Raw genomic sequence first — 97,087 nt, forward strand, 5'->3', positions numbered from 1 at the left:
AGCGCCGCGATGGCGCCAGGTGAAATCAGCAGGGCAATCGCCAAAATGATGCCGGCCGCCTTCAGCGCCCCCACCACCGCCAGGGAAATCAGGCACAGCAGGCCATAGTGCAGCAGCCCCACGCGCAATCCGATGGCGCTGGCTTGAACCGGGTCGAAGGTGTGCAGCATGAAGTCCTTCCACTTCAGCGCCAGCACCCCACTGATCAACGCGGCAATAACGCCTGAAAGCAGGATGTCGTCGGCGTTGGCGCCGAGGATGTCGCCGAACAGGATGTGGTCCAAGTGCACATCGGACTGGATCTTCACATACAACACCAACCCCAGCCCAAACATGCCCGCGTACACCACGCCCATCACCGTGTCCTGCTTGATGCGGCTGTTGGCTTGCAGGTAGCCGGTGCCGACCGCGCAGAACAGGCCGGCCGCAAAGGCGCCGATGGCGAACGGGATGTTTAGGATGTAGGCAATCACCACGCCGGGAAACACTGCGTGGGAAATGGCGTCACCCAGCAGCGCCCAACCCTTGAGCACCAGGTAGCACGACAGCAGCGCCGTGGGTACGGCGATGATCATGGCGATCAGCATGGCGTTGACCATGAAGTCGAAGTGAAACGGTTCGAGCAGGTTCATGCGCTGGCCTCCAGCGCCTGGCGGGCGCGGCGGCGGGCGGCGAGCACGCCATGTTTGGGCGCCCATAGGAAGGCCAGCAGGAACAGTGCCGTTTGCAACACGACGATGACCCCGCCAGTGGCGCCATCGAGGTAGTAGCTGAGGTAGGTGCCGACGAAGCAGGTAAGGCTGCCAATGGCCACGGCAATCATCAGCAGCCGTGGGAAACGGTCGCTGAGCAGGTAGGCCGTGGCGCCCGGCGTGATGACCAGGCAGATCACCAGGAACGCCCCCACGGTCTGCAACGCGGCCACGGTGCAGGCCGACAGCAGGGTGAAGAAGGTGGCCTTGAGCAGCGTAGGGTTCAGGCCGGTGAAGCGGGCGTGGTCTTCATCGAAGAAGGTCACCATCAGGTCGCGCCACTTGAGCAGCAACACGGCCCACGACACCACAGCGATCACCACCAACTGCAAGGTGTCGGCGGGGGTGATGGCGAGAATGTTGCCCAGCACGATGGTCTGGATATTCACCGAAGTGGGCGACAGCGACACCATGAACAGGCCCAGGCCGAAGAACGAAGTGAAGATCAGGCCGATGATCACATCCTCCTTGAGCCTGGTGCGCTGGTTGAGCAGCAACATGGCCGCCGAGGCCAAGCCGCCTGCGAAGAACGCGCCGATCGAGAACGGCAGGCCGATCATGTAGGCACCGGCCACGCCCGGCACGATCGAATGAGATAGCGCATCGCCGATCAACGACCAGCCCTTGAGCATCAGGTAGCACGACAGGAAGGCGCACACCCCGCCGACCAGCGATGACACCCACAGCGCGTTGCGCATGTAGCCGTAGGCAAAGGGCTCGAGCAGCAGTTCGATCATGGCGTGCCCTCGTTGTCGGCCTCGCCCTCGCGCCGCGCCGGGATGCCGTTGCGCAGGATCAGTGGGCGCTCGTCGTCGCTGAACACTCCCACCGGCTGGCGCGTGGCTTCGCCAGGCTGTAGCAGCGCAAAGTGGCGCAGTACGCCGCCGAAGGCCAGTTCCAGGTTGGCCTGGGTGAACACTTCGTCGGTGGGGCCATGGGCCAGGATGGTGCGCTTGATGAGCACCACGCGGTCGCAAAACTCCGGCACCGAGCCCAGGTTGTGGGTGGACACCAGGATGATCCGGCCTTCTTCACGCAGCTCGCGCAGCAGGTGGATGATCTGGTCTTCGGTCTTCACGTCCACGCCAGTGAACGGCTCGTCGAGCAGGATCACGCGGCTGTCCTGGGCCAGTGAGCGGGCCAGGAACACGCGCTTTTTCTGTCCACCGGAGAGCTCGCCGATCTGCCGTTTGCGCAGCTCGAGCAGGTCCACTCGCGCCAGCGCGGCGTCCACCGCCGCATGGTCGGCCTTGCGCGGGATGCGCAGCGGGCCCATGTGACCATAGCGGCCCATCATCACCACGTCCTCGACCAGCACCGGGAAGTTCCAGTCCACCTCCTCGGTTTGCGGCACGTAGGCGGTGCTGCGGCGCTTGAGGGCGTCGCGGGCGGGCAGGCCGAGCACCTGGATGCTGCCGGTAGCAAGCTTCACCAGGCCCATGATGGCCTTGAACAGCGTCGACTTGCCCGAGCCGTTCACCCCCACCAGCGCGGTGATGGTGCCTATGGGAATGTGAAAGCTTGCCGCATGCAGCGCAGTGTGGCCATTGCGGTAGGTGACCGTGGCGTTGTCGACCACGATGCCGGCCTCGGGGTTGTCCAGTGCAGGCCACTGCCTCATTGCCCAGCCCCTTGGGCCAGGCCCTTGGCGATGGTCTGGCACGTGACGCGCAGCAGGTCGAGGTAGGTGGGCACCGGGCCGTCGACGCCGCTCAGCGAGTCGACGTAGAGCACCCCGCCATAGTGCGCGTTGGTTTCGGCGGCCACCTGGCGTGCCGGTTTATCGGAGATGGTGCTTTCGCTGAAGATCACCGCAATGTTGTTGGCCCGCACCGTGTCGATCACCTTGCGCACCTGTTGCGGGGTGCCTTGCTGGTCGGCATTGATCGGCCACAGGTACAGCTCCTTCAGGCCGAAGTCGCGGGCAAGGTAGGAAAACGCGCCTTCGCTACTGACCAGCCAGCGGCGCTCCTGTGGGATTTTTTCCAGTTGCGCGCGAATGGGCGCGATTTCCGCTTCCAGGCGCGCTTTGTAGGCCTCGGCATTACGCGAGTAGGTGGCGGCATTGGCCGGGTCGTGGCGCACCAGGGCGTCGCGGATGTTATCCACATAGCGCTGCGCGTCACGCGGCGACATCCAGGCATGGGGGTTGGGTTTGCCGCTGTAGGGGCCTTCGCCGATGCTCATCGGCTCGATGCCTTCGGACACCACCGCGCTGGGCACGTCCTTCAGGCGCTGGAAGAATTTCTCGAACCACAGCTCCAGGTTCATGCCATTCCACAGCACCAGCTGTGCGCCTTGGGCGCGGCGCAGGTCGCCGGGGGTGGGGGCGTAGTTGTGGATCTCTGCACCGGGTTTGGTGATCGACTCCACCAGCGCGGCATCGCCTGCGACATTGCGGGCCATGTCGGCGATGACCGTGAAGGTGGTGACCACCTTGAACTTTTCCTGGGCGCTGGCGGGCAGCGTGCACAGCAGGGCCACGGCCAGGGCGGTCAGCAGGGTGCGAGAAGCAGCGAGGTTGAACATAAGGCCTTCCAGATGCATGCAGTGGCTTGCGATCAATGGGTGCTGGCTATGTTCACGGTAGGCTAGCCGACTCTGGGTGAAAGGGTGGTCGGCTTGAGGGTGTTGCAGCGCCGCACTATGACAAATACGTCTGCCGGGCACAATCCTGCGGCTGCACGGCTGCGTCCGGTTCGAACCAGCGCGGCCAGGAGCTCTGGTGACGGCCGCCGACTTCCACGCAGGGAATCAAGCGCTCGGTCAGCACCGCCGACTGGCCCACCGAGACTGCCGTGCGGTACTTGCGGCTGTGGATGCACTCACGGTCGCCAAACTCGCAGCGGTTGAGCTGGGTGCCACCGCAGGGGCCGTTGGCCAGGCCCTTGGGACAGGTTTCCGGGCAGATGTACAGGGTATCTTGCAGGCGGCACTGGCCGCAGGTGTCGCAGCCCACCAGCGGGCGTTTGATGCTGCGCTCGAGGTGGTGCAGCAGTTTCGCCGCGCTGGGGTTGCGCCACAGCGGTCGGCGCACGGCCCAGCCGAAGGCCTTGCTGAGCAGGGTGGCGCGGTTGAACAGCTGGTGGTGCGCTGCGGCGAACAGGTGGTAGCGGGCTTTCTCCTTGAGCGTCGCCTGCACCTGGTGCTGGCCTTGCTGCCAGGTATGCGCGGGTGGGTGGAAGGTCACCGGATGTGTGTCGGGCAGTTGCCAGGCCGCGCTCCAGGCCGTCTGCCATTGTTCCTGGTTCTCGATGCGTGGCAGCCAGTGGTGCAAGGCCTGCTCCAGGGCTTCGAATTGCTCGACCTCGTGGACGCCGGACAGGTTGATGCCGGCGTAGCCAAGCAAGCGCAGGCCAATCACCTGCAAGGCCAGACGCTGGGTTGCGCGGTCCTTGGCGTAGGCCTTGGACACCTGCGCCTCGGCGGCCAGCACCGTGCGCATGCTGGGGCTCACGGTCACCCCGGCGACATGTTCGAGCAGCGCTGCGCGGCCGTCGGTAAGCGCCATGATGCAGGCGAGCATGGGCTTCACGCAGGGCTGGCGCTGCATCCAGGCCATGGCCTCGCGGTACTTCTGGAAGTCGAAGCCCAGTTGCAGGATGAAGAAATCGGCACCGGCGCCAAGTTTCTTCTCGGCCTTGAAGTATTGCGCGCCGCCTTCTTCCTCGCGGTACTTGAACGGGTTCAGCGCTGCGCCCAGCAGCCAGTCGGGGCGGGCCTGGCGTACCAACTGCAAGGCGGCGACCGATTCGAGATAACGCACCGGGCGCTGGCCGGGGACATGGCCAGGCAGGCGGTCGCCGGTCAGTAGCAGCAATTGCTCGAGGCCTGCGGCGTCCATGCGCGGCAGTTGCGCCAGCAGGTCCTGGCGTTCGCGGTCCTTGCCGGAGAAGTGCAGCAGGGTGGGTACGGGGGTGGAGAAGGTGTTGCAGGCGTCCAGCGGCGACAGGTCCAGCACGCTGCCCACGCGGTCGGCGATCGATACCGCCAGCGGCCAGCCGCACAGCTGGGTACGGGCCATGATCGTTTCGAGGTTGGCCAGGCGTTGCGTGCCGGGTTTGGGGACGAACTCCATGACGCAGACAAAGGTGCGGTCGTGCAGTGCGCGTTTGAGCAGGGTCATGGGCCTGGGTACCGGGGTGGACAGGTCGGCATTGTGTGGCGGGTTGGGGGTGTGGCGCATGTCCGAATGCGCAGGGAATTGATTTGGATGAGACATTTTCGGGGGTGTCAGTCAGGGCCTCTTCGCGGCGGTTCGGCGCCCCGATAAACCCGCTCCTACAGGGGGCACCGAACCTGTAGGAGCGGGTTTACCCGCGAACCAGGGCGCAGCCCTGGCCATACACCGTGGTTGTCAGCCGCCGCAGGGCAAGTAGTATCGCCGCACCGCCATTCCCAGGTCCAGCGTTCTCCGTCAGAACACCTGAAACGCGAGGGTGCGGCGATACGACTTGCCCCGCGACGGGCTCAAGCGCGCATCAACGCTCGATGGCCAGCGCCACGCCCTGGCCGCCGCCGATGCACAGGGTCGCCAGACCTTTCCTGGCATCGCGCTTGATCATCTCGTGCAGCAGGGTCACCAGTACACGGCAGCCGGATGCGCCGATGGGGTGACCCAGGGCGATGGCGCCGCCGTTGACGTTTACCCGCGATGCATCCCATTCCAGGTCCTTGCCCACGGCCAGGGACTGGGCGGCGAAGGCCTCGTTGGCTTCCACCAGGTCCAGCTCGGCGAACTGCCAGCCGGCCTTGGCCAGGCAGCGTTGAGTGGCCGACACCGGGCCGATGCCCATGATCGCCGGGTCCACGCCCGCGCTGGCATAGGCAGCGATCCTGGCCAGTACCGGCAAGCCGAGGGCCTTGGCTTTCTCCACGCTCATCAGCAGCACCGCTGCGGCGCCGTCGTTCAGGCTGGAGGCGTTGCCGGCGGTGACGCTGCCGTCTTTCTTGAAGGCAGGGCGCAGCTTGCCCAGGGATTCGGCGGTGGTGCCGGGGCGTGGTTGCTCGTCGGTGTCGAACACCAGCGGCTCGCCTTTCTTCTGCGGGATGTGGATCGGGGTGATCTCATCCTTGAAGCGGCCCGCTTCGATGGCCGCCACGGCCTTGCGCTGCGACTCGGCGGCAAAGGCGTCCTGCTGTTCGCGGGTGATGCCGTACTTGTCCACCAGGTTCTCGGCAGTGATGCCCATGTGGTAGTCGTTGAAGGCGTCCCACAGGCCGTCGGTGATCATGCTGTCGACCAACTGGCCGTGGCCCATGCGCTGGCCGGTGCGCGCCGAGGGCAGCACATAGGGGGCCAGGCTCATGTTCTCCTGGCCACCGGCGATCACCACTTCGGCATCGCCGCAACGGATGGCCTGGGCGGCCAGGTGCAGGGCCTTGAGGCCTGAGCCGCAGACTTTGTTCAGGGTCAGGGCGGGCACGGCGTGGGGCAGGCCGGCCTTCACGGCGGCCTGGCGCGCGGGGTTCTGGCCGGCGCCCGCCGTGAGCACCTGGCCGAGGATCACCTCGTCGACCTGCGCCGGGTCAAGGCCGGTCTGCTCCAGCAGGCGCTTGATCACTGCAGCGCCCAGGTCGACGGCCGAGATGTTGGCCAGCGAGCCCTGGAAGGTGCCGATGGCGGTGCGGGTGGCGGCGACGATAGCGACTTCGTTCATTGTTCTTCTCCGAGAGGCGAGCGTTATCGCCACAGCATCCCCGCACGACGCTCATTTGAGAAGTTTGTTTTTCTTTGTGATTGATCGGGTTTGCAAATGAATGGGGCAGTCCACTTCAGCAGTGCCATTCTCTGCGTTGCCGGCTACACCGCCGGGCAATGGCTGGTCACGCAGTGGATACCCCCGCCACCCGCTGCGATGGCGTCGATATCCAGCAGCACCACATCGCGCTCCGGGTACAGCTCGGCCAGCAGCGCCCGAGCCTTTTCATCGGCCGTACGATCACCGAACTGTGGCGCGATCACCGCACCATTGACGACGAAGTAGTTGATGTAGCCCGCCGCGAAATCCGGGTTGTCACGGTTGAACTTGCTTTTGCGTGGCTTGAGTGGTGGCGACACGGTGTGCACCTGCAAGGCGCGGCCATCGGCATCGGTGGCGTTCTTGAGAATCTCAAGGTGCGCCAGGGTGACCTTGTGGTCATAGGACTCGGGGTCGGTGTCGAGGTTGGCCAGTACCACTCCAGGCCGCACGAAGCGGGCGTAGAAGTCCACATGGGCATCGGTGATGTCCTTGCCCTTGATGCCCGGCAGCCAGATGATCTTGCGCAGCCCCAGGCGCGCCTTGAGCTCGGCCTCGACCTCGGCCTTGCTCCAGCCGGGGTTGCGGTTGGCATTGACCCAGCAGCTTTCGGTCATCACTGCCGTGCCATGGCCGTCCACCTCGATACCGCCGCCTTCGCCGACCAGTTCGCCGCGTTGGTAGGCGGCATTCGCCCGCGTGGCGACCAGCCTTGCCAGCTTGGCGTCGTAGCGGTGCTGTTGCTTGTTGCCCCAGCCGTTGAAGTTGAAGTCCACCGCTGCCAGCTCGCCGTCGTCGTCGACCACGAAGTTGGCGCCGATGTCGCGCATCCAGATGTCGTCCAGCTCGGTGACGATGAACGTGGTGTTATGGCTGCCACAGTGCTCCTCGGCCAGGTCTCGCTCATCCGCGCGGCAGAACACGGTCACCGGCTGGTAGGCGGCGATGGCCTGGGAAATGCGCCCCAGCGCGGCCTGTACGTCGGCGGTGAAGTCTTCCCAGATGGCGTCCTGGGCGCCAAAGGCGAGGTAGGCGCGGGCCTGTTTCTCGCCCTCGTCGGGCATGAACCAGCGGTCCTCATCGGCAGCGCGGGCATTGACCAGGGGCAAGCCGAGGCTGGCGACGGCGGCCAGGCCCCCAGCCAGGCTGAGCTGTTGCAGAAAGGTGCGGCGAGTGGGCATGGGGTCAGTCCTGTGCGGTCTTGAAGCGGGTCCAGACACGCATGCGTGCACGCATGTCGGCCTGGGGGATGTCCTTGCCCGGAATCAGCCGGGCATAGGTGGCGGCGTCGAGGTAGATATCGGGGTTGTCGCGCATGCGTGGGTCCACCGCCGAGCGCGCCTTGGCGCTGGCGGTGGGGTAGCCGGTGAAGTTGCTGATCGCGGCCATGTTTTCCGGGCGCATGACAAAGTTGATGAAACGATAGGCGTAGTCCGGGTGGCGTGCGTCGGCGGGGATGGCCATGGTGTCCATCCACACCGTGGTGCCTTCGCGCGGCACGCGGTACTGGATGTCGATGGCCTTGCCGGCGGCCTCGGCGGTGCGTTGGGCCTGGGTCACGTCGCCGCTGTAGCCCAGCGACAGGCAGGTGTTTTCGTTGACCAGCTCCGTCACTGGCTGCGACTGCAACTTGCGCACGTAGGGGCGGATGCCCTTGAGCAGCTCGCTGGCCGCGGCCAGGTCTTCGCGCCTGGCGCTGCGTGGCTCGCGGCCCAGGTAGTGGAGCACCACGGCGAGCACTTCGTCGGGCGAGTCGATCATCGAGATGCCGCAGTCAGCGAACTTGGCCGCCAGCTCCGGCTTGAACAGCAAGTCCAGGCTGTCGAGCGGAGCATCGGGCATGCGCTGGCGGATCTTCTCGGCGTTGAGGGTCAGGCCGATGGTGCCCCAGGTGTAGGGAACCGTGGCCTGGCTGGCCTTGGGGTAGCGCTCGTGCAGTTGGCGCAGGCCAGGCTCGATGTCCTCCAGCGCCTCGATGCGCGAGCGGTCGAGCGGTTGCAGGCTACCGGCACGCACCAGGCGTTCGGCCACGGTGTCGCCGGGAAACACCAGGTCGTAGCCGCTGCGTCCGGACATCAGCTTGGCTTCCAGCACTTCGCTGCTGTCCATCACGTCGTAGATCACCGGGATGCCGGTTTCGGCGGTGAAGCGCTTGAGGGTGTCTTCGGCGAAGTAGTCGGCCCAGTTGTACAGGCGCAGGGGCTCCTGCTCGGCCTGGGCGAGACTTGCGCTGGCGAGCAGGGCCAGGCAGACGAGCCTTTTGCTATGGCGGTTCGGCATGGTCAGGCCCTCGCAGGGTGTGGGGTGTGGCCGTCCAGGGTAAGCAGCGGCCCATACAGGTCGGGGCGGCGGTCGCGGTAGATGCCCCAGCTCAGGCGGTCCTCGCCCATGCGCGCCAGGTCCAGGTCGTGCAGCCACACGCCGCTGCTGTCGCGGTCGGCTTCGGCCAGCAGAGCGCCCTTGTGGTCGCAGATGAACGACGAGCCGTAGAAGCGCATCGACAGGCGTTCGTCGCTGGCGGCCAGCTCCGCGCCAACGCGGTTGGCAGCGACCACCGGCAGCAGGTTGGCGGCGGCATGGCCGCGCATGGCGACCTGCCAATGGTCGCGCGAGTCCACGTCGGCGGCGCCGGGTTCCGAGCCGATGGCGGTGGGGAACAGCAGCACCTCGGCACCCAGCAAGGCCAGGCAGCGCGCGGTTTCGGGGAACCACTGGTCCCAGCAGATGCCGATGCCCAGGCGGCCGAAGGCGGTGTCCCAGACTTTGAAGCCGGTGTCGCCGGGGCTGAAATATTCCTTCTCCTGATAGCCGATGGCGTTGGGGATGTGCGCCTTGCGGTACAGGCCCAGCAGGCGACCGTCGGCGTCGACCACGGTCAGTGAGTTGTAGAAGGCGTTGCCGGCGCGTTCATAGAAGCTCAGCGGCAACACCACGGCCAACTCCTTGGCCAGCGCGGCGAAGCGTTGCAGCAACGGGCCGTCGGGATACCGCTGGGCCAGCGCCTGGTGGCTGTGGCACTGCTCGATGCAGAAGTACGGGGTGGCGAACAACTCTTGCAGCAGGATCACCTGGGCGCCTTGGGCGGCGGCCTGGCGCACCAGTTGTTCGGCGTGGTCGAGGTTAGCGGGCAGGTTCCAGCCGCAGGGCATCTGCGTGGTGGCGATGCGCAAGGTGCTCATGGGCGTTGCTCCTGTAGCGGCCAGGCCGGCTGCTGCTGGGTGATGCAGTGGATGCCGCCGCCGCCATGGGCGATATGGTCGATGCGCACCGGCACCACCTCACGGTCGGGGAAGGCCTGGGCCAACTGACGCGCGGCGGCCTGGTCGGCGTCGATACCGTAGGCGGGCATGATCACCGCGCCATTGGCGAGGTAGAAATTGGTGTACGAGGCGCAGAACACTTTGGCTTCGGGGTCTACGGCCGCGCTGGCTTCATACAGGTCGAGCAGTTCGAAGCGGCGGCCCTGGGCGTCGCTGGCCAACTCCAGGGCGCGGCGGTTCTCGCGCGCTACTTCGGCGTATACCGAGCCGTGGTCGTGGGTGGCGTCTACCAGCAGCACGCCGGGGCGAGCGAAAGCGCACACGCCGTCGACGTGGCCGTCGGTCATGTCGCCGGTGACGTACAGAGGGTCACCGGGTAGCCAGATGGTCTTGCGTATGCCCAGCAGGCGGGCGAAGCAGTCCTCGAAGTCGGCCTTGGTGATGCCCGGGTTGCGGTTGGGGTTGAGCAGCACCGATTCGGTGGTGATCAGCGTGCCTTCGCCATCCACATGAATAGCCCCGCCTTCGTTGCACAGGGCCGTGCTGAAGCCTTCCATGCCCAACTGGTCGAGGATACGCCGACCCAGGCTGCGGTCGTTGGCGTGCCCGGATTTCCCGCCCCAGGCATTGAAGCGCCAGCTCAGCCCGGACACGCCCAACTGTGGGTGACAGAGGAAGGTGGGCCCGCTGTCGCGACACCAGCTGTCGTCCACCGCCAGCTCAACCAGCTCGATGCCTGCGCCGCACAAGGCACGGGCGCTGACCATGGCGGACGGGTCGACCACCATCTTCACTGGCTCGAAGCGAGCGATGGCGGTAGCCACCCGGGCATAGTCGCGCTGCACGTCGGCCAGGGGCACGCGCCAGCCCGACTCCCACAGCGCCTGGTTGTGCGGCCAGATCATCCAGGTGGCGACGTGGCGAGCCCATTCGGCAGGCATGCGCCAGCCGCTGTCGTTGGACAGGTGCATATTCGAACTCCGATATTAGGGATTTTTATCAACGAAGCCCGCCGTCGCGGGTGTTGGTGTCAATGCTATGGGTGTTAAAGCAGGCAGACAAACGATAGATTTAGCGTACTTTTGATTAGTTGAGCTTATCAGTAATGCTAAAGCACTGGCCCCCACTCAACGCCCTTCGCGGCTTTGAAGCTGCTGCACGCCTGGGCAGTTTCCACAAGGCCGCCGAGGCCCTGAACCTCACCCAGTCGGCGATCAGCCAGCAGGTGCGCAGCCTGGAGGGCTACCTGGAGCAGCCGCTGTTTCACCGCACGGGTCGCAGCGTGGCGCTGACCGACGCCGGCCACGACCTGCTGAGCACCACCCAGGCCCTGTTGCAGCAATTGGCCGTGGGCATTCGCCGGCTCGACCAGTACCGCAAGCCCAACCAACTGGTGGTCAACACCACGCCGGCCTTCGCTCGCCACTGGTTGCTGCCGCGCCTGGCCGATTTCCATCAGCGCTGCCCTGAAGTGGACCTGTGGCTGTTCAGCAGTTTCGAGGTGCCGGACATGGCCAGCGAAACCATCGACCTGGCCATCCGTGACGATATCGGCGCACAGGCCGAATGCAGTTTCAGCGTGCTGTACCAGGACCAACTCTACCCCGCCTGCCACCCGGCGCTGCCCGAAACCGGGCGCACCACCCTGCATGGCGAGCGAGAGATGGACTGGAGTCACTGGCAGGTGGAGGGCGGCGGGGATGTCGGGCAGCAGGACAAGGGCCTGAACTTTTCCGACCCAGGCTTGCTGCTGGATGCGGCAGGGGAGGGGCTGGGCATTGCGTTGGTGAGCCAACTGCTGGCGCAGCGCATGGTCGATCAGGGGCGCTTGCAGGCGCTTTCGACGAAGCGGGTGAGAGGGCCGAGCTGGTGCTGCCTGGTGCATTGGGAAAGCCAGGAGGACCCGCTGGCGCGGCGGTTCCTGGAGTGGTTGCGCGCAGAAATCCGACCATAGCCGCGACGCAGAACCTGTGGGAGCGGGTTTACCCGCGAACCAGGGCGAAGCCCTGGCCATACACCGCGGTGCCCCCTTCGCGGGTAAACCCGCTCCCACAGGTACCCGCTAAATGAATAAGTTATGTGGAGGCCTATTGGTGTGGGGGTTTTGTGGTTTTGCTTGGGCCGATCACCCCGTAATATGTGTCGGATAACTTCCAGGGGTAGTCTCACCCTCTGATCAACGGAATCGCCCCCCGCGGCGCTTCCCCGGCATAAACCTGACGAGGTACAGACATTGGCCATCATTCATCCCAAGGTTCGCGGTTTCATCTGCACCACGACTCACCCGAAGGGCTGCGAGCTCAACGTCCGTGACCAGATCGAAGCCACCCGCAAGCTGGGCGTGCGCGAGGATGGTCCGAAAAAGGTCTTGGTGATCGGTGCGTCCAGCGGCTACGGCCTGGCGGCGCGCATTACCGCAGCGTTCGGCTTCAAGGCCGACACCCTGGGTGTGTTCTTCGAAAAGCCCGGCACCGAGACCAAGGCCGGCACCGCCGGTTGGTACAACGCCGCCGCCTTCGACAAGTTCGCCAAGGCCGAGGGCCTGTACAGCAAGTCGATCAACGGCGATGCGTTTTCCGACGAAGCCCGCGCCAAGGTCATCGAGCTGATCAAGAACGAGATGGGCGGCAAGGTCGACCTGGTCATCTATTCCCTGGCCTCGCCGGTGCGCAAGCTGCCGCAGACCGGCGAAGTGATCCGCTCCGCGCTCAAGCCGATCGGTCAGCCGTACAAGTCGACTGCCATCGACACCAACAAGGACACCATCATCGAGGCCAGCATCGAGCCGGCCACCGAGCAGGAAATCCAGGACACCGTCACCGTCATGGGCGGCCAGGACTGGCAGCTGTGGATCGACGCCCTGAGCGGTGCCGACGTGTTGGCCAAAGGCGCACGTACCGTCGCCTTCAGCTATATCGGCACCGAGATCACCTGGCCGATCTACTGGCACGGCGCGCTGGGCCAGGCCAAGCAGGACCTGGACGAAACCGCCCTGCGCCTGGACAAGAAACTGGCCGGTGAAGTGCAAGGCGGCGCCAACGTGGCGGTGCTCAAGTCGGTGGTCACCCAGGCCAGTTCGGCCATTCCGGTGATGCCGCTGTACCTGTCGATGGTGTTCAAGATCATGCAGGAAAAGGGCGTCCACGAAGGGACCCAGGACCAGCTGGACCGCATGTTCCGCGACCGCCTGTACCGCGCCGACGGCGCCCCGGCCGAGGTCGACGAGAAAGCCCGCCTGCGCCTGGACGACTGGGAACTGCGCGACGACGTGCAAGACGCCTGCAAGGCCATGTGGCCACAGGTGACTACCGAGAACCTGTTCGAGCTGACCGACTACGCCGGTTACAAGAAGCAGTTCCTCAACCTGTTCGGTTTCGAGCGCGCTGACGTCAATTACGACGAAGATGTGGCAACCGACGTACGGTTCGACTGCGTCGAGCTGTAAGCAAGCCCTTGACCCCACGGCCGTTTCCGACGGGCGTGGGGTTCCCGCCGAGGCTTGTTCACATTTTGTAATAAATTCCTTGCTGGCCCTCTGCCATAGGCCCGATCTATACCCCAGCTATTGGCCTGGCAATTGTTGACTGGGCCGGGGAGGCAGCATGCGGGTACTGCAAAAACTACAAGAACGGCTCCGCCAGAAAGGCTTCAAGCGCACCTTCAAGACGCTGCTCGAACGCTACGTGTTCTTTCACTGGGAGTTGTTGTGGATGGAGCGCGACCTGGTCAGCCCAGTGCCGCCCTACAGCCTCAAGGAACACCCTCCCGTCACCCTGACGACCATTACCACGAGCAATGCCGATGCCTTCGCTCGCCATTTCGGCGACCGTGTCGAGACCATGCGTGAACTGGCTGCCGAGGGCCACACCGGGCACATGTACCTGGATGAAAACGGCGATGCCGTGGCGTTCATCTGGGCCAGCGTGGTCGACTACCACGACAAGCACTACTACGGCTGCACCTTCCCGGTGAAGCCGGGGGAGTTCTTCGAGTTCGGCGGGGAAATGACCCGGCGCTACTTTGGCTCGGAGCTGTCCGTCACTGCCCAGGTCGATCTGTGGAATGCCATGCGGGCCAAGGGTTGCAACAAGGTGGTGGACGTGGTCGAGACGCACAACGTGCCTGCCATGAAGCTGCACCTGCGCATGGGCTACCACGAGCAGGGGCGGGTGATGCATGTGTATGGTCTGTTCGGGCGCTGGAAGCTGTTCCGTGAAACCCGCTATGACGGCTCGCGCCTGGAAGTGCTGCGCAAGCCAGGCGTAGCGCGGGTCTTGCCTACCGCGTGAGCCTTGCGCGGGCTGCTTCGCGGGCAAGCCCGCTGCTGCACGCGCGGCGCCGTTCTCGGCTGCGCGCTGAACCTGTGAGCGGGCTTGGGCGCGAAGAGGCCCGTACAGCCAACGCATTTTTTGCTAGCGTGGACGGACGACACCACTCCGTCCGCCTCCCGGCGTGACGTCGCAGGGAGCATGCCATGAGCAGCCTGACCCAGCCCGCCATCGCCTTTCGCCACACCACCGCCGACGGCTACAGCCTTGGCGGTTTCCAGTGGCGCCACGCCGAGCACGACCCACAGCGCCCGCTGGTGATCATCAACGCTGCTACCTCTGTACGCTGCCGCTACTACGCCCGCTTCGCCGACTACCTGTTCGCCCACGGTTGCGATGTGCTGACCTACGACTACCGCGGCATCGGCGAGTCGCGCCCGGCGTCGATGCGCCGCTTGCGCGCCTCCTGGAGCGACTGGGGCCAGCTCGACTGCGAAGCCATGTTGCAACTGGCCGAGGCGCAGTTTCCTGGCCAGCCGATCGATGTGGTGGGCCACAGTTTCGGCGGCTGGGCGGTGGGCCTGGCGCCTTCGGCGGCGCGGGTACGGCGGCTGGTGACGGTGGGGGCGCAGTTCGCCTACTGGCGTGACTATGCGTTCGAGCAGCGCTGGCGCCTGGTCGCCAAGTGGCATGTGGTGATGCCGCTGCTGACCTGGTTGTTCGGCTATTTTCCCGGCAAGCGCCTGGGCTGGCTGGAGGATACCCCGGCCGGCGTGGTGCGTGACTGGAGCACGCCCACCGCACGTTACGAGCAGCGCCCCAGTGGCCGCCTGCTCCAGACCACCCCCTTTGCCCAGGTGCAGGCGGCAGCCTTGGCTATCACTCTGACCGATGACCCCTTCGCCACCGTGGCAGCCACCGACCGCTTGCTGGCCTACCTGGTGCACGCCAAACCTCGCCACCAGCGGCTGGCGCCCGGGGATATCGGAGTCGCTGAGGTGGGGCATTTCGCGTTCTTCCACGACCGTTTTCGCGAGCAATTGTGGCCAATAGCGCTTGAGTGGTTGCAGCGGGGGGAGCTGTCGGCGCAGGTGCCAGGGAAGAGGATCAAGTGATGGGGGCAGCGCGGGCCTCAAACCCGATAGCCGTACATCACCACCAGCAGCCCCGCCAGCGCACAGACGATCAACACCTCCAGCACCCCGCGGCGGAACACCATCAACCCCACTGCCGCCACCAGCGCGATCACCAGCGCCACCCAGTCGACCACCACGCCAAATCCGTGGGGCCAGAACACGTGGTAGGCGAAGAACAGCGCCAGGTTGAGGATAACCCCCACCACCGCCGCGCTGATGGCCGTGAGCGGTGCGCTGAAGCGCAACTGCTGGCGCGTGCTTTCCACCAGGGGCGCGCCGATCAGGATGAACAGGAACGACGGCAGGAAGGTGAACCAGGTAACCAGGCAAGCGCCCAGGGCGCCGGCCAGAAAGGCCTGGTCGGCGCCGAACTGCGCCTGCACGTAAGCACCTACGAAGCCGACGAATGCCACCAGCATGATCAAGGGGCCCGGGGTGCTTTCTCCCAGGGCCAGGCCGTCGATCATCTGCGTCGGGGTCAGCCAGCCGTAGTGCAACACCGCACCTTGGTACACATAGGGCAGCACCGCGTAGGCACCGCCGAAGGTCAGCAGGGCGGCCTTGGTGAAGAACCAGGCCATCTGGGTGAAGGTGGCGTCCCAGCCGAACAGTAGGGTCAATGCCGCCATCGGCAGGCACCACAGTGCCGCGCCGCAGGCCAGCAGCAGCAACAGGCGTGGCCAGCGAAAACGGGTGTGTGAAGGGGGCTCTTCATCGGCTTCGGCCGCGCGGGGGCTGGCCACTTCGAACAGCCGGGGGTGCCAGCGCCCGCCGAGGTAGCCCAGCAGCGCTGCACCCAGGACGATCAGCGGGAACGGCAGCCCCAGGCCGAACAGGGCGACGAACGCGGCCAGCGCGATGGCCCACAGCGCGCCGTTGCGCAGCACCCGCGAGCCGATGCGCCAGGCCGCCTGGGCGACGATGGCGGTGATGGCCGGCTTCAGGCCGTAGAACAAACCCGCCACCAGCGGTTGCTGGCCGTAGGCGATGTAGACCCACGACAGGCCAATGAGGATGAACAGAGACGGCAGGATGAACAATGAGCCGGCCAGGATGCCGCCCCAGCTGCGGTGCATCAGCCAGCCCAGGTAGGTGGCCAGTTGCTGGGCCTCGGGGCCGGGCAGCAGCATGCAGTAGTTCAGGGCATGCAGGAAACGCGGCTCGCTGAGCCAACGCCGGCGCTCGACGATTTCCCGGTGCATCAGGGCGATCTGTCCGGCGGGGCCGCCGAAGCCGATGAAGCCGAGCTTGAGCCAGAACAGCAGGGCTTGGCGCAGCGGAACGGAAACAGGTTGTGACATGCAGGCGACTCCACTGGCGCAGGGCAAGGGCGGTGACCTCCAATCGCGACACAAGGCCACCCCCCCAGGGTGGCGGCCTTGTGTTTCTCAGGCGTTACGCACCAGCGGCTGCGCGGCGAATTTCACGCCTGCCAGGCCATGGCGGATCAGCGCCCGGATATTGCCGTGGTCACTGCCCTCGGGCGTGGCCAGCACGCTGCGGTAATGCTCGCCGAAAGCCTGCAGGGCTTCCTGGTCGCTCAGGCCTTCCAGCAGGGCAAGGCCCAGGGTCTTGCAAGAGCCTTCGTTCTGCCCGGCGGCGTTTTCCACGCCGCCGTTGTTGAAGGCCTGGGGCTGGTACTGGTAGTTCGCGGCCACGAAAGCCAGGGTATCGGCGAAGGCATGCTCGCCGCTGGCAAGGCTTTGGCGCAGGGTGTTCAGGTCAGTCACGGGGTTTTCCTTGGTCGAACGCCGCCTGTTGCTCGGCGCTGGCTTCTTTCTGGTGCTGGGCTTTCCACTCGGCGTAGGGCATGCCGTACACCGCTTCGCGGGCGTCATCCAGGCTCAGGTCGAGCTGGCGGTCGTCAGCGGCGGCCTTGTACCACTTGGACAGGCAGTTGCGGCAGAAGCCTGCAAGGTTCATCAGGTCGATGTTCTGCACGTCGGTGCGCTTTTGCAGGTGGTCGACCAGGCGCCGGAACGCGGCGGCTTCGAGTTCGAGCTGTTGTTGCGGGGTCATGGGTTTCTCTCAGGTCATGCGGTTCTTCAGGTGGCGGCCACCATTGATGACCACTTGGCTGCCGGTGCTGTACTGGCTTTCGAGCAGGAACATCACCGCTTCGATCAGCGGCTGGGCACCAGGCTCGAACTCCAGCAGGGCCTTTTTCAGGGTCTGCTGGCGGTAGGCCTCGTCGCCGTCTTCCTTGAGGATCAGCAGGCCTGGCAGGATACCGTTCACACGCACCTTCGGCGCGTATTTTTCGGCGAACGACAGCACCATGTTCTGCAACGCCGCCTTGGTGGCGGCGTAGCCGATATGGCCCTTGCTGCCGCGCGAGGAGGTTTCGTCGCAGATGTGGATGATGTCGGCCTTGTCGAGCTTGGCCAACTGCTCGCCCAGGGCCAGGTTCAGGTGGTAGGGCGCCTCGACATGCAGTCGGAACATGGTGTCGAGGTTGCACAGGTTGTCGTCGAGCCACAACGAGGCGTTGTGGATGATCGCACGCAGGCCGTCATAGTGCTGCTTGAGGTGTGCCACCAGGGCCTGGCGGTCGGACTCCTGGCACAGGTCGGCACGGAACTGGACGATATTCGGGTGCGCGGCCTCGGGGCGGATGCTGCGGCTGGCGCTGACGACCGTGTGGCCAGCACTGGCCAGGGCCAAGGCCAGCGCCAGCCCGACACGCTGGCTGGCTCCGGTGATGAGGATGGGGCTGTTCATGTTCTCGGCGGTCAACTTGTTCGTGCAGTGATGCCCCAGCATACCCGAACTGCTTCCCTATTGCGTGGCTGGCCTCAGCGGCTGCGCAGGCCGCGCGGCGTGTCGTCGGCAGGGTTCAGCCAGGGCGCCAGCAAGCGGGTGGAAAGCGGGATGAACAGGTAGACCATCAGCGGTGTCAATACCAGGGTACTGAGCAGCACGCGCGGTACCAGGCCCAGCGGCGCCAACCAGTGGCCGAACAAGAGGTTGAACAATAGCGACACCGGGAAGAACGCCAGCCAGATGGCGGTGGCCTGTTTCCAGCGTGGAGGCTTTTGCACCGTTTCGGTGCCGAACCAGTCGTCAAGACCCGTTACGCGGCGCTCCCTGGGGCGCTCGAACAGGCCGTCGCCGCGTTGCAGCCAGGCGCGGCGCGAGGCGGAATGTTCCCAGGCCTGCACGGTGGCTTCGTCGGTAAAGCGGAAGATGATCTGGAACTCGTCGCCATCGGCGGGCGGTGCGAGGATGCCCGAGCCCAGGTAGCCAGGGAAGTCGGTGGCCAGTTGCTCGCCTTCGTGCAACCAGGCCAGCAGTTCCTGGAAACGGCCACGGGCGGCGCGGCGTGACACCATCAGTGTGACGGGTGGGGTAGACATCGTGTATCTCCTTACGACGGGGCTGGCGGGTAGCTGGCCCCTCTGACCTGTGCCCGGGGTGGTGGGCGACGCAGGTTTGCATGCAAGAATGGGTGCATGAATCGGGCGCGGATTATCGCGTATAAATCGTGACCCGTCAGTGCCGGTCGACTTGTGGCTACGCTGACCAATGGAACATCCCATGCGTAAAATGGCCGCTACATATCTACAAGACAGAGTTTTCACACCCATGAATGAGTCGCTTGCAGCCTGTGAGGCCGAGCAGAGCCTGGCCGACCAGGAGTTGTTCCCCATCCGCGAGGTGGCGCGCCTGACGGGCGTCAACCCGGTGACCCTGCGTGCTTGGGAGCGCCGCTACGGGCTGATCCAGCCGACCCGTACAGAAAGCGGCCATCGCCTCTATTCCCAGGCCGACATCGACACCATCGGCAGCATTCTCGGCTGGCTGCGCCGTGGCGTGGCGGTGAGCAAGGTCGGTAGCATCCTGGCCCGTAGCCAGGCCCAGGAAGTCTGGGTCAGCGACAACCTGGAAGGGCAGGCGCGCTGGCAGGCGCAGGCGCGCGAGGCAGCGCAGGCGTTCGACAGCCACGCGCTGGAGCAATTGTTCGAGACGCTGTTCGCCAACCATTCGCCAGAGCAGGTGCTGGGCGAGGTATTCCTGCCAGTGTGGGAGGGGTTGCGCATCGAGCCGGGCGGTTATGGCCAGGGCAGTGAGTGGCTGTTCCTCGATCAGTTCTTGCGCGGGCATGTAGTGCAGCGCCTGCTGCGGCTGCGCGAGCCGAAGGCGCGCCGGGTACTGTTGGCGCCGCTTGGCCCTGAAAACACTGAGCTGGAGTTGCTGGTCGCAGGCCTGGTGCTCAGTTGCGAAGAAGTGGCCGTGACGGTGCTCGCGCCGCAGCAGCCGTTCGCGGAGCTGGCGTTGGTGTGTGAGCGGCTGCGCCCCGATGCGCTGGTGCTGTTCGCCAATCATCGCCCGGCAGCGGACCTGGCTCGTCGCTTGGCGCGCCTGACCCTGGCGCTGAAGTGCCCGGTGCTGGTAGCCGGAGAGGCGGCACAAATGGCCCATGACAGCCTCGAAGGCGGGCCGGTGGCCTGCCTGGGTGCGCAAGGTGGGGATATGCGTCGGCGCCTGCGCAAGTACCTGGCCGGTCAGCTCGATACTTGAGTGTGCAGCTCCGGGTGCGCCCGGCGGTGGGCCTGGAGGATGTACTCGCGCAGGCGTTCGATCTCGTCGGCTTCGCTGCGGGCCAGGTCGTAGGCGGCCAGGTCCGGGCCGATGCGCCGGCGCAGCACGCCTTGCAGGGCGATCGGCTGGATGCCGGGCGGGGCGAAGTACAGGTCGAAATGGTTCGGTACCAGGGCGCCGTTGGCGATCTGCAGCAGCGCGCCTTTGAAGGAGATGTCGCGCACCCACAGCGAACTTGGGTTGTTGCGGGCATCGATCAGCGGGCTCGGCTGGTCCATCGACAGCCGCCAGGGGCGCAGCTTCGGGCCGTCTTCATAGATGGCCGGCGAGCCCAGTTGCAGGTGCAGGGCGTGGAACTCGTCCTCGACCAGTTGCAGTGGAAAGGTGATTTGCTGGTTGTTGAACTGGGCCTGGAGGGTGACCTGTTCGTTGGCGACCAGGCGGGTAAGCAACTGCTGCAAGCGTCGGTCGCCATTGACCAGCAGGCTCGACATGGAATCCGCCAGGTTCAGCTGCGGTGCATGCTGCATGTTGTGGATGAAGTCCAGCTCATCCTGGGTCAGGAGGGCGTCTGCTTGCATGCTTGGGCTCGGGGGTGGCGGTGGTCTGCGGGGTTCTTCATGGCGATTGACCGCACGCGAGACGGTTGGTTCAGTGTCATCGGTCGGCTCAGGCATCGTGCAGGCGTTTCCTGGCTTCGGCCAGTGCCTGTTCCAGCTCTACCTGGCGGCTCACATCCTTCTGGATGCCGATGAAATAGGTGCGTTGGTCGGCTTCGTTGTACACCGGGGTGATCGACAGCTCGTTCCAGAACGCGCTGCCATCCTTGCGGTAGTTGCGCAGTATCTCACGGCAGGGTCGGCCTTCGGCCATGGCCTTGCGGATGCGCATACGGGCCAGTTGGTTGCGGTCGTCGGCCTGCAGGAAGCGGCAATCCTGGTAGAGGATGTCGTTGCGTTGGTAACCGGTAAGCCGTTCGAATGCCGGGTTGGCGTAGATCAGAATGGTGTCGTCGCCTTCCTGTTCAGCGACTACGATGCCGTCGTTGGAGGCATCGATCATGGCTTGCAGCAGTTGTGCGTTGATCATGGTCAGGTCGTTGGGTGAAGAGGGTCAGCGGGGCGGCCTTTTGCCACTGGTGGATGCTAGTATCCTACGTTTTCACTTAGTTTCGGAATCTGTTCCCGATGAAAGTCGTCATTATTTCTGGCTCGGTGTATGGCACCGCCGACGAAGTCGCCCGCCACGCTGAAAACCTGCTCAAGGCTGCGGGCTTCGAAGCCTGGCACGCCGCCCGCGCTACCCTGGACGACCTGCGTGGCTTCGCCCCCCAGGCGCTGCTGGGCGTAACCTCGACCACCGGCATGGGTGAGCTGCCCGACAGCATCATGCCGCTGTACAGCAGTATCCGCGACCTCTTGCCGGCCGAGTGGCGCGGTCTGCCCGGGGCAGTGCTGGCCCTGGGCGACTCCAGCTATGGCGACACCTATTGCGGCGGTGGCGAGCAGTTGCGCGAGCTGTTCCTCGAGCTGGGCCTGCGCGAAGTGCTGCCGATGCTGCGCCTGGATGCCAGCGAGACCGTGACCCCCGAGACCGATGCCGAGCCATGGCTGGCAGAGCTCGTCGTGGCGCTGCGAGGCTGACGCTCGGGCTTGACGACCGTTCGTGCCGCTGACTCGCACGGTCATCAAGCTGGCTGCCAAGGCGAGTTCCGCCGTGAAAGTGCCTGACTAGACTGTGCCTCGACATAGGTGATTCCTAGAGAGCACATGCAAGTGCCGAGGCCCATGCAATGAACGCAGCCTTGCCCTATATCCGCACCCTCAATCCCTGACCCGCAGGACAAAACCGATGCCTTTGGCCGAAATTCCATTGTGCGTCTGGCGTACCCGGGGTCAGGCTTTTACCTTCCGGGGCCAGAGCATCCGCTACTGGACAGCAGGGCAGGGAGAGCCGTTGCTGTTGATCCATGGCTTCCCAACCGCCAGCTGGGACTGGCACTACCTGTGGGCCCCGCTGGCCCAGCGTTTTCGCCTGGTGGCCTGCGACATGCTCGGCTTCGGCGATTCGGCCAAGCCCGTAGACCACGATTACAGCCTGCTGGAGCAGGCCGACCTGCAACAGGCGCTGCTCGAGCACCTGCACATCGAGCAGCCGGTGCACCTGCTGGCCCACGACTATGGCGCAAGCGTCGCCCAAGAGCTGCTGGCGCGGCACCATGAGGGGCGCGCCGAGGTTGCCAGTTGCGCGTTCCTCAACGGTGCGCTGTTCCCGGAGGAGTGCCCGCTGCTGCTGGTGCAAAAGTTGCTGCTCAGCCCCCTGGGCTGGCTGGTGGCGCGCTCGTTCGGGCGCGACGACCTGGTGCGCAGTGTCAGCCAGGTCTATGGCCCCTGCACCCACCCCAGCGAGAGCGCATTGGATGACTGCTGGAGCCTGATGGTGTCCAACCGGGGCACCCGTATCCTGCACAAGCTGATGGCCTGTGTGCCGGAGCGTTTCCGCCAGCGCGAGCGCTGGGTGGCGGCGCTGCAGCGCGAAGGCGTGCCGCTGCGCTTCATCAATGGCGCGGTCGACCCGCTGTCGGGTGCGCATATGGTCGAGCGCTACCGGCAACTGGTGCCCGAGCCGGACACCGTGGTGCTGCAAGGCATCGGCCATTACCCGCATACCGAAGCACCGGTGCAGGTGCTGCGCCATTACCTGGCGTTTCGCGAACAACCCATGGGCTACCTGCCACAGAAGGTCGCCTGGTCCTGACCGGGCGATCAATCTGTCTTATCGCCTGCCATTCAGCGCCTGGGCGCTTGATTGTCCACAGCCCTGGGCTCGCGGACACTGGCTGCACCCTTATCCTTGACTGGAGCCTTGAGCATGAGCGAACCGGTACGTCTGCAAGATCGCGTGGTGATCGTCACAGGGGCCGGAGGCGGCTTGGGCCGCGCCCATGCGCTGCTGTTCGCGGCCCGTGGCGCCAAGGTGGTGGTCAATGACCTGGGCGGCTCGACCCATGGCGAGGGCGCCAGCGCCTCGGCGGCTGACCGCGTGGTGGAGGAAATCCGCGCCGCTGGCGGCACTGCGGTGGCCAACCACGATTCGGTCGGTGAGGGTGCGCGTATCGTCGAGCAGGCGCTGGACAGCTTCGGCCGCGTCGATGTGCTGGTGAACAATGCCGGCATACTGCGCGACAAAACCTTCCACAAGATGGAGGACGCCGATTGGGACCAGGTCTATCGCGTGCACGTGGAGGGCGCCTACAAGGTTACCCACGCCGCCTGGCCGCACTTGCGCGAACGTAACTGGGGGCGGGTGATTTTCACCGCCTCGACCTCGGGTATCTATGGCAACTTCGGCCAGGCCAACTATGGCATGGCCAAGCTCGGCCTCTACGGCCTGACCCGTACCCTGGCCATCGAAGGGCGCAAGCACGGCATCCTGGTCAACGCCATCGCCCCCACCGGCGGTACGCGCATGACCGAGGGGCTGATACCGCCGCAGGTGTTCGAGCGCCTCAAGCCCGAGCTCATCAGCCCGCTGGTGGTGTACCTGGGTAGCGAGCAGTGCCAGGACAGCGGCGAGCTGTTCGAAGTGGGCGGCGGCTGGGTAGGCAAGGTGCGCTGGGAGCGCAGCCTGGGCGTGGGGTTCGATCCGCGAGAGGGCTTTACCCCGGAGCAGGTCGCGGACAACTGGGAGCGCATCGGCGATTTCGAAGGTGCGGTGCACCCGCAGGACAGCTTGCAGGCGTTGCAGCAGATGATGGCCAACCTGCAAAAGTATCCGCTGGGCTGAAGCGCATAAAAAAGGCCGCTGCAATCGCAGCGGCCAGGCAGGACGTCAGATCAAGGAGCTTCAAAATCAACGTCGGGCATGGCTGCCGGAAAAGCAGGAGGGAGCGCTTTTCGTGCATGCCAGCGAGAAAATCTTAACCCCTTGATCCCTTGGGAAAAACAACCCTTCGCGACATTCACCATTACCTTTTGGGTAAAAGTCCGCTTTGCCTATGCTTCGTAGCCCATTCGCCAGCTGGTAGCCCGCGCCGCCGCAAGCAGACGCTCGGCCGCCGGCCCATGCTCGTCGGCATGGAAGATCGAGGCCGGCCCCACCACGGTCATAACCGCCGCGATCCCCCCCGTTGCGTTGAACACCGGTGCCGACAACGCATCCACACCCGGCATCAACAAACCATGCACATGGTGCAGGCCGCGTTCGCGTATCTGTGCCAGCAGCGCCGTGTAGTCCTCCACGCGGTGGCCGGACGCCGCCAGTTCGCGGTCGCGCAGCTCTACCGTTTCGCGCGGCGGCAGGTAGGCGGCGAATACCAGCCCGGTGGACGAACTGAGCAGCGGCAGCACCGAGCCGATCTGGGTCACCACCGTGACTGCACGCACTGCCGGCTCGATGTTCACCACCGTGGCACCCTGGTTGCCCCACACGGCAATGAAGCAGCTTTCGTTCAGTTCATCGCGCAATTGCGATAGCGGCAGGGTCGCGACCTTCAGCACATCGATACTGCCCAGCGCCGCCATGCCCACGCGCAGCGCCTCGCGCCCCAGGCCATAGTGGTTGGTGGCCGGGTCCTGCTCGGCGAAACCGCTGGCGATCAATGCCTGCAGGTAGCGGTGCACCTTGCTGGCCGGCATCTGCACGTGTTCGGCCAGGCGCGACAACGAGGTGGACGGGGAAAGTTCGGCGAGTGCCTTGAGGATATCGGTGCCGACTTCCGCCGAGCGGACCTTCTGCTTGCCGTTGTCGCTGGGGGAGCTGGCTTTGGCCATGGGAGGGCGTGTCCATCGTGACAGGTGGCGCCTTTATAGCTTGACGCCTTTCTCGGAGCAAATTACGTTATTCGTAATCTGATTACGATAAAAACAATGCAGACGCGCTGCGGAAGGTCGCCAGGCCCTCTCCGCAGCCCACTGCCCGTAAAGGCTCCAGGCGAGCCCGGAGGCATAGATGACCCGCGACACCTCCCCTGAACTCCAGTACCTGAGCGGCTTCGGCAACGAATTCGCCAGCGAAGCGCTGCCCGGCGCCCTGCCGGTCGGGCAGAACTCGCCGCAGCAAGCGCCCTACGGCTTGTATGCCGAGTTGTTGTCGGGCACGGCATTCACCATGCCGCGCAGCGAGCTGCGACGCACCTGGCTGTACCGCATTCGTCCCTCGGCGCTGCACCCACGCTTCGAGCGCCTGGCCCGTCAACCCCTTGCAGGCCCGCTCGGGGCGGCCAACCCAAACCGCATGCGCTGGAGTCCACAGCCGATTCCGAGCGAGCCCACCGACTTCATCGAGGGCTGGCTGCCGATGGTGGCCAACGCCCCAGCCGAAAAGTCGGCAGGCGTCAGCATCTATATCTACTGCGCCAACCGCTCCATGGAGCGGGTGTTCTTCAACGCCGATGGCGAACTGCTGCTGGTGCCCGAGCAGGGGCGTTTGCGCATCGCCACTGAGCTTGGTGTGCTCGAGGTCGCGCCCCTTGAGATCGCGGTGATCCCGCGGGGCATGAAGTTTCGCGTCGAGCTGCCGGATGGCCAGGCGCGTGGCTATATCGCCGAGAACCATGGCGCTCCGCTGCGCCTGCCCGACCTTGGCCCGATCGGCAGCAACGGCCTGGCCAACCCGCGAGACTTCCTCACCCCCGTCGCCCATTACGAAGAGACCCAGGGCCCGGTGCAGTTGGTGCAGAAGTTCCTCGGCGAACACTGGGCCTGCGAGCTGGGCCATTCGCCGCTGGACGTGGTCGCCTGGCATGGCAGCAATGTGCCGTACAAGTATGACCTGCGTCGCTTCAACGCCATCGGCACGGTGAGCTTCGATCATCCCGACCCGTCCATCTTCACCGTGCTTACCTCGCCGACCAGCGTGCACGGCCTGGCCAACATGGACTTCGTGATCTTCCCGCCGCGCTGGATGGTGGCCGAGAACACCTTCCGCCCGCCCTGGTTCCACCGCAACCTGATGAACGAGTTCATGGGCCTGATCCACGGCGCCTATGACGCCAAGGCCGAAGGCTTCCTACCGGGCGGCGCCTCTCTGCATGGGGTGATGAGCGCCCACGGACCGGACGCCGAGACCTGCACCAAGGCCATTGCCGCAGACCTTGTCCCACACAAGATCGACGCCACCATGGCGTTCATGTTCGAGACCAGCCAAGTGCTGCGCCCGAGCCAGCAGGCCCTCGAATGCCCGCAATTGCAGGCCGACTACGACAGCTGCTGGGCGACCCTGCCGAGCACCTTCAACCCTAACCGGAGATAACCCATGAACCACATCGCCAATGCCAGCAGCTGGGTAGAACACGCCAACGGGCATCGCGACTTCCCGCTGCAGAACCTGCCGTTGGGTATCTTCAGCCGTCAGGGCCAGGCACCGCGCTGTGGCGTGGCCATCGGCGAGGCCATTCTCGACCTTGAAGCCGTGTTGGCGGCGGGCCTGTTCGACGGCTTGGCCAAGGCGGCGGTCGAGGCTGCCCAGGGCGGCGCTCTGAATGCCTTCTTCGCCTTGGGTCGCCCGGCTCGGGTGGCCCTGCGCGAGCGTCTGCTGGAGCTGCTGGGCGAGGGCAGCGCGCACCAAGGCGCCTTGCAGGCAGCGCTGTACCCGTCCAGCGAATGCCAGTTGCACCTGCCCGCCAAGATCGGCGACTACACCGACTTCTACGTCGGCATCGAGCACGCCAAGAACGTTGGCAAGCTATTCCGCCCCGACAACCCACTGCTGCCCAACTACAAGCACGTGCCGATCGGCTACCACGGCCGCGCCTCGACCATCCGCGCCTCCGGCACCGACGTGCGCCGCCCCAAGGGCCAGACCTTGCCGGCCGGGCAAACCGAGCCGAGCTTCGGTCCCTGCGCGCGGCTGGACTACGAGATGGAACTGGGCATCTGGATCGGCCAGGGCAACGACATGGGCCAGGCCATTGCGATAGGCGATGCGGCCGAGCACGTGGCGGGTTTCTGTTTGCTCAACGATTGGTCTGCGCGGGATATCCAGGCCTGGGAATACCAGCCGCTGGGCCCATTCCTGTCCAAGAGCTTCATCACCAGCGTCTCGCCGTGGGTCGTCACCGCCGAGGCCTTGGAGCCATTCCGCTGCGCCCAGCCGGCGCGTCCGGAAGGCGACCCGCAACCGCTGTCGTACCTGCTCGACAAGCGCGACCAGGCGGGCGGTGCTTTCGACATCGAGCTGGAAGTGCTGCTGCTCACCGAGCGCATGCGCGAGCAGGGCCTGTCGGCCCACCGCCTGACCCTGAGCAACACCCGCAGCATGTACTGGACCGTGGCGCAGATGGTCGCTCACCACAGCGTCAACGGCTGCCAACTGCAACCGGGCGATTTGTTCGGCTCGGGCACCTTGTCTGGTGCAGAGCCAGGTTCGTTCGGCAGCCTGCTGGAGATCACCGAAGGCGGCAAGCTGCCGGTGCAGCTGGCCAGTGGCGAAGTCCGCAAGTTCCTCGAGGACGGCGACGAGATCATCCTGCGCGCCCGCTGCACCCGTGAAGGTTTCGCCAGCATCGGCTTCGGCGAATGCCGCGGCATCGTCCGCGCAGCGCACTGAGGAGGCGGGGCGATGGAACTGTTCACCTACTACCGCTCCACCTCTTCCTACCGAGTGCGTATCGCCCTGGCGCTCAAGGGCCTGGACTACCAGGCCCTGCCGGTCAATTTGCTCAAGGGCGAGCAGCGCGGTGCCGAGTATCTGGCCCTCAACCCCCAGGGGCGTGTGCCGGCCTTGCGTACTGACGCCGGCGAACTGCTGGTGCAGTCGCCGGCGATCATCGAATACCTGGAGGAGACCTTCCCCGCGCCTGCGCTGCTGCCGCGCGACGCCCAAGCGCGTGCCAAGGTTCGTGGGGTGGCGGCGATCATCGGCTGTGATGTGCACCCGCTGCACAACGTGAGCGTGCTCAACCAGCTGCGTGGGCTGGGGCATGAGGAACAGGAGGTCAACCAGTGGATCGCCCATTGGATCGGCCAGGGGCTTGCAGCGGTGGAACGGTTGATTGGCAATGAGGGTTTCTGTTTCGGTGATTGGCCAGGGTTGGCGGATGTGTACCTGATTCCCCAGGTGTATGCAGCGCAGCGGTTCAATGTCGACCTGGGCGGTTACCCCCGTATTCGACGGGTGGCGGCGCTGGCTGAACAGCACCCGGCGTTTGCCCAGGCGCACCCGGCGCGGCAACCCGATACACCTTGATAACAGTGGTGGCTTCTTCGCGGGCTTGCCCGCGGAGAGGTCAGTACAGACAGCGTCTCTCCATAAAAACAACAACCAGGTACCTTGCGATGCAAAACCAGATAGTCAGCTTTCGTGCGGCACTCGACGCGCGCCCGGTGTCGTCCTACCAATGGCGCCTGTTGGTGCTATTGATCCTGCTGCTGGTCACCGACGGCTACGATGCCCAGGTACTGGGCTACGTCATCCCTGCCCTGGCCCAGGACTGGGGCCTGGAGAAGGCCGCCTTCGGTCCTGTGTTCAGTGCCAACCTGCTGGGGCTCACCGTCGGTTCGCTGACCATCACGCCGCTGGCCGACCGCTTCGGCGTACGCCGGGTTCTGCTGTGCTGTGTCGTGCTGTACGCCAGCCTGACCTTGCTGATGGTCTTCGCCACCTCGCTCGACAGCCTGATGCTGGCGCGCTTTCTCTGCGGCATCGGCATGGGGGGCGCGATGCCCTGTGCCATGGCGCTGATGGCCGACTACGCGCCGCCGCGCCTGCGCACGCTGATGGTGACCCTGGCCGCCTGCGGCTTCTCGCTGGGCGGTGCGGCCGGGGGCTTCGTTGCCGCAGGCTTCATCGACCGCTTCGGCTGGGAGGCCGTGTTCCTTGCCGGGGGCGTTGCGCCGTTGCTGTTGTTCCCGTTGCTGCTGCGCTTCTTGCCCGAGTCGTTGCCCCGCCTGCTGCGCGATGCGCCGCCCTATGCGCGTTTGCAGGAGCTGGCGGCGCGCTTCTTGCCGGGCTGGGAGGTGCCTGCCGCGCAGGTCGCGGCCGATGAGCCGACAGCTGGCAAGCTGGCGGTGCTGGGGCTGTTCCGCGATGGCTTCGCCCGTGCGACCTTGCTGATCTGGGGCACCTTCTTCGTCAGCCTGATCCTGCTGTACTTCATGATCAGTTGGCTGCCATCGCTGTTGCAGGACAGCGGCCTGGCGCTGAAGCAGGCCAACCTGGTCACCTCGCTGTTCCTGTTCGCCGGCACCTTTGGCGCGGTGTGCCTGGCCTGGTGCGCCGATCGCATGGCCAACAAGGCCTACCTGCTGGCCATGGTGCTGCTGGGCGCAGCGTTGTTCAGCGTGTCGGTGGGGCTGAACCACGATGATCCGCGCTGGCTGGTGCCCAGTGTGTTCGCCGCTGGCTTCTGCATCATTGGCGGGCAGCTCACCCTCAACGCCTTCGTCAGCAACTTCTACCCCGCCCAGGTGCGCGCAACCGGCGCCGGCTGGGCGCTGGGTGTCGGGCGTTTCGGCTCGATCCTTGGGCCGCTGTTCGGCAGCCTGTTGCTGGCCATGCACATGCCGGTGGAGAAGATCTTCTTCTTCTGCGCCCTACCTGCGGTCATTGCCGCGCTGTTGATCAGCCAGGTGCGTACCCCACACCGTGTGGCGCGGCGGGTGCAGGACAGCGCTTTAGTGGATTGAGCGGCTGGCGTGGGGCAACTGGCCCAGACGCTCGCTGAGTTTCAGGCGTTGCACCGGGTCGTCGCTGAGCAGCAAGGCGTGCTCCAGGTCGAAGCGCTCGGCCTGGGGGCAGTCCAGGTGCTGGTAGAGGGTGGCGCGGGCCAGGTAGTCGCCGACCTGGGCCGGGCCCAGTTGCATCACCCGCTCGGCATCGACCAGCGCGGCCAGGTCGTTGTCGTTGCTGCTGTGCAACTGGCGCAGGTTGCGCGACAGGCGTTGCAGGATCTGCGCCGGGCTGGCGCTGCGCAGGTGTTCGGCGACCAGGGCCTGCTGCGGGCCGAACTGACGGGTGAGCAGCTCGCGGCAGTCGGCGGGGTACAGGCGGCGGCCGCCGCAGGGGTCGAGCAGGTGGTCGGCACCGGGCACGCGCAGCAGGAAGTGCCCGGGAAAATTCACGCCTTCCAGCGGAATCGACAGGCGACTGGCAAGTCCCAGGGCCAGGATGCCGAGCATCAATGGCTGGCCGCGTCGGCGCTCAAGCACCTTGTCCATCAGCGCCGCCTGTGGCCGCAGGGGGAGGTATTCGTCCTGCTGGAAGCCCAGGGCATTGAGTTGGCGCAGCAGGGGTTGCGCAAGCTCGGCCAGCGGCAGCATGGGCAGGCTGGCGTTGACTTCCCGGTGCAGGTCGTTGAGCTGCACCAGGTGAGCGGACGGGTCGACCTGGCGATCATGCTCGGCGGCGATCCACAGGGTGGCTTCCAGCAGAGCGACCGGGTCGCGGTCCAGGCAGGCGAGGCAGGCTTGACGTGAGTTCATGAGGCGTCTCCACACACGCTTATCTTTTAGCCCTGGGGCCGGGTTTCGTCCAGTGGTCTGGCCGTGACCTGCCCGGTAGCAGCCTGCCTATACTGGAACCAGCACCGCTTGGGGAGCCAGTCGATGTTCGCGCTCATGCAAAGTACACGCACCCAGTCCCTGCACCTTTTCATCGACCCGCCCACGGGGTTGAAGGCCGTGGTGGCGATTCACAGCGAGCGTCTGGGGCCGGCCATGGGGGGCTGCCGCTACCTGCCGTATGCCGACGATGAGAGCGCCATGAGCGATGCCATTCGCCTGGCCCAGGGCATGAGCTACAAGGCGGCGCTGGCGGGCCTGGCGTTCGGCGGCGGCAAGGCGGTGATCGTGCGCAACCCCCATGTGGAGAACCGCGCGGCGCTGTTCGAGGCGTTCGGGCGTTTCGTCGACACCCTGCAGGGACGCTTCATCACGGCGGTGGACAGCGGTACCTCGACCCTGGACATGGACTGCATCGCCCAAACCACGCCGCACGTCACCAGCACCACGTCCTCGGGCGACCCCTCGCCCCATGCGGCCATGGGCGTTTTCGCCGGCATCCGTGCCACCTCCATGGCGCGGCTGGGCAGCGACAACCTCGAAGGCTTGCGCGTGGCAGTACAGGGGTTGGGCAACGTGGGCTATGCGCTGGCCGAGCAGTTGCACGCGGCGGGGGCGGAGTTGTTGGTCAGCGACCTCGACCCTGGGCGGGTGCGCCTGGCCGTGGAGCAGTTCAACGCCCACCCGGTGACCAATGACGCCTTGTTCAGCACGCCGTGCGATATCTTCGCGCCTTGCGGGGTAGGCCCGGTACTCAATGGCCAGAGCGTGATGCAACTGCGCTGTGCGGCGGTGGCAGGTTCGGCCAACAACCAGCTGACCACCTTGCAGGTGGCCGACCAATTGGAAAGCCGCGGCATCCTGTATGCCCCCGACTACGTGATCAATGCCGGTGGCTTGATCTACGTGGCTCTGACCCACCGCGGCGAGGACATCGGCACCATTACGGCGCACCTGGCGCGCATTCCTTCGCGCCTGACCGAGGTGTTCGCCCATGCCCAGGCCGAGAAACGTTCGCCGGCGAGGGTGGCGCAGATGCTGGCGGAGCGGTTGCTTTACGGCTGAAGGTGCTGGCTCGATACCCTGTGGGAGCGGGTTTACCCGCGAACCAGGGCTAAGCCCTGGCCATTCACCGCAGTGTATGGTCGGCGCTTCGCCCCGTTCGCGGGTAAACCCGCTCCCACAGGTAATGCGCTGTTCTGAGGATCACTCCTGACCGTCACCCTCGAGCAACTCACCCAGCGCATCCGGCTGGCTCTTGAATGCCCGGGCGAACACATCGCGGTTCTTGGCCATGTAGATGCCCGCTTCCTCCACCTGCTGCTCGGTCAGCGATGGCACGGCCTTTTGCAGTACCTCGGCCAGCCGTTCGGCCAGCTCGAGCATCTTGTCGTGACGATCGGCTTCGGCCTTATCCATGAACAAACGCTCCGGGTCGCGGCTGCTGCGGTACACCACTTCGACGGCCATTCATCACCTCTGTGCCTTTTTGCTGATTGGGTTGGATAACTGTATTTATGTACAGTAATGGCATCGACCATCTTCGCGCAACCTCCGATGATGGCTTTTTTACATTCGGCAAAAGCGTAGCCCATAGGTGCCTTGCGGCAATCGGTCGCCTTCCAACCCAGGGGCCTGGCCCTTTAACTGCATGGCACAAGCGTCACAGAGGTGACGCATCATCCTTCATGTCGTATCGGGGAATCGAAGATCGTGAACACCAAATGGGCTGAAAAACTGCGCAAGTGCCTGCATGGCTATGCCGACTCGCTGGGCAACCTGTGCGTGGAGTCGTTTCACTACCTGGCCTTGTTCGGTATTGGTGCGATCACCGCCTACGCGGCGGTGATGACCTTTCTGGACATGCTCGACAAAGGAGGAATCAGCGTAGATGACATCCTGCTGCTGTTCATCTACCTGGAGCTGGGGGCGATGGTGGGGATCTACTTCAAGACCAACCACATGCCCATCCGCTTCCTGCTCTACGTGGCGATCACTGCGCTGACGCGCTTGCTGATCGGCGATGTGTCGCACCACAAGGCGCCAGATGTCGGGCTGCTGTACCTGTGTGGCGGGATCTTGCTGCTGGCGTTCGCGATCCTGGTGGTGCGCTACGCCTCGTACCGCTACCCCTCGACCAAGGCCATCGACGCCAGCGGCAAGGAGCTGGACGACGGCAAGGTCTGACGGGTAGTCGCCGCCTCAGTGCGCGAGGCGGTCGGCCTGCCAATGCACTTTGCGATTGCCTTCGGTCATTGCCGCAAGAATCTCCAGGGCGCTGTGGCCCTGTTCGATGGCCAGGCCGAAGCGGATGCTGTCGATGACTCGGCTCAGGCGAGCTGGGTCGTTGCGCTGGGCCTGGCTGATCAGGCGCTTGGCGACCACGCCGGTGTCGTCCGAGAGGGTCAGCATGATGCTGCCGTCGAGCCGCTCGATACTCAGGTTGACCCGGTATTGCGGGGCGAAGGCGTCGCTGATGAGGTCGAAAGGGTTGGTCATGGGCTTGGCCTGCCAGAGAATGTGAAGGGGTTGACCGTTGTTGATGGACGAGGGTTCAGGGCCGTTGATCGGGTTTGCCTGCAATAGGGCCCGCAATTTTCGGGCCTGAATGAAAACGCCCGGCGCATGCGCCGGGCGTTTTGAGTCATGCGTCACTCTTCACTGGGTTGTAGCACCACGCGCTTGCTGCGCAACTTGCCGTAGAAGTGTTCCAGCGCGTTGTTCAGCTTGCTGGCGGCGCCATCGACGGCCTGGTCCAGCGAAGCAGCAGTGTGGGTCACGGAAATCGGTTGATGGCCTTTGGGGCGAGCCTCCATCTGGCAGCGCTTGTCGTGCGGTCCGGGCTTGTCGCCGTTCTCGTCGCGCAGATGGACCTCGATGCGGGTGAGGTCATCTTCGTAGCGTTCGAGGGTGCTTTCCAGCGTGCTGCGAACCCACTCGTTGAGACGGGTATTGCCTTGGATGTGATTGCTGCTGTTGACCTGGATTTGCATGATTCAATCCTTATTCAGCTTGCTCGCCAGAGACGTGCCTAGGCCAGTGAGGCCCTTGGAAAAGCATCGCCTCTTGACTCTAAGGTCAGGGATCCTCGCGACGATTTCAACCCCCTTGTCCAGATAAATTTCTTGTAGCAATTGCGGCCTCGACGCGGGGCAAACCTGGCGCCAGCCGGTGCACCCACCCTCCACCCCGGATCACGCTTTGGTGCAGCTCTTCGCAGGCAAGCCCGCTCAAACCGGGTGGGTCGAGGCCGAAGGCGGCTGCACCCTGTCTTTCAGACTTTGCTTATGAGAATTGAAATCATTAAGATTGCACCCCCATTCCCGTCACCCCGGACCGCCGCCATGAAAAGCAAAGCCGGCCTGCCCCCCAGCTACCGCCTGGCCGTGGCCTCACGTTGCCTGGCGGCGGCGTTTGGTGGCTACCTGCTGGCCTCTACTGCCGCCGTGAGCATCAGCCTGTTGATGCCCGGTGCCCAGGTAGACGCGGCACTTACCGGGATGATGCTGTCGTTCGTCTTCTACCTGCTGGCCTTTCTCTGGTGCTTCGCCTGCCGCAGCGCCTGGCGTGCCTGGCTCGGCGTGCTGGCGCCAAGCCTGGTGCTGGGCGTGGTCGGCGGGTTTGCCTACTGGATGAAGCAACCATGAAAGAAGGCTTGCGCCAGTCCATGGCCTGGCTGCACACCTGGACCGGCCTGGTCTTTGGCTGGCTGCTGTTCGCCATCTTCCTCACCGGCACGCTGTCGTACTTCAAGGAAGAGATCAACCACTGGAGCAAGCCGGAAATCCGCAGCTACCCACTGGACCCGATAGCCAGCCTGGACATGGCCCAGCGCTACCTCGCAGCCAACGCCGGCAATGCCAGCAGCTGGTTCATCCGTCTGCCCAACGAGCGCGAAGCAGCGCTGAGCGTGAGCTGGCGCGACCCGAACGGTGGTGGTCGGCGCGGCTTCACCGGCAAGGAACTCGACGCCCGCAGTGGCGAGCCGGTCGAGGCCCGGGAAAGCCGCGGCGGCGACTTCTTCTATCGCTTCCACTTCCAGCTGGAAATGCCTTACCCGTGGGGGCGCTGGCTGAGCACCCTGTGCGCCTTCATCATGCTGTTGGGCCTGGTGACCGGCATCATCACCCACAAGAAGTTCTTCAAGGAGTTCTTCACCTTCCGCCCCGGCAAGGGCCAACGCTCCTGGCTCGATGGCCACAACGCGATCGGTGTGCTGGTGCTGCCGTTCCACCTGATGATCAGCTACAGCAGCCTGGTGCTGTTCATGTACCTGGTCATGCCGGCCGGCATCCTGGCCAGCTACGGCAACCCCAACAGCTATTTCAATGACTTGTTCGGGCGCGACGAGACGCCCAGGGCGGTCGGTGTGGCCGCGCCGCTGGTGCCGCTGTCGGGCCTGTACGCCAAGGTGCAGGAGCAGGTGCCGGGCGCACGCATGGGCTATCTCCAGGTACAGAACCCTGGGGACCAGAACGCCCGCGCTACTTTCACCCGCGCTTCAGCCGACTCGGTGGCCTACCAGCGCAGCGCCAACTGGACCTTCGACGGGGCTACCGGTGCGCTGCTGTCCCAGGGCGCGCCGGAAAGCGCGGCGATGATGACCTCTTTCACCTTTGCCGGGCTGCACATGGGCAATTTCGCCGGGCCTTGGCTGCGCTGGCTGTATTTCGTCTTTGGTATCGCCGGCACGGCGGTGATCGGCACCGGGCTGGTGATGTGGCTGGGCAAGCGCCAGCTCAAGCACGCCAAGAGCGAGCGCCTGCCGGGTGAGCTGCGGCTGGTCGAGGTGCTGAATATCGTCAGCATGAGCGGCCTGCTGTTGGGCGTGGCGGCGTTCTTCTGGGCCAACCGCCTGCTGCCGATGGCCCTGGAGGGACGTGCCGACTGGGAGGTGAATGCGTTCTTCATGGTCTGGCTGCTGGCCTTGCCGCACGCCATGTTGCGCCCAGGGCGGTGTGCCTGGGGCGAGCAGCTGGCGCTGGGGGCCCTGGCGTTCGCCTTGCTGCCGTTGCTGAACGCACTGACTACCGGGCAGGGCTTGAACCATTCGATTGCCGTGGGCGATTGGGCCATGGCCGGTTTCGACTTCACGGCCCTGGGCACCGGGCTGTTCCTGGCCTGGGCCAGCGCCAGAATGCTGCGCCAGCCCAGGCCTGGCAAGCAGCGCGCCCCGCGAGCGGCCAATGCCCAAGCGCTGGAGGCAGGCTGATGCTAAGCGTGGCCTTGTTCACCTTCGCTGGGCTGGCCGCCTTGTGCCTGGCCATGGAAAAACACTTCGTCGAGCTGCTCGGGCGCCAACCGCGCAGCGGCCAGTTGCGTGCCCTGCGCGCTGCAGGCTGGGGCCTGTTGCTGCTGGCGGTGGGGCTCGCGCTGCATTGGCGCGGCATGGCCAATGGTGTGGTGGAGTGGAGCGCGATACTGATGGCCGGGCTGACCCTGTGGGTGTTCGGCCTGCCCTACCAGCCACGCCTCTTGCTTGGGTTGGCCGCAGCCAGTGTAGTGCTGGCGCCGCTGCTGGCGGTATTCGGCGGGTGAGCGAGCACGACACCGACGAGGCGGGCGGCCGGGCACGCTTTCTCCAGGTATTCCTGGCCCAGCGTGGGCGCATGGAGGCCCTGGTCAGCCGCCGTGTAGGCTGCCGAGCGACGGCCAGCGACCTGGTCCAGGAACTGTTCCTGCGTTTCTGGCGCCGGCCCCAGGTCAAGGTGGAGGCGCTGGACACCTACCTGCTGCGTTGCGCCGGCAACCTGGCCATCGACCACCTGCGCAGCGAAGGCAGCCGTGGCCGTGTGGCCGAAGGGCTGTTGATTGACGACGAACAAACCTCGGCCCAGGCCCCCGAGCAGGCCCTGGAGGTCGACCACGACCTGCGCCGTATCGAGGCGGCCTTGCTCGCGTTGCCCGAACGTACCCGGCAGATCTTCCTGCTCAACCGCATCCATGGTTGCAAGTACGGCGACATCGCCAAGGCCATGCAGGTGTCCCAGAGCACCGTGGAAAAGCATATGATGCGCGCCCTCGAAGCGTGCAAGGCGAGTGTCGCCGAACCCGCGACTTCATTGCGCAGGCCAGGGAGCGACCGACGATGAGCCTCGACACCCCGATCACTGCTGAGCAGTCCCGCGCAGCCCTGGGCTGGCTGAGCCGCATCAACGAGCAGCCCTGCGAGGCCGAGGGCGTGGCGTTCAAGCGTTGGCTACTGGCCGACCCCGCGCACCGCCGGGCCTACGCCGATGCCCAGGCGCTTTGGCAACTGAGCGAGGCTCCCGCGGCGCGACTGGCCGAAGCGGAGCACACCCAGCTTGCCCTGTACCTGCAGGCCATCCAGCGCCCGCGCAGTCGTTGGCGGCAACGCGGTGGCGCCCTGGCTGCGGCGGCCTGCCTGGTACTGGCGCTGGGCAGCCTGGCGGGCTGGCAGCCGCAGTACTGGTTGCAGGACCTGGGCGCCGACTACCGCAGCGCCGAGCACATCACCCAGGTGACGCTGGCCGACCAGTCGCGCCTGACCCTTGATGCCGGCAGCGCGGTGGCCGTGGACTTCGAACACGGCGAGCGGCGCGTGCGCTTGCTGCGTGGGGCGGCGTTTTTCCAAGTGACCCACACCGGCGCGCCGTTCCTGGTCGAGGCGGCGGGCGGCGAGGTGCGCGTGTTGGGGACCCAGTTCGAGGTGCGCGGGCAGGGCGAGGGCGCACAGGTTACGGTGCGCAGCGGGCGCGTGGCAGTGAGCGCCGCGCCGGGTCAGGCTGCGCGCGAGCTGACCGCCAATCAGCAGGTGGCCTATGGCGAGGGCGTGACGGGGGACGTGCGGGCGGTGGACAGCGACAACCGCCTGGCGTGGCGCCAGGGCTGGTTGAACTACTACCAGGTGCCGTTGGCGCAGGTAGTGGAGGACCTGGGTCGGTATTACCCAGGGCGCATCCTGCTGCTCGATGGTGAACTGGGGCAGCGCAAGGTCAGCGGCAGCTTCCCGGTGGGGGAACCGCTGGTGGCGCTGGACTCGCTGGGCAAGGTGCTGGGTTTCTCGCGCCAGACGGTGCTGGGGCGGCTGACGGTCTTGCGCTGAGGGCACTGGCCTCATCGCGAGCCCTCGTAATACCTGCAGGAACAGGCTCGCCCGCGAACAGGCCATGGGCCGCTGCAAAAAAAACCAGAATTTTTTCAAAACCCGGATGAGGTAACAGGACGTGACATCCGTGTACTGGGTGGAAGTGCGATTCATTCGCAAACATTCAGCTCTCTCACAGGTCAGCGTCCATGAAGTTCACCCCGCGTTGCGTCTCCCTCTGGCTCGGTATTTCTGCCTTGTCCGCCGTGGCGGTGACGCCCCTTGCCGGTGCCGCCGAGCAGGTGCAACTGTACACCTTCGACCAGCCCAGCCAGCCCTTGGCCCAGGCGCTCAACGCCTTCAGCCGCACCACCGGGCAGAGCGTGGTGTACACCCTGGAGCTGCCGAGCCAGCAGGCCCCGGCGCTCAATGGCGCTTTCAGCGCCGAGCAGGCCCTGCAACAGCTGCTGGGCAACTCGGGCCTTGCCTGGCGCCGCCTCGACGCGCGCACCCTGACCCTCGAGGCGCTGGACACCTCCGGCGCGCTCAACCTGCAAGCTACCACCATCAGCTCGCAGATGGACGCCTACAGCTACCAGCCGCCGTCCAGCGCGTCGATCATGCGTGGCCAGGGCGCCAACCAGGACATCCCCCAGGCGATCAACGTGGTACCGGCCCAAGTGATTCGCGACCAGGCCCCGCGCAACCTCGACGACGCGCTGTACAACGTCAGCGGCATTACCCAGGGCAACAACTTCGGCGGCACTTCCGACACCGTGATGAAGCGTGGTTTTGGCGACAACCGCGATGGTTCGATCATGCGTGACGGCATGCCGGTGGTGCAGGGCCGCGCCCTGAACGCCACTACCGAGCGGGTCGAAGTGCTCAAGGGACCGGCCTCGCTGCTGTATGGCATTCAAGACCCGGGTGGGGTCATCAACGTAGTCAGCAAGCGCCCGCAGCTGACCGCCTACAACGCCCTGACCCTGCGCGGCTCCACCTACGGCAGCGGCAAGAACGGCAGCGGCGGCGGCTTCGACAGCACCGGTGCGCTGGGCGACAGCAACTTCGCCTACCGGCTGATTGTCGACCACGAAGATGAAGACTACTGGCGCAATTATGGCGTGCACCGCGAATCCCTCGTGGCGCCGTCGCTGGCCTGGTTTGGCGAAGACACCCAGGTGCTGCTGGCCTACGAGCACCGCGAGTTTCTTTACCCGTTCGACCGCGGCACGGCCATCAGCAACCGCACCAACCACCCGCTGAACATCCCCGCCGAGCGCCGGCTGGACGAACCTTTCAACGACATGGAAGGGCGCTCGGACCTGTACCGCCTGGAGGTCGACCACCAGCTCGCCGACGACTGGAAAGTGCACTTCGGCTACAGCTTCAACCGTGAGACCTACGACGCCAGCCAAGTGCGCGTGACGGGCGTGAACGATGCCCGCGGCACCCTGACCCGCAGCATCGACGGCACCCATGGGGCATTGAGCCGTGACCAGTACGCCACCCTGAGCCTGGCCGGCAACCTGCAACTGGGCGGCATGCAGCACGACCTGCTGCTCGGCTTCGACCACGAAGACCGCAAGGTCTACCGCGCCGACCTGATCCGCCAGACCAGTCGCTCGACCTTCAGCTACCTCAACCCGGTCTACGGCCTGGAGCCCGAGGGCAGCACCGTGCGCCCCAGCGACAGCGACCAGACCGACAAGCTGCGCACCGATTCGCTGTTCTTCCAGGACGCAGTGCACCTGGACGAGCACTGGATCGTCGTGGCCGGTGCGCGCTTGCAGCAGTACGACCAGTACGCCGGGCGCGGACGGCCGTTCAAGGCCAACACCGACACCCGCGACCAGGCCTGGGTGCCGCATGCTGGGTTGGTGTACAAGGTCGACGAGCAGCTGTCGTTCTATGGCAGCTACAGCGAGTCGTTCAAGCCGAACTCCAGCATCGCGCCGCTGACGGGCGGGGTGGTGCTGGACGCCTCCATCGCCCCGGAGGAGGGCGAGGCCTGGGAAATCGGCGCCAAGCTCGACCTGCCAGGGCGGCTGACCGGCACCCTCGCGCTGTTCGATATCACCAAGCAGAACGTGCTGGTGGCCAACTTCGATGCAGGCACTGGCGAGACCCTGTACAGCAATGCCGGTGAGGTGAAGTCGCGCGGAGTCGAGCTGGACCTGACCGGCCAGCTCAGCGAGCGCTGGAGCCTGATCGGCAGCTACGCCTTCATCGATGCCGAGGTCACCAAGGACCCCGAACTCAAGGGCAACCGCCTGCAGAACGTCGCACGCCATGGCGCCTCGCTGTCGGCAGTGTACGACTACGGCAGCCTGTTCGGCGGCGATCGCCTGCGCCTGGGCGCCGGGGCGCGCTATGTGGGGGAGCGTGCAGGCAACGCGGCCAACGACTTCGACCTGCCGGCCTACACCGTCGCCGACGCCTTCGCCAGCTACGAGACCACCCTGGATGAGCACAAGGTGCGTTTGCAGTTGAACGTGAAGAACCTGTTCGACAAGGTCTACTACAGCTCGGCGGTGAACCGGAATTTCGTGGCGATCGGCGATGCGCGGCAGGTGAGCCTGAGCAGTACGTTGGAGTTCTGAGGCTTTCGCGGGTAAACCCGCGCCTGCGCGGGCAGCGCAGTTCCTGTGGGAGCGGGTTTACCCGCGAACCAGGGCGAAGCCCTGGCCATACACCGCGATGTTCTTTTCGCGGGTAAACCCGCTCCCACAGGGAACTCTTTTCAGCCAAACGCAGCGCGGTACTCGCCGGGAGTGGCGCCCATCGCCTGGCGGAAACGGTTGCTGAAGTGACTGGCACTGGCGAACCCGCACAGCAACGCTACCTGCCCCAGCGGCAATGCCCCCTCGCGCAACAGCCGGCACGCCTGGTGCAACCGCCGCGCCAGCAGGTACTGGTGCGGCGGCAGGCCGAAGCTTGCGCGAAACATGCGTGCGAAGTGGTATTCGGAGAGGTTGCAGCGTAGCGCCAGTTCGCCCAGGGTCAGGGGCTGGTCGAGGTGGGCTTCGATGTAGTCGACCAGTTGTCGACGCTGGTGCGGCGCCAGCCCGCCCTTGAGCTTCAGGCCCTGGCGCAGGCCTGCCTGGTTGAGCACGGCGTGGTCGACGATGGCGTGGGCCATGCTGCTGGCCAGCAGGCGCTCGCCGGGCTCGTCCCAGTCCAGGGTGGCCAACTGGCGGAAGCGCCTCGCCTGCTGCGGGTCGTCGAGGAATGTCGCCTCTTGCAGGCGCATTTCCCGGGGTTCGCGGTCGAGCAGGCGGGTACAGCCGAGGGCGAACTGTTCTTCGCTGATGTACAGGTGCGCCAGGCGGATGCTGCCATTGACCACCCAGTTCGACTCGTGGCCGGCCGGCATGATGCACAGTTTGTCGGGCGAGCCCTTGTCGGCCGGGCGCTGGCGGCGGAAGGTGCCGGTGCCGTCGGCGATATAGCACGACAGGGTGTGGTGGCTGGGCGCCTGATAGTCGCGGGCGTCGTCGCGGTTGCTCCACAGCGCTGCCGCCAGCCCATCGCCCAGGTGCGCGCTCAGCTCCAGCCGGGCGTTGGGCGAGGCGTTCATGGCGTTGAACACTTGCAGCTGGGTCAGTTGGGTCATGGGCGGTTCCTCGTGGCGCTATCGTACTGCGGGCGCGGGAAGTTGGCAGCGTGGGGCGACGAAAAAGCGCAAGTTTGTGCAAGCGGGTGGGGGGTGGCGGGCTGAGACTGGTGCGGTGACCTTGTCGGCCTCTTCGCGGGCAAGCCCGCTCCTGTCAGGTTCCCCATTGCCTGGCAGGAACGGGCTTGCCCGCGAAGAGGCCAGTGAAGGCAGCACAAAGCCCAAGACCTCCGACCACCACCGAGGCCAGCATCATGAACCTCTCGCTATACCTGCTCACCGTGCTCATCTGGGGCACCACCTGGATCGCCCTGAAGCTGCAATTGGGCGTGGTCGCTATCCCGGTATCGATCGTCTATCGCTTCGCCCTGGCCGGCTTGATCCTGTTCGCCATCCTGCTGCTGACTCGCCGCCTGCAGGCGATGGGCCGGCGCGGGCACCTGATCTGCCTGGCGCAGGGTTTTTGCCTGTTCTGTGTCAACTTCATGTGCTTTCTGACCGCCAGCCAGTGGGTCGCCACCGGCCTGATCGCCGTGGTGTTCTCCACCGCCACCCTATGGAATGCGCTCAACGCCCGGCTGTTCTTCGGCCAGAAGATCGCCGCCAACGTGCTAGGTGGTGGCGCGCTGGGCCTGCTGGGCCTGGGGCTGCTGTTCTGGCCGGAGCTGTCGCACCACACGGCCAGCCGCGAAACCTTGTATGGCCTCGGCCTGGCGCTGCTTGGCACGCTGTGCTTCTCAGCTGGCAACATGCTCTCGAGCATGCAACAGAAGGCCGGCCTCAAGCCCATGACCACCAACGCCTGGGGCATGCTGTATGGCGCCTCGATGCTGGCGGTGTACTGCCTGGTCAGCGGCATTCCCTTCGACATGGAGTGGAACGCGCGCTACATCGGCTCGCTGCTGTACCTGGTGATTCCAGGCTCGGTGATCGGCTTTACCGCCTACCTGACCCTGGTGGGGCGCATGGGGCCGGAGCGGGCGGCGTACTGCACCGTGCTGTTCCCGTTGGTGGCGTTGAACGTGTCTGCGCTGGTCGAGGGGTATCAGTGGACGGCGCCGGCCCTGCTGGGGCTGGTGGCGGTGATGGCGGGGAATGTGCTGGTATTTCGCAAGCCCAAGGCCAAGGTAGTGCCTGGGGCGGCCGTCTTGCGCTGAAGCTGCCGGCCTCTTCGCGCTCCTGCAGGGTCACCGCTGAACCTGTAGGAGCGCGAAGAGGCCGGTACCGTCAGTCGAAATCCATCAGCCCTTCCACACCTGCGGGTTGACCAGGTCGCGTGGCCGCTCGCCGAGCAGTGCCGCGCGCAGGTTTTCCATGGCCCGCTCGGCCATGGCCTGGCGGGTTTCGTCGGTGGCCGAGCCGATATGCGGCAGGGTCAGGGCGTTAGGCAGCTTGAACAGGGGCGAGTCGGCCAGCGGCTCTTTCTCGTACACATCCAGGCCCGCGCCGCGAATGGTGCCGTTCTGTAGCGCTTCGACCAGCGCTGCTTCGTCGACGATCGGCCCGCGGGCGATATTGATCAGGAACGCGCTGGGCTTCATCAGCTTCAGCTCGCGGGCGCCGATCAGCTTGCGGGTGGCATCGGACAGCGGCACCACCAGCACCACGAAGTCCGACTCGGCCAGCAGTTGCTCCAGGCTGCGGAACTGCGCGCCCAGCTCGTGCTCCAGCGCGGTCTTGCGGCTGTTGCCGCTGTACAGCACCTTCATGCCGAAGCCCAGGCGACCGCGACGGGCCACGGCGGCGCCGATGTTGCCCATGCCGACGATGCCCAGGGTCTTGCCATGCACATCGGTGCCGAAGTGGGTAGGGGCGACGGTAGCCTGCCATTGGCCGGCCTTGGTCCAGGCATCCAGCTCGGCAGTGCGGCGTGCGCAGCCCATCACCAGGGCGAAGCCAAGGTCCGCCGTGCTTTCGGTAAGCACGTCGGGAGTGTTGGTCAGGGCAATGCCACGCTCGTTGAAGTAGTCCAGGTCGTAGTTGTCGTAGCCGACCGAGACACTCGACACCACCTCCAGCTTGCCTGCCCCCTCGAGCTGCGCACGGCCCAGCTTGCGGCCCACGCCGATCAGGCCGTGAGCCTCGGGCAGGGCTTCGTTGAACTGGGCATTGATGTCGCCGAGCTTAGGGTTGGGCAGGATCACGTTGAAATCGTGCTGCAGGCGCTCGGCCATGGCCGGGGTGATGCGACTAAAGGCCAGGACGGTCTTTTTCATCGGGCTACTTCTCTGCAAGGGCGGACGGGAAGGGCGTGAATGGTTAGGAACCTATCATCTTCAGTTTGCCACCAGCAACTCATGGGTCTTCAGGTCTGCCTCATGGGCGGCGAGGATTTCCGGCAGTGAGTTGCGCAGGTACTCGACCCAGGTCTTGATCTTGGCATCCAGGTACTGGCGCGAGGGGTAGATGGCGTACAGGTTCAGCTCCTGCAGACGGTAATCGGGCATTACCCGAACCAGGCTGCCGTCGCGCAGGCCATCGATGGCCGAGTAGATCGGCAATACGCCCACGCCCATGCCGCTGCGTATCGCGGTCTTCATGGCGTCGGCGGAATTCACCTGGAACGGCGAGCTGGTGATGTTGACCATCTCCTGGCCTTCCGGGCCGTCGAACAGCCACTTCTCCAAGGGAATCACCGGGCTGACCATGCGCAGGCAGGCGTGCTTGAGCAAATCCGCCGGTTTTTGCGCGAAGCCATGCTGGGCCACGTAGTCGGGCGAGGCGCAGACGATGCTGTAGGTGATGCCCAGGCGCTGGGAGACGAAACCCGAGTCAGGCAGCTCGGTGGCCAGCACGATGGACACGTCATAGCCCTCGTCGAGCAGGTCCGGCACCCGGTTGGCCATGGTCACGTCGAAGGTCACGTCCGGGTGGGTCTGGCGGTAGCGGGCGATGGCATCGACCACGAAGTGCTGGCCCACACCGGTCATCGAGTGCACCTTCAACTGCCCGGCCGGGCGGGCATGGGCATCGCTGGCCTCGGACTCGGCTTCCTCGACGTAGGTCAGGATCTGCTCGCAGCGCATCAGGTAGCGCTTGCCCGCTTCGGTCAGGGCGATGCGCCGGGTGGTGCGGTTGAGCAGGCGGGTTTGCAGATGCGCTTCCAGGTTGGAGACCGCCCGCGACACGTTCGCGGTGGTGGTATCCAGCTGCACGGCGGCGGCGGTGAAACTGCCCAGCTGCGCCACGCAACTGAACGCACGCATGTTTTGCAAGGTGTCCATGGGTCACTCTCGGTATAGAGGGCGAAATTGTGCCATGAAGCAGCGTCTCGGGTGCTTCGACCAAAGCCGGATTATCGCTGTTTCGGTAACAAAGATTCGCAGGAATGTGCGCTTATCGCCAATGAAACCCGCCCCTAGAATTGCCCGGCCTGTCCACCTCATCCTCGGAAATCGCAGCTGTGCCGCGTCGCATCCTTCCAGCGCTCAGTGCCTGTGCCCTCAGTTTCACGCTTAGCGGCTGTATCGGAACCTGGGGCATTGCCCCGCAAACCCATGCCCTGCAAGCCAACACCTTGAGCACCGACCAGGCCATTCGCGAGGCAACCGTCGATGCGCGCTGGCCCGCCCAGCAGTGGTGGCGAGCCTACCGCGACCCGCAGCTGGACCACTGGGTGAGCCTTGCCCTGCTCGGCAGCCCTGGCCTGGCCATGGCGGCAGCGCGGGTACGCGAGGCCAAGGCCATGGCGGGGGTAGTGGAGTCGGCAGAAAAGCTGCAAGCCAATGGCGAGGCCACGCTCAGACGCCATGACTGGCCTGCGGATCAATTCTATGGCCCCGGCGCGTTGTCCGGCGCCCACACCTGGGACAACAATGCCGGTATCGGCCTGAGCTACGCCCTCGATCTGTGGGGCCGCGAGCGCAATGCCAGCGAACAGGCCGTGGACCTGGCGCACATGCGCGTGGCCGAGGCCCGCCAGGCGCAGCTGGAATTGCAGAACAACCTGGTCAAGGTGTACATCCAGCTGGCGCTGCACTTCGCCCAACGCGACATCGCCCAGGCCGAACTCGCCCAGCAGGAGCAGATCCTGGCCTTGGCCACGCGCCGTTTACAGGGCGGCATCGGCACCCATTTCGAAGTCAGCCAGGCCGAATCTGCATTGCCTGAAACCCATCGCCGAATCGACGCCCTGAACGAAGAAATCGCCCTGGCCCGCAACCAACTGGCGGCTTTGGCCGGGCAGGGGCCGGGCGCGGGTGCGCGCATCGAACGCCCTCGCCTGAGCCTTGCCGCGCCGCTCACGCTGCCTTCGACACTGCCCGCCGAGTTGGTCGGCCAGCGCCCCGACGTGGTCGCCAGCCGCTGGCAGGTGGCGGCCCAGGCGCGGGGCATCGACGTGGCGCACGCGGGTTTCTTTCCCAATGTCGACCTGGTCGGCGGCCTGGGCTTCATGGCCACTGGCGGCGGCCCGCTGGAATTCATCACCGGGCGCAAGTTCAGCTACACCGCCGGCCCGGCCATCAGCCTGCCGATCTTCGACGGTGGCCGCTTGCGTGGACAGTTGGGCGTGGCCTCGGCGGGCTACGACATGGCTGTGGCGCGTTACAACCAGGCGGTGGTCGGGGCGCTGAAGCACATTGCCGACCAGCTCGTGCGTCGCGAGTCGATGGGCGAGCAGGCGCACTTCGCTGCCCAGAGCGTGGCCGCCGCACAGAAGACCTACGACATCGCCACCGTTGCCTTCCAGCGTGGGCTGACTGACTACCTGAACGTGCTCAACGCCCAGACCTTGTTGTTCCGCCAGCAGCAGTTGCAACAGCAGGTGCAGGCTGCGCGGCTGAGTGTGCATGCCGAGCTGGCCACGGCCCTGGGCGGTGGGTTGCGAGCCGGTGACGATGTGCCTGATACCGAAGACCAGGCCGCACCCAAGGCGCCCGCAAGCCTGGCCGTGTTCGATTCGTCAGGCTCCCGCCAATGAGCGCTGCGCGTTGGCCAAGAAGCCTGGAATGGCGCCGGGGCCTGTTCACCTGGGCGCGCACCGACGGGGTCACCTGGGTGTACATCTGCAAGGTGCTGTTGGCAGCCTTCGTCACCCTGTGGCTGGCCATGCGCCTGGAACTGCCGCAGCCGCGCACGGCGATGATCACGGTGTTCATCGTCATGCAGCCGCAGAGCGGGCATGTGTTCGCCAAGAGTTTCTACCGGGTGCTGGGAACCTTGGCGGGCTCGGCGATGATGGTCGCGTTGATCGCGATCTTCCCGCAGAACACCGAACTGTTCCTGCCGAGCCTGGCGCTTTGGGTCGGCCTGTGTTCGGCCGGCGCCATGCGCTACCGCACCTTCCGCGCCTATGGCTTCGTGCTGGCCGGCTACACCGCCGCGATGATCGGCCTGCCGGTGTTGCAGCACCCCGACCAGGCGTTCATGGCTGCGGTATGGCGGGTGCTGGAAATTGCCCTGGGCATCCTGGTGTCGACCTTTGTCAGCGCCGCGATCCTGCCGCAGTCGGCCAGCGCGGCCATGCGCAATGCGCTGTACCAGCGCTTCGGTGTGTTCGCCGCAGTGGTGGTCGAGGCCCTGCGCGGTGACAGCCAACGTGATCGCTTCGAGAGCAGCAACGTGCGTTTCATCGCAGAAGCGGTAGGCCTTGAAAGCCTGCGCAACGTCACCGCCTTCGAAGACCCGCACATGCGCAGGCGCTCTGGCCGGCTGGTGCGCATGAACAGCGAGTTCATGGCCATCTCCACCCGCTTCAACGCCTTGCACCGGCTGCTCGAACGCCTGCGCAGCCGCGGCCCGGCGCGCATCGTCGAGGCCATCGAGCCGGGCCTTGCGACCCTGGTGCAACTGCTCGATCCCTACGCCGACCGTCTGCTCACCGACGCCGATGCGCTGCGCCTGACCCTGGAGCTGGCCGCTTACAAAGACGGCCTGCAAACCCAGGTGCGCAGCCTGCGCGCGGCGTACCTGCAGACCCAGCCCAGCGAAGCCGACCTGCTGGATTTCCACACCGCCTTCGAGCTGCTCTACCGCTTCATCGACGAACTCTACAGCTACGCACAGACCCACGCCTCACTGGCCGCCCACAACCACGAGCGCGAGCAGTGGGACGAGCCCTACGTGGCCCAGACCAGCTGGCTGGTGTCGCTGGCGGCGGGGCTGCGGGCGTCGCTGGTGCTATTGCTGCTGGGCAGCTACTGGCTGCTCAGCGACTGGCCCAGCGGCGCCATGATGACCTTGATCGCCTCGGTCACCGTGGGCCTGTCAGCGGCCTCGCCGAACCCCAAGCGCATGGCTTTCCAGATGGCGTGCGGCACGCTGCTCGGCGCCTTCATCGGCTTCTACGAGACCTTCTTCGTGTTTCCCTGGATCGACGGTTTCCCCTTGCTGTGCATGGTGCTGGCGCCGGTCTTCGTGCTCGGTGCCTACCTGGCGGCGCGACCGGCCTACGCAGGCTACGGCATCGGCCTGCTGGTGTTCTTCGCCATCGGTTCGGTGCCGAACAACCTCACGGTCTATGACCCGTATGCCTACGTGAACGACTACTTGGGCATGCTGCTTGGCATGCTGGTGTGCGCTGCCGCCGGTGCGATCATCCTGCCGCCGAACAGCCGCTGGCTGTGGAGCCGTTTGCAACGCGAGCTGCGCGAGCAGGTGCTGTTCGCCATTGGTGGCCGCCTGCGCGGGCTGGGGTCGGCCTTCGAAAGTCGCACCCGCGACCTGCTGCACCAGGCCTATGGCCTGGCGGCGAGCAAGCCGCAAGTGCAGGGCGAATTGATGCGCTGGATGTTCGTGGTCTCGGAAGTCGGCCACGCCATCATCGAGTTGCGCAAGGAACAGGCCAATGCCCCGGTGCACCCGGCCTATGCCGAAAGCCAACCCTGGCGCCAGGCCATTCGGGTGATGGGCCGTGCGCTGGCGCGGCTGTTCCTGCAACCGAGCGCCAGCAACCACGAGCGCGCGCTGGTGGCGGTGGACCATGCCATCAGCCGCGTGCAGGCCACCGACGAACCTTTCGCCCGGCACTTCGACACCTCGGTGCTACGCCGGGTGCAGAGCTACCTGCACTTCATCCGCAGTTCACTGCTCGACCCCCAGTCGCCCCTGGCCCAAGGACCGCAGCATGCCCCGTGAAATCGCTTTCCATGGGCTGTACATGCCCACCCTGACCTTGCTGTTCCTGTTCGCCCTGGGCCTGGCCTGGGGCGTGGACCGGTTCATCGCAAGCCATGATGGTTATCGCTTCTTCTGGCACCCCGCGCTGATGCGCCTGTGCCTGTTCGTCTGCCTGTTCGGCGCCCTGGCGCTGGCGCTCTACTGGTGAGAAACCCTCGATGAAAAAGTGCTTCAGCCTGCTCGCTACCTTGCTGGTGCTGGCCGCCGCCGTGGCGATCGGCCGCCAGTTGTGGTTGCACTACATGACCACGCCCTGGACCCGCGATGGCCGGGTACGCGCCGATATCATCAACGTCGCCGCCGACGTGCCCGGCTATGTGGTGGACGTGCCGGTGCGCGACAACCAGCAGGTGAAAAAGGGCGACCTGCTGATCCAGGTCGACCCCGAGCACTACCAATTGGCGGTCGAGCAGGCCAAGGCAGTGGTGGCCTCGCGCAAGGCCACCTGGGAGATGCGCAAGGTCAACGCCAAGCGCCGCGCCGACCTGGACAACCTGGTGATTTCCACGGAAAACCGCGACGACGCCAGCAACATTGCCAACTCGGCGCTGGCCGATTACCAGCAGGCCCAGGCGCAGTTGGCCGCCGCCGAGCTGAACCTTTCGCGTACGCGCATCCTGGCCACGGTCGATGGCTACGTGACCAACCTGAACGTGCACAGGGGGGACTACGCCCGCACCGGCGAGGCGGTGATGGCAGTGGTGGATGAACACTCGTTCTGGGTGTACGGCTTCTTCGAAGAGACCAAGCTGCCCCATGTGAAGGTGGGCGATGCGGCCGAATTGCAGATGATGAGCGGTGAGCGGCTGAAAGGGCATGTCGAGAGCATCGCCCGCGGCATCTACGACCGCGACAACCCGCAGAGCCGCGAGCTGGTGGCCGACGTGAACCCGACCTTCAACTGGGTGCGCCTGGCGCAGCGGGTGCCGGTGCGCATTCATATCGACGAGGTGCCGCCAGGGTACCTGCTGGCGGCGGGGACAACGTGTACGGTAGTGGTGAGGCCTGGCGAGGGGTAAGCCGGATGGCGCGCCCGCCCCTGGCAGGTCTTAGCTGCGAATGGAACGATACGGTCTCAAAGCGGCCGCATTAACCCAAAACGCTTGCGCAGCACCGTATCCAGCAGCCGCTGAGGCAGCACCCGCGCCAGCAATGGCAGGGCGGTGCTGCCATTGCCCAAGCGCACCAGCGCTGGCACTGGCGACTTGCGCGTTGCGGCCAGCACGCCCTGGGCGAATACCGCCGCCGGGGTGGGTTTGTCCTGCGAGGCGCGGGCTCGGGCCTGCACGTGTTCGCGCAGCGGCCACCATGGCGAATCGGCGGCCAGCACCTGGTCGGCCTGTTGCTGGGCGTTGCTGGCGAATTGCGAGGCGATGGCGCCGGGCTGCACTTCCATCACCTGGATGCCGAACGGCGCCAGTTCCAGGCGCAGGGCGTCGTTCAAGGCATGCACCGCCGCCTTGGAAGCGCAGTAGGCGCCGGCGAACGGGGTGACCAGCACGCCGGACACGCTACCGATGTTCACCACCAGGCCCTTGGCGCGGCGCAGCAGCGGGAACAGCGCGCGGGTGACGCCGACCACCGAGAACACGTTGGTTTCGAACTGCTGGCGCATAGCTTCGACGCCGCCGTCCAGCAGCGGGCCCATGGCGCCGTAGCCGGCGTTGTTGATGAGCATGTCCAGGCCGGCATCGCGCTCGGTGAGCTCTTCGGCCAGCCGGGCCAGGGCCTGTGGGTCGTTGACGTCCAGCTGGCGAGCGGTGAAGCCGGCGGCGGACAGTTGCTCGACGTCGCTGGCCTTGCGGGCGGTGGCCCACACATCGAAGCCTGCGTCGCGGAAGGTGTCGGCGAGGGCGCGGCCGATGCCGCTGGAACAACCGGTGATCAGGATGGTGGGCATGGGGGGCCTGTGTTCAGTCCGAGGGTTGTGTGGGCAGTGCCGGCCCTTTCGCGGGTAAACCCGCTCCCACAGGTTCCCCACTGCCCTTGAAAACAGTGGTGAGCCTGTGGGAGCGGGTTTACCCGCGAAAGGGCCGGTGCAGGCGAAGCATCAATTGGCGAATGTACCCTGAAGGTGCTCGGCCCGGAACTCCAGGGTCTGCGGCCGGTACCCCGAGCGCAGCGGCGGCACGGGCAGGCAGTCGCTCCACTCGGTACCGGGCTGCAGTTCGCCCGGCCCGCGATAGCGCGGGGCGTTGTAGGTGTTCTCGGCCAGGTTGACGGTGTCACCCGGGGCGTAGGCGGCCACGCGCCAGCGCAGTTCGGTGAGCGGAGCCTTGTTGTTGTTTTTCATGGTCACCCGCAAGGCGCGGTCGGCGGGGCACTGTTCGGGGGCGTAGGCCAGGCGCAGATCGAGGCGGGCCAGCTGCGAGGCTTCGCGTTGGTCCTGCCAGACCACGCCCAGGGCAACCAGCCCCAGGCCGAGCACGGCGGCCAGGGAAATCGGCAGGGCCTTGGCCGGGTAGCGCAGCAGCAGAATCAGCCAGGTGAGAATCAGGAAGGCGCCGATGATCATGGGGGTGCAGGCCTTGTTGGCGAGGGTTCGATCATCGTAGCGGGAAATCGGGGCGGGCTCAAAAGCGGGAGGACGCTGTCGGCCATTCGCGGCGGTTCGGCGCCGCTCCGCCCGGTACAACGCGCTTCTTAGAAGCAGCTGGCACCTGTAGGAGCGGGCTTGCCCGCGAACCGGGGCAGAGCCCCGGCCGTAGCGCATTGGCCGCCATGCGTTTACTGCGCGATGGTCTTCACCGAGACGCCACGCTCGATCGGCGTGGACGTACGCCCATAGACGTCTTCGAAGCGCTCGATATCATCCTCGCCCAGGTAGCTGCCCGATTGCACCTCGATGATCTCCAGCGGGATCTTGCCAGGGTTGCGCAGGCGGTGGACCGAGGCGATCGGGATGTAGGTCGACTGGTTCTCGGTGAGCAGGAACACGTTCTCGTCACAGGTCACCTCGGCCGTGCCGGACACCACGATCCAGTGCTCGGCGCGGTGATGGTGCATCTGCAACGACAGGCTGGCACCCGGCTTGACGGTGATGTGCTTGACCTGGAAGCGCCCGCCCATGTCCACCGAGTCGTACGAGCCCCACGGGCGGTACACTTCCAGGTGGTTCTGGGTTTCGGTACGGCCCTGGGCATCGAGGGTGTTGACCAGTTGCTTGACGCCTTGGACCTTGTCCTTGTGGGCGATCATCATGGCATCCTTGGTCTCGACCACCACGATGTTCTCCAGGCCGATCACCGAAACCAGCTTGCCGTTGCCATGGATCATGCAGTTGCGGCTGTCCTGCACCACCACGTCGCCCTTGGTGACGTTGCCGTCGGCGTCCTTCTCGTGCACGTCCCACAGCGACGACCAGCAGCCCACGTCGCTCCAGCCGGCGGACAACGGCACCACGCAGGCGCGCTGGGTCTTCTCCATTACCGCGTAGTCGATGGAGTTGTCCGGGCAGCAGGCGAAGGTGGCTTCGTCGATGCTCAGCACATCGCCTTCCTCTTTGCTGCGCTCGAGCGCCAGCAGGCAGGTGTCGTAGATATCCGGGTCGTGCTTCTTCAGCTCTTCGAGGAAGCGGCTGGCGCGGAACAGGAACATGCCGCTGTTCCAGAAGTAGCCACCGGCGCGGACGAACTCGTTGGCGCGTTTTTCGTCGGGCTTCTCGACGAACTGTGCGACCCGTGCCACGCCTTCGGGCAGCAGCGCGTCCTGGCTCGAGCGGATGTAGCCGTAGCCGGTCTCAGGCTTGGTGGCCGGTACGCCGAACAGCACCATCTCGCCACGCTCGGCGGCCACGGTGGCCAGGGCCAGGGCGCGTTGCAGGGCTTTCTGGTCTTCAATCACATGGTCGGCGGGCAGCACCAGCATCAACTCGTCGCGGCCTTCGTTGACCAGCTTCATGGCGGTCATCGCCACTGCCGGTGCGGTGTTGCGGCCGAAGGGCTCCATGAGGATCGCCTGGGTTTCCAATTTCAGGCTGGCCAGTTGCTCCTGGACGATGAACTTGTGGTCCTTGTTGCAGACCACGATAGGGGTGTCCATGCCCTCGAACACCAGGCGCTCGATGGTTTGCTGGAACAGCGTGTGTTCTCCGGTCAGGGCCAGGAACTGCTTGGGGAATTGCTTGCGCGACAGAGGCCACAGACGCGAACCGCTACCACCAGAAAGAATTACCGGGATCATGATGTTTCTCCAATAGTCGAGAGAGGCAGGGGTCAGTTAGTGGCGACCGGACGGGTTACCCAAACCGGCGAAAGACTGCTGCCGGAGCCGGTCACGTACAGCACGGCGGCTTCGCCGCGTTCCAGGGCGACGGGTTTGACGTCGCTGACTTTCTTGTCACCTTCATACAGCGCCAGGTTGACTTTCACCGGGTTGATCTCGCGCTCGCCACGGCCCTTGGCGGCCACCGGGGTGACCACTTCGGTCTTGCCGTCGGCGGTCTTGAGGGTCAGCGGCTTGTCGCTGAGGTTCTGCACCCGTACCAGGGCTTTCTGCTTGTTCTTGAAGGGGGGCTCCTCGATCAACTGCGGGTTGCCCGAGGCGTTGTTGACCAGGGTGTAGTACTTGTCGGAGGCCAGTTTCACCGGCACCGACTTGCCACCGACCTGGGCCGTGTAGTCGCCGCCTGGCAGGAAGCTGAAGTCGCTGCTGCCCTGGGCACTCACCTGCTTGATCTGGGTGTTGCCGACAGTGGCGGCGGTGGGGGTGGAGCTGGCGTTGTACAGGCGCACGAAGGTCGAGCCTTTCGGTGCGCTCGGGCCGTAGAGCGCTGCGTCGGCACCGGCCAGGGCCTGCGCCGAGAGCAGGCCCAGGCCGGCGGCGAGGGTAAGGGCTTTGGCAAAGGAAGGTTTGTTGGTCATGTGCATGTCCTCTATCAGTGATCCGTCCGATTGGACGACAGGGCCAGGTTTTCTTCGGTCTTGCGGGTGTTCTTCAGCTGCGCGATCCACTGGGGGTCGAAGCTGCTGAGGTCGTTTTTCATTGGCAGATATCGTTCGGGGAATTCCCACACCACTACTTGCGGCGGGTGTTCCTTGAAGGCGTCGCTTTGCAGGTACTTGAGCATTGGCAGCAGCGGGCCATGGCCGTCTTCGGCGTAGCTGGCCACGTCGCTGCGCAGTGCTTGCTGCAAGGCGCCGAGGAAGTTCCAGTGCGGGTTGGCGCTATAGCTGGTGCCCACCAGTGCCACCGGGATTTGCGTGTCGGCGAACAGCGCATCGCCTGCCTCGTTTTCGGCCGAGACCGGGCGAGTGCTGCGCTGTTGCAGGGTGTCCGGCTTGGGCAGCAGGTTGCTGAACAGCGGGTCCAGCGGCAGGAAGTTGGTCAGGTCGCCCTTGTACGGCGCGCTGGCGCCGGCTTCGGTGATGTAGGCCTGGGGCTCGCCGCTTAGCAGTTTCTGGCGGCCGACCGCCTCGGCCAGGGCCTGGGCCACCACCTCGGCGCCCATGGGCGTCCAGTGGGTGTCGGTACGCAGGAACACCTGGCCACGGGCCTTGGCTTGCTCCAGCGGCGCCAGCAGGTCGGGGGCGAACACATTGGCTTGGCGCACCTGGGCGTGGAACTGGTTGAACAGCTCGCTGTGCAGGCTGGCCGGTTGTTCCTTGTCCAGGTACTCGGGGTACAGCCGCGTCTTGGCGGGCACGATCGCCAATACCAGCTGGGTGCCTTGGCGTTGCAGGGTGTCACGGATGCCGCGCACCAGGGCCAGGTTCTCTTGCATCAATTGCTCGGCACCGGCGGTGGGCTTGAACTCCTCGTCGGTGAACAGCCACTGCTCGCGGCCCAGCACCACGCCGGGGCGGCCTTCGTTGAACAGCTTGAAATCCAGCGCGGCCCAGAGGTTGGTGCTCAGGCGCTTGATCGGGAACTGCTCGTCGTAGTGGGTTTCGGCGGCCTTGGCCAGCTTGCCGTTGAGGAAGGTCATCTGCTCGGTACGGTTGAAGCTGTCCAGGCCACCCACCGACCAGGCGCCCAGGCCGACCAGCAGGCCCATGAAGGTCAGTGAGTAGGTAATGCGAAGTGTCCGGTTCATGGTCTTGGCCTCAGAACTGGAAGTAGAGGAATGGCGAGTAGCTCTGCGCCGAGAGCTTGAGCACCGAGGCGACGAACAGCATCAGTACCAGCGCACGGGTCATGACCCGGGTCCAGTCCAGGCCCATCGAGCCGTCGGCATTGACTTGCACCGGGGTGCGTGGCGCTTGCTGGGGTGTGGCGTTGCGGTAAAAGTCGCGCAGGCCGAAATAGGCCAGGGTGGCGTAGGCGATGAACATGGTCGCCACTTGCAGGCCGGTGAGGTTGGCGCGGTTCAGTTCCGACAGTTGCCACTCGCCGAAGCTGAACATGGCGCCGTACATGCGGGCGGCGACATCCAGGTTTTCAGCGCGGAAGATTACCCAGCCGACCACCACCAGCAGGAAGGTGAAGGCCCATTTCACTGGATTGAAACGCTGTGGGTTGGTGTCCAGGCCCAGCGCCCGTTCGATCGCCAGCCACATGCCGTGCCAGGCGCCCCAGATGATGTAGGTGAAGTTGGCGCCGTGCCACAGGCCTCCCAGCAACATGGTCAGGAACAGGTTGCGGTAGGTGTTGAAGGTGCCTTTGCGGTTGCCGCCCAGGGTGATGTACAGGTAGTCGCGCAGCCAGGTGGACAGGCTGATGTGCCAACGCCGCCAGAATTCGGTGATCGATTGGCTGATGTAGGGCTGCTTGAAGTTCTCCATGAAGCGGAAGCCCATCATCAGGCCTAAGCCGATGGCCATGTCGCTGTAGCCGGAGAAGTCGAAGTACAGCTGCGCGGTGTACGCCAGTGCGCCGAGCCAGGCATCGCCGGTGGTGGGGTTTTCCAGGGCGAAGCAATGGTCGGCGACCACCGCAAGGGTGTCGGCGATGAACACTTTCTTGATGAAGCCCTGCATGAAGCGGGTGCAGCCTTCGGAGAACTTGTCCAGGGTGTGGGTGCGGTTGTTGAACTGGTCGGCCAGGTCCTTGAAGCGCAGCACGGGGCCGGCGATCAGGTGCGGGAAGATCGCCACGAACGCGGCGAAGTCGATCAGGTTGCGGGTGGCCGGGGTGTCGCCGCGGTACACGTCGATGATGTAGCTGATCGACTCGAAGATGTAGAACGAGATACCGATCGGCAGCAGCACGTGGGTGAGGATGAACGGGTCCATGCCGAACGAGGTGATGATCGCGTTCATGCTGTCGACGCCGAAGTTGGCGTACTTGAAGTAGCCAAGGATCGCCAGGTCGACGCCCACGCCCAGCAGCAGCCAGCGTTGGGCGGGCTTGGTGCGCACACCGGCGGCGCCGACTTTAAGGCCGATCCAGTAGTTCCACAGGGTGACGCCGGCGAACAGGGCGAGGAAGTCCACCCGCCACCAGGCGTAGAAGATGTAGCTGGCGATCAGCAACAGCAGGTTGCGATAGCGGTTCCCGCTTATGTAGTACAAGCCGAGGAAAACCGGCAGGAACAGGAACAGGAACACATTGGACGAGAAGACCATCCCGGTTCTCCTTGTTAGATACAGCATCCAGGGCACAGCGCCCCCCAAACCCCCCACGCAAAGCTGGGGAGCAACCGAGTTCCTGTGGGAGCGGGTTTACCCGCGAATGCGTCAGCAGGTTCAACACCGTTGCCCGGTCGGGCGCATTCGCGGGTAAACCCGCTCCCACAGGGATCTACTATTTCTTGCGTTCTGCGCTCGGGTCGTAGACCCGGGTCACGTCGCCGCCCAGCCTGAAGCTGTTGAACGGCTGCATGTCTCGCTTGCGCTGCTGGGTGTCGCCCACGCACTGGTACAGCGCACACCACGGCTCAAGCCAGGCGTACTTGCTGTCGACCTTGAGGTCGTCCATGTCTTGTTTCTCGCCTGCGCGGCGGGCGAACTGGCTGGGGTCGCGAGCCCCGGCCAGCACGCCTTCGCCCAGGCGTTGCAGGGCGAAGTTGTTGTCCTTGCGCAGGTCCACGCCATTCACCTGGGCGAAGCTTGCGATCATCGCCAGCGGTGGCAGTGCGTAGTTGTGGTAGGCCAGGGCGCGCTGCTTGCGCTTGATCTCGTTGGGCAGGAAGCCCTGGTCGTCGACCTGGTTCACGCCCACCCGGTATTCCTTCACCGCCCAATCGAACAGGTCGCGTCGGTCGGTGGCCACGGCGGTGGCCATTACCGACCAGGCCGCCCAGTAGCTGTGGTTGTTGATCTTCTCCAGCGGCAGGTCGCTCCAGTCGCGTACGGTCTGCTCGGCCAGGCGGGCGAACCATTTCTCGATGGTTTCGGCCTCGGCCCGGTGCGCGGCCAGGGGCTGGGAGTTGGAGAACTTGAGGCGCAGCCACGCCCCGCTCATGCTGCCCAGTGCCCATTTGCGCATCGACTTGCCGGTGTGGTTGTAGTCGGTGGACAACAACGCGTCGGCCTTGGCCCAGGTTTCGAGCCAGGTCAGCACGCAGTCGAGCTGGGCCGGGCGACCGTCGCGAAGGTACTGGCCGACCATCTTGCTCACGCCGCGCTCAAGGGTGGTGATGTCGGCGGTGGAGTCGCGGAAGGCCTTTTCAGAAGCGACATTGAGGGTTGCCCGGGCCTTGTCCGAGCCTTCGTACTTGCTGCGAAATTGCAGGGGGCCGGTGTAGGGCTTGGGTGCGGTTTCACAGCTGAAGTCGCCCTCGCCGGTCTTGAGCTTCTCGATCCCGGCGTAGTAGCCCTGGGGCGGCACCAGCGCGGCCTGCGCCGCCCCGCCGAACAGGGCGAGGGCGAGCAGGGCGGGTGCGGTCTTGCGTGCTAGTACAGTCATGGTCGCCTCACTGGCCGGCTTGTGCGGTGTTACGCGCAGCGCCGGCGAAGTTGTTGCGTTTGCAGAGCTTTGCCTCGACTTTCTGGGTACCGCTTTCCGGGCCCTGGACTTCCAGCGCCAACAGGTTCTGCTCGGCCCAGTCTTCGTCTTCGCGCATCTGGAAGACGAAGCGCCCATCGGTGTCGGAGGTCTCCGGCTTCTCGATCTTGACGTTCTCGTGGCGCCCATTCAGGTACCAGAGCTTGGCTTGCAGGACCTTGACCGAGGTGTCTTCGAACTGGATGTCGATCTGGTGGTTGCGGTTGGTCAGGTCCTTGATCACCCCACCCTTGCCGTTGACCATCAACTCGTTGACGCCCGGCTTGAGCGTGGTGCTGGCGGTCATCTGCGCCGGGCGGCCTTCGCAGCCGTCGTCGAGCAGGGCGAGGATCTGCCGCCAGATGGTTTCCTGGTCCAGGCGGTACAGCGGCGAGAATTCCCAGATGAGGATCTTCGGCGGGTTGTTCTGGAACTCCTCGCTGCCCAGGTACTGGATCATCGAGCCTTCCAGGCCGCCGCCAGGGAAGGCGACGTTGAGCACGTCGGCGCCGATGTACTGCTGCAGGAAGCCGGAGAAGTTGTAGTTCTTGCCGCTGTGGCTGGTGCCCACCAGGGTGATCTGCGCGTTGCCGCCATCGCCGAACAGGTCGTCGCCGCCCGCCGCGCCCTTGGGCTCGGTGGCGAACTGGTCCATGTACTGCACCGCGTAGCTGGTGCCGCACAGCTGGCCTGCGACGTTGTGCAGGGTGCCGGTCTTGCCCATGCGCCCGGACTTGTGGGTTTCGAATTCCTTGCGCGGAATGCCCTCGAAGGCCGGCATGCCGTGCACCGTCTCGGCCACGATCTTGGCGGCGCGCTCGGCGCCATACGGGGTCCAGTGCTGGTCGCCGCGGAAGTAGAAGTCCTTGCCCTGGTCGGCGGCGGCCAACTGCTCGTTGGTCAGCGGCGAGAGGTCGGGCACGTTGTAGCCCATCTTTTCGAAACGCTTGAGCATGGCCTGGTAGTTGCCCAGGGCCTTTTGATAGTTGAACGCGGCCTTTTCCTGCGGGTTGAGCATGTTGCGGTTCACCAGGCCACGGGTCGGCTGGTAAACCACCACCAGCTCCACGCCGCGCTTCTTGAAGGCGTCGTGCACTTGCTGCAAGCGCTTGTAGCCCAACGCGCTGGTGTCGAACTCGGTGCGCAGGTCTTCGCGGGTACGGAACAGCCAGTCGCCCTGGGCTTGCACCAGGGTGGTGAAGTTCTGCTGGTAGCGGGTGGTGTAGCGGCTGGCGTCGTGGGCGGCCGGGCACAGCTGGCAGCAGGGCTCGGCGGTGAAGCTTGGCGGCTGCACGTCTTCGGCACGCACGCCCTGACTGATGGCCAGGAGGGCGGCGGACAGGCCGAGCAGTTTCATCAGGTGTGGGTTCATGTTCGGGGCTTCCTTAGTCGATCATTTCGGCCTGGCTTTCGACCGGGTCGATCAGCACGGGCTTTTGCTGGCGCACCAGCAGGTCGAGAATTTCCGCCTGGCGCTCGCCAAGCACGCCGTTGAGGCTGATGCCGCTGGATTTGGTCGGGGCGAGCATGGCGACCTTGTACAGCTCTACCGACAGTGGCGAGTCGATGGACAGCGGGCCGGTCCCGTTGGCCGACAGCTCGCCGCCGACGACGATCAGCGACACCTTGGCGTCGAAGGGGTCCAGGGCGATGTCGCGATCGGTGTCGGTGAGGTCCTTGATGTGCCCGTACACCCCGACCAGGCCGTTGGCCATGGCGACGTTCTCGTACAGGCGGATGTTCACGCTGTTGCGTATGCGGATGCCGTGGCGACGGTTGTTGATGACCTTGTTGCCCCAGATCAGGTTGTCGCCGCTCTCGTACAAGGTGATGCCGTCGGTGTGATTGCGGAAGATCTCGTTGTAGGCGATCAGGTTGTTCACGCTGTTACGGTCGATCACCACGCCGGAGAGCTTGTTGTCATAGCTCTTGTTGTTGAAGATCCAGCTGTCGTTGACCTCGCGGGAAATGATGATGCCGTGCTTCTTCTTGGTGCCGTACACGGTGTTGCCGGCGATGATCAGGCGGTGCGAACGATCGTGGGGGTCGATGCCGTAGACGATGTTGTCGCGGTAGGTCGAGTCCTTGATCACGAAGTCCTGGGTTTCGTAGCAGTAGAAGCCGTACCACATGTCGGCGAATTCCGAGCCGATGATCCAGCCAGTGGGCTCGCCACGGCCCATCTGCTTGACCATGTTCGGCGTGTACTGGGAAATACTCACGCCGTACGACTTGGACTTGTCGTAGCCGAAATTGGCCATGGTGCTGTTGACGATGTAGGTCTCGGTGCCACCCCAGCTGAGCAGGAACGGGCGGAACTCGTCGGGCTTGCGGAAGGTGGCTGGGCCATTGGCCTTCTCGCGCCAGCCGATCACCCGGGTGTCGGTGACGAACAGCTTGCCGTCGTTGACCATGAACGAGCCGCTTTCCTCGGACAGGCGCAGCTCCTTGACCTTGCCGTTGATCTCCAGCACGCCCTTTTCGCCCACCACGATCGGCAGGCGCGCCAGGTACACGCCGGGCTCGGTTTCGCGCAGGTACTGCTTGGGTACCTTCTTGCTCAGCTCCACCAGGTCCACATGCCCATCGTCGACGAAGATCGCCTGGGGAATGCCGTGCTGGCGTCGCACCCACTCGGCGCCCTTGTTGTCGCCGCCGATGAACTCCTTGAGGTTCTGTTCCTGGAGCATGCGGCGCACGCTGACCTTGCCCTTGCGGGAGCGGTCGATCTTCTTCTGCACGGCTTCGGCGGTGTAGCCGCCGAGCTCGGGCAGCTTGGGCGCGTCAAGGTGCAGTTGCTCGGCCGGAGGGCTCGAGATGGTGTAGGTCTTGGCGTGCTGCAGGTCCTTGACGGTGGCGGGCGGCTGGGCGGCATGGGCCAGGCCGCCGGCCAGCAGCAGGGCGCTGGCGAGCAAGCTGTGACGAAGGTTCGGGTGCAGGTTCATGGTGTGGGCCTCAGTAGCGCCAGATCACGTCGACGAAGGCACGGTGCATGTACGAGTCGGTCTCGCTGCCATAGGCATCGCCCGGCTTGAACACACCCGCGCGCAAGCGCACCAGCGCCGACGGCTCGTCGATCGATTGGCTCAGCGAGGCCGGGAGCAGGCCTTGCTTGAAGTACTTGGTGACGACCACGTCCATTTCCTGGCCCAGGTCCTTTTCGCCGTCGATCAGCGGACGGTTGATGCCGTTGTCGTTGACCACCGCGTTGATGCCGCTGGAACCGATGTTCTGGTTGCCGTCGACACGCCAGAACTTGTGGTAGACGAAGCTGGCGTCGTAGTCCTCGCGCAGCTGCCAGGAGGCAAACAGGGTGGCCGCCTGCAAGTTGCCCAGTTCGCCACGGAACGCCTCGCCGAAGCGGTGGACGCGCGAGCGGGTGCCGGTGAAGTTGGAGCGGTTGCTCTCAAGGCCGGTCTGCTCGAAGTTGCTCGAGCCGTCGTCGCCACCGCCGCCACTGCCACGGGCGTAGGCTGCGCCGACCTGCCACTGCGGGTTCAGGCGCAGGCGCACGCCCAGGTCGGTGGCCCAGGCATTGACGTCGCCGCTCTGCTTGCCGACGGCGACCTGTTCGTTGCCTACGGTCTGGCTGGTGAGGCGGTCGCGATCGCCGGTCAGCCAGGTCACGCTGCCCCAGTAGTTGACGCTGTGGTCGTTGCGCCAGTTGTAGGCGTCGCTGTTGGCCTCGAGGCCCAGCCAGGTGAGGTCGCCGGTGCGGGTCTTGTCGAGGGCATCGACGGTTTCGCCGGGGTTTTTCAGGCTGCCGCTGTCATGGGTGTGGTGGGCGCGCAGGCCGACCCAGTGCCCAGGTGTCCACTGGGTGGCGACGTTGCCGTAAACGTGGGTGCGGTCCTCGTCTTCCGGCGCCAGCTCGGTGAGGTCGGTGCGGTATTCGCTGAAGCGCTGGGCCACGCCCAGGTCGGCCTTGAGCAGGGTGGTGTCGAAGGTCCAGTTCAGCGCCTCGATATTGGTGTCGCGCCACATGCCGTCGTCGCTGCGCAGGCGCTGTCGACCGAAACGCAGGTACTCGCCTGGATAGGGGGTGAGGCCTTGGTAGCCGACCCAGAACTCGCGCATGGCCAGGTAGCTTTTATCCGGCTTGCGGCTGTCGTCGCCGTTGTCGATGGTGCTGCCATCGTCGGACTGGCGCAGGGTGTCGGTCTCGATGATGTCGGTGGCAGCCACTGCCTGGCCCATGGCGTAGGCGTTCCAGTTACCGCGCTCGCCGTATACCCAGGGGCGCAGGTCCAGGCCCAGGCCGCTGACATCGCCGCCGGAGCGGGTGCCCAGGTCGCGGTCGTCCTCGGACTGGCCGGTGATCTTGATGTCCAGGCCGAAATTCTTCGCTGCAGTTTCCTGCGCCAAGGTCGGGCAGGCCCACAGCAGGGCGAAGCCCAGGCCGATGCCGGCTTTCACGAAGGGGTTTAACGTCATAGCGAATCCTCGGCGTCTACGGCTTCTTCATCGTCTTGCAGGGCTTCCAGGGCGAGGGGGCTGCCGTTGCCCTGAATCATGCCCGCGCGTGCGCGGCGCTCCTGCGCCAGCAGTTGCTGGGCCTGGCTGCGCTGCTGGGGCGTGAGTTGCTGGTCGAGCTGTTGCAGCAGCTCGCTGGACTGCGGGGTCGGGTTGACCTGCGCCAGCTGGGCGAATACCCATGCATTGCCAGGGTTCTGGCGGATGCCATGGCCTTCGCTGTACAGCTGGGCCAGGGCGTAGTCGGCGCTGAGCTGCCCGCCACGGGCGGCGCTGAGCAGGTGGTCGACGGCCTTCTGTGGCTCGACGTTGCCCAGGTAACCACGGCGGTACAGCTGGCCGAGGTAGTAGTGGGCGCTGACTTCGCCTGCGTCGGCGGCAGCGCTCAGGTGCTGCTCGGCCTTCTCGGCGTCGGCTGGCAGGGTCTTGCCTTCGTAGTACAGGCGGCCCAGCAGCAACTCGGCGCGTGGCAGCTCGGCTTCGCGGCCCTTGTCGATGTAGGCCAGCAGCTGGTCGGTGTCGCCCAGTTCGGGGAAGTCGTACAGCAGTTGCGCCAGGCTCACCCAGGAAGCCGGGTTGGCCGGGGCGACGTGTTCAAGCAGGTCCTTGGCGGTTTTCTCGTCGGTCTGGCCGAGGCTGCGGTCGGCCAGCACGCGGGCGACGCTGTCGACCCGGCTGGCCGGCACCGTGCCACGGGCGTAGGCGGACTTGAGCTGCTCGAGCAGCGCGGCCTGCTGGTCGGGCTGGGCGCGCTTCTGGTAGACGGTGGCCAGCTCCACGTAGCAGATATCGGTGGTGGTCAGTGCGGCCTTGCAGATCTTCTCCACTTCGCCCAGGTTCTGGTCGTAGGTGCCCTGGGTGCGGTACAGCAGCACCTGGGCCAGGCCCGCCTCGGGGTTACCGGCGGCGCGCCATTGGTCGATCTGTTGCTGCGCGTTGACCTTGGGGAAGCTCTGCGGGTATTGCAGGTAGAGCATCGCCAGGGGGATCAGGGTGTTGCCTTCGCCCTGCTTGGCGGCGAGCTTGAGCAGGGTCTCGGCCTCTTCGCGTTCGGCCTGGGTGCTGTCGGGCTTGGCCACCAGCAGGCGGCCGAGGCGGGCCTGGGCGCGCGACGAGGTGGCGGCCGCTTCGCGGTAGGTGGCCTCGGCCTGCTTGAGCTGGGCCGGGTCACGGGTGGCCACCTGGATATCGGCCAGGCCCACTTGGGCCTCGCTGTAGCCCAGGTCGGCCAGGGCGCGGTAGTTGGCCTCGGCGGTGGCGGTGTCGCCACGCTTCAAAGCTTCGTTGGCCAGGCGCTGGTCGGGCAGGCCGGCGCAACCGGCCAGGGTGATGGCGGCGGCCAGGGCACAGAGCCCTAGGGCGGCGGTGTGCTTGTTGGCGATCATCGTCCGGTCTCCTTCAGAGCCCACGGGCCACGGCTTTGTCGATCAGCCAGTTCAGCGACGGGCCGCGGTCGCTGTTGACCGACGCCGGGCGCCCGGCAAGCTCCGCCGGCAGGCTTTCGTCAGGCTTGATCTGCACGCGCAGGTCGGCGGCGAGGTTGTCGTTGTCCAGGCTGGTGCTGCTGACGATCTGCCCGGTACGCACCGCGTCTTCGCCGGCGACCTGGAAGTTGACCCGGGTACCTGGCTTGACCTCGTCGAACTGGCGGTAGCTGAAGCGCGCCTCGACCATTGGGTTGGTGGTGCGAGGAATCAACTGGAACACCGGCTGGCCTTTGCTGGCGAACTGGCCGTTGTCTACCAGCTGGCGTCCGACTACGCAGTCGCAGGGGCTGGTGAGGGTGCCGGAGAGCTGCTTGCCGAACAGCTCCTCGACCTTGGCCGGTTCCAGCTGCGAGTCGTCCAGGTGCCCCTTGAGCAGGTCGAGCATGCTGGTGTCGAAGGTCGCCAGCGGCGCGCCCTTGGTCACCTGCGCACCCACTTGCACCAGGCTCTGCACGCTACCGTCGCGGGGCATGGTGACGTTGCTGGTGGGCACCGCGACCACGCCGGCTTCGGCATGGCTGACGAAGTACAGGCCGTACAGCGACTTGGCGACGAAGCCGAAGGCGGCGATACCGACCACGAACACGCCCAGGGTCACGGTCACTGCACGCAGGCGGCCGAAGGCCGACAGGCCAGAGCCTGAATCCTTCTGCTTGCGTGCCTTGGTGAAGTTGTCGCGCTGCAGGGTGCTGAGCACATCGCCGACGCTGATGAGCTCGCCCGACAGGTGCGCGGTGATGATATGGCGCAGGGTGGCGATGTCGCGGGGTTCGAGGTTCTGGAACTCGGCACCGGTACGCCCGGTTTCCGGGTTGCTTACCCGCACCAGGAACTCGACGTCCATCGACAGCCCCAGGTTGTCGACCACGAACTGCAGGCGACCGCGCACCACTTCGCCGACCGGCAGGGCCTTCTTGGCATGGAACGACAAGCCACCGGCGGAGAGGTCGTCGACTTTCACATCATGGGGCTGGCGATCCTCATCGAGGAAGCGCAGCTTGGCTGGGATACGCACCCGGGCGTGCTGGCGCTGGGCTTCGGACTCATGCACGACGTTGACGTTCACGGCGGTATTCATGGTGATGTTTTCCTGTTGGATCCGTTCCGGGTTGGGCTCAAACGACCATGAACAGCACAGCCACGAAGATGCTGGCGGCCGAGAAGGTCATGGTCCGCGAGGACCAGGTGTTGAACCATTGTTGAAAGCTTGCGAGGTCGCGTTTGAGGGCAGTGGGCTGGCGGGTCCAGGACTGTTTGTCGAGGCGGAAGAAGACGTAGATCTTCATCAGCGCGCCGACGATCTGGTTGTAATAGAGAATCAGCGGGTAGGCAGGGCCGACGCTGTGTCCGGAGCACAACAGCATGATGGTCAGGATCAGGCGGGTGATGCCGATCCACAGCAGGTAGGCGAGCAGGAAGCCCAGGCCGAACTTGAAGCTGGCGATCATTGCCACGGTGAGGCCCAGCAGGCTGGTCCACATCGACACGCGCTGGTCGAGCAGCACGATGCTGGTGAACAGGCCCAGGCGCTTGATGCCCAGCCCCAGGGCCCGAGAGTTCTGCCGCAGGTTGTTGCCGTACCAGCGGTACATCAGCTTGCGGCTGGCCTTGACGAAGCTCTTCTCCGGCGGGTGCTCGACCGTGTTGATCGCGGCATCGGGCACGTAGAAGGTGTCGTAGCCCAGGCGCATCAGGCTGAACCAGCTGGACTTGTCGTCACCGGTAAGGAACTTGAAGCGGCCCAGGCGCCAGTGCATCAGCGAGTCGCTTTCCACGTCGGCGATGAACTCGGGGTTGGTTACCACGCTGGCGCGGAACATCGACATGCGCCCGGTCATGGTCAGCACGCGCTTGGACAGGGCCATGGAGCACATGTTGATGTGGCGCTGCGCGAAGCGCAGCTTGTGCCACTCGCTCATCACGTAGCCGCCGCGCACTTCGCAGAATTCGTTGGTGGTCAGGCCACCGACATTGGGGTAGAGCTTGAACCACGGCACGGTCTTGCGGACCACGCCTTCGCCGAGCACGGTGTCGCCGTCGATCACCGCCACAACGGCATCCTCGTCCGGCAGCATCCGCGAAATGGCGCGGAAACCATAGGCCAGGCCGTCGCGCTTGCCGGTGCCGGCGATGCGCACGATGTCCAGGGTGACGTGGTCGGGCGGGTTGTACTTGGCCCACAGGCTTTTCACCAGTAGCTCGTCGGACATTTCCACCAGCGAGCAGACCACGGTGGTGGGGTAGCCGCAGGCAATCGCCTCGCGGATCACCGAGCTGTACACCTGGGCGGTGGTCAGCGCTTCGATGCGAAAGCTGGTGACCATCAGGTACACGTGCGACGGGTCTGCCGCCTTGCCCAGCTTGCGCACCTTGTTGCGCAGGTAGGGGTACACGCCGTACAGGAAGATCATGCCGCGGATGAAATGGGTGGCGCCCATGGAGTAGCGCCATATGCCGACAGCACCGACCAGGAAAATGAAGTGCTTCGACTGCGAGTCGAAGATGTCGCTGGGCAGGGCCAGGGCGATCAGCATGAGCAGGCTCATGTAGAGCAGCCAACCGGCGCACTGCAACAGCACTGTCTGGAGCCTTTGCATGTTCAGCATCCGTCGCAAGAATCAGAAAGTGCGGGGCCGTGCGGCCCCGCGTCAGGCTGGCTTACCAGCAGATGCCTTCGGTGCGGCTGGTGGTGCTGGTGGGCTTGCTCATGAAGCCGACCAGGTCGATCACCTGCTTGCCGTCCGGTGCCTGTTGGGCGAGGGCGCGGAACTGCTCGTCGCGGTTGCCCAGGACGATGATCTCGGCGTTGTCGACCACCTGGTGGAAGTCGGCGCTGAGCAAGGATGAGACGTGGGGGATCTTCGACTCGATGTAGTCCTTGTTGGCGCCGTGTACGCGGGCGTACTCCACGTTCTGGTCGTAGATCTCCAACTGGTAGCCCTTGCCGATCAGGCGTTCGGCCAGTTCCACCAGTGGGCTTTCACGCAGGTCGTCGGTACCGGCCTTGAACGACAGGCCGAGCAGCGCGACCTTGCGCTTCTCGTGGCCTTCGATGATGTCGAAGGCGTTCTGCACCTGCGATTCGTTGCTGCGCATCAGCGAGTCGAGCAGCGGTGCCTTCACGTCGAGGCTGGCAGCGCGGTAGGTGAGGGCGCGCACGTCCTTGGGCAGGCACGAGCCGCCGAAGGCGAAGCCTGGGCGCATGTAGTACTGCGACAGGTTCAGCACCTTGTCCTGGCAGACCACGTCCATCACTTCGCGGCCATCGACGCCGACGGCCTTGGCGATGTTGCCGATCTCGTTGGCGAAGGTCACCTTGGTGGCGTGCCACACGTTGCAGGTGTACTTGATCATCTCGGCCACTTCGACCGGCTTGCGGATCACTGGCGCGTCGAGTTCTTCGTAGATCGCTTGCAGCACGTCGCCGCTGGCGGTGTCCAGTTCACCGATGACGGTCATCGGCGGGTGGTCGTAGTCCTTGATCGCGGTGCTTTCGCGCAGGAACTCGGGGTTGACCGCTACGCCGAAGTCGACGCCGGCCTTCTTGCCCGAGCAGTCCTCGAGGATCGGGATCACCACGTTCTTCACGGTGCCCGGCAGTACGGTGCTGCGCACCACGATGGTGTGACGGCGGTCGGTGTCGCGCAGGACGTAGCCGATTTCGCGGCACACCGATTCGATGTACTCAAGACCCAGGTCGCCATTCTTCTTGCTTGGGGTGCCGACGCAGATCATCGACACGTCGCTGGCGCGGATGGCCTCGGCGAAGTCGGTGGTGCCACGCAGGCGGCCATTGGCGATGCCCTGTTGCAGCAGCGCTTCGAGGCCGGGTTCGACGATGGGCGACTTGCCCTGGTTGATCAGGTCGATCTTGGTGGTGGACACATCCACACCAATCACTTCATGGCCTCGTGCCGACAGGCAACCTGCACAGACTGCACCGACATAACCCAAACCAAAGATGCTGATACGCATCGCATTCACCTCGTGTGTTTATCACGCCGGTTCTTCCGAAGAACCGGACCGGGTTGATTTACCAGCTGTTTTTGGGCGCACGGTGCCATGGCGAATGCACACTTCACCGAGCGCAGGCATGAGCGAATCCGGAGCGCACAAAGTTGTGCTCTCAAAGATGGCAGTCAAAAACCAATAATTAAAAGGCGTGCCCTGAAATGCAGCCGTCTTTAATGCATCACGCTACTTGGCGTGTTGCTGTGCTTGTTCTTTCAATTGGATAAACCCTTTGAAATCAACCACTAGGACGATATTTAGGGGGCGCGTCTCTCCTTCATGGACAGGCCGTTCGGGGTTGCCGAAGTGGCTGTCGAAGTTTAACTGGCAGGCGGTGGATACCTGCCTGTTGTCATCTGTAAGTCATCTCGTACGTCGCACATTCAAGAATCGTTACGGGTGCTATGAGCGATGGCCGCTAGCAGAAGTTCCTGGCCGAGTTCGGCGGGGATGAAACTTTTCTAAATATTTTTTCAGTCCGAAATACTTTCAATTTGATGGCACTGGGTGGTTTCGACCCGATGGATAAAGGACGGAAAAGTCCGGCGATATTTTTGTGCCATCATGCAAAAAATTTTTTCAAGATTCGTCAAAAAACTACGAACGGTCTTATGGCGTTTTGCGATAACGGTAGCTTCGACGAATTGTTGGCGTCGTAATTTTGACTTTTTGCGGGGGTGGCAGGAGCGGACTTGCCCGCTCCTGCAAGGGGGGAATTTGGCGGGAAGGCTCAGTCGACAGGATGGTCGCGCAGAAATACCAAGTGATCCGGCTTGGACTGTTCCGGGCTGTAGTAATAGCCCTGCACATCGAACTGCTTTAGGCGCGCGGGGTCCGCGATGCGCTCCTGGATCACGAAGCGGCTCATCAGCCCGCGGGCTTTCTTGGCGTAGAAGCTGATGATCTTGTACTGGCCGTTCTTCTGGTCCTTGAAGTCGACATCGATCACCCGGGCCTTCAACGCACTTTTCTTCACGGCGCTGAAGTATTCGTTGCTGGCCAGGTTCAGCAGCACATCGTCACCCTGGTCGGCCAGGGCCTGGTTCAGCCATTCGCTGATGCGCGTACCCCAGAAGGCGTACAGGTCCTTGCCCCGGGCATTGGCCAGCTTGGTGCCCATTTCCAGGCGGTAGGGCTGCATCAGGTCCAGCGGGCGCAAGAGGCCGTACAGGCCCGAGAGCATGCGCAGGTGCGCTTGCGCGTAACTGAAGTCATCTTCACCCAGGCTCTGGGCGTCGAGGCCTGTGTACACGTCGCCCTTGAACGCCAGCAGCGCCTGCTTGGCGTTGGCTGGGGTGAAGTCCGGCGTCCAGCTGCCGAAGCGCGCAGCATTGAGGCCGGCGAGCTTGTCGGACAGGTGCATCAGCTCGGCGATCTGCGCGGGCGACATCTCGCGCAGTTGGGTAATCAGTACCTGCGAGTCGTCCAGGTATTGAGGCAAAGTGAAACGCGGGGTTACCGGCGGGGTGTCGTAGTCGAGGGTCTTGGCGGGGGAAATCACCGTCAGCATCGGGTCGGCTCCTGGATTCGTAGGGGGGATTCTACGGGGCGCGCGGGTCAAGGCCAAACTATGCCGACGATAGCCATAAACCATCGGCTATAGTGCGCGTCAGCCCATCCGGAGAACCCAACGTGCGCATCGCCCTTGCCCTGCTCGGCGGCCTGTTCAGCCTGGCCGCCCAGGCCGCTCCACCCGCCATTGCCAGTCTCGACCGCAGCCACTGGCCTGAGCAGCTCGACAGCCCGGCGTTGTTCGATGTGGCGTCGCGGGCAGAGATTCTGTCGTTCGCCCAGGTATTGCACGAAAGTGAAATGCTCGACCAGCAGGCCTTGACGGCGCGCCTCCAGTTACGCTCGATCAACCTGTCGATGATTCGCGCCGTTCGCGCCCGCATGTGGCAGCGGTTGTGGGAGGGTTACCAGCAGGCGCAGCGCAGTTGCGAGCAGGACGCCTCGTTCTGCTATCCGCTGGAGTCGATGGCGGATTTGCGGACAAAAGCCGCCACGTTTGCATCAGATGTCGGCACGTTCTACACCGGTTGGATCGAGCCTAGCCACCAGTTCCATGTGCGTTATCTCAATGAGCAGTTGCGCAAGGCGGCGCTGTTTCCACAGACCAGCAGCGAGGTGGAGCGCTTGTCGTCGCGCGAGCGCAATGGCGACGAGTTGAACGACCGGATGTTCCTGCTGACCTTTGTCGGCGGCCCTTCGGCTGCCAGTTCCGACGCGTTGGCCGAGTACCTGCGCAGGCAGAAGCTCGCCGGCACCTTTTTCGTGCTGGGCACGCGCCTGCAGCAGCGCCGCGATGCAGGGCCGGTGGATGCGCTGTATGGCGGGCAGTGCGTGGGTATCCAGGGCTGGGAGTACCGCTCCCATGCCCAGTGGCAGGGCTGGCAGGATTCGCTGCGGCGCAGCCAGGCGCAGGTGCAGGCGCTGTTGCCTGAGCAGTACGTGCCGCTGTTCCGTCCTCCCTATGGCCAGCGCCGTGCGGACGGCGAGGCCTTCATGGCCGCACAAGGGTTGCAGGTTTCGCTGTGGGATATAGATGCCGAGGACGACGGTACGCTCATTGCCGAGCAATCGGCTCAGCGCGTCCTGACCCTGATGCTGCTGTGGCGCAAGGGGGTGATCCAGTTCCACGATGGCCTGCCCAAGGCGCAGCCGGCGCTGGAGTGGCTGTTGCAGCACACCGGGCAGAGTGGTATTGGCTGGGAGGATTGCCAGGAATATGCGCGCGCCCGCTTGTAGGGCACGGCGGAGGTGGGGAAAAGCCGGGGTCCACCACTGACTGTAGACCCCTGTCACCCCCTCGCCAAGAGGGTTTCGTCATTCGGCAAAATAAACTTCACCTGAGCGTAAAAAGTCTTTTTTCCGTCATGCTTTTTGCGGTATGAAGAAGCCAGACAGCCGATTCCTGCAGCACAGGTGGCGTCATCCAGGCCCTCCTTGCCAGGTGCGCTCCCCGCCCGTAACGACGCGGATACGGGGAGAACGGCGGTCACTCTGCGGTGCAGCGGTACGCGCCGTGTAGCTTTCACACAAGGTGCCCGAGTATGGATGACCAAGGACGCAACCCTTCCTCCAACCAGCCAATCCTGTATGTGCTCGATACCAACGTCCTGATTCACGACCCCAACGCTTTGCTCAACTTCGAGGAGCACCACGTCGCCATACCGATGACGGTGCTGGAGGAACTCGACAAGCTCAAGACCGGTAAACACACCATCGCTGCCGAATGTCGCCAGGCCATCCGCCTGATCGACCAGACCCTGGGCGATGCCTCGCCCCAGGATGTCGAACAGGGTGTGCCGATCCAGCGTGGCAAGAGCGGGCCCAAGGGCTTCCTGTCCATCCTGATGAGCCCGCGCAACGAACCCAACCGGCTGCTGCCGGAAGACCTCAACGACAACATCATCATCAACCAGTTGCTTGAACTGCGCGCCAGGCGGGCCGACCTGGATGTCGTGCTGGTCACCAAGGACATCAACATGCGCCTGAAGGCGCGGGCCTGCGGGATTGCCGCCGAGGACTACAGCACCGACCAGCTGGTCGATGACGTCTCCCTGCTTTCCAAGGGCTACCACTCGGTCACCGGCTCCTTCTGGGACCGCGTGAGCAAGGTCGACACCCGTCAGGAGCGTGGCCGTACCTGGCATCGGGTGCAACTGAGCGACAACCTGCCGGCGGTACACATCAATGAGTTCATCATCGATGAGCAAGGCTTCGTCGGTTGGGTCAAGGGCGTGCGCGAGCACGAACTGCTGCTGCTCGACCTGCACCAGGAGCCGTTGCTGCACCAGGAGGCCTGGGGCCTGAAACCCCGTGACATCCACCAGAGCCTGGCACTGTTCGCGCTGCTCGACCCGGACATCCACCTGGTCAACCTGACCGGCGCGGCCGGCTCGGGCAAGACCATCCTGGCGCTGGCTGCGGCTATCGAGCAGACCATGGTCAGCAAGCGCTACCGGCGCATCATCGCCACCCGCAGCGTGCAGGGGCTGGACCAGGAGATCGGCTTCCTGCCGGGCACCGAGGCGGAGAAAATGGAGCCCTGGCTGGGCGCTATCACCGACAACCTCGAAGCCTTGCACATGGATGACGAAAGCACCCATGGCAGTGTCGAGTACATCCTTGAACGCGTGCCGTTGCAGTTCAAGTCGCTGAACTACATCCGCGGTCGCAGCTTCCAGCAGAGCCTGATCCTGATCGACGAATGCCAGAACCTCACCCCGCACCAGATGAAAACCATCATCACCCGTGCAGGTTCCGGTTCCAAGGTGGTCTGCCTGGGCAACCTGGCGCAGATCGACACCCCTTACCTGTCCGCGACCAGCTCGGGCCTTACCTACCTTACCGAGCGCTTCAAGGACTTTCCCCACGGCGTGCATATCACCCTGCAGGGTGTGCCGCGCTCGGTGCTGGCCGAGTACGCCGAGTCGCATATGTAGCCCTTCATGGCCGGGCGGCACGCCGCCCGGCCTCTTTGCAGGCGCATGACGGTTTTTTCCCTACGGAAAGCTGACCACCAGGTTTACACTCACAGCTCCCTACCCAGGAGCAAAGCAGTGCTGACTCATCTCGATTCCCAGGGGCGCGCCAACATGGTCGACGTCACTGAAAAGGCCGTGACCGCGCGCGAAGCGGTGGCCGAGGCGCGGGTGCGCATGTTGCCGCAGACCTTGCGCATGATCGTCGACGGCGAACACCCCAAGGGCGACGTGTTCGCGGTGGCGCGTATCGCCGGTATCCAGGCTGCCAAGAAGACCAGCGACCTGATCCCGCTGTGCCACCCGCTGATGCTCACCAGCGTCAAGGTGGAGCTGGCCGGCGAGGGCGAGGACCTGGTGCATATCGTCGCCCGCTGCAAGCTGGCCGGGCAGACCGGCGTGGAAATGGAAGCACTGACGGCCGCCAGCGTCGCGGCGCTGACGATCTACGACATGTGCAAGGCGGTCGACAAGGGCATGGTGATCGAGCAGGTGCGCCTGCTGGAGAAGACGGGTGGCAAGAGCGGCGACTTCAAGGCGGTGGCGCCATGAAGGTCCAGGTCGTGTATTTCGCCCGTTACCGGGAGCTGCTGGAGCGTGATGGCGAAGCGCTGGAAGGTGCGTTCGCGACGCTCGACGACGTGCGCCAGGCGTTGCTGGCCAAGGGCGAGGCCTACGGATTCCTGGCCGAGCAGAACCTGATGTGCGCGCGTAACCAGGACCTGTGCCGCCTCGACGAGCCGCTGGCTGAGGGCGACGAAGTGGCGTTCTTCCCGCCGGTTACCGGAGGTTGAGCATGGGCGTGCGCGTTCAGCAGCAGGCGTTCGACCCAGGTCTTGAGGTCAATGCCATGCATGCCGCCAACGTTGGAGTAGGCGCGGTGGTCGGCTTCGTCGGTTATGTGCGCGACTTCAACGATGGCCGCGAGGTGGCGGGAATGTTTCTGGAGCACTACCCGGGCATGACCGAAAAGGCCCTGGCCAAGATCGTGGTCGAGGCCGAGCAGCGTTGGCCGTTGCTCAAGGTCGAGGTGCTGCATCGTATTGGTGCACTGGAGCCGGGGGAGCCGATCGTGTTCGTCGGCGTGGCCAGCGCGCATCGGCAGGCGGCGTTCGATGCCTGCAATTTCATCATGGATTACCTGAAGACCCGGGCGCCGTTCTGGAAGAAGGAGAGCACCGAGGCGGGGCCGCGCTGGGTGGAAGGCAGGCAGAGTGACCAGGATGCGGCGGGGCGCTGGTAGGCCTTTGTTTGATGGCCGGTGTTTCGCACCGGTTCGCGGGCAAGCCCGCCCCTACAGGTATCGCACTGTGCCTGGAGGAGCGCGCTTGCCCGCGATGGCTTCACCGCCTATCAATGATGCTTGCGCGGCACCGGCTTCAGCAGCTCGTCCGGTGGCATCTCGCACTTGATCTTGCGCCCCAGCAGTTCCTCGATCGCGGGCAACTGGTAGGAGTCGTCCTCACCTGCAAAGCTGATCGACACGCCGCTAGTGCCGGCCCGTCCGGTGCGGCCGATGCGGTGTACGTAGTCGTCCGGATCTTCCGGCAGGGTGAAGTTGATCACATGGCTGATGCCGTCGATGTGAATGCCGCGGCCAGCCACGTCGGTGGCTACCAGCACGGTAATGCGCCCTTCGCGGAAGTTTTCCAGGGTACGAATGCGCTTGTGCTGCGGCACGTCGCCCGACAGCTGCGCGGCGTTGATGCCATCACGTACCAGTTTTTCCTCGATGCGCCGTACTTCGTCCTTGCGGTTGGCGAACACCATTACCCGTTCCCACTTGTTCTGGGTCACCAGGTTGTACAGCAGCTTGTACTTGTCGCTGCCGGCCACCGCATACACGTGCTGCTCGACCGTTTCGCTGGCCACGTTCTCCGGCTCGATCTCGACGATAGCCGGGTTGGTGGTCCACTGCTTGGCCAGGTTCATCACGTCGTCGGTGAAAGTGGCCGAGAACAGCAGGGTCTGGCGCTCGCTCTTGGGTGGGGTCTGGCGGATGATCTGACGTACCTGGGGGATGAAGCCCATGTCGAGCATGCGGTCGGCTTCGTCCAGCACCATCACCTCGACCATGTCCAGGTGCACTTCGCCACGCTGGTGGAAATCCAGCAGGCGGCCCGGGGTGGCCACCAGGATGTCGCAGTGCCGCGACTCCAGGGCCTTGAGCTGCTTGTCGAAGTCCATGCCGCCGACGAAGGTCATCACGTTCAGGCCGCTGTACTTGGTCAGGGCCGCCGCGTCCTTGGCGATCTGCACCACCAGCTCGCGGGTGGGGGCGATGATCAGTGCCCGCGGCTCGCCCATGTAGCGCTCCTTGGGCGGCGGTACCTGCTGCAACTGGGAAATGATCGAGATCAGGAATGCGGCGGTCTTGCCGGTGCCGGTCTGGGCCCGGCCGATGGCATCCTGGCCACGCAGGGTGTAGCCCAGCACCTGGGCCTGGATCGGCGTGCAGTAGGGGAAGCCAAGGTCGTGGATGGCGTGCATCAGCTCGTTGGAGAGCTTGAAGTCGTGGAAGCGGGCCTTGCCTTCCTGGGGCTCGACCACGAAGTCTTCGGGCTTCCACAGGCTGGCCTGGGGCTTGGGTTTGGGGGCGCGACGCGGTTTGTCCCGCGGCGGCTGTTCGCTACGTGGCTGGGCCTGGGGCGGCTGCTCGGCCTGCGCGCCGGCATCATGCCTGGGCTTGCGTGGCGGTCTGGGCTTGGAAGGCGCTGGCTGCGGAGCCTGCGTGGGCGCAATCACGGAGGTGGCGGGCTCGACGGCCTGAGTCGCGGCGTCTCCCTTGCCGAATATTTTCTTGAGTGCCTTGAGCACGATCGTCTCGTCAACTGGTTAAGGAATGTACGCCGGGCAGTGTAATGCAAGATTCAGGCGCGGCGTAGCGGAAAGCGCCGACAACTACAAGCAGGCTTTGCTTATTGCAGTTGCTTGCTCAGCCAGTTGTGTATGTCGCTCAGCTCTTCCACCACCACTTCGTGTTCCATTGGGTACTCGTGCCAGCGTGCGGCAACACCCCAGGTATTGAGGTGCTCAAAGGCGGTGCGGCCCATCGAGGGGATCACCACCGGGTCGTGCACGCCATGCAGGCACAGTGCCGGGGTGCGCTGCTGGCAAGCGCTGAGCTGATGGCTGCCGCTGAAGGTCGGGGCGTAGGTCGACAGGGCGATCACCCCGCCCAGTGCTTCCTGCCACTTTATATAGGCGGTGTGCAGTACCACTGCCCCGCCCTGGGAGAAACCGGCCAGGATGACCCGCGACAGGCTGATGCCCTTGGCCTGTTCCGCCTTTATCAGGCCGATGACCTGGTCTGCCGACTCCTCCAGTTGAGCCTCGTCGATGGCCCGGGCCGGGGTCATGGCCTTGATGTCGTACCAACTGGGCATCGCATAGCCGCCATTGATCGTTACCGCACGGGTGGGGGCCTGTGGCATCACGAAACGGGTACTGGGCAGGCGCTCCTGCATGAATTCGGCCACCGGCAGGAAGTCGTAACGGTCGGCACCCAGGCCATGCAACCAGATCACACAGGCGTCGGCGGTGTTCTGGGGCTCAAGAATCAGCGGATTGGTCATGACTGCTCCGAAAGTGTGCGTGCGCGCCAACGGTGCGCATCAAAAAAAGGCGATAGCAGGGTGATGTCACAAGAAGATGTCGCAACGCTGCAACTTTACCTACTTGACGAATGCTTTAACGCTTAATCAGGCCACTGTGGTACGCGGATTGCTATATGTCCTGCCAAGCGACGGGAAGATTCCTTAACGGTAACACCCCTCTGCTGATAGTCAGGCTGTCATAGAACAGCTCATTGCGCCAATTGACCCAAAAACAAGCCAACAAGGGTCGGATGCGCCTCATAAGGGTGCGGTGCAATTCCGGCTCGGTACAACAAGAGCGATTTGGAGGTTGTAGATGAAGATGTTGAAAACCACTCTGGCGGCTCTGACCGCTGCCGCCGCCCTGGGCACCGTCGGTGCCGCGCAAGCCGGTGCCACCCTCGACGCGGTGCAGAAGAAAGGCTTCGTACAGTGCGGCGTGAGTGATGGCCTGCCGGGCTTCTCGGTTCCGGATGCCAAGGGCACCATCGTCGGTATCGACGCTGACGTTTGCCGTGCGGTCGCAGCTGCCGTCTTCGGCGATGCCTCCAAGGTCAAGTTCAGCCAGCTGAACGCCAAGGAGCGCTTCACTGCGCTGCAATCGGGCGAAGTCGACGTGCTGTCGCGCAATACCACCTGGACCAGCTCCCGTGACTCGGGCATGGGCCTGGTATTTGCCGGCGTCACCTACTACGACGGCATCGGTTTCCTGGTCAACAAGAAGCTGGGCGTTGCCAGCGCCAAGGAACTGGACGGCGCCACCGTGTGCATCCAGGCCGGTACCACCACCGAGCTGAACGTTTCCGACTACTTCCGTGCCAATGGCCTGAAGTACACCCCGATCACCTTCGACACCTCCGACGAGAGCGCCAAGTCGCTGGAATCGGGCCGTTGCGACGTGCTGACCTCGGACAAGTCGCAGCTGTTCGCCCAGCGCTCCAAGCTGGCCGCGCCGACCGACTACGTCGTACTGCCGGAAACCATCTCCAAGGAGCCCCTGGGCCCAGTGGTTCGCAAGGGTGACGAAGAATGGTTCGCCATCGTCAAGTGGACCCTGTTCGCCATGCTGAACGCCGAGGAGGCCGGCATCACCTCGAAGAACGTCGAGGCCGAAGCCAAGTCCACCAAGAACCCGGACAACGCTCGCCTGCTGGGCGCTGACGGCGAATACGGCAAGGACCTGAAACTGCCGAAGGACTGGGTGGTACAGATCGTCAAGCAGGTCGGTAACTACGGCGAGATGTTCGAGCGCAACCTCGGCAAGAGCACTCCGCTGCAGATCGACCGTGGCCTGAACGCCCTGTGGAACAACGGCGGCATCCAGTACGCACCTCCAGTGCGCTGATAGCTGCACCCCTGCGGCGGCATCCGGCCGCCGCAGGTCGTTCCACTCCCTTTTTTTCCGGGGCATTTCATGCAAAATCAAATCGGCGCACGTAAGGGGTTTTCCCTGAGCGATCCACGTGTGCGCGCGTGGTTGTTCCAGATCATCACGGTGGTGTTCGTGGTCGGTCTGGGCTGGTACCTGTTCCATAACACCCAGACCAACCTGCAACATCGAGGCATCACCTCCGGCTTCGACTTCCTCGAGCGCAGCGCAGGCTTCGGTATCGCCCAGCACCTGATTCCCTATGTGGAATCGGACAGCTATGCGCGAGTGTTCGTCATCGGCTTGCTCAATACCTTGCTGGTGACCTTCATCGGTATCGTCCTGGCAACCCTGCTCGGCTTCATCATCGGTGTGGCCCGGCTGTCGTCCAACTGGATGATCAACAAGCTGGCGACGGTGTATGTGGAAGTGTTCCGCAACATTCCGCCGCTGCTGCAAATTCTCTTCTGGTACTTCGCGGTGTTCCTGACGTTGCCCGGACCACGCGGCAGCATCAACATCGACGACACGTTCTTCATCAGCAACCGTGGCCTGAACATGCCTGGCGCAACCGCTGCCGAGGGCTTCTGGCCGTTCGTGGTGGCCTTGGTCCTGGCGATCGTCGGCATCGCGCTGATGGTGCGCTATGCCAACAAGCGCTTCGATGAAACCGGCGTGCCGTTCCACAAGTTCTGGGTCGGCCTTGCCATGTTCATCGGTATTCCTGGCGTATGCGCGTTGCTGTTCGGCAGCCCTGTGCATTGGACGGTGCCTGAGCTCAAGGGCTTCAACTTCGTCGGTGGCTGGGTGCTGATTCCCGAGCTGCTGGCCCTGACCCTGGCGCTGACCATCTACACCGCGGCGTTCATCGCCGAAATCGTGCGTTCCGGCATCAAGTCCGTCAGCCACGGCCAGACCGAAGCGGCCCGTTCGCTGGGCCTGCGCGAGGGCCCGACCCTGCGCAAGGTGATCATTCCCCAGGCCCTGCGGGTAATCATCCCGCCGCTGACCAGCCAGTACCTGAACCTGGCGAAGAACTCCTCCCTGGCAGCCGGTATCGGCTACCCGGAGATGGTCTCGCTGTTCGCCGGTACCGTGCTCAACCAGACCGGCCAGGCCATCGAGGTGATCGCGATCACCATGAGTGTTTATCTCGCTATCAGCATCAGCATTTCCCTGCTGATGAACTGGTACAACAAGCGCATCGCGCTGATCGAGCGGTGAGGATACGCGCATGACGTCCCATGTTTTCAAACCCGACATGCCGCCACCGGTGAAGACCGTTGGCGTACTCGCCTGGATGCGGGCGAACCTGTTCTCCAGCTGGCTCAACACCCTGCTGACGCTGTTCGCCGTGTACCTGGTGTGGCTGATTCTGCCGCCGCTGTTGCAGTGGTCGATCATCGATGCCAACTGGAGCGGCACCACCCTGTCCGACTGCACCAAGGAAGGCGCCTGCTGGGTGTTCGTGCAGCAGCGTTTCGGTCAGTTCATGTACGGCTATTACCCAACCGAACTGCGCTGGCGCGTTGACCTGACCGTGTGGCTGGCCGTGCTCGGCGCAGCACCGCTGTTCATCAACCGCTTCCCGCGCAAGGCGGTATACGGCCTGGGCTTCCTGGTGCTGTACCCGATCCTGGCCTACACCCTGCTGCATGGCGGCCACTTCGGTCTGACGACCGTGCCGACCAGCCAGTGGGGCGGCCTGATGCTGACCCTGGTGATCGCCACCGTGGGTATCGTCGGCGCCTTGCCGCTGGGCATCCTGCTGGCGCTGGGGCGGCGTTCGAACATGCCGGCTGTGAAGGTGGTCTGCGTGACCTTCATCGAGTTCTGGCGCGGCGTGCCGCTGATCACCGTGCTGTTCATGTCTTCGGTAATGCTGCCGCTGTTCCTGCCTGAAGGCATGAGCTTCGACAAGCTGCTGCGGGCGATGATCGGCGTGATCCTGTTCCAGTCGGCGTATATCGCCGAGGTGGTGCGTGGTGGTCTGCAAGCCATTCCCAAGGGCCAGTACGAAGCCGCTGCGGCCATGGGCCTGGGCTACTGGCGCTCGATGGGCCTGGTGATCCTGCCCCAGGCGTTGAAGATGGTGATTCCCGGCATCGTCAACACCTTCATCGCGCTGTTCAAGGACACCAGCCTGGTGATCATCATCGGCCTGTTCGACCTGCTCAACAGCGTCAAGCAAGCCGCCGCCGACCCGGCCTGGCTGGGCATGGCGACCGAGGGCTATGTGTTCGCGGCCCTGGTGTTCTGGATTTTCTGTTTCGGTATGTCCCGCTACTCCATGCACCTGGAGCGCAAGCTGGACACTGGCCACAAGCGTTAGGAGTTTCGAAATGAGTGAAGCGATCAAGCAGCCTGCAGGCCCCGAAGGCATCATCCAGATGCAGGGCGTCAACAAGTGGTACGGCCAGTTCCACGTGCTCAAGGACATCAACCTGAACGTGCGCCAGGGCGAGCGCATCGTGCTGTGCGGGCCGTCCGGCTCGGGCAAGTCCACCACCATCCGTTGCCTGAACCGCCTGGAAGAGCACCAGCAAGGGCGTATCGTGGTCGATGGCGTGGAACTGACCAACGACCTCAAGCAGATCGAGGCGATCCGCCGCGAAGTGGGCATGGTGTTCCAGCACTTCAACCTGTTCCCGCACCTGACCATCCTGGAAAACTGCACCCTGGCCCCGATGTGGGTACGCAAGATGCCCAAGCGCAAGGCCGAGGAAATCGCCATGCACTTCCTGGAGCGCGTGCGTATTCCCGAGCAGGCGCACAAGTACCCAGGCCAGCTCTCTGGCGGTCAGCAACAGCGTGTGGCGATTGCCCGTGCGCTGTGCATGAAGCCGAAGATCATGCTGTTCGACGAGCCGACCTCGGCGCTGGACCCGGAAATGGTGAAGGAAGTGCTCGACACCATGGTCAGCCTGGCCGAAGACGGCATGACCATGCTCTGCGTGACCCACGAGATGGGCTTCGCCCGCACCGTGGCGAACCGGGTGATCTTCATGGACAAGGGCGAGATCGTCGAGCAAGCCTCGCCGGACGACTTCTTCGACCGTCCGCAAAGCGACCGCACCAAGCTGTTCCTGAGTCAGATCCTGCATTGATGCAATTGGGGCCGCGCTGCGGCCCATTCGCGCCGAACTGCCGCGAATGGGCTGCAGCGCAGCCCCAATGCGTTCGGTCTACTTCTCTTCTTTGTTGGTTACCGGCGCAGGTGGAGGCCGCAGCCCCACTTCGGCAACCAGCTTCAGTTGCTTCCCGTTGCGCATCACCTCGATCGCCACCTTCTCGGTGGGCTTGATGCGCGCCACCTGGTTCATCGAGCGGCGGCCATCGCCGGCCGGTTCGCCATTGATGCTCATGATCACGTCACCCAGCTGCAAGCCTGCGCGCTGTGCCGGGCCGTCGCGGAAGATACCCGCCACGACGATGCCAGGGCGCCCTTGCATACCAAACGACTCGGCCAATTCCTGGCTCAGCGGTTGCACCTCGATGCCCAGCCAGCCGCGAATCACCTGGCCGTGCTCGACGATCGACTTCATCACTTCCAGCGCCAGTTTTACCGGGATCGCGAAGCCGATGCCCTGGGAGCCGCCAGATTTGGAGAAGATCGCGGTGTTGATGCCGATCAGGTTGCCGTTGGCATCTACCAGCGCACCCCCGGAGTTGCCCGGGTTGATCGCAGCGTCGGTCTGGATGAAGTCCTCGTAGTTGTTCAGGCCCAGCTGGTTGCGCCCAGTGGCGCTGATGATGCCCATGGTCACGGTCTGGCCGACGCCGAACGGGTTGCCGATGGCCAGGGCGACGTCGCCGATATGGATATTGTCGGAGCGCCCGATGGTGATGGCCGGCAGGTTCTTCAGGTCGATCTTCAGGACGGCGAGGTCGGTTTCCGGGTCGCTGCCGATCACCCGAGCCAGGGTTTCGCGGCCGTCCTTGAGGGCCACGACGATCTGGTCGGCACCGCTGGTTACGTGGTTGTTGGTCAGCAGGTAGCCTTCCGGGCTCATGATCACCGCCGACCCCAGGCTCGACTCCCAGCGCCGCTGCTTGGGCAGGTTGTCGCCGAAGAAGCGGCGGAACTGTGGGTCTTCGAACAGTGGGTGGGCGCTCTTGTTCACCACCTTGGTGGTGTACAGGTTGGCCACCGCAGGCGCTGCGAGGGTCACCGCATCGGCATAGGACACCGGGCCTTGGACGATTCGCGAGCTCTGCGGTGCCTGTTGCAGATTGACGTCCTGGCTGGGCAGGCCGACCCATTCAGGAAAGCGCTGGATCACCAGCAGGGCGATCAGTACGCCGGTAAGCAGGGGCCATGCAAAGTAACGCAGAACCTTGAGCATCGAACGAATCCTGGGAGTGGGGCGGGGGCCTGTCAGCGGGGTGCGAGGGCTGATCGCGCGCGATGATACACCTGTGCCTGAGCAGCGTCTGCTACAAAGGGGTAAGCCCAAGCGTCAGGTCCAGTCGGCGGTCCGCGTGGCGTCGTGCCGGTTCCCCCGAACCGGGCGACAGCCCATAATGGCGGTCATTATAGGGGCCTTGAGCCCACGTAAGTGCCGAATTCGAGGAGATTTTCAATGGCCGTTGCCCTGAGCACCCTGGTCGAGGAAGCCGAGCGCTACTTGTCCAGCGCCAAGATCCAGGATTACTGCCCCAACGGCCTGCAGGTCGAAGGGCGTCCGCAGGTCAGCCGCATCGTCACTGGCGTTACCGCAAGCCAGGCGTTGCTGGACGCCGCCGTGGAAGCCGAAGCCGACCTGGTGCTGGTGCATCACGGTTACTTCTGGAAGGGCGAGAGCCCGTGCATCACCGGCATCAAGCAGCGTCGCATCAAGACCCTGCTCAAGCACGACATCAGCCTGCTGGCCTTCCACTTGCCGTTGGACGTGCACCCTGAGGTGGGCAACAACGTGCAGTTGGCGCGCCAGCTGGACATTACCGTGGAAGGGCCGCTGGACCCGGACAACCCGCGCGTGGTCGGCCTGGTCGGTTCGCTGGCCGAGCCGATGTCGGCCAGCGACTTCGCCCGCCGCGTGCGCGAGGTGATGGGGCGTGAGCCCCTGGTGGTGGAAGGCGAGGGCATGATCCGCCGGGTCGGCTGGTGCACCGGCGGGGGGCAGGGCTATATCGACAATGCCATTGCGGCGGGTGTCGACCTGTTCATCAGCGGCGAGGCGTCCGAACAGACCTTCCACAGTGCCCGGGAAAATGGCGTGAGCTTCATCGCCGCCGGGCACCACGCCACCGAACGCTATGGTGTGCAGGCGCTGGGCGACTACCTGGCCAAGCGCTTTGCCGTCGAGCATCTGTTCATCGATTGCCCGAATCCGATCTGACTCGGGTAGGGCTTCTTCGCGGACAAGCCCGCGCCTATAAACGCAGCGTCGCTTTCAGAAACATCGCAACCCCTGGAGGAGCGGGCTTGTCGGCGAACAAGGCACTACCGACAGGCCTGCCACGGCCAAACCCCCAGTCATATCCATAGACCGTTTCGATCTAGCGGCGCTCCTAAATAGAATCAGGCGCTGTGATAAAGTGGCTCGCTCGAACACGGCCCGCTGGCCGTCCATAAGATCGTTTTTCGTGAGTAGCCATGGTCGACAAACTGACGCACTTGAAACAGCTGGAGGCGGAGAGTATCCACATCATCCGCGAGGTGGCCGCCGAGTTCGACAACCCGGTGATGCTGTACTCGATCGGCAAGGACTCCGCCGTGATGCTGCACCTGGCGCGCAAGGCCTTCTTCCCGGGCAAGCTGCCCTTTCCGGTAATGCATGTCGACACCCGGTGGAAATTCCAGGAGATGTACCGCTTCCGCGACAAAATGGTCGAGGAGATGGGCCTGGAGCTGATTACCCACGTCAACCCCGAGGGCGTGGCGCAGGGTATCAACCCCTTCACCCATGGCAGCTCCAAGCACACCGACATCATGAAGACCCAGGGCCTGAAGCAGGCGCTGGACAAGCATGGCTTCGACGCCGCCTTCGGTGGCGCGCGCCGCGACGAAGAGAAGTCGCGGGCCAAGGAGCGCGTCTACTCGTTCCGCGACAGCAAGCACCGTTGGGACCCGAAGAACCAGCGCCCGGAGCTGTGGAACGTCTACAACGGCAAGGTCAACAAGGGCGAGTCGATCCGCGTATTCCCGCTGTCGAACTGGACCGAGCTGGACATCTGGCAGTACATCTACCTCGAAGGCATCCCGATCGTGCCGCTTTACTTCGCTGCCGAGCGTGAAGTGATCGAGAAGAACGGCACCCTGATCATGATCGACGACGAGCGTATCCTCGAGCACCTCAGCGACGAGGAGAAGGCGCGCATCGTCAAGAAGAAGGTGCGTTTCCGTACCCTGGGCTGCTACCCGTTGACGGGCGCTGTCGAGTCCGAGGCCGAGACGCTGACCGACATCATCCAGGAAATGCTTCTGACGCGTACTTCCGAGCGTCAGGGCCGGGTCATCGACCACGATGGCGCAGGCTCCATGGAAGACAAGAAACGTCAGGGCTACTTCTAATTTCAGGGTTACTCCATGTCGCACCAATCCGATTTGATCAGCGAAGACATCCTCGCTTATCTGGCTCAGCACGAGCGCAAAGAACTGCTGCGTTTCCTCACTTGCGGCAACGTGGATGACGGCAAGAGCACCCTGATCGGGCGCCTGCTGCATGACTCGAAGATGATCTACGAGGACCACCTCGAGGCCATCACCCGCGACTCGAAGAAGGTCGGTACCACAGGCGAGGAAGTCGATCTCGCGTTGCTGGTCGACGGCCTGCAGGCCGAGCGCGAGCAGGGCATCACCATTGATGTCGCGTACCGCTATTTCTCTACCGCCAAGCGCAAGTTCATCATCGCCGACACCCCGGGCCACGAGCAGTACACCCGCAACATGGCCACCGGTGCGTCCACCTGCGATCTGGCGATCATCCTGGTCGACGCCCGTTACGGCGTGCAGACCCAGACCCGCCGGCACAGCTACATCGCCTCGCTGCTGGGCATCAAGCACATCGTCGTCGCGATCAACAAGATGGACCTCAAGGGCTTCGACGAGCAGGTCTTCGAGTCGATCAAGGCCGACTACCTGAAGTTCGCCGACGCCATCGGCCTCAAGCCGTCGAGCCTGCACTTCGTGCCGATGTCGGCGCTCAAGGGCGACAACGTGGTCAACCGCAGCGAGCGTTCGCCGTGGTACACGGGCCCGGCGCTGATGGAAATTCTCGAAACCGTGGAAGTGTCGGCCGACCGCAACGTCACCGACCTGCGCTTCCCAGTGCAATACGTCAACCGCCCGAACCTGAACTTCCGCGGCTTCGCCGGCACTATCGCCAGTGGCGTGGTGCACAAGGGCGATGAAGTGGTGGTGCTGCCGTCGGGCAAGAGCAGCCGGGTCAAGTCCATCGTCACCTACGAAGGCGAGCTGGAAAACGCCGGCCCCGGCCAGGCGGTCACCCTGACCATGGAAGACGAGATCGACATCTCCCGTGGCGACTTGCTGGTGCATGCCGACAACGTTCCGCAGGTGGCCGACCAGTTCGACGCCATGCTGGTGTGGATGGCCGAGGAGCCGATGCTCCCAGGCAAGAAATACGACATCAAGCGCGCCACCAGCTACGTGCCGGGCTCGATCGCCAGCATCACCCACAAGGTCGATGTGAACACCTTGGAGCAGGGCGCTGCCAGCGCGCTGCAACTGAACGAGATCGGCCGGGTCAAGGTCGCCCTGGACGCCGCCATCGCCCTGGACGGCTACGACAGCAACCGCACCACCGGTGCGTTCATCGTCATCGACCGCCTGACCAACGGCACCGTGGGCGCCGGCATGATCATCGCCCCGCCGGTACTGCCGCATGGCAGCACTGGCCAGCACGGCAAGCTGGCCCACGTTTCCACCGAGGAACGTGCCCTGCGCTTCGGCCAGCAGCCAGCTACTGTGCTGTTCAGCGGCCTGTCGGGCGCGGGCAAGAGCACCCTGGCCTATGCCGTGGAACGCAAGCTGTTCGACATGGGCCGTGCGGTGTACGTGCTCGACGGCCAGAACCTGCGCCACGACCTGAACAAGGGCTTGCCGCAGGACCGCGCCGGTCGCACCGAGAACTGGCGCCGCGCCGCCCATGTGGCGCGCCAGTTCAACGAAGCCGGCCTGCTGACCCTGGCCGCCTTCGTCGCCCCGGATGCCGAAGGCCGCGAACAGGCCAAGGCGCTGATCGGCAAGGAGCGCTTGGTGACCGTATACGTCCAGGCCTCGCCACTGGCCTGCCGCGAGCGCGACCCGCAGGGGTTGTATGCCGCCGGTGGCGACAACATCCCGGGCGAGAGCTTCCCCTATGACGTGCCGCTGGATGCGGACCTGGTGATCGATACCCAGTCGGTCAGCGTCGATGAGGGTGTAAAACTGGTGCTGGATGTGCTGCGTCAGCGTGGCGCGATCTAAGCGTCAGCGATAAATAAAAAGCCCCGCTTTGGCGTAATGCTGTTCAGTTAAGCATTTGAGTCCAAGCCGGGCTTTCTAGAGAATCCGATACCAGCCTCCTGGTATCGGATTTTTTATGCCCATTCAGCAGCAATTGCTCGACCTCGGTGATCTCTTCAATTTCTCTGACCTCAGCACGTTCACCCAGAACATCCCTATCGAATGGGTCGCCAGTGCGCTTAATCTTTCTGCGCAAGCCACCATACGGCGCCGGCGCCTGCCGAGTGATCAGGTGCTTTGGCTGGTGCTGGGCATGGCCTTGTTCCGCGATGAGCCCGTGCATGAGGTGGCCAGACGCCTCAATATCTGTGCCCAAGGCCTGGCTTCCGATCAGTTGCTGGCGCGCAGCGGCGTAACCGAAGCGCGTAAACGACTGGGTGCTGACCCGGTCGAATTCTTGTTCCGCCAGACCGGCAGGCAATGGGGGTGCGAGCGATATGAAGGTGATGACTGGAACGGGTTGCAAGTGTTCGCAGTGGATGGCGCATTGCTGCGAACCCCTGATTCGCCTGAGCTGAGAGAACATTTTGGCTCTGGTAATACGGGTACCGAACGGCAAACACCTTTTCCGATGCTGCGCCTCGTTGCCTTGATGAATGTACGCTCTCACGTGATCCTCGACGCCCAGCTCAGCCCTTATCGCGGCAGTGAGATGCACTTGGCCGAAACCTTCCTCGGCCAGATTCCGGACAATTCGATCACGTTATTCGACAAAGGCTTTTGGGGGGCTGATTTGCTGCTGAGCGTTGCCGATGGGGGAAGCAATCGGCACTGGCTCACGCCGTCTCGCAAGAATCTGGTGATGGAGGAAGTCGAGCGCTATGGCGAGCATGATCGCCGCGTGCGGATGAAGGTCTCGCCTCAGGCACGTAAGCGAAACCCGAGCCTACCCCCATACTGGGAAGTGCGTGAAGTCAGCTATGAAAGCCAAGGGCAAGTCAGGTCGCTGCTCACTTCACTGCCAGCAGAGAGCTACAGCACAAGCGCTGTCGCAGAGCTGTACCTGGAGCGCTGGGAGATCGAGTTGGGCTTCCGGGACATCAAAAGCTCAATGCAACAGAATGCCGTGACGCTGCGCAGCAAGAAGGTCGACCTGATTTACCAAGAGGTCTGGGGGCTTTTACTGGCTTACAACATCATCCGTCGGGAAGCTAGCCAGGCCGCAATAGCCTTTGGCCGAACGCCTTCGGACATACGCTTCAAACCCGCCTGCCAGTACATTGCGGTGCAACTGATCGTCATGGCGGCGGCCAATCCGGTATCGGCAACAGGCAGAAGGTTGGCTGAGCTACGAGGAGGTATCGGAGGGATGTTTCTGGATCACCGTCCAAGGCCGGGAAGGCCAAGGACGGTGAAGATTTCCAAAACCCGGTATCCAGTGGATCGTAAGGCCGCTCCGCTTAAGTGAACAGCATTACCGCTTTGGCGGGGCTTTTTATTTTTTTTGGCATTTATTTGTAGATGGACTGTGAAATTCGGAAGCATCCTACGCCAGCTTATAGTCACCCTGTAGTAGATTTGGTTGTCGGAAAAGTCTGATTTCAGCGAGCAAGCGCTCTGCTGGATTTGTAGCGTTTAGATAACTACTGGGGGATGAATGAAACTTCGAGATGAATTAATGCCGCCGGCTCTTGATGAGCAGAAGGTTCAGCGACTGACTGAGCTGGCTTCAAGTATCGACTGTGGAGATCCTGAGCAGATGGCCTCCCAAGTAGATGCATTCAATCTAGAAGCCTCCACAAGTTTGGAGTTCTACGAATTCCAAGGCATTTACGGAGGGCAGGGGCACGAAACATGGGTTCGTACGCTGCTTGGAAACCGTTACGTGTGTTCAGTTCCGGATGTTACAAGGCCGGAACTGGTGGAGCTCGCACGCAGGGTAATGGAGTGTGATGGCGAAGAGCATGCGATTAATTTCTGGATGGAGATGTTGAGCATAAATACGTCAAATGAACGCATGTGCGAGTTGATTTTCTGGCCAAATGTTTATTTTGGTGATGAGGGCCTTTCGAGGGAGCTGACTCCGGACCAGGTTGTCGAAATAGCGCTCAGTACAGGAGCGGTGGGTGGTTGCGGTGCTTGAGTTAATCCCTTGTCGCTTAGAGCATCTTCCGTGATAGATGGGCGCGGAAGTGCCTTGCCCACCATTCGCTCCCTGGGACTTTTGACGTTCAATCTCAGGGTATTTCTTGGCCTAGCCGGGCTTAACTGCTGGTGAGGAGAGACGCAGTCTCGCGGAGCTAGGGTCGCGATCCTAAGGGTCAGGAATTCTTGAAGCTGTCTTTGCCGTTTGCCAACCGCCATTCCTTCACGATCCTGATAATCTGTTCCAGTTCACCGTCCTCTTCGGTGGCAGGCCTGTAGATGAGGTTTATGCCAGAAGGATGCTCTGTTACATTTCTAAAGTGCATTAATAAAGGTGATAAAACTTTTTCTGGTTCGTCCTCGTTGGCTCTTTCAATTTCATGCAGGAATGCCAGGAATTCCTGTTCCGTATAATCGCTAAGTTTGTTTTTTAATTGCATTGGTTGGTGTCCTGGTTTTGGGGGTGGTTGGCTAATCTCTTGAGGGGGACTATTGTTTGTCTGAGAGGCTGCTCTCAGTATCTTTTGGTGTTGCGCAGCGCTGCATGTATGGGGCTATGTCGCATTTGAGCTGCCTTTCGTGATGTATTGATAGAGCTCGGGCTTGCGCCGCAGCCTGTGAGAGTTGTGTAGAGGGATGCCGTATTTTTCATTGGGTTTTGATTTTTTTGCTTAGCGTATTGCCGAGGGCGATTATGCCTGTCATGGAGCTGGGAATTTTGTGTTCATCTTGTAAGGAGTTTCGTGTGCTGGCGTAGGAGTCGGATTCGGGAACTCGCATCAAATATGTTTTTCCACCACTGGCACCACCCGCCGCTCCTTCACCGCCTTGTACGAAAAGCTCGAGTAGATCTCCTTCACCCCCGGCAACGTCTGCAACACCTCCCGGGCGAACTCGCCGAACGACTCTAGGTCGCGCGCCAATATCTCCAGCAGGAAGTCATAGCGCCCCGAGACGTTATGGCAGGCAACGATTTCGGGAATGTCCATTAGCCGCTGCTCGAACGCTCGCGCGGCATCCTTGTTGTGCGATTCCATCATGATGCTGACGAACGCCGTCACCCCGAACCCCAGGGACTTCGGTGAGAGCGTGGCTTGGTAGCCGGTGATGTAGCCGTTCTCCTCCAGCAACTTGACCCGCCGCCAGCACGGCGAGGTGGTCAGTGACACTTGGTCGGCCAGTTCGGCGACGGTGAGGCGGGCGTTGTCCTGCAGGGCGGCGAGCAGTGCGCGGTCGATGCGGTCGAGAGGTGCTGGCATGGTTTGCCCTTTGATATATGGAATTGTTGTTTTTGTTCTAAAAAATGCGTTTTGCGAAGGCTAAATTGGAAAAAAATCCAGTGTGTCCAGGCATAAGCTTAGAACAAACAACAAGGAGTCAGTTGTCATGCGTGGCGCCAACGACAAGACCGGTTTTTCCACCCGTGCCATCCACCACGGCTACGACCCGCAGTCCCACGGCGGGGCGCTGGTGCCGCCGGTGTACCAGACCGCCACCTACGCCTTCCCCTCGGTCGAGTACGGTGCCGCGTGTTTCGCCGGGGAGGCGGGCGGGCACTTCTACAGCCGCATCTCCAACCCGACCCTGGCCCTGCTGGAGCAACGCATGGCCGCACTGGAAGGCGGCGAGGCCGGGCTGGCCCTGGCGTCGGGCATGGGCGCCATCACCTCGACCCTGTGGACCCTGCTGCGCCCAGGCGATGAGTTGATCGTCGGCAACACCCTGTACGGCTGCACCTTCGCCTACCTGCACCACGGCATCGGCGAGTTCGGTGTGAAGGTGCGCCACGTCGACCTCAACGACCTGGCGGCGCTCAAGGCGGCGATCGGCAAGAGGACTCGGATGATCTACTTCGAAAGCCCGGCCAACCCCAACATGCACCTGGTGGACATCGCCGCCGTGGCGGGCGTGGCCCAGGGGCACGACCTGCACATCGTGGTCGACAACACCTACTGCACCCCCTACCTGCAACGCCCGCTGGAGCTGGGCGCCGACCTGGTGGTGCACTCGGCGACCAAGTACCTGAGCGGCCATGGCGATATCACGGCGGGGCTGGTGGTCGGGCGCCAGGCGCTGGTCGAGCGAATTCGCCTGCAAGGGCTGAAGGACATGACCGGCGCGGTGCTTTCGCCGCACGATGCGTCGCTGTTGATGCGCGGCATCAAGACCCTGGCGCTACGCATGGACCGGCACTGCGCCAATGCCCAGCAGGTGGCGCAGTACCTGGCGCGCCAGCCGCAGGTGGAGGTGCTGCACTACCCAGGGTTGCCGTCGTTCCCGCAGTACGCGCTTGCGCAGCGGCAGATGCGTTTGCCCGGCGGGATGATCGCCTTCGAGCTCAAGGGCGGCATCCAGGCGGGGCGGCGGTTCATGAATGCCTTGCAGCTGTTCAGCCGGGCGGTGAGCCTGGGGGATGCCGAGTCGCTGGCGCAGCATCCGGCGAGCATGACCCACTCGAGCTACACGCCTGAGCAGCGAACGCAGCATGGGATCTCAGAGGGGTTGGTGCGGTTGTCGGTGGGGTTGGAGGATGTCGATGACTTGCTGGCGGATGTGGCGCAGGCTTTGAAGGCCTGTGCCTGAATCGCTGTGCCCCCATCGCAGGGGCAGTCCAGGAGTCAGCGCTGTCCCTTGCAGGATCGGGCTTGCTCCGCGATAGGGGCGCCGCTTTTCCACCAGACACAAAAAAGGCCGCTCGCGCGGCCTTCGTCGGTTTCAGCGCCTCAACGCTTCAACCCGTAGCTCTCGTCGAGCATGCCCGGCGAGTTTGGCGCCTTGGGGGCGTAGTCGCGTGGCACCTCGGCGGTGTCCTTCGGCGGGGTCAGGCGGTCACGCGGGCCCTGCGCTGCGTCCGAGTGCAGGGATGCGAGCAGGCGCTGACGGGTCAGTTCGTCCAAGGCCAGGCGGTTGGCACCATCGGCCAGGTGTTCCTGGACGTCCTGGTAGCTCTGGGTCAATTTCTTCACCAGGGCGGCAGTGCTGTTGAAGTGGGTTACCACTTCGTTCTGGTAGTTGTCGAAACGCTGCTGGATGTCGTCCAGCTGGCGTTGCGTACTGCTGGGCGCAGCGTTGGGCAGCAGGCGGGCCAGCGCGAAACCGGCGGCGACACCAATGACCAGGGCCAGGGTCGGCAGCAACCAAACAAGGAGCGAGTGTTCCACGAGTCCTTCCTCTATAAACGGCTTTGCTTTACGTTAACGGCTCAGACCTGCGCTGTATACCGCGAGCAATCGCAAATATGTCAGAACAGAATACCTCAGCTAGACGAGTCGACCCCTCTCGAGGTCACGGAGTTGTGCCTTGCTTATTCGTGAAACCCCCTTGTTCATCGATGGCCCCGTCGGCCAGTTGGAAGCTTTGTACCAGGATGTGGCCGAGCCGCGCGGTGCAGTGCTGATCTGTCATCCCAACCCGGTCCAGGGCGGCACCATGCTCAACAAGGTGGTGTCGACCGTGCAGCGCACCGCCCGCGATGCAGGCTATATCACCCTGCGCTTCAACTATCGCGGCGTTGGCCAGAGCGCCGGTAGTCATGACATGGGGGCCGGTGAAGTGGCCGATGCCGAGGCTGCCATGGCTTGGCTGCGGGCGAGCCACCCTGGGCTGCCGCTCCTGTTGATGGGCTTCTCCTTCGGTGGCTTCGTCGCCGCCAGCCTGGCTGGGCGCCTGGAGGCGGCCGGCGTCGAGCTGCAACAGCTGTTCATGATCGCCCCGGCGGTGATGCGTCTGACCGCTGAATTCCCGCTGCCCGAGCGCTGCGCCTTGACCGTGGTGCAGCCAGAGACCGACGAAGTGGTGGACCCGCAGCTGGTTTACGATTGGTCCGACGCGCTCACGCGCCCCCATGAGCTGCTGAAAGTGGCAGAATGCGGACACTTCTTCCATGGCAAGCTGACCGACCTGAAGGATCTGCTGCTGCCACGCCTAACGAACTGAGCCAAGCCTGAATAAGCGAACACCCATGACCACGCGTATCCTCACCGGTATCACCACCACCGGCACCCCGCACCTGGGCAACTACGCCGGCGCCATCCGCCCGGCGATCCTCGCCAGCCAGCAACCGGGTGCCGACTCGTTCTACTTCCTGGCCGACTATCATGCGCTGATCAAGTGCGACGACCCGCTGCGCATCCAGCGCTCGCGCCTGGAAATCGCCGCCACCTGGCTGGCCGGTGGCCTGGACCCGGAGAAGGTCACCTTCTACCGCCAGTCCGACATCCCGGAAATTCCCGAGCTCACCTGGCTGCTGACCTGCGTCGCTGGCAAGGGCCTGCTCAACCGCGCCCATGCCTACAAGGCCTCGGTGGACAAGAACATCGAAAACGGCGAAGACCCGGACGCCGGCGTGACCATGGGCCTGTTCAGCTACCCGGTGCTGATGGCGGCGGACATCCTGATGTTCAACGCGCACAAGGTGCCGGTCGGTCGCGACCAGATCCAGCATGTGGAAATGGCCCGCGACATCGCCCAGCGCTTCAACCACCTGTTCGGTCAGGGCAAGGAGTTCTTCGTGCTGCCGGAAGCGGCCATCGAGGAAACCGTGGCTACGTTGCCGGGCCTTGACGGGCGCAAGATGTCCAAGAGCTACGACAACACCATCCCGCTGTTCAGCAGTGCCAAGGACATGAAGGACGCGATCTCGCGCATCGTCACCGACTCGCGCGCCCCCGGCGAGCCGAAGGATGCCGACAACTCGCACCTGTTCACCCTGTTCCAGGCCTTCTCCACCCCGGCGCAGGCCGGCGAGTTCCGTGAAGAGCTGCAACAGGGGCTGGGCTGGGGCGAGGCCAAGCAGCGCCTGTTCCAATTGCTCGACGGCCAGCTGGGCGAGGCGCGCGAACGCTATCACCAGTTGATCGCACGTCCGGCGGACCTTGAAGACATCCTCCTGGCGGGTGCCGCCAAGGCCCGCAAGACCGCCACGCCGTTCCTCGAACAACTGCGCGAGGCGGTCGGCCTGCGTTCGTTCCGCAGCATTGTGCAAAGCGGCGCCGAAACGAAGAAGAAGGCCGCCAAGCGTGCGCGCTTCGTCAGCTTCCGCGACGACGATGGCAGCTTCCGCTTTCGCCTGCTGGCCGCCGACGGCGAGCAGTTGCTGCTGTCGCGCAGCTTCGCCGATGGCAAGAGCGCCGGTGCGGTGAGCAAGCAGTTGCAGCAGGGTGGTGACGCCGATATTCGCGTCGAAGGGCTGGGCTTCTCGTTGTGGCTGGCCGGCGAGCAGATTGCCGACGGACCGCAGTTCGACGATGAAAGTAGCCGCGACGCGGCCATCCAAAGCCTGCGTGCGGCGTTGGAGCCTCAGCAGGACTGACATTCAGCGTGTAGGAGCGGGCTTGCCCGCGAACCGGAGCGAAGCGTTGGCCATCGCCGCAGTGTCGCACTCGCGGGCAAGGCCGCTCCTACAGGATGCGCTCCAGTCTGTAGATGGCCATATGTATCATTGCCATTATGCGGGCCGGTCGCTAAAGTGACGGCCCGTTTTTTGTTGCCTCGCTAACGAATCATGACGCCCCTAGAACGATATCAAGCAGATCTCAAACGCCCAGACTTCTTCCATGACGCGGCGCAGGAAACGGCGGTGCGTCATCTCCAGCGTCTGTACGACGACCTGGTCGCGGCGCAGAACAACAAGCCGGGCATGTTCGGCAAGCTGTTCGGCAAGAAGGAGCAGACCCCGGTCAAGGGCCTGTATTTCTGGGGCGGGGTAGGCCGGGGCAAGACCTACCTGGTGGACACCTTCTTCGAGGCGTTGCCATTCCAGGAGAAGATGCGCACCCACTTCCACCGCTTCATGAAGCGCGTGCACGAGGAAATGAAAACCCTCAAGGGAGAGAAGAACCCGCTGACGATCATCGCCAAGCGCTTTTCCCAGGAAGCCCGGGTGATCTGCTTCGATGAATTCTTCGTCTCGGACATCACCGACGCGATGATCCTCGGCACCTTGATGGAAGAGTTGTTCAAGAACGGCGTATCGCTGGTGGCGACCTCCAACATCGTTCCGGACGGTCTGTACAAGGACGGCCTGCAGCGCGCGCGCTTCCTGCCGGCCATCGCCATGATCAAGCAGTACACCGACGTGGTGAACGTCGACAGTGGCGTCGACTACCGCCTGCGTCACCTGGAGCAGGCCGAACTGTTCCACTTCCCGCTCAACGATGAGGCCCACCAGAGCATGCGCGCCAGCTTCAAGGCGCTAACGCCGGAGTGCACCGCAGCCGTCGAGAACGACGTGCTGATGATCGAGAATCGCCCGATTCACGCCCTGCGTACCTGCGACGACGTTGCCTGGTTCGACTTCCGCGCCCTGTGCGACGGGCCCCGCAGCCAGAACGACTACATCGAACTGGGCAAGATCTTCCATGCCGTGCTGCTGAGCAACGTCGAGCAGATGGGCGTGACCACCGATGATATCGCCCGGCGCTTCATCAACATGGTCGACGAGTTCTACGACCGCAACGTCAAGCTGATCATCTCGGCCGAGGTGGAGCTCAAGGACCTGTACACCGGCGGGCGCCTGAGCTTCGAGTTCCAGCGCACCCTGAGCCGCTTGCTGGAAATGCAGTCCCACGAGTTCCTGGCGCGCGCGCACAAGCCTTGAGGCAGTGGGGCAGTTTGTAAAAAAAAAGCCAGAGCAACTGCTCTGGCTTTTTGCTGGTGGATCACAGGAAGTCTTCAGGCCTCCTGCATGAACTGCTGCCGATACTGGTTCGGCGACAGCTCCGTGTGCTGGCGGAACAGCCGGGCGAAGAAGCTCGCGTCGTCGTAACCCACTTCGTAGCTGATGGTCTTGATGCTCTTGCGGGTACTGGAGAGCAAGCCTTTCGCTGTCTCGATCCTCAGCCGTTGCAGGTAATGCAGCGGCTTGTCGCCAGTGGCGCTCTGGAAACGTCGCATGAAGTTGCGAATGCTCATGCCGTGGTTGCGTGCCACGTCCTCGAAGCGGAACTTGTCGGCGAAGTGTTCCTCCAGCCAGTGCTGGATCTGCAGGATGATCAGGTCCTGGTGCAGCTTCTGCCCGCCAAAGCCCATGCGGCCAGGGGTGTAGTTGCGTTGCACTTCGTAGAGGATGTCGCGGGCCACGGCCCGGGCAACGTTGGCCCCGCAGAAACGCTCGATCAGGTAGATGTACAGGTCGCAGGCCGAGGTGGTGCCGCCTGCGCAGTACAGGTTGTCGGCGTCGGTCAGGTGCTTGTCCTGGTTCAACCGCACCTTGGGGAAGCGTTCGGCAAAACTGCTGAAGAAGCGCCAGTAGGTAGTTGCCTCCTTGCCCTCGAGCAGGCCCGCTTCGGCCAGCCAGAACACGCCGCTTGCCTCGCCGCACAGCACCGCGCCGCGGGCATGCTGTTCACGCAGCCAGGGCAGGACTTGCGGGTAGCGTTGCAGGAGGTTGTCGAAGTCGTCCCAGAAGGCCGGGAGGATGATGATGTCAGCGGCGTCGAGGCCGCCATCGACCGGTAGCTGCACATCGCTGAAGCTGTCCACGGGCTGTCCGTCAGGGCTGACCAGGTGGATCTCGAACATCGGCTGCAAGCCCAGGCCCAGCTGCTTGCTGTAGCGCAGGCTGGCCAGGTGGAAGAAATCCTTGGCCTGCATCAGGGTCGAGGCGAACACTTTGTCGATGGCCAGGATGCTGACGCGCCGCAACGACGCGGTGGGTTGGGTAAACATCATTGTCATTGTTCTTATAAGGTAGAAAGGTCAGTTACCGGCTGGATCGTCTTATTTTTTGGCGGTTGTGTCTAGCCCGGAGCGTCGCGGTGTGTCCATTCGCGGACAAGCCCGCTCCTACAGGTATCTCAGAACCCTCTTAGGCGCGGGCTTGTCCGCGAAACGCTTGGCGAAGATGCCGGATCAAGGCGCCGGGTTCGGCTGCCCTTGGTGAATCGCTTCGATCGCTGCCAGCAACTCGTCGCCCAGTTGCAGTTCGAGGCTGTCCAGGTTGGCTTGCAGTTGTACAAGGTCGGTCGCGCCAATGATGTTGCTGGTCACGAACGGCTGGCGGGTGACGAACGCCAGGGCCATCTGCGCCGGGTCCAGGCCATGCTCGCGGGCCAATTGCACATAGCGGCTGCACGCGGCCACGGTCTGTGGGTTGGAGTAGCGGGCGAAGCGGCTGAACCGGGTCAGGCGACCCTTCTCGGGGCGCGCGCCGTTCTCGTACTTGCCCGAGAGCATGCCGAACGCCAACGGCGAATAGGCCAGCAGCCCGCACTGTTCGCGAATGGCGACTTCCGCAAGTCCCACCTCGAAGCTGCGGTTGAGCAGGTTGTAGGGGTTCTGGATCGACACCGCCCGCGGCCAGCCACGGACTTCGGCCAGGTGCAGGAACTTCATGGTGGCCCACGGGGTTTCGTTGGACAGGCCGATATGGCGGACCTTGCCCGCGCGCACCTGCTCGTCGAGGACCTCCAGGGTCTCTTCCAGCGGGGTGAACAGGTCGTTGGGCAGGTGCTGGTAGCCCAGCTTGCCGAAGAAGTTGGTGCTGCGCTCGGGCCAGTGCAACTGGTAGAGGTCGATGCGGTCGGTCTGCAGGCGCGCAAGGCTTGCGTCAAGGGCCGCGACGATATGCTGGCGGTTGTGCTTGAGCTGGCCGTCGCGGATATGGCTGATGCCGTTGCCGGGGCCGGCGACCTTGCTGGCCAGTACCCAGTCGTCGCGGTCGCCGTTGGCAGCGAACCAGTTGCCGATGATGCGCTCGGTGGCGGCGTAGGTTTCCGGGCGAGGCGGTACCGGGTACATCTCGGCGGTGTCGATGAAATTGATACCGCGAGCCTTGGCCAGGGCTATTTGCTCGAAAGCTTGCGCTTGGGTGTTCTGTTCGCCCCAGGTCATGGTGCCCAGGCACAAGGCGCTGACGTCGAGGTCGGTACGGCCGAGCTTGCGTTTTTCCATCGGAGAGGCTTCCTGCTGACGTAAGGAGTTCATAAAAGCAGGTTGAAATTCTTTGCGCAATCTGGATAATCCTCCCCCTCTCCGTGTGGCGGAAGTGATGCACCACCATGCAGGAGGAACCCTGTCGAACATTGGTCGCGCCGACCCGAGCCCCCACTTAGCGCCCAATGCGAGGCTGCGCGCTTGCCCTTGGCAAGCTGTGCACTATCCAGTAAGATTCGCCGTCTATTTTTCGCTGGGCGGCCTCTGAGGCTTTAGAGAATGAAAACTTTTACTGCTAAACCGGAAACAGTAAAGCGCGACTGGTACGTAGTTGACGCCGCTGGTCAGACCCTGGGTCGTCTGGCTACCGAAATCGCTCGTCGCCTGCGTGGCAAGCACAAAGCTGAATACACCCCTCACGTTGACACCGGCGACTACATCGTCGTCATCAACGCCGAGCAGGTTCGTGTGACTGGCGCCAAGTCTTCGGACAAAATGTACTACTCCCACTCCGGCTTCCCAGGTGGCATCAAGGAAATCAGCTTCGAGAAGCTGATCGACAAGGCCCCTGAGCGCGTCATCGAGACCGCGGTCAAAGGCATGCTGCCTAAGAACCCACTGGGTCGCGACATGTACCGCAAGCTGAAAGTGTACGCGGGTGCTACCCACCCTCACACTGCTCAGCAGCCTCAAGAACTGAAGATCTAACGGGATAGTTCATTATGTCGGCGACTCAAAATTACGGCACTGGCCGTCGCAAGACCGCAACCGCTCGCGTATTCCTGCGTCCGGGCACTGGTAACATCTCCATCAACAACCGTTCTCTGGACGTGTTCTTCGGTCGTGAAACCGCTCGCATGGTTGTTCGTCAGCCGCTCGAGCTGACCGAAACCGTCGAGAAGTTCGACATCTACGTCACCGTTTCCGGTGGTGGTGTCAGCGGCCAGGCCGGTGCGATCCGTCACGGTATCACCCGCGCTCTGATGGAGTACGACGAAACCCTGCGTGGCGCTCTGCGTCGTGCTGGCTACGTCACCCGCGACGCTCGCGAAGTCGAGCGTAAGAAAGTGGGTCTGCGTAAAGCGCGTAAGCGTCCTCAGTACTCCAAGCGTTAATACCGCTTCGGCAGTCGAAAAAAGCCCGGTTCCTTTTTGGAACCGGGCTTTTTTTATGTCTTGAACTAACCTGTCAGCATGTCGATGGCAACGCTCGGTATAGACGCAGATCAAGCAAAGCGAGGGTTACAGTCCGGGAGGGGGGTAATCACCTTGTCACTGTGTGGATTTGTTTCTTACCATTGCGACCAATTTTTAGCGCCACAGACATTACTAAGTAGATGCCTGATTCAACAGGCCGGAAGAAAGCTGATGGGAGAGGACTGAATGA

The 97,087-nt window shown here is 64.0% G+C and carries 93 protein-coding genes; 45 read left to right on the forward strand and 48 right to left on the reverse strand.

Translation table 11 applies throughout. The annotated features are described in order from the left end of the window. From RAC97_RS16685 to RAC97_RS16730, 10 genes are all read right to left on the reverse strand, one after another. Window positions 1–632 (reverse strand): metal ABC transporter permease (locus tag RAC97_RS16685; protein ID WP_379671498.1); only part of this gene is annotated, 632 nt, incomplete at its 3' end. After that, window positions 629–1,489: a metal ABC transporter permease gene (locus tag RAC97_RS16690; protein WP_375100668.1), complete on the reverse strand. Its 861-nt coding sequence runs from the start codon at window positions 1,487–1,489 to the stop codon at window positions 629–631. The genes RAC97_RS16685 and RAC97_RS16690, both read right to left, overlap by 4 nt. Further along, complete coding sequence (locus RAC97_RS16695) at window positions 1,486–2,373, reverse strand: manganese/iron ABC transporter ATP-binding protein (RefSeq protein ID WP_375100669.1); 888 nt, start codon at window positions 2,371–2,373, stop codon at window positions 1,486–1,488. Before RAC97_RS16695 ends, RAC97_RS16690 begins: the two co-directional genes overlap by 4 nt. After that, window positions 2,370–3,281 carry a metal ABC transporter substrate-binding protein gene (locus RAC97_RS16700; RefSeq protein WP_375100670.1) on the reverse strand — a complete coding sequence of 304 codons (912 nt, stop codon included), beginning with the start codon at window positions 3,279–3,281 and terminating at the stop codon, window positions 2,370–2,372. Before RAC97_RS16700 ends, RAC97_RS16695 begins: the two co-directional genes overlap by 4 nt. Before the next feature lie 115 nt (window positions 3,282–3,396). Continuing rightward, window positions 3,397–4,878, reverse strand: coding sequence for a methylenetetrahydrofolate reductase C-terminal domain-containing protein (locus tag RAC97_RS16705; protein ID WP_375100756.1), 1,482 nt, complete (start codon window positions 4,876–4,878; stop codon window positions 3,397–3,399). A gap of 355 nt (window positions 4,879–5,233) precedes the next feature. After that, window positions 5,234–6,412 carry an acetyl-CoA C-acetyltransferase gene (locus RAC97_RS16710; RefSeq protein WP_375100671.1) on the reverse strand — a complete coding sequence of 393 codons (1,179 nt, stop codon included), beginning with the start codon at window positions 6,410–6,412 and terminating at the stop codon, window positions 5,234–5,236. A 143-nt stretch (window positions 6,413–6,555) separates the two neighbouring features. Beyond that, window positions 6,556–7,674 (reverse strand): agmatine/peptidylarginine deiminase, encoded by a 1,119-nt coding sequence (locus tag RAC97_RS16715; protein ID WP_375100672.1) that lies wholly within the window; start codon window positions 7,672–7,674, stop codon window positions 6,556–6,558. 4 nt (window positions 7,675–7,678) lie between these two features. Beyond that, window positions 7,679–8,773: an extracellular solute-binding protein gene (locus RAC97_RS16720; RefSeq protein ID WP_375100673.1), complete on the reverse strand. Its 1,095-nt coding sequence runs from the start codon at window positions 8,771–8,773 to the stop codon at window positions 7,679–7,681. A 2-nt stretch (window positions 8,774–8,775) separates the two neighbouring features. Next, window positions 8,776–9,672, reverse strand: a complete 897-nt coding sequence (gene aguB, locus RAC97_RS16725) for an N-carbamoylputrescine amidase (protein WP_375100674.1) — start codon at window positions 9,670–9,672, stop codon at window positions 8,776–8,778. Next, on the reverse strand, window positions 9,669–10,724 hold the full coding sequence (locus RAC97_RS16730) for an agmatine/peptidylarginine deiminase (protein WP_375100675.1): 1,056 nt from the start codon (window positions 10,722–10,724) through the stop codon (window positions 9,669–9,671). The genes aguB and RAC97_RS16730 overlap by 4 nt, the downstream gene beginning before the upstream one ends. Window positions 10,725–10,858: 134 nt before the next feature. Here RAC97_RS16730 and RAC97_RS16735 point away from each other — a divergent pair, with 134 nt between their 5' ends. From RAC97_RS16735 to RAC97_RS16750, 4 genes are all read left to right on the forward strand, one after another. Next, a complete protein-coding gene (locus tag RAC97_RS16735) occupies window positions 10,859–11,707 on the forward strand; it encodes a LysR substrate-binding domain-containing protein (protein ID WP_375100676.1) in 849 nt (282 codons plus the stop codon). 279 nt (window positions 11,708–11,986) lie between these two features. Next, the gene (gene fabV, locus RAC97_RS16740; RefSeq protein WP_375100677.1) at window positions 11,987–13,198 is read left to right on the forward strand and encodes an enoyl-ACP reductase FabV; all 1,212 of its coding nucleotides are present in this window, start codon (window positions 11,987–11,989) and stop codon (window positions 13,196–13,198) included. A gap of 157 nt (window positions 13,199–13,355) precedes the next feature. Next, window positions 13,356–14,042, forward strand: coding sequence for an N-acetyltransferase (locus tag RAC97_RS16745; protein ID WP_375100678.1), 687 nt, complete (start codon window positions 13,356–13,358; stop codon window positions 14,040–14,042). Window positions 14,043–14,227: 185 nt separating this feature from the next. Then, window positions 14,228–15,136, forward strand: a complete 909-nt coding sequence (locus tag RAC97_RS16750) for an alpha/beta fold hydrolase (RefSeq protein ID WP_375100679.1) — start codon at window positions 14,228–14,230, stop codon at window positions 15,134–15,136. 17 nt (window positions 15,137–15,153) lie between these two features. Here RAC97_RS16750 and chrA read toward each other — a convergent pair whose 3' ends face one another. The 5 genes from chrA to RAC97_RS16775 all read right to left on the reverse strand — a co-directional run bounded on the left by chrA (window position 15,154) and on the right by RAC97_RS16775 (window position 18,513). Further along, the gene (gene chrA / locus RAC97_RS16755; RefSeq protein WP_375100680.1) at window positions 15,154–16,458 is read right to left on the reverse strand and encodes a chromate efflux transporter; all 1,305 of its coding nucleotides are present in this window, start codon (window positions 16,456–16,458) and stop codon (window positions 15,154–15,156) included. A gap of 87 nt (window positions 16,459–16,545) precedes the next feature. Further along, a complete protein-coding gene (locus RAC97_RS16760; RefSeq protein ID WP_375100681.1) occupies window positions 16,546–16,887 on the reverse strand; it encodes a HopJ type III effector protein in 342 nt (113 codons plus the stop codon). Continuing rightward, window positions 16,880–17,176, reverse strand: a complete 297-nt coding sequence (locus tag RAC97_RS16765) for a DUF1244 domain-containing protein (RefSeq protein ID WP_375100682.1) — start codon at window positions 17,174–17,176, stop codon at window positions 16,880–16,882. The genes RAC97_RS16760 and RAC97_RS16765 overlap by 8 nt, the downstream gene beginning before the upstream one ends. Before the next feature lie 9 nt (window positions 17,177–17,185). Further along, window positions 17,186–17,878, reverse strand: coding sequence for a dihydromonapterin reductase (gene folM / locus RAC97_RS16770; RefSeq protein ID WP_375100683.1), 693 nt, complete (start codon window positions 17,876–17,878; stop codon window positions 17,186–17,188). Between the two features lie 74 nt (window positions 17,879–17,952). Further along, on the reverse strand, window positions 17,953–18,513 hold the full coding sequence (locus tag RAC97_RS16775) for an antibiotic biosynthesis monooxygenase (protein WP_375100684.1): 561 nt from the start codon (window positions 18,511–18,513) through the stop codon (window positions 17,953–17,955). Window positions 18,514–18,742: 229 nt separating this feature from the next. On the opposite strand from RAC97_RS16775, the gene RAC97_RS16780 reads away from it, so the two are divergent. After that, window positions 18,743–19,678 carry a MerR family transcriptional regulator gene (locus tag RAC97_RS16780; protein WP_375100685.1) on the forward strand — a complete coding sequence of 312 codons (936 nt, stop codon included), beginning with the start codon at window positions 18,743–18,745 and terminating at the stop codon, window positions 19,676–19,678. Here the strand turns inward: RAC97_RS16780 and RAC97_RS16785 are convergent. Together RAC97_RS16785 and RAC97_RS16790 are read right to left on the reverse strand one after the other, a co-directional pair. After that, window positions 19,663–20,280 (reverse strand): hypothetical protein, encoded by a 618-nt coding sequence (locus RAC97_RS16785; protein WP_375100686.1) that lies wholly within the window; start codon window positions 20,278–20,280, stop codon window positions 19,663–19,665. The two genes, RAC97_RS16780 and RAC97_RS16785, sit on opposite strands and share 16 nt — an antisense overlap. 88 nt (window positions 20,281–20,368) lie before the next feature. Further along, window positions 20,369–20,788 (reverse strand): PAS domain S-box protein, encoded by a 420-nt coding sequence (locus RAC97_RS16790; RefSeq protein ID WP_375100687.1) that lies wholly within the window; start codon window positions 20,786–20,788, stop codon window positions 20,369–20,371. 98 nt (window positions 20,789–20,886) lie between these two features. Here RAC97_RS16790 and RAC97_RS16795 point away from each other — a divergent pair, with 98 nt between their 5' ends. The 3 genes from RAC97_RS16795 (at window position 20,887) to RAC97_RS16805 (ending at window position 23,485) form a co-directional block, all read left to right on the forward strand. Next, window positions 20,887–21,342: a flavodoxin gene (locus tag RAC97_RS16795; protein ID WP_375100688.1), complete on the forward strand. Its 456-nt coding sequence runs from the start codon at window positions 20,887–20,889 to the stop codon at window positions 21,340–21,342. Between the two features lie 208 nt (window positions 21,343–21,550). Then, window positions 21,551–22,456, forward strand: a complete 906-nt coding sequence (locus RAC97_RS16800; protein WP_375100689.1) for an alpha/beta fold hydrolase — start codon at window positions 21,551–21,553, stop codon at window positions 22,454–22,456. Window positions 22,457–22,570: 114 nt separating this feature from the next. Further along, entirely contained in the window at window positions 22,571–23,485 is a 915-nt protein-coding gene (locus tag RAC97_RS16805) for an SDR family oxidoreductase (protein ID WP_375100690.1), read from the forward strand. A 209-nt stretch (window positions 23,486–23,694) separates the two neighbouring features. Here RAC97_RS16805 and RAC97_RS16810 read toward each other — a convergent pair whose 3' ends face one another. Then, entirely contained in the window at window positions 23,695–24,471 is a 777-nt protein-coding gene (locus RAC97_RS16810) for an IclR family transcriptional regulator (protein WP_375100691.1), read from the reverse strand. A 178-nt stretch (window positions 24,472–24,649) separates the two neighbouring features. On the opposite strand from RAC97_RS16810, the gene hmgA reads away from it, so the two are divergent. The 4 genes from hmgA (at window position 24,650) to RAC97_RS16830 (ending at window position 29,325) form a co-directional block, all read left to right on the forward strand. Continuing rightward, window positions 24,650–25,951 (forward strand): homogentisate 1,2-dioxygenase, encoded by a 1,302-nt coding sequence (hmgA, locus tag RAC97_RS16815; RefSeq protein ID WP_375100692.1) that lies wholly within the window; start codon window positions 24,650–24,652, stop codon window positions 25,949–25,951. Between the two features lie 3 nt (window positions 25,952–25,954). After that, the gene (fahA, locus tag RAC97_RS16820; protein WP_375100693.1) at window positions 25,955–27,247 is read left to right on the forward strand and encodes a fumarylacetoacetase; all 1,293 of its coding nucleotides are present in this window, start codon (window positions 25,955–25,957) and stop codon (window positions 27,245–27,247) included. A gap of 12 nt (window positions 27,248–27,259) precedes the next feature. Further along, window positions 27,260–27,886, forward strand: coding sequence for a maleylacetoacetate isomerase (gene maiA, locus RAC97_RS16825; protein ID WP_375100694.1), 627 nt, complete (start codon window positions 27,260–27,262; stop codon window positions 27,884–27,886). 89 nt (window positions 27,887–27,975) lie between these two features. Beyond that, on the forward strand, window positions 27,976–29,325 hold the full coding sequence (locus RAC97_RS16830; protein WP_375100695.1) for an MFS transporter: 1,350 nt from the start codon (window positions 27,976–27,978) through the stop codon (window positions 29,323–29,325). Here RAC97_RS16830 and RAC97_RS16835 read toward each other — a convergent pair. Further along, window positions 29,314–30,120, reverse strand: coding sequence for a SirB1 family protein (locus RAC97_RS16835; RefSeq protein WP_375100696.1), 807 nt, complete (start codon window positions 30,118–30,120; stop codon window positions 29,314–29,316). The two genes, RAC97_RS16830 and RAC97_RS16835, sit on opposite strands and share 12 nt — an antisense overlap. Before the next feature lie 123 nt (window positions 30,121–30,243). On the opposite strand from RAC97_RS16835, the gene RAC97_RS16840 reads away from it, so the two are divergent. Continuing rightward, window positions 30,244–31,263 (forward strand): Leu/Phe/Val dehydrogenase, encoded by a 1,020-nt coding sequence (locus RAC97_RS16840; RefSeq protein WP_375100697.1) that lies wholly within the window; start codon window positions 30,244–30,246, stop codon window positions 31,261–31,263. 141 nt (window positions 31,264–31,404) lie between these two features. Here the strand turns inward: RAC97_RS16840 and RAC97_RS16845 are convergent, their stop codons facing one another. Next, window positions 31,405–31,668, reverse strand: a complete 264-nt coding sequence (locus RAC97_RS16845) for a YebG family protein (protein ID WP_375100698.1) — start codon at window positions 31,666–31,668, stop codon at window positions 31,405–31,407. Between the two features lie 243 nt (window positions 31,669–31,911). Here RAC97_RS16845 and RAC97_RS16850 point away from each other — a divergent pair, with 243 nt between their 5' ends. Then, window positions 31,912–32,385, forward strand: coding sequence for a phosphate-starvation-inducible protein PsiE (locus RAC97_RS16850; protein ID WP_375100699.1), 474 nt, complete (start codon window positions 31,912–31,914; stop codon window positions 32,383–32,385). Between the two features lie 15 nt (window positions 32,386–32,400). Here the strand turns inward: RAC97_RS16850 and RAC97_RS16855 are convergent, their stop codons facing one another. Together RAC97_RS16855 and RAC97_RS16860 are read right to left on the reverse strand one after the other, a co-directional pair. Beyond that, a complete protein-coding gene (locus tag RAC97_RS16855; RefSeq protein WP_375100700.1) occupies window positions 32,401–32,697 on the reverse strand; it encodes a DUF3509 domain-containing protein in 297 nt (98 codons plus the stop codon). 152 nt (window positions 32,698–32,849) lie between these two features. Beyond that, window positions 32,850–33,191: an HPF/RaiA family ribosome-associated protein gene (locus RAC97_RS16860; protein WP_375100701.1), complete on the reverse strand. Its 342-nt coding sequence runs from the start codon at window positions 33,189–33,191 to the stop codon at window positions 32,850–32,852. Window positions 33,192–33,542: 351 nt separating this feature from the next. Between RAC97_RS16860 and RAC97_RS16865 the strand changes: the two genes are divergently transcribed. From RAC97_RS16865 to RAC97_RS16890, 6 genes are all read left to right on the forward strand, one after another. Beyond that, window positions 33,543–33,845 (forward strand): DUF3649 domain-containing protein, encoded by a 303-nt coding sequence (locus tag RAC97_RS16865; protein ID WP_375100702.1) that lies wholly within the window; start codon window positions 33,543–33,545, stop codon window positions 33,843–33,845. Further along, the gene (locus tag RAC97_RS16870; RefSeq protein WP_375100703.1) at window positions 33,842–35,410 is read left to right on the forward strand and encodes a PepSY-associated TM helix domain-containing protein; all 1,569 of its coding nucleotides are present in this window, start codon (window positions 33,842–33,844) and stop codon (window positions 35,408–35,410) included. The genes RAC97_RS16865 and RAC97_RS16870 overlap by 4 nt, the downstream gene beginning before the upstream one ends. Next, window positions 35,410–35,736, forward strand: a complete 327-nt coding sequence (locus RAC97_RS16875) for a DUF3325 domain-containing protein (protein WP_375100704.1) — start codon at window positions 35,410–35,412, stop codon at window positions 35,734–35,736. The genes RAC97_RS16870 and RAC97_RS16875 overlap by 1 nt, the downstream gene beginning before the upstream one ends. Next, window positions 35,724–36,290: an RNA polymerase sigma factor gene (locus RAC97_RS16880; protein ID WP_375100757.1), complete on the forward strand. Its 567-nt coding sequence runs from the start codon at window positions 35,724–35,726 to the stop codon at window positions 36,288–36,290. The genes RAC97_RS16875 and RAC97_RS16880 overlap by 13 nt, the downstream gene beginning before the upstream one ends. After that, window positions 36,287–37,264 carry a FecR domain-containing protein gene (locus tag RAC97_RS16885; protein WP_375100705.1) on the forward strand — a complete coding sequence of 326 codons (978 nt, stop codon included), beginning with the start codon at window positions 36,287–36,289 and terminating at the stop codon, window positions 37,262–37,264. Before RAC97_RS16880 ends, RAC97_RS16885 begins: the two co-directional genes overlap by 4 nt. 191 nt (window positions 37,265–37,455) lie before the next feature. Next, window positions 37,456–39,849, forward strand: coding sequence for a TonB-dependent siderophore receptor (locus RAC97_RS16890; protein ID WP_375100706.1), 2,394 nt, complete (start codon window positions 37,456–37,458; stop codon window positions 39,847–39,849). 140 nt (window positions 39,850–39,989) lie between these two features. On the opposite strand, the gene RAC97_RS16895 is transcribed toward RAC97_RS16890, so the two are convergent. Continuing rightward, entirely contained in the window at window positions 39,990–40,862 is an 873-nt protein-coding gene (locus tag RAC97_RS16895; protein WP_375100707.1) for a helix-turn-helix domain-containing protein, read from the reverse strand. 254 nt (window positions 40,863–41,116) lie between these two features. Here RAC97_RS16895 and RAC97_RS16900 point away from each other — a divergent pair, with 254 nt between their 5' ends. Then, a complete protein-coding gene (locus RAC97_RS16900; protein ID WP_375100708.1) occupies window positions 41,117–42,019 on the forward strand; it encodes a DMT family transporter in 903 nt (300 codons plus the stop codon). A gap of 84 nt (window positions 42,020–42,103) precedes the next feature. Here the strand turns inward: RAC97_RS16900 and RAC97_RS16905 are convergent, their stop codons facing one another. Both RAC97_RS16905 and RAC97_RS16910 read right to left on the reverse strand, forming a co-directional pair. Next, complete coding sequence (locus RAC97_RS16905; protein WP_375100709.1) at window positions 42,104–43,078, reverse strand: 2-hydroxyacid dehydrogenase; 975 nt, start codon at window positions 43,076–43,078, stop codon at window positions 42,104–42,106. A gap of 60 nt (window positions 43,079–43,138) precedes the next feature. After that, window positions 43,139–44,086 (reverse strand): LysR family transcriptional regulator, encoded by a 948-nt coding sequence (locus tag RAC97_RS16910; RefSeq protein WP_375100710.1) that lies wholly within the window; start codon window positions 44,084–44,086, stop codon window positions 43,139–43,141. Between the two features lie 179 nt (window positions 44,087–44,265). On the opposite strand from RAC97_RS16910, the gene RAC97_RS16915 reads away from it, so the two are divergent. The 4 genes from RAC97_RS16915 to RAC97_RS16930 are packed head-to-tail and all read left to right on the forward strand — an operon-like array spanning window position 44,266 to window position 49,000. Further along, window positions 44,266–45,783, forward strand: coding sequence for an efflux transporter outer membrane subunit (locus RAC97_RS16915; RefSeq protein WP_375100711.1), 1,518 nt, complete (start codon window positions 44,266–44,268; stop codon window positions 45,781–45,783). After that, window positions 45,780–47,939, forward strand: a complete 2,160-nt coding sequence (locus RAC97_RS16920; RefSeq protein WP_375100712.1) for an FUSC family protein — start codon at window positions 45,780–45,782, stop codon at window positions 47,937–47,939. The genes RAC97_RS16915 and RAC97_RS16920 overlap by 4 nt, the downstream gene beginning before the upstream one ends. Then, window positions 47,929–48,129, forward strand: a complete 201-nt coding sequence (locus RAC97_RS16925) for a DUF1656 domain-containing protein (RefSeq protein ID WP_375100713.1) — start codon at window positions 47,929–47,931, stop codon at window positions 48,127–48,129. Before RAC97_RS16920 ends, RAC97_RS16925 begins: the two co-directional genes overlap by 11 nt. Before the next feature lie 10 nt (window positions 48,130–48,139). Beyond that, on the forward strand, window positions 48,140–49,000 hold the full coding sequence (locus RAC97_RS16930; protein WP_375100714.1) for an efflux RND transporter periplasmic adaptor subunit: 861 nt from the start codon (window positions 48,140–48,142) through the stop codon (window positions 48,998–49,000). A gap of 56 nt (window positions 49,001–49,056) precedes the next feature. Here the strand turns inward: RAC97_RS16930 and RAC97_RS16935 are convergent, their stop codons facing one another. The 15 genes from RAC97_RS16935 to yaaA form a co-directional block, all read right to left on the reverse strand. Then, on the reverse strand, window positions 49,057–49,881 hold the full coding sequence (locus tag RAC97_RS16935; protein ID WP_375100715.1) for an SDR family oxidoreductase: 825 nt from the start codon (window positions 49,879–49,881) through the stop codon (window positions 49,057–49,059). Between the two features lie 150 nt (window positions 49,882–50,031). Beyond that, a complete protein-coding gene (locus RAC97_RS16940; RefSeq protein ID WP_375100716.1) occupies window positions 50,032–50,496 on the reverse strand; it encodes a multidrug transporter in 465 nt (154 codons plus the stop codon). A gap of 212 nt (window positions 50,497–50,708) precedes the next feature. Beyond that, window positions 50,709–52,163, reverse strand: a complete 1,455-nt coding sequence (locus RAC97_RS16945; protein WP_375100717.1) for a mannose-1-phosphate guanylyltransferase/mannose-6-phosphate isomerase — start codon at window positions 52,161–52,163, stop codon at window positions 50,709–50,711. A gap of 32 nt (window positions 52,164–52,195) precedes the next feature. Beyond that, complete coding sequence (locus RAC97_RS16950; RefSeq protein WP_375100718.1) at window positions 52,196–52,849, reverse strand: alginate O-acetyltransferase AlgF; 654 nt, start codon at window positions 52,847–52,849, stop codon at window positions 52,196–52,198. Between the two features lie 8 nt (window positions 52,850–52,857). Next, window positions 52,858–54,015, reverse strand: coding sequence for an alginate O-acetyltransferase (locus tag RAC97_RS16955; protein ID WP_375100719.1), 1,158 nt, complete (start codon window positions 54,013–54,015; stop codon window positions 52,858–52,860). 10 nt (window positions 54,016–54,025) lie between these two features. Further along, complete coding sequence (locus RAC97_RS16960; RefSeq protein ID WP_375100720.1) at window positions 54,026–55,486, reverse strand: MBOAT family O-acyltransferase; 1,461 nt, start codon at window positions 55,484–55,486, stop codon at window positions 54,026–54,028. A gap of 178 nt (window positions 55,487–55,664) precedes the next feature. After that, complete coding sequence (locus RAC97_RS16965) at window positions 55,665–56,768, reverse strand: mannuronate-specific alginate lyase (protein WP_375100721.1); 1,104 nt, start codon at window positions 56,766–56,768, stop codon at window positions 55,665–55,667. A gap of 7 nt (window positions 56,769–56,775) precedes the next feature. Then, window positions 56,776–58,218, reverse strand: a complete 1,443-nt coding sequence (locus RAC97_RS16970) for an alginate O-acetyltransferase (RefSeq protein ID WP_375100722.1) — start codon at window positions 58,216–58,218, stop codon at window positions 56,776–56,778. A gap of 13 nt (window positions 58,219–58,231) precedes the next feature. Beyond that, the gene (gene algG / locus RAC97_RS16975; protein WP_375100723.1) at window positions 58,232–59,791 is read right to left on the reverse strand and encodes a mannuronan 5-epimerase AlgG; all 1,560 of its coding nucleotides are present in this window, start codon (window positions 59,789–59,791) and stop codon (window positions 58,232–58,234) included. Between the two features lie 10 nt (window positions 59,792–59,801). Further along, a complete protein-coding gene (locus RAC97_RS16980; protein WP_375100724.1) occupies window positions 59,802–61,280 on the reverse strand; it encodes an alginate export family protein in 1,479 nt (492 codons plus the stop codon). Further along, the gene (algK, locus tag RAC97_RS16985; RefSeq protein ID WP_375100725.1) at window positions 61,277–62,704 is read right to left on the reverse strand and encodes an alginate biosynthesis TPR repeat lipoprotein AlgK; all 1,428 of its coding nucleotides are present in this window, start codon (window positions 62,702–62,704) and stop codon (window positions 61,277–61,279) included. The genes RAC97_RS16980 and algK overlap by 4 nt, the downstream gene beginning before the upstream one ends. Before the next feature lie 13 nt (window positions 62,705–62,717). Next, a complete protein-coding gene (locus RAC97_RS16990) occupies window positions 62,718–63,884 on the reverse strand; it encodes a PilZ domain-containing protein (RefSeq protein ID WP_375100726.1) in 1,167 nt (388 codons plus the stop codon). A 37-nt stretch (window positions 63,885–63,921) separates the two neighbouring features. Then, a complete protein-coding gene (locus RAC97_RS16995) occupies window positions 63,922–65,403 on the reverse strand; it encodes a glycosyltransferase family 2 protein (RefSeq protein ID WP_375100727.1) in 1,482 nt (493 codons plus the stop codon). 61 nt (window positions 65,404–65,464) lie between these two features. Continuing rightward, complete coding sequence (locus tag RAC97_RS17000) at window positions 65,465–66,781, reverse strand: nucleotide sugar dehydrogenase (RefSeq protein ID WP_375100728.1); 1,317 nt, start codon at window positions 66,779–66,781, stop codon at window positions 65,465–65,467. Between the two features lie 766 nt (window positions 66,782–67,547). After that, window positions 67,548–68,327, reverse strand: a complete 780-nt coding sequence (yaaA, locus tag RAC97_RS17005; protein ID WP_375100729.1) for a peroxide stress protein YaaA — start codon at window positions 68,325–68,327, stop codon at window positions 67,548–67,550. A gap of 122 nt (window positions 68,328–68,449) precedes the next feature. Here yaaA and RAC97_RS17010 point away from each other — a divergent pair, with 122 nt between their 5' ends. The 5 genes from RAC97_RS17010 to moaE all read left to right on the forward strand — a co-directional run bounded on the left by RAC97_RS17010 (window position 68,450) and on the right by moaE (window position 72,547). Next, the gene (locus RAC97_RS17010; RefSeq protein ID WP_375100730.1) at window positions 68,450–69,565 is read left to right on the forward strand and encodes a polysaccharide deacetylase family protein; all 1,116 of its coding nucleotides are present in this window, start codon (window positions 68,450–68,452) and stop codon (window positions 69,563–69,565) included. 305 nt (window positions 69,566–69,870) lie between these two features. Then, window positions 69,871–71,265, forward strand: a complete 1,395-nt coding sequence (locus RAC97_RS17015) for a PhoH family protein (protein ID WP_375100731.1) — start codon at window positions 69,871–69,873, stop codon at window positions 71,263–71,265. A gap of 117 nt (window positions 71,266–71,382) precedes the next feature. Further along, on the forward strand, window positions 71,383–71,856 hold the full coding sequence (gene moaC, locus RAC97_RS17020; RefSeq protein ID WP_375100732.1) for a cyclic pyranopterin monophosphate synthase MoaC: 474 nt from the start codon (window positions 71,383–71,385) through the stop codon (window positions 71,854–71,856). Then, window positions 71,853–72,098, forward strand: a complete 246-nt coding sequence (locus tag RAC97_RS17025; RefSeq protein WP_375100733.1) for a MoaD/ThiS family protein — start codon at window positions 71,853–71,855, stop codon at window positions 72,096–72,098. Before moaC ends, RAC97_RS17025 begins: the two co-directional genes overlap by 4 nt. Before the next feature lie 2 nt (window positions 72,099–72,100). Beyond that, window positions 72,101–72,547 (forward strand): molybdopterin synthase catalytic subunit MoaE, encoded by a 447-nt coding sequence (gene moaE / locus RAC97_RS17030; RefSeq protein WP_375100734.1) that lies wholly within the window; start codon window positions 72,101–72,103, stop codon window positions 72,545–72,547. Window positions 72,548–72,657: 110 nt separating this feature from the next. Here the strand turns inward: moaE and rhlB are convergent, their stop codons facing one another. Both rhlB and RAC97_RS17040 read right to left on the reverse strand, forming a co-directional pair. After that, a complete protein-coding gene (rhlB, locus tag RAC97_RS17035; RefSeq protein ID WP_375100735.1) occupies window positions 72,658–74,121 on the reverse strand; it encodes an ATP-dependent RNA helicase RhlB in 1,464 nt (487 codons plus the stop codon). Between the two features lie 101 nt (window positions 74,122–74,222). Further along, window positions 74,223–74,879, reverse strand: coding sequence for an alpha/beta hydrolase (locus RAC97_RS17040; protein ID WP_375100736.1), 657 nt, complete (start codon window positions 74,877–74,879; stop codon window positions 74,223–74,225). Window positions 74,880–75,216: 337 nt separating this feature from the next. Here RAC97_RS17040 and RAC97_RS17045 point away from each other — a divergent pair, with 337 nt between their 5' ends. From RAC97_RS17045 to RAC97_RS17060, 4 genes are all read left to right on the forward strand, one after another. Beyond that, window positions 75,217–76,245: an amino acid ABC transporter substrate-binding protein gene (locus RAC97_RS17045; protein ID WP_375100737.1), complete on the forward strand. Its 1,029-nt coding sequence runs from the start codon at window positions 75,217–75,219 to the stop codon at window positions 76,243–76,245. A 69-nt stretch (window positions 76,246–76,314) separates the two neighbouring features. Then, a complete protein-coding gene (locus RAC97_RS17050; RefSeq protein WP_375100738.1) occupies window positions 76,315–77,493 on the forward strand; it encodes an amino acid ABC transporter permease in 1,179 nt (392 codons plus the stop codon). 10 nt (window positions 77,494–77,503) lie between these two features. After that, window positions 77,504–78,601, forward strand: coding sequence for an amino acid ABC transporter permease (locus RAC97_RS17055; RefSeq protein WP_375100739.1), 1,098 nt, complete (start codon window positions 77,504–77,506; stop codon window positions 78,599–78,601). Window positions 78,602–78,611: 10 nt separating this feature from the next. Beyond that, complete coding sequence (locus tag RAC97_RS17060) at window positions 78,612–79,376, forward strand: amino acid ABC transporter ATP-binding protein (RefSeq protein ID WP_375100740.1); 765 nt, start codon at window positions 78,612–78,614, stop codon at window positions 79,374–79,376. A gap of 78 nt (window positions 79,377–79,454) precedes the next feature. Here the strand turns inward: RAC97_RS17060 and algW are convergent, their stop codons facing one another. Continuing rightward, on the reverse strand, window positions 79,455–80,615 hold the full coding sequence (gene algW, locus RAC97_RS17065; protein ID WP_375100741.1) for a Do family serine endopeptidase AlgW: 1,161 nt from the start codon (window positions 80,613–80,615) through the stop codon (window positions 79,455–79,457). A 237-nt stretch (window positions 80,616–80,852) separates the two neighbouring features. Between algW and RAC97_RS17070 the strand changes: the two genes are divergently transcribed. From RAC97_RS17070 to RAC97_RS17090, 5 genes are all read left to right on the forward strand, one after another. Then, complete coding sequence (locus tag RAC97_RS17070; protein WP_375100742.1) at window positions 80,853–81,611, forward strand: Nif3-like dinuclear metal center hexameric protein; 759 nt, start codon at window positions 80,853–80,855, stop codon at window positions 81,609–81,611. Between the two features lie 257 nt (window positions 81,612–81,868). Next, complete coding sequence (cysD, locus tag RAC97_RS17075; RefSeq protein ID WP_375100743.1) at window positions 81,869–82,786, forward strand: sulfate adenylyltransferase subunit CysD; 918 nt, start codon at window positions 81,869–81,871, stop codon at window positions 82,784–82,786. Between the two features lie 15 nt (window positions 82,787–82,801). Continuing rightward, window positions 82,802–84,703, forward strand: a complete 1,902-nt coding sequence (cysN, locus tag RAC97_RS17080) for a sulfate adenylyltransferase subunit CysN (protein WP_375100744.1) — start codon at window positions 82,802–82,804, stop codon at window positions 84,701–84,703. Window positions 84,704–84,818: 115 nt separating this feature from the next. Continuing rightward, window positions 84,819–86,150 (forward strand): IS4 family transposase, encoded by a 1,332-nt coding sequence (locus tag RAC97_RS17085; protein ID WP_375100745.1) that lies wholly within the window; start codon window positions 84,819–84,821, stop codon window positions 86,148–86,150. Between the two features lie 189 nt (window positions 86,151–86,339). Next, window positions 86,340–86,825, forward strand: a complete 486-nt coding sequence (locus RAC97_RS17090; RefSeq protein WP_375100746.1) for a hypothetical protein — start codon at window positions 86,340–86,342, stop codon at window positions 86,823–86,825. A 178-nt stretch (window positions 86,826–87,003) separates the two neighbouring features. Here the strand turns inward: RAC97_RS17090 and RAC97_RS17095 are convergent, their stop codons facing one another. Both RAC97_RS17095 and RAC97_RS17100 read right to left on the reverse strand, forming a co-directional pair. Continuing rightward, window positions 87,004–87,267, reverse strand: coding sequence for a bacteriocin immunity protein (locus RAC97_RS17095; RefSeq protein WP_375100747.1), 264 nt, complete (start codon window positions 87,265–87,267; stop codon window positions 87,004–87,006). Between the two features lie 339 nt (window positions 87,268–87,606). Then, on the reverse strand, window positions 87,607–88,086 hold the full coding sequence (locus tag RAC97_RS17100) for an Lrp/AsnC family transcriptional regulator (protein ID WP_375100748.1): 480 nt from the start codon (window positions 88,084–88,086) through the stop codon (window positions 87,607–87,609). 127 nt (window positions 88,087–88,213) lie between these two features. Here RAC97_RS17100 and RAC97_RS17105 point away from each other — a divergent pair, with 127 nt between their 5' ends. Further along, the gene (locus RAC97_RS17105; RefSeq protein WP_375100749.1) at window positions 88,214–89,410 is read left to right on the forward strand and encodes a methionine gamma-lyase; all 1,197 of its coding nucleotides are present in this window, start codon (window positions 88,214–88,216) and stop codon (window positions 89,408–89,410) included. Window positions 89,411–89,550: 140 nt separating this feature from the next. On the opposite strand, the gene RAC97_RS17110 is transcribed toward RAC97_RS17105, so the two are convergent. Continuing rightward, complete coding sequence (locus tag RAC97_RS17110; protein ID WP_375100750.1) at window positions 89,551–89,988, reverse strand: YhcB family protein; 438 nt, start codon at window positions 89,986–89,988, stop codon at window positions 89,551–89,553. A 139-nt stretch (window positions 89,989–90,127) separates the two neighbouring features. Between RAC97_RS17110 and RAC97_RS17115 the strand changes: the two genes are divergently transcribed. The 3 genes from RAC97_RS17115 (at window position 90,128) to zapE (ending at window position 93,425) form a co-directional block, all read left to right on the forward strand. Further along, window positions 90,128–90,763, forward strand: a complete 636-nt coding sequence (locus tag RAC97_RS17115) for an alpha/beta hydrolase (RefSeq protein ID WP_375100751.1) — start codon at window positions 90,128–90,130, stop codon at window positions 90,761–90,763. A 25-nt stretch (window positions 90,764–90,788) separates the two neighbouring features. Then, window positions 90,789–92,138: a tryptophan--tRNA ligase gene (locus RAC97_RS17120; RefSeq protein ID WP_375100752.1), complete on the forward strand. Its 1,350-nt coding sequence runs from the start codon at window positions 90,789–90,791 to the stop codon at window positions 92,136–92,138. Between the two features lie 192 nt (window positions 92,139–92,330). Then, window positions 92,331–93,425, forward strand: a complete 1,095-nt coding sequence (zapE, locus tag RAC97_RS17125) for a cell division protein ZapE (RefSeq protein WP_375100753.1) — start codon at window positions 92,331–92,333, stop codon at window positions 93,423–93,425. 74 nt (window positions 93,426–93,499) lie between these two features. Here the strand turns inward: zapE and RAC97_RS17130 are convergent, their stop codons facing one another. Both RAC97_RS17130 and RAC97_RS17135 read right to left on the reverse strand, forming a co-directional pair. Continuing rightward, entirely contained in the window at window positions 93,500–94,396 is an 897-nt protein-coding gene (locus RAC97_RS17130) for a GlxA family transcriptional regulator (RefSeq protein ID WP_375100758.1), read from the reverse strand. Window positions 94,397–94,678: 282 nt separating this feature from the next. Next, window positions 94,679–95,719 carry an NADP(H)-dependent aldo-keto reductase gene (locus tag RAC97_RS17135; RefSeq protein WP_375100754.1) on the reverse strand — a complete coding sequence of 347 codons (1,041 nt, stop codon included), beginning with the start codon at window positions 95,717–95,719 and terminating at the stop codon, window positions 94,679–94,681. Window positions 95,720–95,980: 261 nt separating this feature from the next. Between RAC97_RS17135 and rplM the strand changes: the two genes are divergently transcribed. Together rplM and rpsI are read left to right on the forward strand one after the other, a co-directional pair. Beyond that, window positions 95,981–96,409: a 50S ribosomal protein L13 gene (rplM, locus tag RAC97_RS17140; RefSeq protein WP_375100755.1), complete on the forward strand. Its 429-nt coding sequence runs from the start codon at window positions 95,981–95,983 to the stop codon at window positions 96,407–96,409. Window positions 96,410–96,423: 14 nt separating this feature from the next. Next, complete coding sequence (gene rpsI / locus RAC97_RS17145) at window positions 96,424–96,816, forward strand: 30S ribosomal protein S9 (RefSeq protein WP_003260797.1); 393 nt, start codon at window positions 96,424–96,426, stop codon at window positions 96,814–96,816. Window positions 96,817–97,087: the final 271 nt, after the last annotated feature.

It is taken from the genome of Pseudomonas sp. LS_2, assembly GCF_042709235.1.
Classification (GTDB): Bacteria; Pseudomonadota; Gammaproteobacteria; order Pseudomonadales; family Pseudomonadaceae; genus Aquipseudomonas.

What these genes read in the sequence shown, in the direction of transcription:
- RAC97_RS16690 (WP_375100668.1), bottom strand. Translation starts at nt 1,489, where the DNA reads ATGATCGAACTGCTGCTCGAGCCCTTTGCCTACGGCTACATGCGCAAC.
- RAC97_RS16695 (WP_375100669.1), bottom strand. Translation starts at nt 2,373, where the DNA reads ATGAGGCAGTGGCCTGCACTGGACAACCCCGAGGCCGGCATCGTGGTC.
- RAC97_RS16700 (WP_375100670.1), bottom strand. Translation starts at nt 3,281, where the DNA reads ATGTTCAACCTCGCTGCTTCTCGCACCCTGCTGACCGCCCTGGCCGTG.
- RAC97_RS16705 (WP_375100756.1), bottom strand. Translation starts at nt 4,878, where the DNA reads ATGACCCTGCTCAAACGCGCACTGCACGACCGCACCTTTGTCTGCGTC.
- RAC97_RS16710 (WP_375100671.1), bottom strand. Translation starts at nt 6,412, where the DNA reads ATGAACGAAGTCGCTATCGTCGCCGCCACCCGCACCGCCATCGGCACC.
- RAC97_RS16715 (WP_375100672.1), bottom strand. Translation starts at nt 7,674, where the DNA reads ATGCCCACTCGCCGCACCTTTCTGCAACAGCTCAGCCTGGCTGGGGGC.
- RAC97_RS16720 (WP_375100673.1), bottom strand. Translation starts at nt 8,773, where the DNA reads ATGCCGAACCGCCATAGCAAAAGGCTCGTCTGCCTGGCCCTGCTCGCC.
- aguB (WP_375100674.1), bottom strand. Translation starts at nt 9,672, where the DNA reads ATGAGCACCTTGCGCATCGCCACCACGCAGATGCCCTGCGGCTGGAAC.
- RAC97_RS16730 (WP_375100675.1), bottom strand. Translation starts at nt 10,724, where the DNA reads ATGCACCTGTCCAACGACAGCGGCTGGCGCATGCCTGCCGAATGGGCT.
- RAC97_RS16735 (WP_375100676.1), top strand. Translation starts at nt 10,859, where the DNA reads ATGCTAAAGCACTGGCCCCCACTCAACGCCCTTCGCGGCTTTGAAGCT.
- RAC97_RS16745 (WP_375100678.1), top strand. Translation starts at nt 13,356, where the DNA reads ATGCGGGTACTGCAAAAACTACAAGAACGGCTCCGCCAGAAAGGCTTC.
- RAC97_RS16750 (WP_375100679.1), top strand. Translation starts at nt 14,228, where the DNA reads ATGAGCAGCCTGACCCAGCCCGCCATCGCCTTTCGCCACACCACCGCC.
- chrA (WP_375100680.1), bottom strand. Translation starts at nt 16,458, where the DNA reads ATGTCACAACCTGTTTCCGTTCCGCTGCGCCAAGCCCTGCTGTTCTGG.
- RAC97_RS16765 (WP_375100682.1), bottom strand. Translation starts at nt 17,176, where the DNA reads ATGACCCCGCAACAACAGCTCGAACTCGAAGCCGCCGCGTTCCGGCGC.
- folM (WP_375100683.1), bottom strand. Translation starts at nt 17,878, where the DNA reads ATGAACAGCCCCATCCTCATCACCGGAGCCAGCCAGCGTGTCGGGCTG.
- RAC97_RS16775 (WP_375100684.1), bottom strand. Translation starts at nt 18,513, where the DNA reads ATGTCTACCCCACCCGTCACACTGATGGTGTCACGCCGCGCCGCCCGT.
- RAC97_RS16780 (WP_375100685.1), top strand. Translation starts at nt 18,743, where the DNA reads ATGAATGAGTCGCTTGCAGCCTGTGAGGCCGAGCAGAGCCTGGCCGAC.
- RAC97_RS16785 (WP_375100686.1), bottom strand. Translation starts at nt 20,280, where the DNA reads ATGCAAGCAGACGCCCTCCTGACCCAGGATGAGCTGGACTTCATCCAC.
- RAC97_RS16790 (WP_375100687.1), bottom strand. Translation starts at nt 20,788, where the DNA reads ATGATCAACGCACAACTGCTGCAAGCCATGATCGATGCCTCCAACGAC.
- RAC97_RS16795 (WP_375100688.1), top strand. Translation starts at nt 20,887, where the DNA reads ATGAAAGTCGTCATTATTTCTGGCTCGGTGTATGGCACCGCCGACGAA.
- RAC97_RS16800 (WP_375100689.1), top strand. Translation starts at nt 21,551, where the DNA reads ATGCCTTTGGCCGAAATTCCATTGTGCGTCTGGCGTACCCGGGGTCAG.
- RAC97_RS16805 (WP_375100690.1), top strand. Translation starts at nt 22,571, where the DNA reads ATGAGCGAACCGGTACGTCTGCAAGATCGCGTGGTGATCGTCACAGGG.
- RAC97_RS16810 (WP_375100691.1), bottom strand. Translation starts at nt 24,471, where the DNA reads ATGGCCAAAGCCAGCTCCCCCAGCGACAACGGCAAGCAGAAGGTCCGC.
- hmgA (WP_375100692.1), top strand. Translation starts at nt 24,650, where the DNA reads ATGACCCGCGACACCTCCCCTGAACTCCAGTACCTGAGCGGCTTCGGC.
- fahA (WP_375100693.1), top strand. Translation starts at nt 25,955, where the DNA reads ATGAACCACATCGCCAATGCCAGCAGCTGGGTAGAACACGCCAACGGG.
- maiA (WP_375100694.1), top strand. Translation starts at nt 27,260, where the DNA reads ATGGAACTGTTCACCTACTACCGCTCCACCTCTTCCTACCGAGTGCGT.
- RAC97_RS16830 (WP_375100695.1), top strand. Translation starts at nt 27,976, where the DNA reads ATGCAAAACCAGATAGTCAGCTTTCGTGCGGCACTCGACGCGCGCCCG.
- RAC97_RS16835 (WP_375100696.1), bottom strand. Translation starts at nt 30,120, where the DNA reads ATGAACTCACGTCAAGCCTGCCTCGCCTGCCTGGACCGCGACCCGGTC.
- RAC97_RS16840 (WP_375100697.1), top strand. Translation starts at nt 30,244, where the DNA reads ATGTTCGCGCTCATGCAAAGTACACGCACCCAGTCCCTGCACCTTTTC.
- RAC97_RS16845 (WP_375100698.1), bottom strand. Translation starts at nt 31,668, where the DNA reads ATGGCCGTCGAAGTGGTGTACCGCAGCAGCCGCGACCCGGAGCGTTTG.
- RAC97_RS16855 (WP_375100700.1), bottom strand. Translation starts at nt 32,697, where the DNA reads ATGACCAACCCTTTCGACCTCATCAGCGACGCCTTCGCCCCGCAATAC.
- RAC97_RS16860 (WP_375100701.1), bottom strand. Translation starts at nt 33,191, where the DNA reads ATGCAAATCCAGGTCAACAGCAGCAATCACATCCAAGGCAATACCCGT.
- RAC97_RS16865 (WP_375100702.1), top strand. Translation starts at nt 33,543, where the DNA reads ATGAAAAGCAAAGCCGGCCTGCCCCCCAGCTACCGCCTGGCCGTGGCC.
- RAC97_RS16870 (WP_375100703.1), top strand. Translation starts at nt 33,842, where the DNA reads ATGAAAGAAGGCTTGCGCCAGTCCATGGCCTGGCTGCACACCTGGACC.
- RAC97_RS16875 (WP_375100704.1), top strand. Translation starts at nt 35,410, where the DNA reads ATGCTAAGCGTGGCCTTGTTCACCTTCGCTGGGCTGGCCGCCTTGTGC.
- RAC97_RS16885 (WP_375100705.1), top strand. Translation starts at nt 36,287, where the DNA reads ATGAGCCTCGACACCCCGATCACTGCTGAGCAGTCCCGCGCAGCCCTG.
- RAC97_RS16890 (WP_375100706.1), top strand. Translation starts at nt 37,456, where the DNA reads ATGAAGTTCACCCCGCGTTGCGTCTCCCTCTGGCTCGGTATTTCTGCC.
- RAC97_RS16895 (WP_375100707.1), bottom strand. Translation starts at nt 40,862, where the DNA reads ATGACCCAACTGACCCAGCTGCAAGTGTTCAACGCCATGAACGCCTCG.
- RAC97_RS16900 (WP_375100708.1), top strand. Translation starts at nt 41,117, where the DNA reads ATGAACCTCTCGCTATACCTGCTCACCGTGCTCATCTGGGGCACCACC.
- RAC97_RS16905 (WP_375100709.1), bottom strand. Translation starts at nt 43,078, where the DNA reads ATGAAAAAGACCGTCCTGGCCTTTAGTCGCATCACCCCGGCCATGGCC.
- RAC97_RS16910 (WP_375100710.1), bottom strand. Translation starts at nt 44,086, where the DNA reads ATGGACACCTTGCAAAACATGCGTGCGTTCAGTTGCGTGGCGCAGCTG.
- RAC97_RS16920 (WP_375100712.1), top strand. Translation starts at nt 45,780, where the DNA reads ATGAGCGCTGCGCGTTGGCCAAGAAGCCTGGAATGGCGCCGGGGCCTG.
- RAC97_RS16925 (WP_375100713.1), top strand. Translation starts at nt 47,929, where the DNA reads ATGCCCCGTGAAATCGCTTTCCATGGGCTGTACATGCCCACCCTGACC.
- RAC97_RS16930 (WP_375100714.1), top strand. Translation starts at nt 48,140, where the DNA reads ATGAAAAAGTGCTTCAGCCTGCTCGCTACCTTGCTGGTGCTGGCCGCC.
- RAC97_RS16935 (WP_375100715.1), bottom strand. Translation starts at nt 49,881, where the DNA reads ATGCCCACCATCCTGATCACCGGTTGTTCCAGCGGCATCGGCCGCGCC.
- RAC97_RS16940 (WP_375100716.1), bottom strand. Translation starts at nt 50,496, where the DNA reads ATGATCATCGGCGCCTTCCTGATTCTCACCTGGCTGATTCTGCTGCTG.
- RAC97_RS16945 (WP_375100717.1), bottom strand. Translation starts at nt 52,163, where the DNA reads ATGATCCCGGTAATTCTTTCTGGTGGTAGCGGTTCGCGTCTGTGGCCT.
- RAC97_RS16950 (WP_375100718.1), bottom strand. Translation starts at nt 52,849, where the DNA reads ATGCACATGACCAACAAACCTTCCTTTGCCAAAGCCCTTACCCTCGCC.
- RAC97_RS16955 (WP_375100719.1), bottom strand. Translation starts at nt 54,015, where the DNA reads ATGAACCGGACACTTCGCATTACCTACTCACTGACCTTCATGGGCCTG.
- RAC97_RS16960 (WP_375100720.1), bottom strand. Translation starts at nt 55,486, where the DNA reads ATGGTCTTCTCGTCCAATGTGTTCCTGTTCCTGTTCCTGCCGGTTTTC.
- RAC97_RS16965 (WP_375100721.1), bottom strand. Translation starts at nt 56,768, where the DNA reads ATGACTGTACTAGCACGCAAGACCGCACCCGCCCTGCTCGCCCTCGCC.
- RAC97_RS16970 (WP_375100722.1), bottom strand. Translation starts at nt 58,218, where the DNA reads ATGAACCCACACCTGATGAAACTGCTCGGCCTGTCCGCCGCCCTCCTG.
- algG (WP_375100723.1), bottom strand. Translation starts at nt 59,791, where the DNA reads ATGAACCTGCACCCGAACCTTCGTCACAGCTTGCTCGCCAGCGCCCTG.
- RAC97_RS16980 (WP_375100724.1), bottom strand. Translation starts at nt 61,280, where the DNA reads ATGACGTTAAACCCCTTCGTGAAAGCCGGCATCGGCCTGGGCTTCGCC.
- algK (WP_375100725.1), bottom strand. Translation starts at nt 62,704, where the DNA reads ATGATCGCCAACAAGCACACCGCCGCCCTAGGGCTCTGTGCCCTGGCC.
- RAC97_RS16990 (WP_375100726.1), bottom strand. Translation starts at nt 63,884, where the DNA reads ATGAATACCGCCGTGAACGTCAACGTCGTGCATGAGTCCGAAGCCCAG.
- RAC97_RS16995 (WP_375100727.1), bottom strand. Translation starts at nt 65,403, where the DNA reads ATGCAAAGGCTCCAGACAGTGCTGTTGCAGTGCGCCGGTTGGCTGCTC.
- RAC97_RS17000 (WP_375100728.1), bottom strand. Translation starts at nt 66,781, where the DNA reads ATGCGTATCAGCATCTTTGGTTTGGGTTATGTCGGTGCAGTCTGTGCA.
- yaaA (WP_375100729.1), bottom strand. Translation starts at nt 68,327, where the DNA reads ATGCTGACGGTGATTTCCCCCGCCAAGACCCTCGACTACGACACCCCG.
- RAC97_RS17015 (WP_375100731.1), top strand. Translation starts at nt 69,871, where the DNA reads ATGGATGACCAAGGACGCAACCCTTCCTCCAACCAGCCAATCCTGTAT.
- RAC97_RS17025 (WP_375100733.1), top strand. Translation starts at nt 71,853, where the DNA reads ATGAAGGTCCAGGTCGTGTATTTCGCCCGTTACCGGGAGCTGCTGGAG.
- moaE (WP_375100734.1), top strand. Translation starts at nt 72,101, where the DNA reads ATGGGCGTGCGCGTTCAGCAGCAGGCGTTCGACCCAGGTCTTGAGGTC.
- RAC97_RS17040 (WP_375100736.1), bottom strand. Translation starts at nt 74,879, where the DNA reads ATGACCAATCCGCTGATTCTTGAGCCCCAGAACACCGCCGACGCCTGT.
- RAC97_RS17045 (WP_375100737.1), top strand. Translation starts at nt 75,217, where the DNA reads ATGAAGATGTTGAAAACCACTCTGGCGGCTCTGACCGCTGCCGCCGCC.
- RAC97_RS17050 (WP_375100738.1), top strand. Translation starts at nt 76,315, where the DNA reads ATGCAAAATCAAATCGGCGCACGTAAGGGGTTTTCCCTGAGCGATCCA.
- RAC97_RS17055 (WP_375100739.1), top strand. Translation starts at nt 77,504, where the DNA reads ATGACGTCCCATGTTTTCAAACCCGACATGCCGCCACCGGTGAAGACC.
- RAC97_RS17060 (WP_375100740.1), top strand. Translation starts at nt 78,612, where the DNA reads ATGAGTGAAGCGATCAAGCAGCCTGCAGGCCCCGAAGGCATCATCCAG.
- algW (WP_375100741.1), bottom strand. Translation starts at nt 80,615, where the DNA reads ATGCTCAAGGTTCTGCGTTACTTTGCATGGCCCCTGCTTACCGGCGTA.
- RAC97_RS17070 (WP_375100742.1), top strand. Translation starts at nt 80,853, where the DNA reads ATGGCCGTTGCCCTGAGCACCCTGGTCGAGGAAGCCGAGCGCTACTTG.
- cysD (WP_375100743.1), top strand. Translation starts at nt 81,869, where the DNA reads ATGGTCGACAAACTGACGCACTTGAAACAGCTGGAGGCGGAGAGTATC.
- cysN (WP_375100744.1), top strand. Translation starts at nt 82,802, where the DNA reads ATGTCGCACCAATCCGATTTGATCAGCGAAGACATCCTCGCTTATCTG.
- RAC97_RS17085 (WP_375100745.1), top strand. Translation starts at nt 84,819, where the DNA reads ATGCCCATTCAGCAGCAATTGCTCGACCTCGGTGATCTCTTCAATTTC.
- RAC97_RS17090 (WP_375100746.1), top strand. Translation starts at nt 86,340, where the DNA reads ATGAAACTTCGAGATGAATTAATGCCGCCGGCTCTTGATGAGCAGAAG.
- RAC97_RS17095 (WP_375100747.1), bottom strand. Translation starts at nt 87,267, where the DNA reads ATGCAATTAAAAAACAAACTTAGCGATTATACGGAACAGGAATTCCTG.
- RAC97_RS17100 (WP_375100748.1), bottom strand. Translation starts at nt 88,086, where the DNA reads ATGCCAGCACCTCTCGACCGCATCGACCGCGCACTGCTCGCCGCCCTG.
- RAC97_RS17105 (WP_375100749.1), top strand. Translation starts at nt 88,214, where the DNA reads ATGCGTGGCGCCAACGACAAGACCGGTTTTTCCACCCGTGCCATCCAC.
- RAC97_RS17120 (WP_375100752.1), top strand. Translation starts at nt 90,789, where the DNA reads ATGACCACGCGTATCCTCACCGGTATCACCACCACCGGCACCCCGCAC.
- zapE (WP_375100753.1), top strand. Translation starts at nt 92,331, where the DNA reads ATGACGCCCCTAGAACGATATCAAGCAGATCTCAAACGCCCAGACTTC.
- RAC97_RS17135 (WP_375100754.1), bottom strand. Translation starts at nt 95,719, where the DNA reads ATGGAAAAACGCAAGCTCGGCCGTACCGACCTCGACGTCAGCGCCTTG.
- rplM (WP_375100755.1), top strand. Translation starts at nt 95,981, where the DNA reads ATGAAAACTTTTACTGCTAAACCGGAAACAGTAAAGCGCGACTGGTAC.
- rpsI (WP_003260797.1), top strand. Translation starts at nt 96,424, where the DNA reads ATGTCGGCGACTCAAAATTACGGCACTGGCCGTCGCAAGACCGCAACC.